A 115343-nucleotide genomic window follows, 5' to 3' on the forward strand; every position below is an offset into this window, starting at 1 on the left:
CCGTATTTCGCCAAAATTCTATTACCTTGCCGATGCCCCAGAAAAAGATCCGGACGGTAATTTGGCGGTAGTGCGCTATTCACGTAAAAACAAATCCCAGTACGTAATGACGGAAGTGGATGGCAAAGCCACTGGTTGGAAAGCCACTTACCAAAACGGCAAATGGGTTGAGGAAGAAAAAGCTTCGAAAAAGAAAAAATCATAATTAAATAAGGCCGCAATCGCGGCCTTATTTTTTTGGCTGTTATTTGATGTCGACGTCGGTGACTTTGTCATAGCCACTGGCTTCGAGCTCATCGTTAACGCAATTTAACACGTAACTCTTTAACTCTGCAGTTTGAACTTCATCTTCTTTAGCCCAGTCCAAGCACATTTCGGTTAGCTCTTGAATTAGATCCGCAGGGGCTGGGTTTAATTCACTGTTAGCAACAGCTGCACTGCTTGCAAACAATGCCATAGCGAAAAGGGATGAAACCATGGTTTTCATTATTGTTACCTATTAGTTGAATGAACATGATTGTTTTAGATGAAAATGCTGGAAAATGAAAACGAATTAATTTGCTCTTCAAGAGAAGTAATTTTATTTTATCCTGCTAGTGGGATATCTTTGCTATCATCAAGCATTTACGATAGCTTAAACGCGCAATTAATGGCCAGAGTAGGGTGTAATGGAAAGCAATAACAAATCAGCAAATGTTAACCGTATGGAGTTTTTATTAGAGAAGACCTTATTTCGTGGTCGTTGGTTGTTAGCGCCATTTTTTGTCGGGTTGCTGGTTGCTATTGTGCTGTTGTTATTGAAATTTTTTAAGCAACTATACGTCATGATCAGCACCGCGCTTGGGGCCAGTAATCAAGAGTTACTGATTGGCATTCTTACTTTAGTCGACACGGCGCTGCTGGCTGGACTATTACTGATCATCATATTCAGTGGCTACGAAAACTTTGTTTCCAAGCTCAATGTTGAGCCGCAAGAAGATAAACCCACCTGGATGGGGAAGGTGGGCTTTTCAGGGCTTAAAATTAAACTCATCAGTGCCATTGTTGCCATCTCTGCGGTAGAGTTACTCAAGGTGTTTATTCACTCAGAAACTCTTACCAGTGAGCAGTTAGCCTGGAAGGTGGGGATCCACATCACTTTTGTGATTTCAGGAGTACTGTTTTCGGTGACCGATTATATTAACAGCAAAACCCACTCACACTAACCTTTGGCTGTGGCCGGTTTTATTGCCGAATTAACTGCTTATTACTGTGGTGTAATAGCGCAGCAACAACACTCAGGTAAACGAGCGCCAATGCCCAAGTCAGCGGCGCATGGTTATATTCAAGTGCAACAGACTTTATGGCTGAGTGGACTATAAGCACTATCATGCAATTTAATGATAAGGCGAGGGTACTGTGCAATAAGCTGCCTAGCACGACACACAGTAAAAAACCTGCCAGTGAGCCTGCAAATAGCAGCAAGTATTCGTTCAGACTTAGCCAACCACTAATGCTACTGCTAATTACCACCACCAGTAATTGATATAAAGATAGCACCATGGCCAGCTTAATAGCAGCCATGTGATAGGCGCGTTTTATTGCGGCCATGTTGGAGTAAATCGGCAGCATATAGAGCTGCTCCCAAGACATCTTGCTCTGCAGCCTGGCCCAACAAACAAAAATGGCCACCATCAGCAATAGCATGTCTGATAACACCACCACAAAGTCCAGTTTCAAGCCGAAATACACCGCAACGATACTTAAAACACCAGCCATAAAAAACACCTGACATGTCTGCACTAGCAAGTTACCGGCAAAATAACTCAATGGCATAAATACCGCCCTTAGACGTTCGGCGAAGCGCTCCGGCGCCAAACTATTACTTGGCAGCCAGCCAGTTTGGATGTTGTTTAAATACACTTGATAGGCTTGATGGTGCCAGCGATTGGTGGTGCTTCTGGTTTTCCAAAAGTACAAAGTGAATGCCAAAGTCGCCAAAGATAGTAAAGCCAGAAGAAAAAGGTGCTCAGAGAGCAGCATTGCCAACAGCAATGCCACCATAAAGCAATAACTGTTGTGGCGAAAATAATGGCTGTTGTGATAGCAAAGTGTATAAAAGCAGCCACCGATGGCGGTGGCATAAGCGATAGCACTTAGCACTAAAAGTGGCGGCAAAGTCAAAAAAGCCAATGCTGTTAGGCTGTAGCCAAGCAGTAAGACCATTTTAGCTTGGCGTAAAATATGCTGCTTTAACGCCGGTAATAGCTCCGCTTGTTCTTGCGCTTGGAGCTTCACCAGCTGCCAGCAACACCCCATCCACAACGCCGTTAGGGTGAATACTATGGCAAACAATTGTATGCTTGGCTCTGCTACAAAGCCAATGAATGGTACTAACACCACCCCAAGTACTGCCGGAATAAAATAGTTAGCAGCGCCACATTCGCGCAGCCAAAGGGCAGAAAAGCCCGTCCACCAAGTTCGAGTCATCATCCGTGCAGCTCCACAAATAGCTGTTCGAGATTACCACTGTACTGGCCCGTTAACGGCCCCCAGTCAGTCCCAAGATTGGCTTGGTAGATAGAAAACTGTTCGCCATGGTGAATATACTCTCCCTCTGGAAGCGCAGCATCGTAGCCCTTTGGTAATAATTTTATTTGCTCTTTTATGCTATCTAATTCGCCATTGATAACAATTTGGCCGTCTTTGATGATGGCAATGTGGCTGGCAATCCGTTCCACATCGGAAGTGATGTGGGTAGAAAAAATCACCCCAGAACCAGACTCTAATGCTAAGTCAAAGACATCACCCATAAACTCACGGCGGGCGATGGGATCCAAACTGGAAACGGGCTCGTCTAGCACCAATAGTTGGGGTCGATAGGCCATGGCCATGATCAGCGCAAGGCTTTGCTGCTGACCAACGGATAAATTGCTAACCAGGGCATTGCCATCTAAGGCAAAGCGGGTCAGCCATTGTTGCTCTAGTTGCTTATCCCAATCGTTGTAGAAGCTACGGTGTAATTGCAGTGCATCGGTTACTTTAAACCCTTGGTAGCCGCAGGGTTGTTGGGGGACATAGCCAATTTTTTCCTTGAGCTGGGGTGGTAATGTTTGGCTACTGACTCCTAAACAGGATACTTCGCCTTCTGATGGCTCTATTAGGCCTAACGCAATTCTCAGTAAGGTTGACTTACCAGCGCCATTGCGACCAAGTAGCCCTAACACCATGCCAGGTTCGAGGCTAAGGTTAATCTTATTGAGTACCTGCTGGTCATCAAACTGTTTACTAATTTGACTGAATTGTAAAAGTGGATTTGTCATTATTATTGTTCCCAATTCTTTGCAACGAGAGCGAGTAAATCATCCTTACTAATGCCAAGCTGCTTAGCATCAGCAATAAGTGTATTAATGTCTGTCTCTAATAACAAATTAGTCGAGGTTGGCGGGTCTTGCTGAGCGACTCGGGTGGGCTGGCCACGACGCCTTTCTAAGTAACCGTTATCGACCAGCAAACCAATAGCACGGGATACTGTCATGGGGTTAACAGCAAAGTGTTCGGCTAATTTTCTCACCGACGGCAGTTCGTCTCCGGGCTTGGCTTTGCCGGCCGCAATTAGCCTGACAACCTGATCAAACAATTGTTTGTAGATAGGTTCGGCACTATTTGGGTTGACATGGATAAAATCTAGCATTACTCTAATTCTACTGTATTAATACAATAATACACTGATACACTCATTTAAAGTTAGCATAGTGAGTGAAAGTCAACAAGGAAATAGCCATGAAAATGCCATTTAAGTTTAAGAAAAATATAAAAAAGCTTCATGTTGCTGCATTAGCAATCACAGCAACTTTGAGTTTCGCTACTAGTGCGAATAGTGATACTGCTTCTGCTGTATCACTGCAAACCTGCTACGCCGATGGGTTACCCGATCGCGCCAAATGTGGGGTGATAACGCAACCACTCAATAGTAATACACCAGAGCAAACCATTGATATTCACTTTATGGTGATCCCAGCGATTAAGCCTTTGTATCCAGATGAAGCGGTAATGGCGTTTGCAGGTGGGCCGGGGCAGTCGGCAATAGAATCGGCTGCAGGCTTCTCTCGCATACTGAAATACGCCAGAGAGAATCGCGATATTATTCTGGTGGATCAACGTGGAACTGGAAAGTCTAATTTATTGCAATGTGAGTTAGACGATTTAGCAACGCAATTTGTGATGAATGACATGGCACTTGGCTTTGACTTAGCAAAACAAGACGCGATTGAATGCCGAGATAAGCTAAACAGTGATTTATCGAACTATACCACCGTGGCTGCAGCACCGGATTTTGAAGCCGTCAGAGCGGCGCTGGGCTATAAACAGTTGCACTTGTATGGCGGCTCTTACGGTACACGTATTGCGCTGGAATACATGCGACAGTTTCCACAACGTGTTGCCAGCTCAGTATTAGATGGCTTAGCGCCAAGTAATCAAAGCCTACTGGCTATTGGTGATGCCATTGAGGACTCACTCGCTGCTTTGTTTGAGCAATGTCAAGCCGATGCGGTTTGCGCGCAAACGTACCCTAACCTTGAGCAAACCTGGTTACAGTTGCTGCAAAATTTAGAGCAGCAACCTCTAGAGATGACCGTGCGCCATCCCAGAAGCCACCAACCTATTGCTATCACGTTAACCAGCAACAAGTTGTATAGCACGGTTCGCATGGCGCTGTATTCTCATAGCACCAGAGCCATGGTGCCTTTAGCGATTACTCAAGTTGCCAAGGGCAACGTGGATCTGATTGCGGCGATGATGGCGCAAGGTGAAGACATAATGGGCATCGCCCTTGGGATGCACCAAGCAATACTGTGTGGCGAGGACTGGGCTGTACTGAACGACAGTCAAAGAGCGCAGTATGGTAAAACCTTTATTGGCGCCATGATGATAGCGGGCGCTGACGCAACTTGCCCAATTTGGGATGTAACACCGGTCACTGCGGATTATTATCAGACTGTGAGTTCTGACATCCCCACCTTATTACTGTCGGGCGGTTTAGACCCTGCCACTCCTGCTCGGTGGGCTGAAACCGCCATGGTTGAGCTAAGCAATGCGACCCATTTAGTGGCACCATTTGCCACCCACATAGTGGCTGGACAAAGCTGTGGCGATAAGCTCATAGCCAGCTTTTACGATAATAAGAGCACCGCTGATTTTGACACCAGCTGCTTACAAGAAGACCGCCGTAAACAGTTCTTTATGAATATTAATGGCCCAGCGACTAGCCAAGATAAGGAGTAAATCATGATTAAAGTAGATAACTTAAGCAAAAGAATTGCTGATGTTGATGCCCTTAATGGCTTATCGTTCAGCGCTCAAGATGGCCAAATTACTGGCTTATTAGGGCCCAATGGCGCGGGTAAAACCACCTGTCTTAGAACCGTTTTTGGCTTACTGCAAGCCGATGAAGGCATAACCACCATCGATGGTATTGATGTGGTAAAGCAGCCGCTGGCGGCGAAACAACAACTGGGTCTTTTTCCTGACCCTTGCGGCTTGTACGAACGACTGACTCCGCGAGAATATATTGAGTTTTATGCCAAGCTCAGTGGCATGAGTCAATCAGACGCAGTATCGGCAACCGAAAAGGTGATTGCCAAACTGCAAATGCAAGACATTGCCGATAGACGCTGTAAAGGATTTTCTCAAGGGCAGCGGATGAAAACGGCGCTGGCGCAAGCCATCGTCCATGAGCCCACCAATATCATCCTAGATGAGCCCACTCGCGGCTTGGATGTAATGAGCACTCGCATTCTTAGGGAGCTATTACAACAACTTAAAGAACAGGGCCATTGTGTGTTGTTCTCTAGTCACGTGATGCAAGAAGTGGCGGCACTTTGCGACCATGTGGTGGTGATGACAAAAGGCAAGGTTGTGGCCGAGGGGTCGCCAGAAGCTCTGTGTCAACAAACCGGCAAAGCCACGTTAGAAGAAGCATTTATTGCCCTTATTGGCAGCGATGAAGGAATAGCAGCATGATCAATTTAGTCTCTACCTTATTTAAAAAAGAAATGCTCGATGCTAGTCGAGACAAGCGTTCAGTGATGGCTGGACTGTATTACTGCATTGGTGCCCCGGTACTCATGTGCTTGTTATTCACCGTGATGTTTAAGCAAATGGCGTCTCCAGATGCCCTTAAAATCACCATTAATAACGCCGAGCAAGCGCCCAACTTAGTGCAGTTTTTGGCAACCACTGAAATTACTCAAGGTGAGGGCGATGACACCAAAGCCATCACTTTGGAGATATCACAAAACTATCAAGCAGACATGGCAGCGGGTAAGAGCGCAACGGTCACTATCATCGCGGACAAGTCAGAGCAGAAACTGCAACGCTCTATTCGCCGGGTTGAACGTCAGCTGGCAAAATACAATGCTGAAGTCGCGTCATTGCGTTTACTGGCTAGGGGCATCGACCCTGGACTGATGCGTGCCGTGGATGTGCAAACTCAGGATTTGGCCACGCCTAAGTCTAAAGGGGGCTTTGCTCTGGGTATCGCAACCTTATCTATCATCATCGCACTATTTTATGCGGCAATGGGTCTGGCGATTGATAGTAGTGCCGGTGAAAGAGAGCGCAATTCATTGCAACTGCTGCTTAGTCATCCGGTAAGCCCGTTACAGATTGTATTGGCAAAAGTAGGATCTATTGCCATGTTTGCCACACTGGGGTTAATTTTAACCACAGTGGTGTCAAAGTTTGCCTACAACATGGTGCCTTGGGAAATGGTGGGCTTTACCGTAACCATCGGCGCTAAATTTATTATTGCTGCGGTGTTAATTGGTATTCCAATTGCGTTGATGTCTGCCAGCCTATTGATATTTATTTCGTTCTTGGCGAAGTCGTTCAAAGAAGCGCAATCTTACGTCACCATGGCGCTGTTTATTCCAGTGATGTTAAGTATGGCCACCACTTATGACATCGCCACGGATGTGATGCAGTGGTTGCCAATTGCTGCGCAGCAAAACGCCATGATTGAACTCCTTAAAGGCAATGCCTTGCCGGTACCACAATTGGCCTTTGCTAGCATGGTGACTTTGGGGTTATTTGGCTTGTTTACGTATTTAAGCAGCCGCATGCTGAAAAGTGAAAAGGTCGTATTTGGCCTTTAAACTAATCTTATCGGCGCCCCTTGGCGCCGTTTTACTGTTTTACCTGAAGCGAAATTGGCGTATAATCTGCGCCCCAATTGAGGCAGCAATACCAAGGGCGTGAGTCGTTGGTAAGTAAATTGAGACAGTATGAGTACAGCAGCAAGCACCATGACCGAGCAAGATAACCGCAAAGCAGTGTTAGAATTTAACAAACTGCAAAAACGCCTACGCCGCAACGTTGGCAATGCCATCAAAGATTACAATATGATCGAAGAAGGCGATGTCGTTATGGCCTGCATTAGCGGTGGTAAAGACTCGTTCGCCATGCTGGATATTCTGCTTAATTTAAAAAAAGCGGCCCCGATCCATTTTGACGTGATTGCGGTTAACCTGGACCAAAAGCAACCGGGGTTTCCAGAGCATATCTTGCCAGAGTACTTCGAAACCTTAGACATTCCCTATTACATCATCGATAAAGACACCTATTCGGTGGTCAAAGAAAAGGTGCCTGAAGGCAAAACCACCTGTGGCTTATGCTCACGTTTACGTCGTGGTACCTTGTATTCATTCGCTGAAAAAATTGGTGCGACAAAAATTGCTCTAGGCCACCATTTAGATGATATGGTTGAAACCTTGTTCTTAAACATGTTCTATGGTGCACGGATGAAAGCCATGCCACCCAAGCTGCGCTCTGACGATGGTCGTAACGTAGTGATCCGGCCGCTCACCTATGCGCGCGAAAAAGACTTGGTGCAATACGCTGAACACAAAGAGTTTCCAATTATTCCTTGTAACTTATGTGGCTCGCAAGAGAACCTGCAGCGACAAAACATTAAAGCGATGCTAATGGAGTGGGATAAAAAGACACCGGGCAGAGTGGAAAATATTTTCAAGTCTATGCAACACGTCAGTCCGAGCCAGCTGGCCGATAATCAGCTATTCGATTTTGAAACCTTGCCTATCGACAGAAGCAGCGAACGTGAAGCGTATGACTTCAACGAGGCTGAAGTGTCTTCTACCAACATCGACGAATCGCTTTTTATTGATGTCACCAACATCTAAGCCAATATCGAGTGCTTAAATTAGATTAAGGCTGCTGAAAAGGCAGCCTTTTTTGTGCCTTTTATTGAGAACCTTGTGGCATAAAGCAATTTATTTTTGCAAAAAATGCAACTTTATCACCTTTTTATATTTTAAATGCGGATGATAATGGTTATCATTGTGGTGCGCTTTTATAATAAACTATCTAATTGAAGGCACTTATGAAACGAGTCTCTGAACTTTCTGCAATCACCTTGGCAATTTTATTGCCTACTGCAACTTTTGCCGCTGAGCAACCGCAGCAGCAACTTAACGATGAAGATATTGAGAAGATCACCGTTGTTAGCCGTACCCTTAATCTTTACCGTAACGGGGCAACCAGCACCGGAAAGCTTGCCGTCGACCCGCTTAACTCAACGCAAATGATCACTTCATTAAATGAAAATCTGATCCATGACCTTGGCGCTCGTGACGCCAAAGATCTTTATCGCAATATTGCTGGCGTTAGCCAGTTTAGTTACGCCGGTGTGACGGCGCGGGGGTTCCGCCAAGAAGAAATCTATTTTGATGGCTTAAGAGGAGACCCATATGTTGGGTTTAATGTACCGCAACTATTTAACGTGGAGCGAGTAGACTTTCTAAAGGGCCCGGCAGGTATGCTTTACGGTCCAGGCGCACCCGGCGGACTATTTAATTATGTTACTAAAAAACCAGAGCAACAATTCAGTGCCAATACCCGCCTAATTGCCGGTAGCGACAATCGTATTGGTGGCTCAGCCGAAGTAACAGGTGAAGTCGCTGAAGCACAAAGCATCCGTGTCGGCGCTTTTTATGAGCAACAAGACACCCACCGTGATAACAGTGCCAGTGAGGTGGCCATTGTAGATACTGGTTACGCTTATGACTTTGCTGATGCCCGTTTAATTTTACAATATACCCACTACAGTCAGGATCTTGATGGTAACCGTTTACGTGGCGTCCCTGCAGACGATAACGGTGAATTTATCACTTCACCCTCCTGGAACCATAACGAGCCCAGTGATTTTCTTAACTTACGCTCTGATGTATTACAGGCGAGCTTAACCGGTGAATTGTCAGCCCAGCTGAGCTATGACGCTACCTTGCGCTATATTGATAATGAGCAAGAGCAAAACTACCATGAACCGCGCATGTTGCTCGATAGCGACCAAGATGGCGATATTGACTTAGTGGCACGGGAGTTTCGAGATCAGCTGCGAGAGCAATCGCAACTGTCATTTGCGGCCAATTTTGTCTATGAATCTACCGCCTTTGGTGCTGAGCAGCGTACTGCCTTTGGCGTTGACCTTTACACTGGAGAAGAAGATGCCTTACTTGGCGGTACTCGGGCATCGCAAGAGCATGTTGAGCGCTATTTAAATGGCACATCGTTAGCGTCTGATATTATTCCATTGTCATTAACGAACCCTAATTATGGTGAAAGTCAGCCAAGCCAGTATGACGTTCAGTTCCGCCCAGAGCGCAGCACAGAGCAGCAACGCAATGGCGCATACGTTCTTAATGAACTGGCATGGAATAAGTTTACCTTAGTTGCTGGTGCGCGCTTCGATCAGTTTGAAGATACTTCGAATAATACTAGCTTTGATGACGATAATGTCAGTTTGCGTTTTGGTGCTATTTATAAACTGAATCAAAACGTCTCGCTTTATGGTCAATGGGCAGACTCCTATGAGCCACAGGGCGTTTCAAGTCAAGATACTCAGGCTGGTGGACCGTTCGAGCCAACCACGGGTGAGATTGTTGAGTTGGGTCTAAATGCCGAGTTGTTCGAAGGCAGCAGTCTGTTAAAAATTGCAGGCTATGAAATCAAACGACAGAATTTATTGCAATCCACAGGTCAAGACCCTGAAGGGGATGGCGTTGATAACCTCGCTGCCATTGGTGAAATCACCAGCAAAGGCCTAGAAGTCGAGCTTATCACCGACATTACGCCGGACTGGGTGCTCAATGTAGCTTATGCCTACAACGACGCGCGTATTACTGCTGATAACGGCGGCGGTGGGATCCGCAATAGTGTGGGGGATAAATTTGCCAATGCCCCTGAAAACCAACTGGGGATCTGGACTCGATACCAAGTACCCAGTTGGAATTTAGCCTTTGCGGTTGGCGGTAATTACGTTGATGAGCAGCTGAGCTTGTCAGGGCAACAGCTGAATTCGTATTTTGTCGCTGATGCTTCGATTATTTGGCAGGTGGATAATTACAGTGTGTTATTCCGAGTTGAAAATGCCTTTGACAAAGAGTATGCCGAGTCTGGCTTCTTAAAACGTACCGGTCACTTCCCTGGAGACCCGCGCAGTGCCTTTGTTGAGTTTACTTATCACTGGTAACAACGCATAAACGCACATCATGATTTAAGGCTTAAACCCACTGTTTAAGCCTTTTTCTATCTGGGGTAGCAATGAGCAATAAAACACAGCAAAGAAAGTTTTTAAAAAAGTTATATCATCTGCACGCTTGGGTTGGTTTTCAATTGGCCTTGGTGATGTTTGTGATTCTGGTAACCGGCACCATTGCCACGCTGAGTAATGAAATTGACTGGTTAGTGCATGAGCCGATGCGCTCATCCACACCAAGTGAGAAAAACCATTCGCTTCAAGCGCAAGATTGGCGTGCTATGTATGAGGCAATAAAAGCGCAATACCCTGACAGTAAGGTACTGACTTTAGGCAGTATGGGGGAAGACTATTTCAATTATCGTGCTCGCGTCACTAATGCTCAAGGGCTGGGGCGTTATGTTTATGTCGACCCTTGGACTCATGAAGTCACCGGAGAAACATCGCTGCTAACGGTGCAACGGGTGTTTCGCGATTTGCATCGTTACTTATTTATGCCCGCCTTTCCTGGCCTGCCCATTGTCACCGCATTTGCCTTTATCTTACTCATTTCTCTTTATACTGGGCTCAAAACCACCCGCAACTGGAAAACGGCGCTATGGCGCATCAGAACCCAGCAAGGAGTAAGAATTTTACTCAGTGATCTGCATAAAGTCTTTGGTTTATGGGGTCTGTGGTGTACCAGTGTCATTATCATTACTAGCTTCTGGTATTTATTTGAGTTTGGCGTGCGCGTATCCGGCTCAAGTTTAGAGCCAAGTGCACCTAGTGTAAGCGCCGTGGTAACACAAAATAGTCCCTCTCGCTTTAGTGGCAGTCAGCTTGAGCAAGGCTTCATTCAAGCGCAGCAGAGTATCGAAAACTGGACCATCACGGCAGTGCAATTTCCTCGCGATGAAACGTCAGTGTTGCGCTTCAAAGGGGTAGGGGAGAATCCTTTACTGCGCGAGCGGGCTCACAAGGTTGATTTTCATCCCTACACTTTAGAGCGGCTAAATGTTCAACACCCAGGTAATATGACCATGGGTAATTATCTTAATGAATATGCCGATCCTTTGCATTTTGGCTATTTTGCGGGATTAACGTCAAAACTTATTTGGTTTGTGTTTGGTGTTGCCTTGACAGGACTATCATTTACCGGGGTATTAATGACTTGGAAACGCACTAAATCGGCAAGACTTACCCGTGCACAGGTGGCCACATTGCCTATCTTTGTATTATCGGCGTTTTACTTTGTGTTTTGGATACAGCGTTATCTCTAATGGCACCTAACGCGATAGCTTAGAGAGTGGTCGCCGGTGGTTATCATTGAGCACCACATTCTGATCTTTATAAAATGAACTCCAGTCCTGATTATTTCGTATAGATAGTTGTTATTTTTTACCTTTTTAACGCTTAATAGTCACTAAATGGAAATGTTATTGAGGGATTGTCAGTTCACTGAAATATCTGTCAATAGCTCGCTTTATTTACCTATGGTGCTTACTATATAGTTGATAGGTAACCAATTAGAATTTGATAGCAATTGCTTTGGTGCAGGAGAGACATCAGTGAGTCGATTACCACAAACACTTAAGGTTATACTGTGTGTCGCAAGTGTTGCTTTGGCGGCGGCCAAGGTGGCTGCGCAAGTCACCTTGCCTAAACAAACCTGGCAGGCTTCCGCGCCTTTGCCGGTGGCTTTGCAAGAAATTTACCCCACCGTGTTTATGGATCGCATTTTCGTTGGCGGTGGCTTTACCACCTCAGAAATGGAAACCTTTTATGGTTTGGGCCCAACGGATAAGGTGTATTTATTAAACCCCTCGGAAGAAGGCTGGGAGCAAGCGCCTTCGTTGCCCGATGCTCGGCATCATTTAGGCTTTGCTAGCAATATTCACTATCTCTATGCCATTGGTGGCTTCAGTGGTCCTAAAGGCGCTGCTTGGCAGCCGCAATCAACCGTTTACCGTCTTGATACGCGGGCAGAGGAGTGGGTGTCGGCGCCTAGTTTGCCAAGCCCATTAGCAGAATCGGTGTACGCCACCATTGGTATGAATATTCACGTTATCGGTGGCAAAACCCGTGGCTATGGTGACGACCAAAACAGCGACAGTACTGCTCACTATGTGTTGAAGAATAACGCGTACTGGAGTCGTGCAGAGCCATTGCCAACACCAAGAAATTCAGCGGCCAGTGTGGTAATTGGTGACAGTATTTATGTCATTGGTGGGCGCGTCAGTGGCGATGCCCCAAAAAATCTCGATACCGTGGAAGTGTATAACAGTAAAAGCGACAGTTGGCGCACTTTATCACCGCTCCCGGTGGCGGCTGCAGGGTTAGCGGCGAGCGTGATTGATGGCAAAATATTGGTCACTGGGGGAGAGGCCTTTGATTTTCAAAGTGACACTCGCTCTGGGGAAGTATATGCCGCTGCTTGGCTTTATGACCCAAAATTGGATGAATGGCAATCGTTACCTGACATGCCTTGGCCGCGACACGGTCATGGTCAAGTGACCCACAACGAGATTGTCTATGTCATCGGTGGGGCTGCCAAATTAGGGCCACAAGAAACCTTGTCGAGCACCATGGCATTTAAGCTAAGCGATGACTAATACTTAACACTAAAAAGGCTTGGACCAGCCAAGCCTTGTTTAGTGTTGCTAGCCTTTACTCTGCCAATGGCGATTTGTAACCATCCGGCTTCAGTGCCAATACATCACAGTCTAAACTGTCTATAACGTGCTCAGCGGTATTGCCTACTAACGCAGCACTGAGACCAGTTCTGCCAACCGTACCAATCACCACTAATTCTGCGTCTTTTTCTTTGGCAATAAATGGGATAACGTCTTCGGGTAAGCCTTCTTTTACCACACAGTCTTGCTGGGTTAAGCCATTTTCTTCAGCCAAGGCAAAGGTTTCATCTTCATGGTGTTTTTTCACCGCTTCATTGTACTGTGAAGGGTTAAACTCTGGAATTTCGATGGCAATATTGACCGGTGTTGCCGGGTAGGTGTTCACTAAGCTGAGCTTGGCATTAGCCAGCTCACAGAGGAACTTAGCATCAGAAATAATGCGTTTATTTAGCGCCAAGTGTTGCTCATTATCACTCACGGAGTTAACCGCGGCGATAATATTGCCTTGCTCTGGCCATGCATGGTCTTTAACCAATAACACTGGTGCTGGGCACTTACGGATCAAATGCCAGTCTGTAGGCGTGAAAATCACTGATTTTAAGGTGTCATGCTCGTGGGTAGATTTAATCACCAAGTCATAATCGTGTTCAAGCACCGCTTCGATAATCGACTCATAAGGACGGTTATGCCACACCACCTTAGTGTTAATGGTAATATCCGAAAATGCGTTTATCATGTCATCGAGCCAAACTTCTCTGTCTTTAATGACTGCAGCACGCATGGCTTCACGCTCTTCTCGTGACAGCATGGTGGTCATTTCGTAGGAGAAGTCATAAATAGACATAAAAGCGGTGATCTCAGCACCAGTACGCTTAGCTAAACTAATAGCGCGTTCAAGGCTATTTTGGCGCTCTTTGGTGGGATCGATAACGGTTAATATATTCTTGATTTTATCCACGACTATCTCCTTAACGGCTAATCATCAAAATAGAGTCACTTGGAAATTGTTCGCCAAGTGCTCTATTGAGTGTAACCTATCTTGCCTAAGGTTAAAGTCTTAACAATAAAATCTTTGTTTTAAATCAAGAAGCAATAGCTGCCGCTTCGGCCAGTGCGGCTTGATCATTAATGGTAATAAATTTACCTTCTACTTTAATAATGCCAGCCTTTTGGAAGCGACTGAGTAGACGACTAATGGTTTCAACCGTAAGACCTAAGTAATTACCAATTTCGCCACGGGTCATGGTGAAACGGAACTCTTTTCGTGAAAAGCCACGCTCGCCAAAGCGATTAGATAAGTTAAAGATGAAAGTGGCCAAACGCTCCTCAGCGGTTTTTTTATTAAGCAGTAACAACATCTCTTGATCGTAGTTAATTTCACTGCTCATTAAGCGCATGATTTGCTGGCGCAGCTTCGGTAATTTACCAGCGAGTTCATCGAGTGTATCAAATGGAATTTCACACACCATTGAAGTTTCCAACGCTTGGGCGAAACTTTGATGTTCCATTTTGTTAATGGCATCAAAGCCCACCAAATCACCCGCTAGGTGAAAGCCAGTAATTTGTTCATCGCCTTGCTCTGACAATGTGTAGCTTTTAAATGAGCCCGAGCGCACCGCGAAAATTGCATTGAGTTTTGAGCCCGATTCAAATAAGAAATCACCTTTGTGCAGTGGTTTCTTACGTTCAATGATTTCGTCCAATTTATCCATTTCATTGCCATTAAGAGAAAAAGGCAGGCAAAGCTGGCTAATGCTACAGTTATTGCAGCTAATGGTACATTGGCTCTTTGAACGATTTTGATTACTTAAGTCCATAAAATTTCCATAAGTCTATGACGCACACCTTGGCAACAACACTGTGTTGCAGCAAGCTCTAGCGACAAAAAAGCCAAGTAACTCATCGCTTGGAACTCCCATTCACAACTAATTAGCTACTTTTTATTTTAGAGCTTGCACTACTAAGCCTAGGTTAATGTACTAGCTTATCAGTTGCAATAATAATTAAATAAACACCATACCAAATAAAAATATTACCCATAACAATACGAGTCACTTGATGATTTATGGTTTTTTGTAGCAGTTGTGCAGACTGGCCGATGGCAATTAGAGCAGGAAAGGTACCTAGGCCGAAGGCGAGCATAATTGCGCTACCTTGTAGCGCCGTCTGAGCTTGCAGTGTCCAGGTTAATGCTGAGTAGACTAAACCACAGGGTAACCAGCCCCACAGTGCGCCATAGGCAAAGGCTTTGGCAGGGGTGTTGACTGGAACAAGGTGGCGGTTCAACTTCACTAAATGTTGCCAAATTACGGTTTTGGCGAGAGATTCTAGCCATTGCAATGAGCTTGCAAGGCGCATCACGTACACACCCACCAAGATCATAAATACGCCACTCAGTAACTTCATTGAATGGCCAATCAGGGTATTTTGCTTGGCTAAACTGGCTCCTAACCAGGCAACTAGGCCGCCGGCAATGGCGTAACTGCAGATCCGGCCCAGGTTATACAGCAAGCTGACTTTAATGGCGGAGAGGTTTTTGCTTGCCAACTGCAAGGAGCTGGCAATGCCGCCGCACATGACCAAGCAATGGCCACTGCCAGCCAGCCCCATGATAAAGGCACTTAAGACACTGATTTCAGTCATCGCTGGATTTATTATCTTCTCGCGGTTGTGGCTTTGCAGGTTCAGACTTATCGTCATCAAATAAAATGCTGTGGCCTTGTTTATTTAAGTCTGAAAACTGCTCACTTTTTACGGCCCAAAAAAAGATCCCAATGGCAATAATAACAAACAGAATCGCAATCGGGATTAGGACATAGATGATACTCATAATTTTAATAACCTTAGCGAGTTAGCAATGACGATAATTGAGCTGGCAGACATACCAATAACAGCCAGCCAAGGTGGCACTAACCCCAGTGCTGCTAGGGGTAAAATTGAGGCGTTATAAAGCAGTGAAATAGTGAGGTTCTGCTTTACAATACGACGGGTTTGCTGTGCTACTTGGCGTAATGCAAGAATGGCATTTAAGTCACTATTAAGCAAAACCACGTCCGCGGTATTTTTGGAAATATCCGCACCGGTGTCCATCGCCACAGAAAGGTGAGCACTATTAAATACGGGGCTGTCATTGATGCCATCGCCAACCATGGCTATTACTTCCCCTTGTTGCGACCACTTTTCTACCGCTTGCAGCTTCATTTTTGGCGTACAGGCAGTTTGATAGCTGTCTAATGCCAGCTGCTCTGCTAATTCTTTACCGGCATTTGAGCTGTCTCCCGTGAGCATGTGACAACTAAGCGTTGATTGTTGTAATTGGCTTACCACCCGCTCGGCATTGTCTTTGACTTTATCGTTAAAATAAAAGTCAGCCACCGGCTTTTGGTCAATAAACAACGTCGCTTGGGCAAAGGAAGCGTGAGAGTTAAACCAATTACTTTTGCCAAGTGCTATAGAATGCTGTTGCCAGTGTCCCTGAACCCCAGACCCTGCAACAATCTCAACATCATGAACTAAATTATCATTGCTATTAAGGTGAGAAAAAGCGCGTGCAATAGGGTGCTCGGAATAGCGCTCGAGGGCTGCGGCTAATTCAAGTATCTGCTCTTCGTCGAACTCGCTCTGTAATAATTCCACATGGCGAATGGAAAAACGCCCCTCGGTGAGGGTACCGGTCTTATCAAACGCCACTCGGGTGAGCTTGGTTGCGGTTTCGAGCACATGGGCTTCTTTAATTAGGATGCCTTTTTTGGTTAAGCTTGCCACCGCACAGGTCAGCGCTGTGGGTATGGCCAAACTCAAGGCACATGGGCAGGTAGCGACAAGCACCGAGATGGTCACCCAAAATGCTTGTTCGGGTGACACTGAGTACCAACCTACCGCAGTGATCGACGCAAATACCAGCAAACAAGCAACAAACCACTGCGCAACTTTATCGGTGATTTCAACCAGCTTGGGCCGTTTAGTTAGGGCGTTGTGTTGCAGTCGAATAATTTGATTAAGTAGGGTGTTTTGACCAATCTTATTGATCTCTAGCGTGATCACACCATCGTGGTTGACGGTACCAGCATACACTTGATGACCCTGAAATTTCTTTACCGGTAAGTGCTCACCGGTCATCATTGATTCGTCTACTGTGGTGTGGCCACGGATAACTAAGCCGTCGGCAGGAATGGTTTCACCGGCTTTGACCAGAATAATGTCATTGAGCTGGAGCTTTTTAGCCGCAACTGGCTGCTCATTATTGTTGCTGTCGAGTTTTCTTGCGGTCAGCGGCAGCAGCTTTTGCAAGTTGGCGGTAAACTCACTGGCTTTTAAACGGGCACGAAACTCTAAGTATTTACCCAGTAATAGCAAAAAGGTAAACATACAAATGGATTCAAAGTAGACTTCACCCACCTCCATAAAGGTGGCGTAGGTACTGGCCCCGTATGCCCCAAAAATGGCCAGCGAAACGGGCAAGTCCATATTCAGTTGCTTGGCTTTAAGACCCTTAATGGCATTGGTTAGGAAGGGCATCGCCGAATAGAGAATAACCGGGGAGGCAAGGACTAAACTAATCCAGCGAAAATACTGTTCAAAATCTTCTTCCATGCCAGAAAACATGCCAAAATACATGGCAAAGGCAAACATCATGACTTGCATGGTCATCAGCCCAGCCACGCCTAATCGGCGGATGTAGGCTTTGGCAACTGCTTGTTTTTCTGCGGCTTCTTCATCGGCTTGGAATGGATAGGCCTTGTAACCAATTTCCATCAGCGATTTGATGATAGTGCTTAGCTTTACTTTGGACTCTTGCCAAACAATCATGGCGCGGTGGGTTGAGGTATTGACATCAACCCGGACGACACCACCTAATGACAGCAGTTGTTTTTCGATTAACCAGGCACAGGCGGCACAGCTTATTCCTTCGACACTGAGCAAGACTTCTTTATTCTCGCCGCTGGTTTCGACAAAATCTTCTTGTATTTCATCATTATCATAGCTCAGCAGCATTTTTAGCTGCTCAGGGACTAACTCTTCCACTTTACCGGCGCTTTCGGTGCGGTAAGTATAATAGTCGCTCATACCCTGAGAAATAATGGTTTCTGCTACGGCTTGGCAGCCGATGCAACATACTGGCTGCTGCTCACCTTGAAACGCTACGCTGCCATCAAATCCCTTGGGGATCGGCTCTAAACAATGAAAACAAGACTTAGCCATAGGAACGGTTACTTATACTGCGGTGTTATTGCAATCACATCTTGGTGGGGAAGTTGGATCTTTTCTTTCATTTTCCAACTGCCATCCATAGGTTCAATAAAGATAGTAAAAGCGCCACTGTGGGGCTCATCTAATAAACCGGTAAATTCATCGCTGGCGTTCTTGGTTAAGGTGACAGCAAAATCGTACTTTTCGATTGTGCGGTGGTAAAAAGAGAGCTTTAAGGCATGTACATTAGAGTAATCGCCTTTGGTAAATTTAAACGACACCTTTTGGTTTTGAACGCGTAAATCGCCATGCAAATACAAAGCTTTGGCTTTGTTGAACTTACTTAATTCAAGATTAATGGCTTTGCCTTTTTTATAGTAGTCATCTACTACCATGTCGGGGCCGTTGCCGACAGCTAAAGTCACTAACAAGACACAGGCAATGATGGTTGCTAGCGGGAAAAAGATTAAAAACCAGGGCCAAAAATTCTTATACCAAGGGGTCGGGTTCATAGTTGCTCACAGGGCTATAAAACTTGCCGATATTCTACCGTAAGTTACGGTAAATACCTAAAAAAAAGCCTCCAATCGGAGGCTTTTTTGATCTTAAATAAGCTTACAAACGGTGAGTTTATTTTTCCTGAGACAGGCTATAAACGTACGCTGTAAGTAGGTGTACTTTATCTTCACCTAAGATCTCTTTCCAAGCTGGCATTACACCGGCACGGCCATGACGTAGGGTTTCTTCAACCGCGCGTTGTGAACCGCCATATAGCCAGATGTTGTCAGTTAGGTTAGGTGCACCAAACGGTAGGTTATGGGCAACAGACCCTTTACCGTCCATACCGTGACAGGCAGCACACATAGCAAACTTGGCTTTACCCGCTGCGGCGTCTTTTTGGTTAACGGTACGACCCGATAGGCTTAACACGTAAGCGGTCATTTCTTTGATGCCTTGGTCGCCAAGCGCATCTTGCCAACCAGGCATAGCGGCAACACGGCCTTGTAATAGCGTTTCTTTGATCTTGTCAGGAGAACCGCCATACAACCAGTCATCATCCGTTAGGTTCGGGAAGCCAGTACCACCACGGGCGTCTGAACCGTGACACTGAGCACAGTTTTGCGCAAACAAACGTTGACCGATTTCCAGTGCTTCTTCGTTCTTAGCCAGAGCTAATACGTCTTGCTTAGCAAACTCTTGGAAAATAGGACCGAAGCGAGCATCGGCAGCTTCAAACTCTTTATCAAGTTGAACCCACTCACCATTTGCCTTAGCTTTTTCAACGGCTTCCTTAGATTTTTCCAAAGAGGTAACCCCTTGGTTAGAACTGGTCCAGTTCAAAAAGCCTTCATAGTTACCTAAGCCAGGATACGCCGCAAGGTAATATACCGACCAAATAAAGGTGGCGAAGAACATGTAGGTCCACCACTTAGGCAGTGGGTTGTTTAGTTCTTCGATACCGTCAAACTCGTGGCCACAGCTTTCACCTTCTTTGACGCCTGTGTAGTTTTTCAGGTTCCAAAGTAGTAAGCCGAAAATCAGAGCTAGACATGCAAGGGTTAATACAATAACCCAGATACTCCAAAAGCTAGTCATTTTTCAGACTCCTTTTCCTCATTAGAGATAGTGTTGTTGTGTTCTTTTTCATCTTCAAAGATGGCTTTGGCGGCGTCGTCAAAACGGCGTTTTGACCGCTTGCTGTAAGCCCATACAACAATCACTATAAACAATATCAAAATTACCAGAGTCAAAATGCCTCTGTATGTGCCGTAATCCATAATAATTACTTCAAGTGTGTGCCAAGTTGCTGTAAGTAGGCGATAAGTGCTTGCATTTCTGTTGCACCTTTGCCGTCGTTCATCGCACGGATTTCATCAACCTGTGCTTGTAGCTCTGCATCATCACCGTAGCCTTTGCCATTGTAGCGGTCAGAAGACTTATCAATGCCAAATGCATCACGGAACACTTGTAATTTCTTCAAAGTATGGGTGGTATCAACTCTGTTGCTATCTAGCCATGGGTAACCTGGCATGTTCGACTCAGGTACTACCGAGCGCGGATCCATTAAGTGGGCATAATGCCAATCATCTGAATAACGCTCACCAACCCGTGCCAAATCAGGACCCGTACGCTTAGAACCCCACTGGAATGGGTGATCCCAAACTGATTCACCGGCGACTGAGTAGTGACCATAACGTTCAACTTCATCGCGGAAAGGACGGATCATCTGTGAGTGACAGTTGTAACAGCCTTCACGAACGTAGATATCACGGCCTTCCATTTCCAGCGCAGTCAGTGGACGTAATCCCTCAACTGGCTTAGTTGTGTCATCTTGGAACATTAGTGGCGTAATTTCTACTAAAGCACCAAAGCTAATCGCGAACACCGTTAGGATAGCCATTAGGCCAACGTTCTTTTCAACGATTTCGTGTTTGTTTGTAGAGTTATTGTTGCTCATACTCACTACCCCTTAAGCCACTTGTGGGTTAGCATCAGTAGCTAACTCGCCACTTTTTGCTGAAACCGTACGGTATACGTTGTAAGCCATAATCAGCATACCTGCGACGATGAACACACCGCCAAGGAATCGCATGATGTAGAACGGCTTAGAAGCTTCAAGTGATTGTACGAAGCTGTACATTAAGGTGCCGTCAGAGTTTACTGCACGCCACATTAGACCCTGCATAACACCAGAGATCCACATAGCGACGATGTACAGTACAACACCCACTGTGTGTAACCAGAAGTGCGTGTTAATCAGCTTAATGCTGTACATGTTACCGTGACCAAATAGTGCTGGGATCAGGTGATAAATTGCACCGATAGAGATCATTGCAACCCAACCTAGCGCACCAGAGTGTACGTGACCTACAGTCCAGTCTGTGTAGTGTGAAAGCGCATTAACTGACTTAATCGCCATCATTGGACCCTCAAAGGTAGACATACCGTAGAACGACAGTGAAACCACGAGGAAACGTAGAATTGGGTCAGTACGAAGTTTGTGCCACGCACCTGAAAGCGTCATGATACCGTTGATCATACCACCCCAAGAAGGCACGAATAGAATCACTGACATCACCATACCTAGAGACTGCGTCCAGTCTGGTAGTGCTGTGTAGTGTAGGTGGTGAGGACCAGCCCAGATGTAAAGTGAAACCAGCGCCCAGAAGTGAACAACCGATAGACGGTAAGAATACACCGGACGGCCAGCTTGTTTTGGTACAAAGTAATACATCATACCAAGGAAACCAGCAGTAAGAAGGAAGCCTACCGCGTTGTGACCATACCACCACTGAACCATGGCATCTACCGCACCGGCGTAGATTGAGTATGATTTAGTCAACGAGATTGGCACAGCCATGCTGTTTACAATGTGAAGAACAGCAACGGTGATAATGAAACCAGCATAGAACCAGTTTGCTACATAAATGTGTGACACTTTACGCTTAATAAGAGTACCGAAGAATACTACTGCGTAAGTTACCCATACCACTGCGATAGCAATATCAATTGGCCACTCAAGCTCAGCATACTCTTTAGAAGAAGTAATACCTAGCGGTAGCGTGATAGCTGCTGCGACGATAATGGCTTGCCAGCCCCAAAATGTGAATGCGGCAAGTTTGTCAGAGAACAGGCGCGTTTGACACGTGCGCTGCACAACATAGTAAGAGGTTGCAAATAGTGCACTTGTACCAAATGCAAAGATTACTGCGTTCGTATGTAACGGACGTAGTCTAGAGTATGTTAACCATGGAATGTCGAAGTTTAACGCAGGCCACGCAAGTTGCGCTGCGATAAATACACCTACACCCATGCCAACAATGCCCCAAATCACTGTCATGATAGCGAATTGGCGTACAACTTTATAATTGTACTCAGTTTGTGATGCTACTGTTTGGCTCATTTTCTGGATTCCGCTGCAATTTATTGCGATTAGAAATGAATTACCTGAATTACAGGCCCTAGTTATATTTCTTCAAGCCCGTCATGTTTTCACTCAAACCTTGAGTGCAAACCTAACCAGCCCGAGAAACCTTTATTTTTGCGAGGAAATAATAATTTTTTTGCTGCTGAAAAGATACCAAAAACACCTAAAATTATGACATCAATCAATTTTTAGCGCGCTTTTTGTATGCTTCTTAAGCGACCTAGCAATTGTCTTTAAACTTGCGTACACTGCGCAGGTTTAAGTTGTGACGGTAACCAGCATGATTGCAAAGCAATTAACCATGGCAATGCTAGGATTTTTCCTCGTGGCCTGTTCAGACCCGACTGCTATTATACATGAACGTTCAGAAAATAGTGAAAGTTCAGTAACAAAAAATGTTTGTTTGTCGCAATCCCCTTGTAAACTTTCCGAGCATCTCTCGTTATACCTAGGTTCCGCAAGGGTTGAGCCCGAAACCGAGTTTGTTATTCAGCTTGAAACTAATACTAAAGTTGAAGTGAAATCGGCGTGGCTCGAAGGGGAAAACATGAATATGGGGCGTATTCCGGTATTTTTTGACGATAGCCTCACAGCAAGTGCCATGGTGGGCATGTGTAGTGACCCTAAGATGCGCTGGTTATTGCGCTTAGATGTGGTGGTGAATGGTCAAGCTCAGCTCTATAGCCAGCCAATCATAGTGAGTTACCAATGAATAAAAGCGTTTTTATTGAACATTTAAAGTTTGCCTTAGAGCAGCAGTTACTGAATGCCACGGCAGCCGCCAACAGCGCTCGGGCGGACGCGACTCATGAACAAAGCGCAGCAGAGACGCAATATGACTCGCTAAGCATTGAATACGGCTATTTGGCTGAAGGGCAAAGCGAAAGAGTGGATGCCTTGCACCGGGCGCAAAACGAAATAGTGGCACAACTGCAGCTGCAACACAGCAATACCGTAGGGCATAACAGCTTGGTGGAACTGATTGACGAGTCAAATCAATCGCACTGGTTTTACTTGGCTCCATGCGAAGGCGGGTTAAAAGTAGCATGCAAAGGGCAAACCGTAATGGTACTCACCTTTGCTGCGCCTCTGGGGCAACAGTTACGCGGTTGCCAAGTGGATGATGAATTCACCTTTGCCTTTAATGGTCGTCAACAAAGCTTGTGTGTAGCACAAATTTTATAAAGCGATTGCGCGCTTAAGAAAACAGTTTACGGCGCACAATACCACGGTAACTGGTAGGCGACTTTCCCATCTGCTGTTTAAACACTCGACTTAACTGCCCCTGAGAGTTAAAGCCGCAAGCCAGCGCGATATCTTGAATGGATAAATCGCTGCTGGCCAATAACTCCTTCGACATTTCTACTCTTAGCTGTTGTAAATAAGCGACCGCTGTTTGACCTGTGGCTTGTTTGAAGCGCCGATTAAAGGTGCGGTAGCTCATATCAAACTGGGCGGCAACACTGGGTAATGACAGCTCCGTTGCGGCATTGTTTTTCAGCCAAAATTGAATGGCGGCGATTTGCTCATCGGCGTGGCGGTCTACGGCCCCTTCAAGATAACGTTGTTCTTCATAAGGTTTTCTTATTTCATGGGAAAAGTTTTGCTGTACGTGGTGAGCGGCGTCAATGCCATAAAGTAATTCAATCAAGTGGACGATGACATCGGCTAAGGCGTTTAAGCTGGCGACGGTATAAATACGCTCTGATTGGGTAATAAAGTAGTCAGGCTTTAAATCAACATTGGGGTACAAAGTGGCAAACTGTTTGGCGAAATGCCAATGGGTGGTCGCAGAGTGGCCATTGAGCAAACCACTTTGCGCCAAAAAGCAAACCCCAGTACCGACTCCAACCAAAGTGCTGCCGGCTTCCCAAGCATCGGCCAAAGAGGTGCTAAGCTCAGGGTTACGCTGCACAATGGGGCGTGGGTTGCGCCAAATACTTGGAACAATAATGTAGTCATACAAGGGCAGCGAGCTAAAATCGCTTTGCGCGTGTAAAGACAAAGCGTTGTCGGTATTCACGGCTTCGCCATCGCTGCTGCAAAGCTCCACGGTTAAAGGCGTAAAGGATGGTTTGCCGTGAACGCGAGCAAACGCTTGACCCGCCTTAAGCATTTCTAGCGGCAAAGTCACACTGGTAACTAACATATGTTGATACAGCACGATAGCAATGCGAGTAGTAGGTTGCATCTGCTCCGACCTCTTTGTTGTGGCGAAAAATGTGTTATTAATGGCGCATAATGCAAAAAGTTTAATTTCAATGCAATTAAAATCAATGTCATCATTTTCAATCAGACTTTAGGAATACCATGACTGCATTGCCAATCATTGTCGGAATGGGGGGAATTAACGCCGCGGGGCGCACTTCATTTCATCAAGGTTTTAAACGCATTGTACTTGATAAACTAGACCAAAAATCACGCCAAGAAACCTTTGTTGGCTTAGCCACCTTGATGAACTTAGTTACCTATCAAGAGGGCAAACTTGTAGACGCGCAAGGTGACGAAGTCGCAAAGAGTGACATTGAAGCGCGGTTTGGCGACGCTATCTTAGCAGGCACCTTGATCCGCAAGATTGAAAAAAACCACTTTGATGTCGATGCCACGCCTTGGCAGCAAAAACTTACTATGAACAGCAACGACGGCAAAGAAATTGTCTTTAGTTGTCGTAAGCGTGACTTACCTGAGCCGTTACCAGCGTGTTGGCAGGTCACTGAACTAGATAACAAAACCGTTGAAGTAGTTATCCGTGAGCAGCTAGAAGTTAAGCACCTCAGTCACCGCGACAATCCTATTAAAGCCGCCGGACAGTTACCCAGTGGCTTTGAGCCGGCAACTATGTACAACAGCCGCTACCAGCCCAGAGGCTTGCAGGCGACGATTTTTGCAGCCACCGATGCCATTCGCTCTACGGGCTTGCCTTGGGATCAGGTCATGAACAGTGTCCGCCCGGATCAAATTGGCACTTACTCGGCCTCGGTCGCAGGGCAAATGAACGAAGAAGGCTTAGGGGGGCTGGTTCGCAGTCGCTTGCGTGGCGATAGAGTCAGTACCAAGCAATTGGCGTTGGGCCTGAATACTATGTCCACTGACTTTATCAATGCCTACGTTACTGGCAGCGTGGGTACTGCCTTCTCCACCTCAGGCGCTTGCGCCACGTTCTTGTATAACTTGCGCGCCGCCGTCAACGACATTCAAGCGGGTCGTACACGGGTTGCCATTGTTGCCAGTAGTGAATGCGCTATTACCCCTGAGATCATCGAGGGTTTCGGCAATATGGGGGCATTGGCGAATGAGGAAGGCTTACGTAAGCTGGATAACACCGACACGGTAGATTATCGCAAAACCAGCCGACCATTTGGAGAAAACTGTGGCTTTACCATTGGTGAAGGCGCACAAGTGGCTATTCTCATGGATGATGCCTTAGCGCTTGAGCTCGGGGCGCAAATCATGGGATCAGTGGCGGATGTTTACGTTAATGCTGACGGCGTGAAAAAGTCCATTACGGCACCGGGGCCTGGTAACTACATCACCATGGCAAAATCTGTGGCGTTGGCACAAGAGATAGCAGGAAAAGAAGCACTGGCAAAACGCAGCTTTATTTTGGCCCATGGCTCCAGTACTCCGCAAAACCGCGTGACTGAGTCATTAATTTACCACAAGCTAGCGGAAACCTTCAGCATTAACGGCTGGAAAGTGGCGGCACCGAAAGCCTATGTGGGTCATACCATTGCACCGGCTTCTGGCGATCAATTGGCGATGGCGTTGGGGGTATTTGAATACAATATTATGCCAGGGATCACCACCATTGATGAAGTAGCGGAGGATGTTCACAGCGAGCATCTTGATATTCGTACCGAGCACTATGAGTGTGACGCTATGGACATCGCGTTCATTAACTCAAAAGGCTTTGGTGGCAACAATGCCACGGCCACGGTGTTTTCTCCAAAGTTGACAAAACAGCTGCTAAGCAAACGCTATAGTGCCCAGCAGTTTGCCGACTACCAACACAAGCTTGGTGAAACTCAGGCACGTCAAAACAGCTACCAACAAGCCGCTGATTTAGGTCAATACCAGCTTATTTATCGTTTTGGTGAAGGCATGGTGGATGAGTCTGCACTAACCTTAAACGAGCAAGAGCTCACTATTCCAGGGTTTGAGCAAGCCATTAAACTGTGTGAGCATAATCCTTATAGCGATTTACTGTAATACATAATGTTAAGCAAGCAAGGCGCACAGGGAGTGCGCCTTTTTTATGCCTAATTGCAAAATAGGCTAGGCGACAAGGCGCTGTCGTGGCTATTATGGCTAGGTGTGATGAGCTGGTGTTTATCTCGTATCAAGCGCTATTTTGCTGCAAGCGCACATGACTTTATGAGCAGCAAAGCGACTGAAAGCCATGGGATTGATAACGCCAACTTTGCCTTGTTAGCGTAACCATAAGGAAAGACCAAATGCCTATTTTAACGATAATACGCTTTGTTGCCTTTGTACTGTGTGGCGTGGCAGCCCTAAGCAGTCAAGCGCAAGAGGCGTTGGCCACAAGGTTATCAGCGCAAGCTTCCGATCCCAATGAACTTGGCTGGATGGTTGGCTTCCCGCCGCCGAAAAGTAAGCGCATCACTCAGCCGGATAGCAATTTTTTTAGCTTTCCGAAATTGCGCTGGTCGGTTTGTCATATGCGTGAACTTCTGCCCACTGCCGCAATTAAGCGCAATGTCTCAAGCTATGAACCTTTGCAATTTCAGCCCATTGCTGGAATAGATGAGGTGGTGTTTACGCCGCTGCACAGTGACAAAACCATGACTTGGTCGCAGAGCTTAGCGGCGAACTACACCGACGGCATAGTGATTATGCACCGTGGCAAAGTAGTGTATGAGCGGTATTTTGGCTGTCTGGATAAGTACAGCAACCACGCTGCTATGTCTATGACTAAATCAGTGACGGGGCTGATTGCAGAGATGCTGATCGCTAAGGGGCAGTTAGACCCTGCTGCAAAAGTGGCGACATTGATCCCTGAACTAAAAAACTCGGCGTTTGCAGCGGCCTCTGTGCGCCAAGTGATGGATATGACCACAGCACTTGATTACAGTGAAAAGTATGGCGATCCCAAAGCCGATATTTGGCGCTACGCCTACGCGGCAAACCCACTACCAAAACCTGCGGATTATCAAGGGCCGGTTGGCTATTTTGAATACCTGCAAACCATTCAAGGCAATGGCGAACACGGTAAAGCCTTTGGCTATAAAACCGTTAATACCGATGTATTAGGGTGGATAGTCTCTGTGGTTAGCAACACCAAGTTTGATCAGCTAGTGTCTGAGTTGTTATGGCAACCTCTTGGCATGCAGCAAGATGCCGATATTACCGTGGATGGTATTGGTACTCCTTTTGCTGGTGGAGGCCTCAGTGCTAGCCTGCGTGATCTGGCGCGTTTAGGTCAGGCGGTATTGGATAATGGCCGTATCAACGGTAAGCAGGTGATACCACAGGCTGCCATTGAGAGTATTCGCTTAGGTGGCAATAAACAGGCATTTGCTAAAGCGGGTTTTAAAACCATGGCAAATGGCAGTTACCGCAGTATGTGGTGGCATTTTCACAACCAAAATCAGGCCTTCGCAGCTCGTGGAGTACATGGTCAGACTATCTACATTGACCCCGCAGCAGAGATGGTGATAGTGCGATTAGCGTCGCATCCAAGCGCCAGTAATAGCAAAATCGACCCGACCTCATTACCGGCGTATCAAGCCATTGCGGACTTTTTATCAGCGAAAAAGTGAATGACACTAGCTGGATAGCAAACCAGATATCCAGCTAGTTGTCAGGCTTACTAGCGCTTAAAGTCTAGGCAGATAATGTCACACTAGCTTAGGTGCTGATGATGAAATTCAAGGTGCTCATCAATAAAGCTCGAAATAAAGAAATAGCTATGGTCGTAGCCATCGTGGCTATTTAATTGCAGAGGGTAGTGCGCTGCAGTGGCTGCTTGCTCAAAAACCCAAGGCTTTAGTTGCTGCTCTAAAAACTGATCGCTAGCACCTTGTTCAATCAAAATAGGGGGTTTGCATGTGCCTTTATAATCGCTTATCAACGCGGTGGCATCGTATTGCTGCCAATCATGCTTATTGTCACCTAAGTAGCCGGTAAACGCTTTTTGCCCCCACGGAGAATTACTCGGGTTTACGATTGGACTGAACGCCGAAATACTGCTGTATTGCTCTGGGCTGCGCAGGCCAATAACTAATGCACCATGTCCGCCCATAGAGTGACCACTAATGGCTTGCTGTGAGGTCACCGGAAAGTGCTCGCGGATCAGCGCCGGAAGCTCTTGGGTGATGTAGTCGTACATTTGATAGTGCTTGGCATAGGGAGCTTGGGTTGCGTTTAAATAAAAACCTGCGCCAAGCCCAAAGTCATAAGCGCCGTCAGGATCATCAGCCACATCCTCGCCGCGCGGGCTAGTGTCAGGGACGACCAGCGCCATTCCGAGTTGGTTGGCTTTTTTGAAAGCGCCGGCTTTTTGCATGAAGTTTTCATCCGTGCAAGTCAGGCCAGAAAGCCAATATAACACCGGTACTTGTTTTCCTTCATTGACCTGCTGCGGTAAGAAAATGGCGAACGTCATGTCACATTGATTACACTGACTATGGTGTTTATATCGCTTGTGCCAACCGCCAGAGACTTTATTACTGGAAATCAGTTCCATTATGGTTCTCCTAACTAATACCAATCCGCATTAATACTTGCTCAATTTGAGGGAGCAAATTCGACGCTAACTGCGTTAAAAATGTCTTATTTAGAATAACTAAATAGCAAAATTTTCGCCTGGTTATCGACCGAATTTTCTTGCCTCAAATAGACCACTTAATTAAGCAAATTGGTATGAAAAGGACGCGCAGGGCGTCCTTGGATTGTAGAATTAACTATTAATAATGGATCACTGAACGAATGCTCTTACCTTGGTGCATCAGCTCAAAGGCCTCGTTAATGTCATCCAGCGTCATGGTGTGAGTAATAAAGTCATTTAATTTAAACTCACCTGCCATGTAGCGTTCAACGATGTCAGGTAGCTCAGAGCGCCCCTTAACCCCGCCAAAGGCACTACCGCGCCATACTCGGCCGGTAACTAACTGAAATGGGCGAGTTGAAATCTCTTGACCGGCGCCTGCGACACCAATAATAACGGATTCACCCCAGCCTTTATGGCAACACTCTAAAGCACTGCGCATCACATCAACATTGCCAATACATTCAAATGAGAAGTCGACACCGCCATCGGTCATCTCGACAATGACTTCTTGGATAGGCTTGTCGAAGTCTTTAGGGTTAACGAGATCTGTGGCGCCTAGTTTTTTCGCCAGATCAAACTTGTCTTCATTAATGTCGATACCAATAATGCGGCTTGCGCCAGCCATTTGAGCACCAATGATGGCTGATAAACCAATGCCACCGAGACCAAAAATAGCCACGGTATCGCCTTGTTGCACTTTTGCTGTGTTCATCACAGCACCCATACCCGTGGTGACGCCACAGCCGAGCAGACAAATCTCTTCAAGAGGTGCTTCTTTGTTAACTTTGGCAAGGGATATTTCTGGCAATACGGTGTACTCAGAAAACGTCGAGGTGCCCATATAGTGGTAGATAGGCTCGCCATCTTTATAAAAGCGCGTAGTGCCGTCTGGCATTAGGCCTTTACCTTGGGTTTCACGGATCTGTTGGCACAGGTTGGTTTTGCCCGACTTACAGAACTTACACTCACCACACTCAGGGGTGTATAACGGAATAACGTGATCGCCAACGGCAACGCTGGTAACACCTTCACCAACCGCTTCGACGATGCCAGCACCTTCATGGCCTAAAATAGCCGGGAAAACGCCCTCAGGATCTTCTCCAGATAAAGTGAATGCATCGGTGTGACAAACGCCTGTGGCGGTGATCTTCACTAATACTTCGCCTTTTTTCGGTGGCATGACATCCACTTCTTCAATGCTCAGTGGTTGCCCGGGGCCCCAAGCAATGGCTGCTTTCGATTTAATGAATTCTGACATGTTACTTTCCTTTCTTTAGAAACTAAACACAGTATAACTAGCATTTAAAATTTGATAATCTTTAAAATTAATAAAGACTTTTACGGATATGTAATAATGGATCGGTGGAATGGCATAGATGAGTTTGTTGCAGTGGCCGCCAATGGCTCTTTTAGTGCGGCAGCACGACAGTTGAATACCTCAGTAGCCCAGATCAGCCGGCGAGTGAAGTTACTCGAGCAGCGTCTAAATGTGCAGCTGTTAACACGCACCACCAGAAAGCTGGCATTGACTCAAGAGGGCGAGGTGTTTTTATCCCATGCCAAACACTTGCAGCATGGTCTTGATGATGCCACGGCGGCGCTGCGGCAAAGAGACCGCCAGCCCACAGGAAAGTTAAAAATCACCGCGCCGGTGATGTATGGTGAGTCGTATGTGATGCCTGCCATTGTTGAGTTTATGCGGCTCTATCCGAAAGTGGAAGTTGAAATCCACTTAACCAATCATCAGGTCGATTTATTGGATAAAGGCTTTGATCTCGCTATTCGCCTTGGGCCATTACAAGATTCCTCACTGCGCGCTAAAAAGTTGACCGTACGAGAGACCATGGTGTGCGGCGCACAGTCGTATCTCGATCATTATGGTCAGCCTCATACGCTGTCTGAGCTTGCAAAGCATCAGTGTTTGATAGGTAACAGCAGTGAATGGCGATTTTTAGAGGAGGGCAATTCCCGCTTTGTTAAAGTGAGTGGGGCGCTGCGCTGCAACAGCGGCTGGGGCTTGTTGGCGGCGGCTAAGCAGGGGTTAGGCTTAGTGCAGTTACCGCATTATTATGTCCAAGAGGCATTGGCCTCGGGTGAACTGACGGAAGTGTTAACGGCGTTTCGTCCTGAGCAAGAGGGAGTCTGGGCGCTGTATCCGCCCAGACAATTTGTCGCCACCAGTTTGCGACTGATGCTCGACCACTTAAGTGAATACTTCAGTCCGTTTTCGCCATCTTATCGATAGCTTCACTGAGCGCTTGCTCGCGGCTATCACAAAAGGCTTTGTCACCTAAGCGGTCGTGAATATTTAAGCGTTTTAGCTTATCTGTGGTCTCGCTATTAGGGGAGTAGATATAAACACTGCAATTGGCATCCAGAGCATCAGAAATGGCATTCTCAATGGCCAAGCCTACGGTAACATCAATCATGGCAACATCACTTAAGTCCAGCACCATGGCATTGTATTCGCTTATTTTGCGGTGCTGTCTGGCAATGGCCTTTGAGACACTGAATATCATCGGGCCTGAGAGGTAGAAAAACAACAGCTTACCATCGGCTTTATCAAGTAGCGCTCGCTCATTATCTGTCAGTGGCACGTATTCATCGCTGTCACTGTCACTGATGGCTTTAACATGGTTCTCTTGCACTTGGCTTAAGCGCTCGATAACCATAATGTTAGAGATAAACACGCCAAGACCCACAGCAACAATGAGGTCCACAAACACGGTGAGTAACATCACGCCGTACATAATTGCCATTTGGCTGACACTTAATTTGTGTGCGCGCTGGATAAAACTCCAATCCAAAATATTGTAGCCAACATACACCGCGATACCAGCTAATACCGCCATGGGGATGGGCTCAGTTAAACCGCCTGCGACAAATACTACGGCCATGAGGATTAACGCACGACAGATACCGGCAATGGGAGAGCGGGCACCTACTTGGATATTCACCACTGTGCCCATGGTTGCTCCTGCCCCTGGCAGTGCACCAAACAACCCAGCGAGCATGTTAGCTATCCCTTGACCACGTAACTCTTTATCAGAGTCATGCTCGGTTCTGGTTAAGCTATCGGCGATGACCGCGGTCAGTAGCGTGTCAATGCAGCCCAAAGTACCCAGCACCAAAGCATCAATCAGCATCTCAATAAAGAGTTCTGGCGATAGCACCGGAAACACTAAGCTCGGTAAGCCACTGGGAATTTCACCAATCCGGCGAATGGTGTCAGTATCGAAAACAATCACTGACAGCAAGGTCACGGCCACCAAAGCAACCAATTGCGCTGGTACGTATTGACGCCAGCGACTTGGCATCTTAAACAAGATAGCTAAGGTGATAACGCCTAAGAATAATTCCGCAAGGTGTAAATCGAGTATCAGTTCCGGCAGATTGGCTAAGGTGCCAATTACGCCTCCGGCAGGGGCTTGGTGACCCAGTAACGGAGCCAGTTGCAAGATAATTAAAATCACCCCAATACCAGACATAAAGCCGGATATGACACTGTATGGCATTAAGGTCACGTATTTACCGAGCTTAAGGGTGCCGAGTAGGATCTGGAAGGCACCGGCCATCATCACTACCGTGAAGCCCATGGCCAGGCCATTTTCTGGGTATTTACTCATGGTTGCAGTTAACACCGCAGTCATGATCACTGTCATTGGGCCGGTAGGCTCTGAGATCAGCGAGGTTGAGCCACCGAATAGGGCTGCAAATAACCCCACTAATATGGCGCCCCACATGCCTGCTTCAGCGCCAGCACCCGAGGCCACGCCAAATGCCAGTGCCAAGGGCAATGAAATAATCGCGGTGGTCACTCCGCCAAACAGGTCACCCTTAATTGTGGCGTGTTGAAATCTCTTTAGTGTGAACATACTTTTGACTATAACGATCAAAAAATTGACGGCATTCTACCTGATAATTGGCCTTAAGCGCCATGAAGGACTGGTATTACCATTGCGGTAGAACGATTACCAAACAAAAAAAAGCCAGTCTAGAAAGACTGGCTTAGGTTTTGTTTATTAATCAACTTGGGCAGGAGAGGCCATGTCGGCACTCGCTTTGCCACTGGGTGATTTCGAACCCGCGCCTGAGCTGCTGCTGGCAGCTGGGCGGTTCTCTAATGGCATAGCTGTTGGCGTTGGCATGGTATTTTGCTCAACTACACTTTCTGCTTTGGTCATTGGCGCATTAGCACTGTACTGATAACGTGTGCGGGATTGACCATTGACTGGCGTTGCCGTTTTTTCAGGTTCAGTTACTTCAGGCTCTGTCACTTCAGGCTCTGATGCAGCTTCAGTCTCAACGTCGGCGTGTGGCTCATCTGCAGAGGTAGGCTCTGCTGCATTCGCTTCAGCCTGTTGTGGCGCTGAGTCAGACTCAGACGCTAGCTGTTCATCGCTTTGCTCTGATTGAACGGCACTTTCAGGCGCCTTATCTGCAGGCTCATGGCTAGCCGTTGCTTCACTCGCTGATTGCTGTGCATCCGAACTGCTTGGAACCTCTTCCTCGATTGCGTTAACTTCCGTCTCAGCTTGTTCACTATCCACTTCAGCTTGTTCCGCTGCAGCACTGTGCTCAACTTGCTGAGGTTGCTCAGGCGTCTCAACGGCTTGCTCTTCAGCTGCCGGTGCTTGCTCATCAGTGCTATTATCCACCGCTACTGTGTCAGTGGTTGCAGTTTCTGCTGGCGCCGACGAGACAGACTCGGCTTGCTCTGCGGTGTTTGTTACCGCATTGCTGCTGTCGTCTTCACTGTGCGATTGCGCTTGCAGTTGTGCTTCATACTCAGCAGCCGCTTGATCGGCAACCGGAACAAAGGCACTAGATTGCGACTTTTCAGGCGCATCTTGACGGCGGCGACGCTGTCCTGCGGCACGAAGGTGGCGAGGTGAACGACGCGAACGAGTGCGGCCTTCTTTTTGCTCCTCATCCACAGCTTCTGTATTGGACTGCTGTGTGGTATCGCCGTCAGTGTGTGCTGTCTCTGCTTCCGCTTTAGGCGCGTTGGTATCAACGGCTTGCTCTGCTGGTGCAGTTTCTACTGGCTCGGCTGCAGGCTCTGGCGCTTGCGCTGTGTCATCACGTTGTGCTTTGACTTTTTCCGCTTTAGCTTTTGCCGGCTTTTTCGCTTTGTTGCTATCGGCCTTCTGCTCAGCCACTGGGGTAGTGGTTGCGTCAGTTGCCGCTGCGTTGTTCTGCTCAGTGCTCACTGCGTTGTCTTGAGCTTCAGTTTCCACACGGACTTTCTTGCGTAGGTTACGACGCTGTCTGCGTGGTTTAGTCTTGTGCTCTTTGACTGCCTCAGGTTGCTCTTTATGATCCGTCTTAGTATCCGTTGCTTCTGCATTTTGTTGCTTGGCTGGACGATTTGCTTTGTCTTGCTCAGAACGTTTACGGTTATTAGGGCGACGGCGCTTACGATTATCACTGCGCTGTTCCTTATTACCATTGTCGTCTTTGCTCTGCACTGCATCGTTTGGCTTATCGTCTTTTTGGTTATCTTGACGGCGACGATTGTTATTGCGACGGCGATTATTGTTGCGACGGCGGTTGTTGTTCTGGCGGTTTGATTCGCGTTTAGGTTGCTCTTGCTCTGGCTTTTTCTCTTCTTCTGCAGGAGCAAATAAGCCTTTTAACCAATTGCCAAGCTTAGTAAGTAAACTTTCCTCAGCCGCTTTTTTAGCTTGTGGCTCAGGCGCCTTTGGTTGTGGTTGCGCTTCTGGAGTCGGAGCAGGGGCATCTGGCATCACCACGCCTTTAAGCACCGGCTCTTCTTTTACTACCGTTTGCGGTCGCGCCACTTCCATTGCTTCCGGCTCTGGGGTAACAATTTGTTGGTAGCTGGCTGCTTCTGGTGTTTCATCCTTACGCAGTCTCACCACTTCATAGTGTGGTGTCTCAAGGTGCTGGTTTGGAATAATGATAACATGGCATTCATGGCGCTTTTCAATGCGCTGTACTGAACGGCGTTTCTCATTGAGCAAATACGCACCCACGGCCACAGGCACTTGGGCGTTAACTTGAGCGGTGTTGTCTTTAATGGCTTCTTCTTCAATTAAGCGCAAAATCGACAGAGCAATAGACTCGTTAGAGCGGATTGTGCCTTGGCCATCACAGCGTGGACAAGTGTGCTGGCTTGCTTCACCTAATGAAGGGCGCAAGCGTTGGCGTGACATTTCCAACAAACCGAAGCGAGAGATTTTACCAATTTGCACTCGGGCACGATCAGTACGAACGGCTTCTTTTAAGCGGTTCTCTACTTCACGCTGATGGCGCGGTGGTGTCATATCGATAAAATCGATTACGATCAGGCCGCCAAGATCTCGTAAACGCAATTGTCTGGCGATTTCATCGGCTGCTTCTAAGTTGGTGTTCAGCGCTGTCTCTTCTATGTCGCCGCCTTTGGTGGCTTTTGAAGAGTTAATGTCGATTGAGGTCAGTGCCTCTGTTGGATCAATAACGATTGAACCGCCCGATGGTAAACGCACTTCACGTTGGAAAGCCGACTCAATCTGGCTTTCGATTTGGTAATGGGTAAACAAAGGCACATCGTTTTGATAAAGCTTAACGCGGTTAATAAAGTCAGGGCGGAAACGCTCAATGTGTGCCTTGGCTTCTTCAAACACGCGTGGCTTATCAATTAGAATCTCACCGATATCACGACGTAAATAATCGCGGATAGCACGGAAAATAACGTTGCTTTCTTGGTGGATAAGGAACGGTGCCTTGCCACTGTCAGCAGCATTTTGAATGGCTTCCCAATGCACCAGAAGAGCTTTAAGGTCGTACTCAAGCTCTTCAAAAGATTTTCCCACACCGGCAGTACGTACGATTAACCCCATGCCTTTAGGCACATTTAAACGGCTTAGAGCTTCTTTAAGCTCGATACGCTCATCGCCTTCGATACGGCGTGAGATACCGCCGGCACGTGGGTTGTTCGGCATCAGTACTAAATAACTGCCCGCGACACTAATAAAGGTGGTTAATGCTGCGCCTTTTTGGCCTCGTTCTTCTTTATCAACTTGAACGATAACCTCTTGACCTTCTCTAATAACATCTTTGATATTAGGGCGGCCGTTAAAGGTGTAGCCAGAAGGGAAGTAGGTTTTAGCAATTTCTTTTAGTGGCAGGAAACCGTGACGCTCGGCGCCATAATCAACAAAGGCGGCTTCTAGTGAGGGTTCGATACGGGTAATTTTACCCTTGTATATGTTGGCTTTTTTCTGTTCGTGACCAGGACTTTCAATGTCTAAATCATATAGACGCTGGCCGTCAACCAGTGCTACGCGCATTTCTTCTTGCTGCGTCGCATTGATCAGCATACGTTTCATATTGTAATTCTCTACTCAATTTATTTACAGCGCCTGATACGTATAGCCAGTGGCGGTTTATAACTCCTGGACACTCTGATTATTAATGCAGTCTCACGACTGGGAGAAAGAGTATATTTACAGTAACCGCTGTTATCAGGATAACTTCACTGATTTTGCATTCGTGTTTGTAACGTTTATGACGTTTCATAAGTGCCTTGGTATTCATATGCTGTCACTGATGTTATTTTCAATGATCCAGCTTACCTCTTCAGATACTTATGAGTTTGACGAGTTGCGGTCCTTTTGCACGGGTATTACTGCAACTGTGATAAACGCATCAGACAAATTTTAATTTATTGCTTTTTGGTTATTTTATTGTCGTGTTCAGTCAATGAACGAAATATTACGCGCTTCGTATTGACTGTTCGCTCGTGTATTAGCTCGAATGGAGATAATAAAAGCTTTGGAAATATTAGCTCTAATCTGTATGATCTGCCATCCAAGATGTGCATCACGACATTGTTTTTGCGATAAAAAGCACCTCGCAAAAAGGAACGGCTTGATTATCCCATTAATAGTGCCGTGATAGCAACTAAATTATTACTCAAATCAGTGATTAGGCAATGTCAGACAAACCCGCATTAAAAGTAACCTTTGTTAGCGTATCCGAAGACCAAGAAGGCCAACGGATTGATAACTTTTTAGTGACTCATTTAAAAGGTGTGCCTAAAAGTGCCGTATACAAAATTCTCCGTAAAGGCGAAGTCCGGGTGAATAAAAAGCGGGTCAAGCCAGTTTATAAGCTGCAAATCAATGATGAGATCCGCATTCCGCCGATTCGTGTGGCAGAAAAAACAGAATTTGTCCCTAAGAACCTCGACAAGGTAGCCAACCTCGAAGAAGCCATATTATATGAAGATAAGTATCTGATTGTAATAAATAAGCCGGCAGGTATGGCGGTTCATGGTGGCAGTGGCTTAAGTTATGGCCTGATTGAAGCGCTGAGAGCTCTGCGCCCGCAAGAACAAAACCTTGAATTGGTGCACCGTTTGGATAGAGACACCTCGGGCTGTTTATTAATTTCTAAACGTCGCGCTGTGTTAAAAGGCTTGCATGAACAGCTTCGTGAAAAAACCATGGAGAAAAACTATCTCGCATTAGTTGCAGGTCAATGGGATGCCAAGCATAAAAACGTTACTGAGCCACTGAGAAAAAACACCTTAAAATCTGGAGAGCGGGTGGTGAGAGTGGATCACGAGCAAGGCAAGCCTTCGCATACGCGCTTTCGTGTGGTGGAGCGTTTTGAACATGCTTCTTTGGTACAAGCTTCGCCGGTAACCGGTAGAACACACCAAATTCGCGTCCATACCCAGTGTAAAGGCCACCCTATTGCCTGTGATGACAAATATGGTGACCAGGTGTTTGATGGCAAAATGCGTCAGATAGGCTTAAACCGCTTATTTTTACATGCCAAAGAGTTGCGTTTTATCCACCCCAAAACAGAAACCACTCACCACGTTGAGGCGCCATTAGATGAGGCGCTGCAGGCGTGCTTAACTCGGTTGCGTGGCTAATATGCATTATCAATGTATTATTTTTGACTGGGATGGCACGGTGATGGATTCCGTGCCAAAAATTGTTAATACCATTCATTTGGCCGCCACTGACTGTGGTCTGGAAAGGGTGACGGACGAACAAGCTAAAAACATCATTGGCCTGTCATTGGAAAAGGCCATGTTGCGGTTATTTCCACATCACCCAGATAAGTTGCAACAACTGGTGGCCGCCTACAAACACATCTACAAGCATGTAGATACCACTCCAACGCCACTGTTTAGTGGGGTGACTGAGCTGCTAAAACAGTTAAAGCAACAGGGAAAACACATTGCCGTGGCCACGGGTAAAAGCCGAGTGGGGCTAGACCGTTTATTAGCTGAAAGCGGTTTGCAAGACTATTTTGTGATCACGCGAACGGCCTGTGAAGCGCAGTCAAAACCGCACCCAGACATGCTCGAACAAATTTTACAGCAATTGCAGCTTGTACCTCAGCAGGCGGTCATGGTAGGAGACACTCTGATTGATATGGAGCTGGCTCAGCGAGCCGGCGTTGACGCCATTGGCGTTACTATGGGCGTGGCTTCGCGCGAGATATTGTCTAATACCCACGCGAAACACATCTGTGATAATTATCAACAGCTTGCGCAGCTATTGCTGACTCAGGACATCGACACCGAAATCAAGCAACATCTCTGTGAGTTGAATTAAGGGTAACCCGATTAAGGTATTGGGATCGTCGCCCTGTAACTTTTCAAATAATGCGATCCCCAGTCCTTCACATTTAAAGCTGCCTGCGCATTGGTAGGGTTGTTCAACCTCACAATAATAGTCAATTTGTTGGGCTGTTAAGGTTCGAAAGTGAACACTGAATGGCACCACGTGCGAGCGGAATTTACCGCTGGCAATATCATAAACACATAAGCCAGTAAGAAACTCGACACGCTGGCCGCTAAAGCGACTCAACTGGCGTACCGCGTTTTCTTTATTGTGAGGTTTGCCAAGTATTTGTTGTTCAAAAACCGCCACCTGATCCGAGCCTATGGCGAGACCATGACTAAAGTGCTGTTGTGCCGTTTTGGCTTTTTCTTCGCTTAGCCGCCGCACTAATTGCTCTGGCGTTTCTTGTGCTTGCGGCGTTTCATCAATTGCCGGAGCAAAGCTGCTAAAAGGTAGCTGTAATTTTTCTAAAATTGACTGCCTAAATGGTGAACTTGAAGCTAAAATAATGGCCGGGTTCATAAAAACCTTTTTATACAAACGTCATTGACGACAGGATATAGCGCAATAAGGCGAAAAACAAAGGGAAAGTGTATTTTTACTTTGACTAACACAGTAACTATCTATATGATGCAGCCCCTATGCAAAAGGTGAAAATTCCCATCACTCTTGATCCCTGCAGAGCAGCACAGCGTCGGGCTACTTATGACGGCTTTGTATTGCTTGAAGAACTTTCTCGCTTGCAGCAAGTTGTGCAGGATCAAAATAGTGAAATAGCGGTAGATATTCATTGCGATATTGATGAGCAAGGTTTGGTGGTTTTGCGTGGCAAAGTCCAAGCGCACCTGACGGTAACTTGTCAACGTTGTAATGGTGAATTAGGGTTGGATTTGGAACAAGACTTTGCGTATTCGCCAGTCGGATTAGGTGCAGAGTCGGAAAGTCTTCCCGAGCGTTATGATGAATTAGAGCTAGACGAGGAAGGAGAAGTAAACCTTCGACAATTGATCGAAGATGAACTTATTCTCGCTATCCCGATAGTTCCAATGCATGATGAGGCGCAATGCTCTTATTCTGATGAGCCAAAGAGCTTTGGTGAAATTGCAGCAGAAGATAGCAAACCAAATCCATTTGAAATTTTAAAACAACTTAAGAAAGATTCTTAGGAGAAGGCTAATGGCGGTACAAAAAAGCAAAAAGTCACGCGCACGTCGTGGCATGCGTCGTTCACATGATGCGATCAGTGGACCAGCGCTAACTGTTGATCAAGTTTCTGGTGAGACTCATCGTCGTCACCACGTAACTGCAGACGGTTACTACAAAGGCGTAAAAGTAGTTTCTAACTAAGAGATTGCTCTATGCTGAATAATCTAACCATAGCGTTAGATATGATGGGGGGCGATTACGGCCCCCGTTCATCTATACCAGCAGCCATTGCTGCGGTTTTAAAGCATCCTCACCTAACCTTATTACTCTGTGGCAATCAACAAGTCATAGAAGAAGCACTCATAAAAGCTAAAATGCTTGACCATCCTAGGTTGCAAATTATTCATTGCAAAGAGGTGGTGACCAACAGTTGCGATCCCGCACAAGCTCTACGTAATAAAAAACAATCTTCAATGCGCATTGCGTTGGAATTGGTGAAGTCAGGCCAAGCACAAGCGTGTGTCAGTTCAGGTAACACTGGGGCGCTATTTTTAATGGCCCATTATGTACTTAAAATGCTACCAGGGATCCGTCGTCCCGCTCTCATTTCTGCCGTGCCCACAGAGAAAAAGCAACCCGTATACTTGCTCGACCTAGGCGCAAACGTGCATTGTGATGCTGATACCTTGTTCCAGTTTGGCATTATGGGTTCCATAGTCGCTGGAGAAGCGCTGCACTGTGATGCTCCGAAAGTGTGCCTATTGAATATTGGCGCGGAAGAAATCAAAGGCCATGATGGCATCAAACAAGCCGCTAAATTGATGCGTGCGTCTTCGTTTATTAATTACCAAGGCTATTGTGAAGGCAGTGATATGTTTTCCGGCAAAGCCGATGTCATTGTCTGTGAAGGGTTCGTTGGTAATGTGGCACTGAAGACTTGCGAAGGGATTGCTAAGTTAATCATGCATAAGTTTACTAAAGCGCTGAAAAAGCACTTTTTTTATAAAGTGTTGGCATTTATGCTCCGACCCGTTATAAAAAAACTGTATAAACGCGTGAACCCCGACCAGTATAACGGCGCAAGTCTGGTAGGATTGCGCGGTATTGTGGTAAAAAGCCATGGCAATGCCACCAACAAGGCATTTTTAGCTGCCATTGAGGAAGCTGCACAAGAGGTGCAGCGTAAGATCCCAGAAAAAATTCAAGCGGTGCTTGAACAAGCTGAAACAGAAAAACAACCGTCAGGTCCCACCCCTTAACATCACAAGGTGACATGAGGACGTGACGAGAACACAAAAGAAAGAGCACATTATGTCACAAAAAATTGCACTATTTTTCCCAGGCCAAGGCTCACAAAGCGTGGGTATGCTGTCTGAGTTATTGTCTTCCTCAGAAATTGTCAAAAACACCTTTGCAGAAGCGTCACAGGCACTAGGCTACGACCTAGCTGAGCTGGTATTAAATGGCCCAGAGCAGGAGCTTAACTTAACCCACCGCACGCAACCAGCGCTATTAACCGCCAGTGTTGCTATCTTCAGAGCGTGGCAAGAAAAGCAAGTAGATGCTGAACTAACCTTAGCTGGACACAGCTTAGGGGAGTATTCAGCGTTAGTGTGTGCCGGTGTGCTTAACCTAGCTGATGCGGTTAAATTAGTAGAAAAACGTGGTTTATATATGCAAGAAGCGGTGCCAGCAGGCACGGGTTCGATGGCGGCGATCATCGGTCTTGATGACGAGGTTGTTGCTAAGGTGTGTGCTGAATCAGCGCAAGGAGATGTGGTGTCTCCAGTGAACTATAACTCGCCGGGCCAAGTGGTTATTGCAGGTCACGTAGAAGCTGTAGCGCGTGCCTCGCAAGCGTGTAAAGAAGCCGGTGCTAAACGTGCTTTAGAGCTTGCTGTAAGTGTACCTTCACACTGTGCGCTAATGAAGCCAGCGGCGGAAAAGTTAGCACAAGACCTAGAAGCAATTAGCTTTAATGAGCCGAAATATGCCGTGATCAATAACGTTGATGTGGTCATAAGTAAAGATGCGGCAGCGATAAAAGATGCCTTAGTACGTCAGTTATACAGCCCAGTAAGATGGACTGAAACAGTCCAAGCCGTGGCCAAAGAGGGGATCACCACGAGCTTCGAGTTTGGTCCAGGAAAAGTCATCAGTGGCTTGGTGAAGCGCATCGACCGCAGCGTAAGCTGTAGCTCAGTCAATGATTTAGCTGCAATTGCAGCAGCAGAATAAGGATGAATAACAGATGAGTAATTTATTTTCTTTAGCGGGCAAAGTGGTATTAGTCACTGGTGCCAGCCGGGGTATAGGTAAAGCCATTGCAAACGCTTTGGTGGCTCAAGGCGCGAAAGTAGCTGGTACGGCAACCAGTGAAAGTGGTGCACAACGTATTTCTGACTATTTAGGTGAAAATGGTAAAGGATATGCGTTGAACGTCACCGAACCTGAGTCAATTACTGAGACATTAGCTGCGATTAAGGCCGATCTTGGTGATGTTGATGTATTAGTGAATAACGCCGGTATTACCCGCGATAACCTGCTAATGCGTATGAAAGAGCAAGAGTGGGACGACATTATCGATACCAACTTGTCTTCGGTCTTTAGACTTTCTAAAGCCGTATTGCGTCCGATGATGAAAAAGAAATCGGGCCGTATTATCAATATTGGCTCGGTGGTTGGCACCATGGGCAACGCAGGCCAGTCTAATTATGCTGCCGCGAAAGCGGGTGTGATTGGATTTACAAAATCCTTGGCGCGTGAGGTTGCATCTCGTGGTATTACGGTAAATACTGTAGCTCCGGGCTTTATCCAAACGGATATGACCGATGAGTTAACGGATGAGCAAAAAGCAGCAACCTTAGCCAATGTCCCAGCAGGGCGTTTAGGTCAACCAGAAGAAATTGCGGCGGCAGTCATCTATTTAGCCTCGGACGCTGCGGCCTATGTGTCGGGCGAAACATTACACGTGAATGGTGCTATGTACATGGTGTAATAGCAATCCGCATTAATACTTGCTCCCTCAAATGGACCACTTAATTAAGCGAATTGGTATAAGCTACTTTGTAGCGAGCTACACCCGACGTCACCGAAACGGGGATGAGAACGCAAATTAATTGAATTTTTTGTGATCTTGTCGACAACGTACTTGAAATCGTATTGAAAATAAGCGATAAAAAGATTCATAGGTTTTTAACAGGTTTGACCAGAAAAAAAAGTGAGGGTCAATCCTTGAATCCCAGTATGATGCGGCGTAAACTGCGCCAAAATCTGAAAATTAACGCAGTAGCGTTTAAATAAAGGAAAGAAGAATGAGCGACATCCAAGAACGCGTAAAGAAAATCATTGTTGAACAACTAGGTGTTAAAGAAGAAGAAGTGAAAAACGAAGCGTCATTTGTTGATGACCTTGGTGCTGACTCTCTAGACACTGTTGAGCTTGTAATGGCGCTAGAAGAAGAGTTTGATACTGAGATCCCTGACGAAGAAGCTGAGAAAATCACTACTGTTCAGGCAGCTATCGACTACGTTACTGCTCACGCTGAGTAACCAGTTATCCCATTAGGGCAGCACTCGCTGCCCTAATTCATTTCTAGACCCCCCATCAATATAATAATCCCTTTTTGGAGGACACCGTGGCTAAACGTCGAGTCGTAGTAACTGGCTTAGGTATGTTGACGCCGCTGGGTAATGATGTTGCATCTACCTGGCAGGGCTTATTAGAAGGCCGTAGTGGCATTCGTAATATCACACACTTTGACACTGAAGGTTTCGGCACCAAATTCGCTGGTTTGATCAATGACTTCGATGTCACTGATTATATTTCCAAAAAAGACGCCAAAAAAATGGATGTCTTCATTCAATACGGTATCGCAGCCGGTGTGCAGGCACTCAATGATTCTGGATTGGAAGTCACTGAGCAAAACGCGGATCGCGTTGGTGTTGCCATTGGTTCTGGTATCGGTGGCTTAACACTGATTGAAGAAAACCATGTTAAGTTGTTGAACAGTGGCCCACGTAAGTTATCTCCTTTTTACGTGCCTTCTACCATCATCAACATGATCTCGGGTCATTTATCCATTATGCATTGCCTCAGAGGCCCGAATATTTCAATCGTTACCGCATGTACTACAGGCCTTCATAATATTGGCCACGCTGCACGAATGATTGCTTATGGTGATGCCGATGCCATGGTGGCAGGGGGTGCAGAGAAAGCATCAACGCCAATTGGTATGGGTGGGTTTAGTGCTGCGCGAGCGTTATCAACTCGTAATGACGATCCGCAAGCTGCCTCAAGACCTTGGGACAAAGACCGTGATGGTTTTGTGCTGGCTGATGGCGCAGGGGTTATCGTACTTGAAGAGTATGAGCACGCTAAAGCGCGTGGGGCAAAAATTTACGCTGAGTTATCTGGCTTTGGCATGAGTGGCGATGCCTATCATATGACTTCTCCACCTGAAGACGGTGCTGGTGCGGCGTTGGCAATGGAAAACGCGCTTAAAGATGGCGGCGTAAATGCCGATCAGGTTGGTTACATTAATGCTCATGGGACATCTACCTCAGCAGGCGATGTGGCTGAGACACAAGCGGTTAAATCAGTGTTTGGTGCTGCCGCTGATAAAGTGATGGTGAGTTCTTCAAAGTCCATGATGGGCCACTTACTTGGCGCGGCCGGCTCGGTGGAGTCAATTATCTCGATTTTGGCTCTACAAGAGCAAAAAGTGACGCCAACCATCAACTTAGATAACCCAGACGAAGGCTGTGATTTGGACTATGTACCGCACACAGCGCGTGATGCCAAGCTTGACTACACTCTTTGTAATTCGTTTGGCTTTGGTGGCACGAACGGCTCATTGCTGTTTAAAAAGGTGTAGTTAGCCTTAGCATAATGATGCATATTTAGGTTATTATCATAAAGCTCGGCATTGCCGGGCTTTTTCAGTTAATGGAGTAATGACTTGCAGCAGCAAACCCAATTCCCAGCGAACGACCGTGGGCTCAGTTATGGCGATGGTTTTTTCACTACGGCGTTGATAAAACATGGTAAGGCACAACTTTGGCCATTTCATCGGGCCAGACTGTTAGAGTGCCAACAGCGCTTAGGCTTTCCGGTGTTGCCATGGCAGCAACTAGAGCAACAACTTGCTGAAGCCACCGCAGGGATAGCGCAAGGGGTTATCAAGATCCTTATTACTCGTGGCGTAGGGGGCAGAGGCTACCAGGCACCAGAGCGCGTAACGCCAGTATTTAATCTGCAAACCTTTGACTACCCTGAGCATTATCTGCGTTGGCAACAACAGGGGATCAGTTTGGCGATGAGTAATATTAAACTTGGCTTGCAGCCATTACTGGCAGGGTTAAAAACCTTAAATCGCATAGAGCAGGTACTGGTTAAACAAGATGCTCAGCAATTTAGCGAAGAAGATGTGGTGGTGGCCAATATCAATGACCATATCATTGAAGCGTCGGCGGCCAACCTTATATTTATCAAACAAGGTAACATTTATACGCCTGATTTAAGCTTGTGTGGCATTCGCGGTGTTTATTTGGATTACCTCTCGAGTCAACTCAAGATTCACAGCCAGAACGTCAATTTAGCCGAATTAAAACAAGCAGATGCCATCTATCTTTGCAATAGCTTAATGGCTTTGGTTCCCGTGCAGCGACTGCAAGAAAAGACGTTCGATATCGCCAAGACTCGGCAGTTACAGCAGCAATTTTTACAGGTGAAACCATGATAAAAAAATTACTAGTAGTGCTGCTTTTGCTGATTGCATCCGCAACCTGGTGGTTGTTATCTGTGGTGGAGCAGATGCAAAGTGAAAAGTTACTGCTGGATGAAACCTACACTGAGGTAAAAGCAGGAGAAACCTTTCGCCGCTTATGTCAACGTTGGCAGCAGGTCGGGGCGATAGAAAGCTGCTTGCCTTACAATTTATACAGTAAACTGGCACCTCAGCAATTTGCATTGCAATCCGGTGTTTACCAGCTTAAAGGCAAGCCGGTTCTCGAGGCGTTAGCGATTATACGTCGTGGGCAGCAACACCGCTTTAGTTTTACTATCATTGAGGGAGAAGCCATTTGGACGGTGACCAAAAAAATCGCCGCTGCGCCTTATTTAAATTATGATATTGATAACCTCAGCGAGCAGTTAGGGCTTCAGCAAGACAGCGCTGAAGGCTGGCTGTACCCCGATACCTATTATTATCATGGCAACGACTCGGCATTGGCGTTATTGCAGCGAGCGCACCAAAAAATGCAACAGGTTTTAGCACAACAATGGCAACAACGAAAACCTGATCTACCATTGCAATCTCCTTATGAAGCGTTGATTTTAGCGTCGATTGTTGAAAAAGAAACAGGGGTGGATGGTGAGCGCAGCAAAGTCGCGTCAGTCTTTATTAATCGCCTTAGAAAAGGCATGCGCCTACAAACTGACCCAACCGTGATTTATGGCATTGGGGAGTCTTTTGACGGCGACATTAAACGCAAAGATCTGCGTCAGATGACGCCATACAACACTTATCGAATTGACGGTTTACCTCCCACGCCCATCGCCATGCCCTCGACAGCCGCGATCCAGGCCGCGTTAAATCCGCAGCAGACGGAATACTTTTATTTCGTCGCGTCGGGGACTGGGGGACATCAGTTTTCTAAAACCTTGGCCGAGCATAACCGTGCCGTGCAGCGCTACTTAAAACAGCAACAACAATAACTCAGTGTTACATCGGACTGTGTTATTACTCATCGTCTACGGTGCTTAACCAGGCAACGGCGTCTTGCTGATTTTCAAAATTACGCAGTTTAAGTTGATGCTTTTCGGCGAAAGCTTCTATGAGGCCACTCTTGGCATCTTTCGGAGAAACGATCCGTGCAATAGCGATTCCGTCTAATACTTCATTAATTTTCTTTAACACGGTCAGCACGTTTGGGTAGTCGTAGGTAATATTGAGCTGTGAGACATCGATTAGCAAATGCTTAAAATCATTGCTTTTTAGGTAGTTGCCAAGGTTTTTATACATATTAACAATGTCGTCTTCGACACAATCACCATAAGCTGCAGCATGGATCAGTTTCTCTTTGAGGTCTATGGTGGTGCGATAGGAAAACTTCTTCATACGATTTAAGCCAAGTAGTGTGCTTTATAACAGCATAGACTAAGATGGCTTAAATCACGAAAAAACCAATCCCTTACCAGACCAGAGTGGCTGACGTTTATACTAATTTGCTTAATAAAGTGGTCTATTTGAGGCAAGAAAATTCTATCGATAACTAGGCGAAAATTTTGCTATTTAGTTGTTCTAAATAAGAAATTTTTAACGCAGTTAGCGTCGAATTTGCTCCCTCAAATTGAGCAAGTATTAATGCGGATTGGTATTAGGCCAGCTCTTCTGCTACTTCAGCAACCTTTTGGCGCAGCCACACATGACTGGCATCGCGGTGCAATAACGGGCTCCAGATCATGTCTAATTCAAAGGGCGGAATGGGGAAAGGTGGCTCTAATACGGTAAGCGTTGGATCCGCATGGTAAATGTTGGCCGCTTTTGATGGCAAGGTAGCGATGAGGTTTTGCTCTTTGGCCAAGTGGATAGCCACATGGTAGTTACGGGTGAAGGTGGCGATATTACGATGCTTACCAAAGTGGGCCAGGGCCTCATCGACCCAACCAAGCTTTTGCACATCAGCAGGGTCCATTCCGACACCAACGCCAAAGCCCGTTTTACTTACCCAAATATGGCGTGACTTTAGGTAAGCATCAAGAGTGAAATTAGTAATAACAGGGTTATCCGATTTTACTAAGCAACAAAAGCTATCCTTCCAAATTCGTTTGTGATGAAACGACTGAGGTAAGTTTTCAAAGCGGTTTATGGCCATATCGACCTTGCCATTTTCTACATCATGAAAGGTAACATCACTGGGCGTTAATATATCTAAGGTGGTGTCAGGCGCTTCTTCATGAAGCTTACTGAGTAAGCGTGGCGCGAGGGTACTGGCAGCATAATCACTGGCCATGATACGAAAAACACGGTTACTCACTGCTGCTTCAAACTCACGGTTTGGGGCAAGGGTTTCTTCTAAGGTCATTAAAATGCCACGGATCACTGGCTGCAACTCTAGCGCGCGCTCAGTGGGTACCATGCCTTCGCTGGTGCGAACTAAAATCGGGTCGTTAAACAAGTTTCGTAGTCGTTTTAGGCCGTTACTCATGGCAGGCTGGGTGATACTAAGTTGGTTTGCCGCCTTAGTCACATTGCACTCTCGTAGCAGGGTATCTAAATAGACCAGCAGGTTTAAGTCGATTTTACTAATGTTCACTTAGGTTTCCTTTGTATTATTGTTTTTGCTGCCATGCTGTAAAAAACGTTTATGTTGTGGATAAGGGTAAATGTGTTTTACCACTTTATCCTTTATATGTTGTTGTGCCTGTTGCCAAAAATGCACTTCGACTAAGTCAGCATGGTGACGTAGAAACAGCTCCTTTAGTTTAGGGTTTGTTAGCACGAATGTACACAGCTGTTCAGGAAAGACATCTTGCGGTGCACTGGAAACGTCGCCACCACTATAAAAGTCATCGAGGCCCTGACTTGTTGGCAAGGCGCGAAAGTTCATATCGGTCAGGTATTGAACTTCATCGTAATCATAAAAAATAACGCGATGATGCTTACTCACTCCGAAATTTTTCAGTAGCATATCACCAGGGAAAATATTAACCGCCAACATTTCTTTTAAGGCATTGCCGTAATCTTTCATCACCACTTCACAGGCCTTTTCATCGGCATGCTGGATAAATAAGTTCAGTGGCGTAATGCGGCGTTCAATGTATAAATGTTTGATCACTAGATTGTTTCCCTCAACACGAATGCTGTTGGCGATGGAGCTAAGTAGCTGTTGATAGAGCTGCTCCCCAATGCGCTTTATGGGGATCACCACATCGGAGTACTCTAACGTATCTGCCATGCGGCCCACGCGATCATGACGTTTTACCAGCTGATAGCGAGACAGCACCGTGTCTCGGTTGAAGGGTTTTGATTCTGGGAATTTGTCACGAATGACCTTAAACACATAAGGAAAACTTGGCAAGGTAAACACCATCATCACCATACCAGGGGTACCGGCTGCCACTTCAAATTGTTCATCTGAGGTGGCAAGGTGATGTAAAAACTCACGATAAAACTCCGTTTTACCTTGCTTGTGGAAGCCGATGGCATTATAGAGCTCGGCCTTGGTTTTATTAGGCATGAGTTGATTAAGAAACTTAACCAAAGCAGATGGCGCATGAGTTGTTACTAAAAAATAAGCGCGCGCAAAACCAAAAATAACCCGCATTTGTGAGCTGTTGGTAAGTAGCGCATCAATCATTAAGCCACCATCAGGTGCATGCAGTACGGAAATTATAAAGGGTTGCACTCCTGACTTTGACACCACTCTGCCGACGATATAAGCCCCCTTATTGCGGTAAAATGGGGCTCTTAAAATATCAAAACGCATCAAATGGCTGCGATGATGGGTATTTGGCGCTTGCTTTAAAAAGGCTTTTACTAACAGCCTAATATCCCGATCCAAATCTTCAAATTCACAGTGAAAATCGATTTGTTCGATGATGTTTTTAATGGTGGGCTTAAGGCCATGTTCAACGGGAAAGTAGCTGCGATACTCCGCTTCTACTGGGAGTGCGGTGGCGTTGGCCAGTTGCGTTTCAACGAAGATAAAGTCGCTGTTATAGTATTTGCGATGAAACAGTCGGCAAAATACCGAGTTGTAGAAGGTTTCGGCCAGTTCTGGCTGCGGATGAAAAGACAAACGCTCTAAATAGGCTTGCTTTACTGCATACCACAGTGGCTTATCCAGTTCTCTACTGCCATGGTGCTGACTAAGTTGTTGTGCCGTCTCATCCACTTTGCTGTCATACTGAATAATTCGAGCTTTACTTATACGGTCTATTTCGCCCCAGTTTTGCTGGGCAAAAGCCTGTGGGGCCTTGCTCGTTACCGCTTGAAAAGCCTGAAAGTGTTTTTGAAATCCACTGAGTATTTGTTCGGCCAGTTGCTCTGCTTGCATGCTATCCCTCGAACTGTCATTGCTTTATCACATCGCCAGTGTTGATGACCCAACAGTACATACAAAACAAAATGAAATGGCGGCAAGGGGTGAATCAACACTAAGCACTCTACTAAGGATTGTTGCATTTGTCACCTGGTTGTACCAGTTGACTGGCCAGTAAATCAACATAATTTGCTGCGTGCGTTTGCCGCCTGCGCTCGATGGCGTAAAAGCGTTTACTCGGGAAGCGATGCCATTACTCAGGCACTGTTATTGATAGCGACTGAGCTTTTTTTCTAGGCGAGCTATCTCTTTATTTAAGCGTTTTATTGCTTTGCGATGACGCTTGTTAATGGCTTTAACCTTAGAGCGGACAATTTTACTATGGCGCCGCTGTTCATTATCGCTCATTAATCTGTTTAAGCTATCTTGCTGCTCTTTAATGGCGCGATCTTTATCACGATTGAGAATGGCATGCTCATGGCGCTTTGCACGTAGGGCACGTTTAAGGTTGGTGATTATTTGTTTCTTTTCTAGGTTATTGAGAGTTTTATAAAACTGCTCTCGCGGTACTGGAATTTTTGGATCCGTGGTGGTGATGGTATGCTCTGTGGCGTTACCTGCACAGCGAAACTGGCTATACACTACACCACGCTCCGTGGTGCATTTATAATATTTAGTCGTTTCGGTCTGGGCTGCGCTTGAAACTAAGAAGAAAAAGCAGCAAAAAATCGTTAGCTTGTTCATATTTCATCCTTGAAAACGAGTACGTATATATAGCGTAGATGACATAGCCTCGACATCAAGTTTACTGTTCAGGTGGTGTGGTATACTTTTTCAACGTTTTAATGCTTTGGATTAAAAACGGCACATCTAAATTACCATCCAGCACAAACCCTTCTTTGGCTGACATTTGCTTGAAGCTGCCATCTTGATTAACCAAGGTGATCTTATCTTTTTTATAGGCAACCAACACACCCTGAGTAAAATTAACGCCTTCGGCATGGGGCCTAGTAGTTACGTCAGAGGCCAGCATGCTTTGTTTGGCAATGTCACCGCAACCAAAGTAGGAGCTGAGCAGGGTATAGATGATATCGTTGGGTTGTACTAATCCAGATACCTCGTTGAATTGCGCAATATTCGTTAACGCGGTTGTGGTGACCACGGTGGTGCTATACTCACTGATATCAAGGGCAACAAAGGGTTGCTTGGTATCAGTAGCAGATAACTCGGCAACGGTTTTAATCTTAATTGGTGCCTTTGGATCATTGGCTATAAATGGATAGCTTGTGTTCTCGGCACTGAGCATATCCGTGACCAAAGCCCACACAGGCGCTTGTTGTTGCAAGACAATGGAGTCTTTGTAATAACTGGGTAAGCCGTAAATAAGGCTAAACTCTGCATCACTGCTGTTGCCTGCACGCAATACTGACTCCAGTTTAATGGCGTGTTGTGAGGCTGCCATCTCATTCAGCAGTGCTTGGTAAGGCTTAGCGTCAGTGAATAAATAAATCGTCACCGCAGGTGTATCGGTAACCTTGCAGCTCGCTGTGACTAAAGGTGGCTGATAGGTCGATTGCTTATCACTTAACTCCAGCGAGCGCGCTTGTTCATAACGCTCTAAATCGAGCAAGTCGTGGCGAGCTAGTAATGTTTTTGCCGTGGTTGGGTAAGATAATGGCAACACGTTGTCTTGCTTAGTAATATCGAAAAAAGCATTGGCATCTGCCCAAATGTGCAGGCTGTGGCTTAGAGCAAAGCAGGTCACTATGGTACCCGTGGCATAGCGAGGGAATTTCAGCGACTTCAGCTCAGCCAAATGGCGCCAAGCATAATTGCCAGCTAAAAGTTCGAATGTCAGTACCGCGACAATAATCGTCAGTGCAATGACAACATTAAACCACGATGAGCCGACAATGGTTTGCCAAAGTAGAGCAATAATATCGGACAGCGAGGCGGGGTTAATGTGATACCCCAAACGCAGATAAACAAAGGCATCTATCATTAAAATGATAATGCCAGTGGTGGCAGTGACTGCTGCCATTCCTCGTATATGCCGCGGGTAAGGAAAAACCAAACTAAGCGGGAAAATAGTTAACACAAAGGCACAGAAGGTGATAAAACTGGTATGACTTAACCAGGTGATCAGCATGTAAAACCAACCAACCAAGGTACTTGGCGCCTTATCGGCGGCCAGATAGACTAAGCTTATCAGCATAACCAGCCCGATGTTAGCAAAGGTAAACCAGTGCCCCCAACTGAGCAGTTGGCTAGCTTTAGACGAAAACGGGCTGTGCGGTGTTAGATTCATTCCGTTACTTTACTGATTGAGTGAGCGCTTTGGCAAAATTTTCAGCAACAGATTCTCGCTTCGCTTCTGGAACATGTTCTTTTAGGATGTGCGTGATAGAATTACCTAAACACATCAAGCTGAGATCAACTGGTGCATTTTGCGAGCTTAATACGTTGATTAATTGGTCAACAATTTCTTCTACTTGTTCATTGGAATACTTTGATTGGATAGGCATCAGTTGGTTCAATAATTTAAAAGCAATAATTTTTACATTTTAACATTAGAGGCGTGAAAAACAAAGATGAGCGTTGAGGTAAAAAAACTAGTTGTACATTATGTCGACAAACAAGATGACGATACCGAAATACACCTGCGTGACGACGAGATGCAAGTCAATGATCGCGTCAATGTTTTTATTGAGCAACTGCATCATGCTTACAATGGCAAGCCAGGCAAAGGCTTTTGCGCCTTTAGTGGCGAAAAAAGCAGTGTTGTTGCCTCGGCCATGCAAAGCTATCGTAACAACGAATTACACTTTTGGAACTTGACTCAAGAAGCCACCAATGTGCTTAAAGAAGAGCTCAATAAGTATGCCTTTAATGAAACGGGTTATTTGGTCTTCTGCCATTACCAATACGTTGCCAGTAATTTTATCTTAATTGCATTAATTAATATTAAAGAGCATTACACTATTACTTCGGACTTAGATCTTTCTGCGGCAAAGCACTTAGACATTGCTAAAATGCAACTGGCGGCACGAATTGACTTAGATGCCTGGGATACGCAAGCCGACGAAAATCGCTACATTTCCTTTATTAAAGGACGAGCAGGGCGCAAAGTAGCAGATTTCTTCTTAGACTTTTTAGGCTGTGAAGAAGGCATTGATCCTAAACAGCAGTCGCAAACCATGCTGCATGCAGTAGAGGACTATTTAGCAACCCAAGATTATCAAAAAGAAGAAAAAGACGATCTTCGTAAAGAGGTGTTTGATTATTGCAATGATTGCATCTCTGCAGGCGACGATACTGAAATTGGCTCACTCTCTGAAACTCTATCTAAATCCAACGAGGTTAAATTTGAAGACTTCTATAAAGAGCAGGGTTACGAGCTAGAAGAGAGCTTCCCGGTCGATAAAAAGACCGTTACTAGCATGGTTAAGTTTTCAGGCATGGGCGGCGGTGTGAGTGTTGGCTTTGAACGTAAACACCTGGGTGAGCGAGTGGTGTATGATGCCGCCTCGGATACCCTGACAATCAAAGGCGTGCCGCCAAACTTAAAAGACCAAATTGAACGCTATTACAACGAGGAATCTTAACTTTTAGCTAATTTTCATCATAGCGAATAATAAGCAGCCGAAAGACTGCTTTTTTAGTTTTAATTGCAAAAAATACAATTCAATTAGCACTCTAGTTATTTTTTATAGCATTTTTTTAAATTTAACTATACTTGGTCTGTAGTACTTGTAGAACAAGCAATTGGGATGATTCAACTATGAATATGAAATTAGCATTAGGCTGTACCCTTTGCTTGGCCAGCTTTTATAGCCAAGCCGAAGTTAACTTTTCAGGATTTGCCAGTATTAATGCCGGTAAAGTGTTAAGTGGAACAGGAGTGCCACAATTTGGAATTAATGAGCCAACCTTTTTGGCTGATTACCCTATCGTCAGTGTTTACAATGAGGACATCTCATTTGAACCAGAAACCCTAATGGGCTTGCAGTTTAGCTCCGACCTTACCGAAGGCCTTAGCGTCACTGGGCAAATCGTTGCTCGCGGTGCTAATGACTTCGATGCCAAGTTTGAATGGGCCTACTTATCCTACGACATAAACGAGAACTGGACATTTCAAGCCGGTAAAAAGCGCCTGCCATTGTTTTATTATTCTGACTTTTACGATGTTGGTTATGCCTATGTCTGGATGCGGGCACCTGCAGACAACTATACCTGGCAAATTTTTAATTATAACGGCGTGAATTTACTTTACAGCGGCAGTATTGGTGACTGGTCGTTGAGCGGTAACATCTATGCCGGTAAAGAAGACGATGAAGAAAACAAGTTGCTCAGTGATTTCTTCTTCCGCGAACCGACGCGAGAAATATGGAAAGACATCGTCGGGGGAGTCATTCAAACCAGTAACGATTGGTTAGAAGTGCGCCTTACTCACATGCAATACACTAATCAGCGCTACCGTGGTGGAGAGCCGGTGCTTTGGAATGGCAGTGACGAGCGTGATGGTAAGTTTTATGGCTTGGCGGTGAATGCCGACTGGGGTGACTTTTTCATTTTATCTGAGCTCAATCGTCTCGACCTCGATGGTAATCTTGATACCAGTATGATCACTTTAGGGTACCGCTTTGACTCTATCACACCCTTTGTCTCTTATGCTGATTTTGAAGGCGAGGGCGTTGATGCCGAAAGCCACGAAACCACGTCAATTGGCTTACGCTGGGACTTTCACTATGCTGCGGCATTTAAAATCCAGTATGACGAGGTTGATGATAATTCTGTAGGTCTGGCGGTGGCCGGTGATAGTAAAACCATCACCATTGGCGTAGACATGGTTTTTTAAGGAGCAAGACATGAAAAAATTATTAATGCTTACTCTTCTATGCAGCACATTCAGTGCCATGGCCGTGGATGTTATTGTCAACCCAGCTAATGGCTCGGCGTTAGATGAGAGTGAAATCAGAAAAATCTTTATCGGCAAATCAAAGTCCTTTTCGGATGGGTCAAAAGCACTACCTATTACCCAGGTTGAAGGTTCTGCGATCACCGATGAATTTAATCAAAAGGTACTGAATAAGTCCTCGAGCCAGCTAAAGGCCTATTGGTCTAAATTAGTGTTTACCGGAAAAGGAACGCCGCCGAAAGAGGCAGAAAATGATGCCGAGGTGATAAAGTTAGTGGCTAGCAACCCCAATCTTATTGGCTTTGTGTCATCGGGTGCTGCTGATGGCAGTGTAAAAGTAGTGAAATCCTTCTAACACATACAGAGTTGGGGCGGTTTGGCCTCAACTCCTTTGTAACTCCTCAAATGATAAGTGGCTGTATGAAAACAGGAAAAGGACAGCCACCTTTAACGCCTCGTTCTGTCGGATTGCTTTCCTCGTGACAGATTTCAATGCCCGTCCATGGGCGTTGACTGACGCATCGATGCTTGCCCAAAGAAAAGTAAGTAAAAGAAAGGGCCACTGCCTTCATCATACTAAAATTTATTTTGTTAATTAAAGGGTTGATTCTGAGGCAAGTAAATCTCGGCAATAACACCGTTCTCGCGCTCTGCTATCGTCCTCAAGTCAGCAGCCAATTTTAACGTTACCAGCAGGTAAGGGCCATCCATAGCCCTGACATGCTTTTTCGCGCTTCTCTGCGCGAAATAAGTTAATTGGCTGCTGACTTGAGGGTGTGATGGGGGGAGGAGGGCATTGCTGTTGGTTGCTGTTTTAATCTGTTAGTAATTTCATTGCTGAAAAATCAGTGACAACTATCGTTATTTCATACTGTGACATTTACTTTTTAGTAAAATACAAATTTATGATGGTTATCAGCTATTAAAGTTAACCTCCCAAGCGACGGTGAGAGGTAGAGCAATTTCGGCTGTGCCAAAGCCATGGGATCTTGCCAAAGCGTGAAAGAATAGGTTTAATGGAGCTCATAAATAACGTTGTTCAGGCAGGGATAGAGTCAGGTTGTAGCGTTTAGCTCAAAAAAACGGTTCAAGTTAACAGTCACTCATCAAAAGCAAGTCCCCACAGCATAAACCACACCAGCCGGATATGGCGTACAGGTAGCAGCCCAGTTCAACAAGCGATTATCCGTACTGCGTACGCATGAATACTCAAGCGTTAAGTTTCTAAGAGGATTGAATTGATGTTCAAATATTTGTTGTTTTTCTTTATGGCTTTTTCAAATCTTGCTTCGGCTCAAGAACAAAATTTTGAATTCGTTGAAGTCAACGGTAAAAAACTTGCTTATCTATGCAAAGGTTCTGGTGAGTTAACTGTTTTACTTGTTGCAGGTATGGGATTAGAAGTTCAGTCAACATACAAAAACACATTTAGAAATATTGAGCCTGAGAATTACAAAGTGTGTATGTATGACCGTGCAGGATATGGAAAAAGTGCGTACAACGATCCTAAAGTCAGGACAATGTCTGAGCTTGCCAACGAATTAAATGGACTTACTGAAAAGCTAGATTGGAGGAAAGTAATTCTTGTACCACACTCTTTCGGTGGTCTGATAGCGCGAGCTTTTACAAACAAAAGTCCTGAAATCGTAAAAGGTATAGTCTTTGTCGACGCGGCACACGAAAGTTGGTATCAAGATATGAAATTATCTATGTCTAATGAAGGCTGGAAAACTATGGAGTGGATCATAGATTGGGAGCGTAATCATCATTCCTTCGAGGACTTTGAGGAGGCTTCCTCACATTCAGCTATGTATACTATACCGGAGAACATGCCTGTTATGGTGCTATCCAGAGGTATTCCACACGTTAGCATTCGCCAAACAAAAATGAGTTACGAGGATGTAGATATTTACACACAAACATGGGACCGTTCTCAGGAGAAACTTAAGTCAATCACAAAAAATACTGAAGCAGTAACCATGAAATATGCATCACACCTTTTCGATGAGACAGACCCATGGATAGTTATTGAGTACATAGAAAAAATGGTTGCTAAAGTCGAGAACGAAACTTAACAAGGCGCTTAACACGTGTGCCACTGCGTGCAACACTGGGACAGTAACGCAGCGGCGCTCCGCGATTATTGCGCTACTTTGCCAATTTCCGCGCTTTTATCTATATTAAAATTTCACTCAAATTTCAAATAAGGATAGTTTCATGAAAATCACTCTCTCGACTTTAGCCATATTGTTCCTCTTTTGCGCCTCTATTCATACGCACGCAACAACAAATCAAGTAAGCGAATATAAATTCTTTCAGGAAAAATTTAACGTCAGCCTGTTCGAAAAACATTCTGAAGTCAAAATCAAAGATATGCTAAAAGTAGTGAATTCTGGCCACTCAGACGCAGCTTTAAATTCCAACCTAAAAAGTTTTATTGAATTAGGTTTCTCCGATGAACTTATCGAATCCAATTATCTATGCTCAACGAATGGATGCGTTTTGTTTTTGGGGTTAGACCCTAATAACGACGACGCTACAAATTACCGGGCAAATAGCTACATTTCAAATATAGACAATCAATATTGGTACGACTTTGAATCCAAAGATGTATTCGAGTCTAATAACAGGTACTTCGTAGTATTGCTCAAATGAGGCAGCTAACAAATAAGGATAGGTCGCGCGAAGCCGCGACCTTATCCAAGTGTTGAACAAGCCCTGTGTCGTTCTGCGATGCTTTTATATAAAAAATAGCGATGTAAAAGTTGAGAGGTTGGTGAGTGATTGACGGTCACTCTCATTTTAACTGGGCGCAGTCAGCCCCTAGCATATTACGCTAATTAACATCTTCAATTTAGTCAGTTTCATAAGTTTTAACTCCCTCCTGTTACTCTTTACTTGTGCCAAAAGACTAAGGTGCCCCAGTTACGGAAATTGTTTTAAAACAGGAAAAGAACAGACATCTTTGACGCTTCGGTGTGTTGGGTTAGTTGTCGTCGTGACGGGTTTCAACGCCCGTCCATGGCCCTGACATGCTTTTTCGCGCTTCCCTGCGCGAAATAAGTTAATTGTCTGCTAACTTGAGGGTGTGATGAGGGAGAAGGTCGCTGCTGTTGGTTGTTGTTTTAATCCGTTCATAATTTCATTGCTGAAATACCAATGACGCCTATCGTTATTTCATACGGTGACTTTACTTCCTTGGTAAAGCACAAATTTATGGTGGGTCTCAGCGGTTAATGTCATTCTGCTAAGCAGCGTTTTGGGAGGTAGGGCAAATTCGGCTGTGCCTGAGCTACATAACCTTGCCAAAGTGTGAAAAAGTAGGTTTAATGGAGTCATAAATAACGTTGTTCATGCAGGGATAGAGTCAGGTTGTAGCGTTTAGCACCAAAAACACGGTTCAAGTTAACAGTCACACATCAAAAACAAATCCCCACAGCATAGACCACACCAACCGGGTACGGCGTGCAGATAGCAGCCAGTTCAACAAGCGATTATGCGTACTGCGTACGTATGAACATAAAGCGTTATGCCCCAATCAACAATTTAGGATTTTTGAAGTAATCATCTAAAAGGAGAAAAAGATGAAAAAATTTCTTGTCTCAGCGTCACTTTTGACAGCTCTATTATCTGGCTGCGCAAGCGCCCCTAGCCCTTGGGCAGGAATACCTTATGAAGAAAGGCAAGCATGGTCTGGTATAGGTGTAAATGGGTACGAGGCGAAACAGTTAAGGCAAAATGGATTTACTCCAATGGATACCAGTGAATGGATCAAGCTGGGTATAAGATCTCCCGCGTCTATCATGTCATGGTATCGTGCAGGCTTCTCTGCAAAACAAGCATCCAAGTGGCTCGCAAAAGGTTTAAGCCTGCAGGAAGCAATTCACCTAACAGAGTAGTAAGAACATAACAATCCGCTATTGTTTTTCACTCCGTTCGCTGGGACGCAAACACGCAGGGCCGCTTCGTTATTATACCCTACGTGTCTGCGGCCCAAAGCTTAACGTTATGAAGCAAGTAAGCTGGCTCTGGTCACGCGTATAATTTAAAGTGTATTTAATGAAAATTAGTCAAAAAAATAAAGATAATTTTTTTAATTTAGTGGATTCTTTAAAAAATGTAGAAGAACTGTTTAAAGCTACATAATAAAGCATTTAAGACGGACTCCCAACGATTGCCATTTTCAGTGATTACGGTAGTGAAAGGTTTCTTGTTAGTGTTACTCATATCTTAAAAGGGCGTTGAACTAAACCGCTACTAGGTGATCCCACACTGACCGCAGTAATAAATGGACTAAGAATCTACATAGGTAAGTGATAAATATCCAAATTAAACAGTATCCGTCCGCTAAGCTAGAATATATAACCGCGATTACGCCATTCGATTATGTGATTCACTCAGTAAAAGCACTAGACAGCTAGAGTTATTTTACACTTTATTACTGTCTAGTCGCGCGTTCTTTGCTAAATTGATCTTCGGGCCGGCGTGATTAAGGAACCCATATGAATGTGAAACAATTTGGCTTATTGGTTATGGTGATTGCGAGCTTAACTGGGTGTAGTTCAAGCAGTAACCCTGCTTCAGCGGGCCCAGGTATAGATATCCCTGATTGGGTGGTGAATCCTTACGTTGCGGGAGGAGTGTCAGCCACTGACTGCGTGGAGTACTCGGGAAGTATCTTCGTCGACCAAAAAATGGCCGTCGCAAACGCAAATCAAGTGCTCGCCAAGCGACTAGCATCACAGGTAGTTAAGCTCGATAAAGCGTACGCCGGTTTAGTCGATAATGGCACGCAAAAGCGACCTGAAGCTACTTTTAGTTCCACGTCTCAGCAATTAATCCAGCAGCACCTAGTTGCATCTCGGGTATTGAAAGCAGACATCATTGCGATTGCAGGCAAAGATTACTTTTGTGCCTTGACCACATTGCCTTCTGAGCAGAGTAAAAGCTTGTTTAAAGCGCTTATCAACAGCAGCCAAGTTGTGTTAGCGCCGGATGAACAAAAGAGCTTACATCAAGCGTTTAAAACCTATAAAGCAGAAACAGACCGCAATAAAGAAATCATTCGCTTAACGAAATAATTGCATGATGTTGTGCAAAACTTCGCAATAAACAATGTTACTCCTTAGGAGTCTCTTCTTTATTAAAGGCCAAGCGCCTCAAAGGCATCGTTTATGCGTTGGTGTCGAAAGCGATAACCGTTGTCGAGTAACTTTTTTGGCACCACATTTTGGCCATACAAAAGTAAATCGGCCATTTCACCGTAGGCAAGTTTCATGGCCAGCGCTGGTACGGTAAAGATGCAAGGTCGTGATAGTTGCTCTGCAAGGCTTTTTGAAAAAGTTTTGTTATCGACCGGGTTGGGCGCTGTGGCGTTAATTGCGCCTTGGAGCTCTGGATGCTTAATAATGAATAAGATCAGCTGCACCATATCGTCGATGTGGATCCATGACATCATATGCTTACCATCCGAGATTGGGCCCCCTAGGCCGAAGCGAAATGGCGGTAACATCTTATCTAGCGCACCGCCATTTTTAGCCAACACAATTCCAGTTCGCAGTAGGCATACTCGGGTGTCGCTGGACTCGGCGCCAAGTGCTGTTTCTTCCCAGTCTTTACACAGATGATGAGAAAACTCATCAAAACATTGCTCGAATGATTCATCAATGCTCAAGTCACTGGGCTGGCGGCCATAGTAACCAATTGCGCTTCCAGATATAAAGGTGTGTGGCGGTGTGTCTGCGGCCTTGATGGCAGCCGTAATGGCTTTGGTAATGTCGATGCGGCTTTGATAAATGCGTTGTTTTTTGGCTTTCGTCCAGCGCCCAGAGGCGATAGGCTCACCGGCAAGGTTAATGACGACATCAATATCATTGAAATTTACTTGAGCCACGTCAGTTACGCACTCTACTTTTGCTGGTAACACAGCAAGTGCCTTTTCAGGAGAGCGGGTTAATGCGGTGATGTGGTTTTTATGAACCAAAAACTGGCAAAGTTTACTGCCAATCAGTCCAGTTGCTCCAGTAATAAATATATTCATCGTCAATTCCTGCGTTATTTGATTACAAACCTACGTAACGCCAGTAAGTTAGATCACTCATTTCTATTATAGGTGGTTTGTTTTAGAATAGAAAAAAACAATAAGGAGTGTGCCGTGTCTAGTGTGACAGGAATAAATAAAACCTTTGTGGTGCTTGCCGCACTGTTTGTGGTGTTAGGGGGCATTAAATTGGCCTCAGAAATTGTGGTGCCGTTTATTCTCGCCGCGTTTATTGCCATTATTTGTAACCCAATGCTGCGTTTTCTCGCTCGCTTCAAGATACCAAAAGGCATTGCTATTGTGATTATTATTGCCCTGGTTATCTTGGTTGGCGCCAGTATTGGCGGCTTAGTTGGCCAATCAGTGAATGATTTCACACAGCAGTTACCGGCATACAAGCAAGAGTTACAAGAAAAGTTTGTTTGGCTTGCAAGCACGGCTGCGAAATACAATATCCTGTTGGATAAACAACAACTGATCAGTCTGCTGGATCCCAATAAATTAATTGATGTTGCCGCCAATATGCTAACCGGCTTTGGTGGCGTGATGGCGAACAGCTTTTTAATTTTATTAATTGTGGTGTTTATGCTTTTTGAAGCACCTGCCATCGGCCATAAAGTGCATCTTGCGCTAGATGACCCAGAAATGAAAATGAAAGAAATCGACCGCTTTTTAGATTCCATCAACAGTTATTTGGCAATTAAAACGTTGGTCTCTCTGGCCACAGGCGTAGTGGCGTCGACACTGCTTTGGGCTTTGAATGTTGACTACTTTATTCTCTGGGGCGTGGTGGCTTTTTTGTTAAATTATATCCCCAATATTGGTTCAATTATTGCTGCCTTACCACCAGTGTTGTTGGCATTAGTAACACAAGGCCCGCTTGTCAGTGGTTTGGTCGCGGCAGGCTACTTATGCATCAACACGCTTATGGGTAATATTATCGAACCTCGCTTTATGGGGCGTGGTTTGGGGCTATCTACTTTGGTGGTATTTTTATCATTAATCTTTTGGGGCTGGCTGTTAGGCACCGTGGGCATGTTGTTATCTGTGCCACTCACCATGGTGGTAAAAATTGCTTTGGAAAACAGCGAAGATGGCAAGTGGCTGGCTATCTTATTGGGCTCCGAGCAGCCCAGTGACCCTAGTTGATGGTGCAGTGCTGCTAAGCAGCACTGCTGTACGATGAGTTATAAACTGCTACCTAACACGGTGGCAGTACTGAGTTCATCGATATGAGCTTGAAGTAACTTAACTTTGCAGTTTTTGTAGGCAATTGCTGAGCGCGTAGCATTGGGCATACTCAACAAGTAACGCCAACGGCAGCTGTCTTCCATGTAACCTTCTTGGTGAGTAAACGCTCTTTTCATTATCGGCAGAATTTGCGTGTTGCCCGTGTCTTCTTCGTACTTTTTAGTATCGAGTACCAGCTTATTGATCCACGTTTGGCGCTCACGCTCTAAACGGTTGATGTTGCCATCAAGGCACATTAAGTACTTTTTTGCTTTTTCAGGGTGGGTTGATTGCAATTCACTGCAATCCTTCAACTCTGCCGCCGTTACGGCAAGTGGGAATAGGGCTAGGGTAAAAAGTAATCGATTAGCTATTTTTTTCATGATTAAACTCGATTGTGAATTTTGCACCGCCAAGCTCAGCAGAGTCTATAGTCATTTTACCATGATAAGACTCAACCAAATCTGACACAATTGCCATTCCTACACCATGTCCTGCCTCATAGGTATCGAGACGAGTACCTCGGGTCAGCAAATCTGAACGCCTTTGCTCAGGAATGCCAGGACCATCGTCTGAAATAGTAATAAGCAGTACACGTTTTTTTGGCGCACTTACTTTTATATCGACCTGATTGCGACATGCTTTACAGGCATTATCGATAATATTTCCTAAAATTTCCATGAGGTCGGTTTTATCGCCTAGAAAAGCAACCTTATCACTGCAATCACTGCTAAATTGGATCTGTTTGTCATGATAAACTTTGCCCATGGCATTGAGGATAGAGTTTAATACCGGTGCCACCATGGTTTGCTTTTTCCAGGTGTCTGAGGCGCCAGTGGCGGCGCGCTTTAATTGATGCTCAATCATGACATTGATGCGGTCTAATTGCTCTTGGGCATCGGCGTCTGTGGCCAGAGGACTCGACTTTATTACTGCCAGTGGCGTTTTTAACGCGTGTGCCAAATCACTCAGGGAAGAGCGATAGCGCTCTTTTTGGCGTTTTTGTGACTCCAACAACAAATTCAGATCCGATTTTATGGTCAGCAGCTCAACTGGGTAGAGGCCGGTTATTTGGTTTCGCTCACCGGCTTCTATTTCTTTTATTTCTTTATCTAGTCGCTGTAAGGGGCGGGCATTCCAAACAAAGCCAAATGCCATTAAACCTGCAATGACCACGCCCATTACCAGCATCCAGTTAACCAAGGTATTACGAAAGCCAGACATTAACGCCATTAACGCATCGTTTTTCTTCAATAAAACAAAACGCGCTTGCTGAGACTGTTCGGCGTTGCCGAGAATAACGGTAAGGCTGAGCTGCCAGTACAACTCGTCGTTATATTCAACTTTAGTAAACTCCGAGGCACCGGCCTGACTTTGGGAAAACTGCGGAGTAATGGAAAGGTTCACAGCCGATTCAGAATACCAAACTAGGGTTTGCCCCTGGTACACGAGGGCGTAGGTATCTGAGTTGAGACGGTTTAACTCTGGGGCGAGGATACTACGTGGCATCTCGATGCCGGAGCCGACAAACTCGACTTCAGAAATAAGTGAATAAAGGTGTGCTTCTAGGGTTTTTTCGGTGGTTTCTACTAAGGTGGTGTAATAGGCTCTGCCAACCGAAAAGAACAGCGCTGGCAATGCCACTATAAGCACAAAGACAAGGATAAATCCTTGCCTTATTTTTAACGAAATTTGTGAGCTGTTTACCACTGACTCTTGAACCTATAGCCACGTCCACGCAATGTTTCAACGGGGTTAAGGGTGCCGTCTGGATCGAGCTTTTTGCGTAAGCGCAAGACAAACACTTCAATCACGTTTGAGTCTAGGTCGAAGTCCTGGTCGTAAATATGCTCGGTCAGCTCCGATTTCGAGATCACTTTTTGTGGGTTCACCATCAGATATTCCAGCACTTTGTACTCATAGGCAGTTAAAGATAACTCTCTATCGTTCACCCATACTTGTTGCGAGCGGGTATGAATTTTGATTGGACCAATGCAAATTTCAGGGTTGGCTTGCCCAGCACTGCGTCTGATAAGTGCGTTACATCGAGCAATTAACTCTTCTACGTGAAATGGCTTGGTAAGATAATCATCGGCACCGGCATCAAGCCCCTCAACCTTATCTTGCCAACGGTCACGTGCAGTTAAGATTAAAATCGGGATTTTTACTCCGTGAGCTCGGGCTTTACGGATAATCTCTATGCCATCAATTTTCGGCAAACCTAAATCGATAACCGCCATATCAAGAGGATATTCTTCTAAATGAAACAGCCCCGACTCACCATCATGGCACAAGTCGACACTGTACTTTTCTTTTTCCAGCGCCGTGCGCAGGTTTTCCGCGAGTTGAATATCGTCTTCGATAACTAAAATACGCATGCTTAGTCCTTCTTAACTTCGCCCGTCGTTTTGTTTATTTTTAAATCCACAATACGACCATCCGACTGTAGAATTCTGACAACAAAATATTGACTTTCTTCTGATATTTTTAGTGTCTTACCAGCATACTCTTTCAACGCCAGTGACACCGCTTGTTTTTTGCTTATGGCTTTTCGATCTTTGTCATTGTGGCTGTCAGCGTCTGCTACACTCGAAAAGAACGCTAAGACCAACGCTATTAGAGTGAGTTGCAATCGCATGTTAAGCTCCACGGTTTCATAGATACTGAATTTGTTAACGTCATAACTTTAGGGCTAATGTAGTGCGTTTGTAATTAACCTTTGCTGAACTTCTTGTTCAGCCTTATTAAGGCAGTACACGTTTATACGGTTTTACAACACTCGAGGTATAAACACCAGCGTCAATGTAGGGGTCTTCACTGGCCCATTGCTTGGCTTCTTCAAGGTTTGCAAATTCAGCTATCACCAAAGAACCGCTAAACCCAGCTTCCCCCGGCTCTTCACTGTCAATGGCAGGAAGGGGTCCTGCAGCAAATAAGCGTTGTTGCTGTTTTAACTCTTGTAACCGTGCTAGGTGTGCAGGTCTTGTTGCAAGGCGTTGTTGCAAGCTGCCTTCGGCATCCGTGGAATATATCATATAAAGCATTAGTATTAGTTCCCGATAGGTTTCTAAGTATTTGTTGTTATTTTTATCGATTTTAAGGGCATTTTCTTACCCGTTCTCGACCATATGATAAAACGGCTAAAATACAAAAGTAAATGGAGCTGGGCTTTTTGTGGTGATTGGTCATTTAAACTTGAAAAGCACGCGCCTAGGCTGGTAGAGTCGAGCGGATATCTATAGAAAATAATAATAAGGTTGACTGTAATGAGTGCAAACCGAGAGCATTTTAGCTCGCGATTGGGTTTTATATTGGCAGCGGCAGGCTCCGCTGTTGGAATAGGAAACCTAGTCGGCTTTCCTGTCTCTGCTACGAAAAATGGTGGCGGTGCATTTCTACTAATTTACGCCTTATTTGTGGCGTTTATCTGTCTGCCAGTTATGATGGCGGAAATGGCCATGGGGCGTAAGGCACAAAAAGATCCCTATGGTGCCTATAAACAACTGTCTAATCGCGATAAAAAGTGGTCGATAGCGGGGTTCTTAGCGGTCCTCACGCCGTTTATGATCGCCGTATTTTACATGGTGATCACCGTCTGGATTTTTGGCTTTTTAACGCAAACGCTGATGGGGAACCTCGATTTACTGGCGCAGCCAGGTTACTTTGGCACTTTCATCAATGACCAAGCCGTATTCTTATACATGCTGGTGGTGGGTGTAATCGTCAATCTTATTCTAATTGGCGGCGTCAAAGAAGGGATTGAGAAAGCCGCTAAACTACTGATGCCAGCCTTATTTGTGATGTTGTTAGGCTTGGTGGCATACGTGTTAACGTTAGATAATGCCATGGCTGGTGTGCGTTACTACATTGTGCCTGACTTCTCTAAAATGGACGCCAGTGTGTTAAATGGCGCCTTATCCCAAGCCTTTTTCTCGTTATCGCTGGGAATGGGTATTTTAATCACTTACGCCTCTTACATTTCTAAAAAAGACGACATCGTTGGTAGTTCAAAGATGGTTGCAGTGACCGACTCGCTAGTGGCCTTTATTGCTGGTTTAATGGTACTGCCGGCCATTTTCAGCTTTAACCCAGATACTGACCCAACCGAGTTATCCGACTCATCGGTGTCGATGATCTTTGATTATTTGCCGAAACTGTTATTAGCCTTACAAAATGACATTGGCTATGTCGGCGCGTCAATAGTGGCTGGTATCTTCTTCTTATTAGTGTTTTTTGCGGCGATCACCTCCTTGGTGTCCATTGTTGAGGTGCCCACCGCGACGTTAATGGAAGAGAAAAACATTTCACGCAAAAAGGCGTTGATTGTGTTGGCACTCACAACCGGGTTATTAACCATTTTATCTACTATGTCGTTTGGTATGGTGGAGTGGTTAACTAGCTTTATCTACTATGGTGATGCGCAAAAGAGCTTCTTTGACTTAGTTTACGATGTTTTTTACGACACGATTTTGCCGCTTAATGGCTTGATGGTGTGTTTATTTGTTACTTATCGCTGGAAAAAGTCAGGATTAAGTGAAGAATTAGCACAAGGGTGTGATGGTTACATTGGTAGCTTTACCGAAAAGTACATCAACTTCTCTCTGTCTACATTCATTCCGGTCATTTTGCTGGTGATCTTTGTTAATACGGTCGCCACTAAGTACTTTGCCATCAGCTTATTTGGCTTCTAGTTTATTGGTGACCTCAAGCTTGTCTTGGGGTCACTGCTAACTAAATTGCACTCCAGAGTCTAAATAACTACCAACCCCAATGGTAAACATCCATAACCCCCAAAGACTATGCTCCAATACACACACTGCCAATGAACGGCTATGGGCATAGGTATAAGCAAACAACAAACCACCGACAAAAGATAGCGCCACCGCCACCCAGTTATCATACACACAGTGTGCCAAGGCAAACACCACAGCACTTAAGATGATGCGTTGGTTTTTGCTGGGTAAGATACGTTTATAACGATGGAAAAAATAACTGCGAAAAATCAGCTCTTGCGGTAATACTGATAGAATAGGATAGGCAAGCAGCAGCATTAACCAATCCAGCGGTGAGTGCAGTGGCAGGGCAAACCAATTACCTTGGCTTAATAAACCGTAAAACATCGCGGAAAACATCGCCCCGGCAAAAAAAGTAGTGAACAACCGGCGTTTTACCGTTGAAAACTCCCCCAAACTGGTTAAGCGAAAGCGTTTAAAGTGTGGATCGGTCAGCAGCAGGTGAGTGCAAATGGCCATTAAAATGATCAACGCTGGGAATAACCAATTGCTCAGGTGAGCGCGGAATTGGTAGGCCACCATAGGGAGAATGAAAAAAATCACCAGCAGTTCACACCAACGATATTGGCTAGCATTCAATTGGAGTACCCCTTTGAGTCTGTTGCAAAACCGGCTAACCATCACTATAGCAGCTTGAGATGACAAGGATATGCAACGCAATCGCACATTGTCGCTTTAGCAGTGTGAACTTAAAACATCAAGATTGACTTTCAGGCCCGAAACACCTAGCCTGCAGCGCTCGAAATTTGGTATTAGAGGTAGGGTATGAATAAAAAAGAATTAGTAGCCAAGATGGCCAATGTCAGCGGATTGACCAAGATAGACTGCCAAGCTGCACTGGATGCCATTTTGCATACCACAAAAAAACGCCTGTCCGAAGGGGATCAGATGCAATTTAACGGCTTTGGCACCTTCACATTGAGTTACCATCCGCCGAAATTAGGCCGTAATCCGCAAACCGGTGAAGAAATAACTATTGAGGGGCAAAATAAGATTCTATTTAAACCCGCCAAAGCCCTGAAAGAGGCAATACAATCATGATAAAAAGGCCAGAAAACTGGCCTTTTTAGTCGTTTAAACTTGGGTTGCTGCCTTCATGCGCTCGACAAAAGTCTTTAGCTCAAACAGCATGGTCTTTGGCTCATCTAGATGTTGCTCAATGATCTTAACCACGGCGGAGCCGCTAATGGCACCTGCCGCACCCGATTGGATTGCCGCTTTGACATGCTCAGGTTCAGAGATACCAAATCCAAGTAGTGCCGGCGCTGCGTGATACTCTACTAACTTAGTCACCACTTCATTAGCAGGCATTTGTGCAGCGGTATCGGTGCCGGTGACGCCAGCTCGAGATAATAAGTAAGTGTAGCCGCGGCCACGAGTAGCGCATTCTCGCAAGGTATCGTCACTGGCATTGGGCGTGGCGATGAAAATAGGGGCGACATCGTGCTCCATGGCGGTTTGGCGAAATAGCTTGGCTTCGTGTAAGGGCACATCCGCCACTAAAATGGAATCAACCCCAGCGGCCTTTGCCTGTTGATAAAATGTTTCTATACCACGGGCAAAAATAAGATTGGAATAGAGTAATAAGCCAATTGGAATATCACTGTTGTAACGACGCACTTCAGCAATAATCTCCAAGCAATCTTGGGTATTTACCTGTGCAGCAAGAGCGCGGTTATTGGCTGCTTGGATCACTGGGCCGTCGGCAATGGGATCGGAAAAGGGAATGCCGAGCTCAAGGGCATCCGCGCCGCCATCAATTAACGCTTTAATGACCTCAAGGCTCTGCGCTTTACCAGGATCGCCAATGGTGACGAAGGGGACGAATGCGCCTTGGTCTTTTTCTTTTAGCTGTGCAAACATGGCATCGTAACGTTTCATAGCGCTCCTCGCTCTGCTAATACTTGGTGAACGTGGGCTAAGTCTTTATCGCCACGACCACTTAAATTCACCACAATAATGGTTTCTTCAGTTTGTTGTTCGGCATACTTAATGGCATAAGCCAGTGCGTGGCTTGACTCCAATGCTGGAATAATGCCTTCATGTTTGGAAAGCGTTTGGAAGGCTTCCAGCGCTTCATCATCGCTAATACCAACATATTGAGCACGGCCGGTTTCATGTAAATACGCATGCTGTGGGCCTACAGCAGGGTAGTCAAGACCCGCTGATACAGAATGCGATTCTTCGATTTGGCCATCGGCGGTTTGCATAATATAAGTATAGGCACCGTGTAAAATGCCTTTTGAGCCCTTACACAAGGTTGCCCCATGCGCTTTAGTATCTAGGCCCTTACCTGCAGGCTCAACGCCTATTAACTTGACACTGTCATCGTCAATAAAGTCTGCGAACATACCAATGGCATTGGAGCCACCACCGACACAGGCAATTACCGCGTCTGGTAAGCGTCCCTCGGCTTTTAAGATTTGTTCTTTGGCTTCTTCGCCGATCATCTTATGGTATTCACGTACTATGGTCGGGAAGGGGTGCGGTCCTGCCGCTGTGCCCAATAAGTAATGCGCCGTTTTATAGTTAGCTGACCAATCACGTAGCGCCTCATTTACCGCATCTTTTAACGTACCTGAGCCCGCCGTGACTGGGATCACCTCAGCGCCCATTAGGCGCATGCGAAAGACGTTTGGCTGTTGCCGTTCAACGTCTTTGGCACCCATGTAAACGCGGCATTTTAAGCCTAATAATGAGCAAGCAATAGCCGTGGCTACACCGTGCTGACCGGCACCGGTTTCTGCGATCACTTCGGTTTTACCCATGCGTTTGGTGAGCAGTGCTTGCCCTAATACTTGGTTGGTTTTGTGGGCACCGCCATGGAGTAGGTCTTCGCGCTTTAAATACAACGACACCTTAGGGTTTTTTATCAGGTTACGGGTTTTGGTGAGCGGTGTCGGACGCCCGGCAAACTCATTCAACAGCTGATGAAACTCTTGATGGAAGCTAGGGTCTTGCTGTGCTTGTTCAAATTCGTGTTCTAACTGCTTCAGCGCAGGTACTAGCAACTCGGGCACATACATGCCACCAAAGTCGCCAAAATAAGCTGAATTACTCATGTCCACCTCAATACTTTCTAATTTGTGAAAATGCTTGTGCGATTTTTTCTGCGCATTTTTTACCTGGTGCTTGCTCAACACCAGAGTTTAAATCTAAGCCATCCGCACCTAAGGCCGTCGCGCTTTGAAGATTATCGGGGTTTAATCCCCCGGCTAAAATATATTGTGTGCTTGTTTGTTGTAGTAACGACCAATCGAATACTTGGCCAGTCCCTCCAGAGCCTGCTGCGGTTTGGGTGTCGTATAAATGTTTGTCCACTCCCGCCATGGCTTTTGGTAGCACCGCAGCAACGCCTTGAGCCTTCCAGATCTGACAGGTCAGCGGCAGTCGCTTCCTAAGTGCGGCAATGTAGTGTTCGTCTTCATTGCCATGGAGCTGTACCGCGGCCAGCTTTAATTGCTGGGCGTATTCTGAGACTTGCTCTATGGGCGCGTTTACAAATACGCCGACATAGTTCAGCGGCGCCCCTTCAATAACACCTTTGGCACAGTCAATATCTACATAACGGGGTGACTTGGGGTAAAAGATCAGCCCGCCGTACACGGCACCAGACTCATAGGCTGCCTCGGCATCTTGACTGCGAGTCAAACCACACACTTTATTTTCACCTAAAATTAAGCGGCGACAGGCAAGGGTTAAGTCTTGCTCCGCCATCAGTGAGCTGCCGACTAAAAAGCCATCACATAAAGGGGCTAAGCGTTTGACATCGCTGTGGCTGTAAATACCTGACTCCGAAATCACTACTTTGTCTGCAGGGATCAGTTTGCGCAGTCGCTCTGTGGTAGCCAAGTCGGTGGACAAATCACGTAAATTGCGGTTATTGATACCGATAAGCTCGGCATCTAAGGCGAGGGCTCGAGTGACTTCTTCTTCGTTACTCACCTCGGTTAGAATGCCCATATTCAAGCCATTTGCGACTTTCGCTAAACGCTGATATTGCTCGTCAGTGAGAACAGAGAGCATTAATAAAATGGCGTCACCACCGTGCAGGCGAGCCAGATACACTTGATATTCATCGATAAAAAAGTCTTTGCATATAACTGGCTGCTCAACTTGCTGGCGCACGGTGCTAAGGTAGTCAAAACTGCCTTGGAAATATTTCTCATCGGTGAGCACGCTAATGCAAGTGGCGTATTGGCGATACACCGAAGCGATTTCATCGAGATCAAAGTGAGATCGGATCAAGCCTTTTGATGGCGATGCCTTTTTACACTCTAAAATAAATTGCGTTCCGGGCTTCGCCAGCGCGGCAATAAAATGGCGGTCACTGGGCTCCACCTTATCAATAAAGCTTGCTAAAGGTTGCGCCGCTTTTCTAATTTCAAGCTCTGCGGCCTTATCGGCAACGATTTTTTCTAACACATTAGCCATTACTTACCTCTACGATGTTTGCCAATGTTGCCATGGCTTGTTTTGTCATTAATACCTCTTGCACCATCTCACTGGCTTGCTTAAAGTCTGAGGCCTTGTCACTTAATACCAGCAATGCCGCGACATTGGCGATAATCGCTGCATTGTGTGCAGCGCTGCCTTCACCATTTAAAATCGCTAAACTGGCTTTGGCATTGTATTGTGGCGTATCCCCGGCAATGGCGGCAAGTGAATAGTTTTCTAGTCCAAAGTCACTGGCAGAGAGGGTGTATTGTTTAATTTCATCGTGGTTGACCTCAGCGACCAAGGTATCGCCATGCAGGGCTATTTCGTCTGTGCCACTGCCGTGCACTACCATAGCTCGTGCAGTGCCAAGCTGTTGTAACGTTTCAGCCATTGGCAGCAACAATGAGGGGTCATACACCCCGAGCAGTTGCACTTGCGGTTGTGCAGGGTTAGCCAGTGGTCCCAAAATATTAAAAATAGTGCGGGTTTTTAGCGCTGTGCGCACTGGCATCGCATGCTTTACGCCGCTATGGTAGTGGGGAGCGAATAAGAACGTGAACCCGGTTGCGGTTAAGCAGTGCTGCGCCTGCTCAGGTGTCATATCAATATTGATCCCCAAGGCCTTGAGTAAATCGGCAGAGCCAGACTTGCTGCTAACGCTGCGGTTACCATGTTTTACCATATTAATGCCACAGGCGCTGGCAACAATGGCCGCTGTGGTACTGACATTAATGGTATTGCTGCCGTCGCCACCGGTACCACAGCTGTCTGCAACTTCAAGCTGTAGTGTATCGAAGTGGTTGGCATTATCGCGCATTGCTTGGGCTGCACCTGCAATTTCAGCGGCAGTTTCGCCTTTGAACTTAAGCGCCATTAAGGCGGCAGTTAACTCAATCTCACTAAGTTGCCCACGCATAATATTTAAGAACAGGGAATGCGCTTGGCCAAAGCTGAGGTGTTGTTGTTGCAGCAGTAATTGTAACGGTTCCATGTTGGTCTCCTATGCGCTCAAATAGGCAATGCTTTGCTTTAACAGCTGAGCACCGCTGGGGGTAAGAATGGATTCTGGATGAAATTGGTAGCCAATGATGCGGTCGCGGCCCTGATAAACCGCCATTGGAATGTTTTTATAACGGGCTATCACTTGCAGTGAGTTGGGCACTTTCGTGGCCATTAAAGAATGGTATCGCGCCACTGGGAACTGCTTACCAAGCCCTGCAAAAACAGGGTGATCATCGACCTCAATCAGCGAAGATTTGCCATGAACGGTCTCTCCCGCACGGCCCACTTCACCACCATAACTCTGGGTCAGAGCCTGTTGCCCTAAGCAAATGCCCAGCATCGGAAAACGTCCTTTACACAATTCAATGAGCTCCAGTAAGCAACCGGCATCACTCGGAGAACCTGGGCCTGGCGATAACACTAAGATAACGGGATCGGTTTCTGCATGCATTTTGTCGAAAATAGTTTGAGCAGGAATGTTATTACGATACACCACCAGTTCTAGCCCGAGCATGGTCAGTTCGTCCACCAAGTTGTAGCTAAAGGAGTCAAAATTATCGAGAAAATAGACTTTAGTCATCGCTGTACTCCACAAAAGTTGACTGCACGGCTTTGATCACTGCCATGGCTTTGGCCCGAGTTTCATCGGCTTCACTTTGGGGCTCGGAATCAAACACCACACCCGCACCGGCTTGAACGTAAGCAATATTGTTTTTAACAAACGCTGAGCGAATAACGATACAGCTATCCATGGCACCATTGCCCATTAAGTAGCCTACTGCACCACCATAACTGCCACGGCGCTGTTGTTCAGTGGCTCTGACTAATTCAGCCGCCTTAACTTTGGGTGCGCCGACGAGGGTGCCCATGTTCATGCAAGCTTGGTAGGCGTGCAGGGCATCAAGGTCGGGTTTTAACTGGCCTACCACACGGGAGACCAAATGCATTACTTGCGAGTAACGGTCTACTTTCAATAGCTCTTTGGCATGGCGCGTGCCTGCCACGCTAATGCGAGCCACGTCATTGCGGGCTAAATCAACCAGCATCAGGTGTTCGGCTCGTTCTTTTTGATCGTTGCGCAGTTCTAATTCAATGCGGCTATCCAAGTCAGGATTAATTTGACCATCGCTGAATTTACCCCGTGGCCGAGTGCCAGCAATGGGATACACCTCAACTTGGTTGCTCTGCTCACAGTACTTTAGTGCCGACTCAGGTGATGCGCCAAACAACACAAAACGCTCATCACGCATATAAAACATATACGGACTGGGGTTTTGTTGCTTGAGTTGTTGATACGCTGCCAGTGAGTCGGGGCAGGGCAAGGAAAACGTTCGAGACGGCACAACTTGAAAAATATCGCCGTTGATAATGTTTTCTTTCAGCTGTTCGACCTGTTGGCAATACTGGGCGTCACTGATGTTTACCTTTACCTCCGCCTGGCCATGATTGCGCTCAAATCGAAAAGGACGCACGCTGTCACATTGCTGATTAAGGGCTTCGAGTTGTTTGCCTACTTCAAAGCAATTGGCATGGACATCTGGTCCATTAAAAACATTACCAATGAGCTCGGTGGTTTGCGCTTGGTGGTCGATAACCACTAAGGTTTCAGCAAGGTAAAACACATAGTCAGGGCAGTCATTATCGCCGTCTGGCACTTCTGGTAGGGTTTCAAAGTTTGCCACCATGTCGTAGGCGAACACACCGCCAAGAAAAACCGCAAAAGGCGTGTCTGAGTTACTTTGTATTTCATTGATGCACGTTCTCAGGGCGCTAAAGGCGTTGTCGGCTTTTAGCTTGCTGTACTCATCAATGTCTGCGGCCGCTGAGTTATACCTTAATGACAGTGTTGTACCTTGTAATTGTGCATCACAGTTTTGCACTTTTTGGCCAAGATAAGGTAGCAATTGCGCACCATTGTTCGATAACGCTGTGGCCACTACCTCATCACCATTGCATTCAAAACGAATGGCACTGTCGACCAAGACAATGCTTTTTACGTTGTCTTTGGACTCAATTTCTGCTGATTCAAGCAGCAGTGAATTGGGCTTGTCTAAGCCAGCATACAATGACAGTGGGCTGGCAATGTAATCACGCCGCTGTCTGATGCTGGTGACCTCACCCGGTGTGGTCGTTATATGACTAAAAATCAAACCTCATTCCTCAATCTTTTTAGCAAATAAAAAGCCCCCGAAAAGCACAACTTCGCGGGGGCTATTGTTCAAGCACAACAATACCGTCCCGCTAGGGCAGCCACCACCAAGAAGTATGAAGAGAAACAGTATTGCGCATAAAAACCTCTAAATTTAAATATAAAAAAACCCGCGACATAGCGCGGGTTTAGAAATCGTAGATACAACGAATCACACCCGCTTAACTCGAGTGCCACCACCAAATGTTTGTTGTTTGCTGTTGTTTATTCATTTGTGAAAATTTCGTTGTTGAATCTAAAGTGGTTACAGTAAACCGCACTCTGGGGGACACTGTCAAGAGCAAATATCAGAAAATAACCTAAGGTTGTAACTAATAACTTGTGATATAATCAAATTGCCTACAATTCAGAGAGATAGTTAATAAATTTTGATTAAATATGACCTTCATTGCCATACTACTTTTTCCGATGGCCGCTTAGACGTCGCTGAACTGTTGCAGCGAGCAACGGAAAAAGGTGTTGATATATTAGCAATTACTGATCACGATACCATTGCGGCTATTGCCCCTGCGCGTGACTATATTGGTAATAATGACCTAGCGTTAGAGCTTATAAATGGCGTTGAAATATCAACCAAATGGGAAAGCTTTGAGATCCACATTGTCGGCTTAAACTTCGATCCCGAGCACCCTGTGTTGCAGTCTTTATTGCTCGAGCAACAGCAAAAAAGGGAGCTTAGAGCTCAAGAGATTGGTGCGCGGTTAGCCAAAAATGGCTATGACAATGTTTATCAAGATGCGCAAGCATTAGCCAAGAGCGCACAGATCACCCGCGCTCACTTTGCCCAAGTGTTAGTCGAGCGTGGTGTGGCAAAAAACATTCAAGGGGTATTTAAAAAGTTTTTAGCTCGCGGAAAAACAGGCTATACGCCAAGTAATTGGTGCGATATTGCCACTGCGGTCGAAGCGATACGAGCGGCCGGAGGAGTGGCAGTATTGGCGCATCCAGCAAGGTATAAAATGTCGAATAAATGGCTAAGAAAGTTACTCAGTCATTTTAAAGCGGCAGGTGGTCAAGCAATGGAAGTGGCACAGCCACAGCAGCCACCAACGGAACGGCAGTTTTTAGGACGCTTAAGTCAAGAGTTTGAGTTACTCGCAAGTCAAGGGTCTGATTTTCACTTTCCAATGCCCTGGGTCGACCTCGGTCGCAACCTGTATTTACCCAAAGATTGTCAAGGGGTATGGCGCCATTGGGGAGGTTCAGAGGAGTAGTTTTATGAGTCAATTTTTCCATATTCATCCAGATAACCCGCAACCGCGATTAATTCGCCAAGCGGCCGACATTATTGAACAAGGAGGCGTGGTGGTGTTGCCAACGGACTCCGGCTATGCCATTGGCTGTGCACTTGGCAATAAACAAGCGAAAGAGCGCATCGAGCGGATCCGTGGCATTGAAAAACACCATAACTTCACTTTATTGTGCCGCGATCTTTCTGAGCTTTCGACCTATGCTCGAGTCGATAACCAAATGTTCAGGATGATTAAAAATAATACTCCAGGACCGTACACGTTTATTTTCAAAGGCACCAAAGAAGTACCAAAGCGGTTGCTGAATGAGAAGAAAAAAACCATTGGCATCCGGGTGACTGACAACCCCATTACTTGCGCTCTGCTAGAAGCATTGGCAGAGCCTATGATGTCGTGTTCACTGATTTTACCCGATGAGCAATTCACCGAAGCGGATCCTGACGACATTCGTATGCGCCTAGACAAGCTGGTCGACCTCATCATTCATGGTGGTATTTTAATGGAACAAGCCACCACAGTGGTGGACCTATCTGAAGATGAGCCACAGGTACTGCGTCGCGGATGTGGTGATACCACGCCATTTGAATAACTGGCGCTGTGGCAAAAAACCATGAGTGATGCGGCGCAACAGAAGCTTCCGTTGGCTTTTCTGCATGGCGAGGCCATGATTGAAAAGCCGGAGGATCTTTATATTCCGCCTGAAGCCTTAGAGGTTATTCTCGATACCTTTGAAGGCCCGCTAGATCTTCTCTTATATTTAATTAAACGCCATAAGCTGGATATTTTAGAGCTGCCCATTTTCAGCATAACCCAGCAATACGTTAAGTATGTCGAGCTAATGAAAGACATGCAGTTGGAGTTGGCTGGTGAGTATTTAGTGATGGCGGCACTGCTTGCGCAGATAAAGTCCAGAATGTTACTGCCGAAGCACGAAGAGCTTGAGGAAGAAGAAGACCCTCGCGCCGAACTGGTAAGAAGATTACAAGAGTATGAGCAATTCAAAAAAGCCGCGGAGCGCCTCGACGAGCTACCTCGTGTAGAGCGGGATATTTTTGTTGCCCATGCCTTAGTTGACGAGCGCCTTGATACCTCTGAAGCGCCTCCTGAACTGGAACTGCGAGAGCTGGTGGTGGCGTTATCTGAAGTGATGGCTCGGGCAAAAACGTTTGAGCATCACCACATTAGCGCAGAAGCATTATCTACGCGCGAACGCATGACCACGATTTTGCAAACATTAAAACAGGCCGGTAAGCCGGTGCAATTTGCACAATTATTTACCCTAGAAGAAGGCCGCAGTGGCGTGGTAGTGACCTTTATTGCCATGCTCGAGCTTATTAAAGAGCAACTGATTGATTGTATTCATGGTGAAATTGAAAGCAAACAAGCAGGTGCCGCGCTTTACCTGCATTTAAAAGGTTAGGGAATAGCGGGGGGCTCTGATACAATCGCCCCTTATGTTTTGCATAGTCAATGTGTGCCGATGAAAAGAAGAGTGAGCGATGAGCAATTAGAAGAGCTTATTGAAGCTGCTATTTTTGTTGCCGACAAGCCATTATCAAAAAAACGCCTAAAAGAAACCGTACTTGCCGATATAAGCGCATCCGCACAGCGAATTGATGCTGCGCTAGGACGTTTAGTTAACCATTATCAAACTCGCGGGGTACGCTTGGTTGAAGTGGGCACTGGGTATCGCTTTCAGGCGTGTCCTAGCTTGAGTCCTTGGCTGAGTAAATTATGGCATGAAAAAGCACCGAAATACTCGCGTGCCACTTTGGAAACACTGGCTTTAATAGCCTATCGTCAACCGATCACTCGGGGCGAAATTGAGCAAGTGCGGGGAGTAACCGTCAGTTCAAATATTATCAAAAGTCTTACCGAGCGCGAGTGGATAAAAGTAGTGGGGCACAAAGAGGTACCTGGAAAACCGGCATTGTATGCAACAACAAAACAATTTTTAGATTATTTTTCATTGACGGGGCTAGGAGAGTTGCCAAACTTACCTGAGCAACATAATGAAAAAATTGACCAGTTATTAAATGATCCTTCTGTGAGAGAACCATCTGAATGAGTGAAAAGTTACAAAAAGTATTAGCACGAGCTGGAGTTGGCTCAAGACGTGAAATGGAAAAGTACATTGAGTCCAATCGCGTCAGTGTTGATGGTAAAGTGGCCAAGTTAGGCGATCGAGTTGAAGAAACGTCGGTGATCCGTGTTGATGGCCACATTGTTAAGATCGAGCAACAGCAAGAGCGTATTTGTCGTGTGCTGATGTACCATAAGCCTGAAGGGGAGCTTTGTACACGCAAAGACCCACAGGGCAGAAGAACGGTATTTGATCGCTTACCTAAATTAGAGGGCGATCGTTGGATTGCCATTGGCCGCCTAGATATTAACACCTCTGGCTTGCTGTTGTTTACCAACGATGGTGAACTGGCGAACCGCTTAATGCACCCTAAATATGAGGTTGAGCGGGAGTACTCGGCGCGAGTATTTGGTGAAGTGACGAACCAAACTTTACGCACTTTAACCAAGGGAGTTGAATTAGATGATGGACCTGCGAAGTTCCTAAAAATTAAACCCATGGGCGGTGAGGGCTTAAACAAATGGTTTAACGTGACACTGACTGAAGGTCGTAACCGTGAAGTAAGACGTTTATGGCAGTCGCAAGAAGTGGAAGTATCGCGCCTTATTCGAATTCGCTATGGCAAGTTAGAGCTTAGTAAGCGTCTACCTCAAGGGGGCTGGGAAGAGCTGAAACTGGAAGACGTAAACTATTTAAGAAAGTCAGTGTCATTGCGTCCTGAAACCCAAACTAAGTTGTCAGTCATGCCTGAAAAACGCAAAGATAAGCGGGCGAAAATCAATAAAATCCGCAAGGCAGTGAAAAAACACAATCAAAGGGTAAAAACGCCAAAGCGTAAGTAATGCCATTTTGAGGCATAAAAAAACGTCAGCATCAAGCTGACGTTTTTTATGCCTGCAGGCTTAGTAGGTTTGCGCGTCTAACGACTCACCGTTAACGGCAATGGAGTCATCCGACATTAAATACAAATACGTCGGCATTAATTGTTCAGGCGTTTTCAACTTTTCTTTATCTTCACCTGGGAAAGCCGAAGCACGCATGCTGGTGCGAGTCGCCCCAGGATTAATGCAGTTAATACGGATATTGGTTTTGCCCACTTCTTCAGCCCAGGTTTGCATCATGCCTTCAGTGGCAAACTTCGAAATAGCATACGCGCCCCAAAACTCACGGCCTTTGCGGCCAACGCCGGAAGAGGTGAAAATAATAGACGCGTGTGGCGCTTTTCTCATCACTGGAAATAACGCTTTGGTGATCATGGCCTGTGCGGTGACATTCACCTTCATGATGTTTTCAAAGGTGGATGAACAAAAGTGCTCTAAAGGACCCAAAGAGCCAAGAATAGATGCGTTATTTAACAGCCCATCAAGTTTCCCAAACTGTTGCTCAACCGTAGCGGCCAAGTCACGGTAATGTTGCTTCGTGGCACCACGTAAGTCCATTGGCACTATGGCAGGCTGCGGATAACCGGCAGCAACTATTTCATCGTACACGGCCTCGAGTTTGCTGGTGGTTTTACCCAGTAAGATAACCGTCGCACCGTATTTGGCGTAGGTCAATGCGGCAACACGGCCGATACCATCACCGGCGCCGGTAATTAAAATGGTTTTATTTGCAAGAGCGTTTTCGGGCGCTTGATAAGTCTGCATTCTGGACTCCGATTAATATTTTTGACTATTTTATCACAACGCTATGGCAAGTTAGCGAATTTATTGTAAATATGGCTGGCGAAATAACAAAGTTTGAGTTAAGTTTAACTGGTCTAATGTCTTATTAAAAATGCAATTACATAGATTTAACGAGAATTATCACAATAATAATAAGATTATGTCGGAGCCTATAAAATGAAAAAAATGCTACTCTCACTCGCAGTATCAGCTGCGCTAGCTGGCTGTGGAGGCGGTGAAACGTTAGAAGACGTAAAGAACGAATCAACTCCTGTTACCCCAACCATGTCGGTTAAGTTTGACCCATCAGCTGGGGTGATCTCTGTACCCAATGATATCTTACTATCCGGCACCCAAGATGGCACCTTAAACCTGCCTGATGAACGCTTAGGAGAAACTGACGGTGATGGTAATCCGTTGGTAACCAGAGCAAGTTATGCCGATCCGGGCATTGTACTTGGTGCATTAGACGGTTGGTCTACGCAAATGCCATACGCGATTGACTTCACTACGCCAAATGGTCTCAGAATTGACCCACAAAGTGTGATGACACCAGGCTCCGTTAGAATATTTGAAGTTGAAATGGGCGGTCCTTTACAAACCGATGCAGAATGTGCCGATATTCCGTCAGGCATTGCATGTAAACCAGTGGCAGAGCTTGAGTTTGGCCCAGAAGGTGACTTTGTCGCCATGGCTAATGGTACAGGTAATGGCATTGTGGTAGTACCGATTAAACCACTTAAGCCGGAGACCACTTACATCACTGTGTTAACCAATGGCTTAAAAGATTCCAGTGGACAAAGCGTAGAAGCGTCGTCTACTTATACGTTACTGCGCCAATCTGAGTCGCTCGTTACCGACACACAAAAGACGTTACAGGCCGTGATCGGCAGTTATGAAACGGCGGTGGCTGCTTTCGGTTCGGTATCGAAAGAAGAAATTATTTACAGTGCGGCTATGACCACACAGTCAACGGGTGCAGGCCTTACAGGTGCTAAAGCGCTATTAGCGCAATCTGCTGCAACCCAGCAAAACCCAGTACTTACGGTGCCGCAGCAGCCTACTATCACAGTGGCTGATGCACTTACAGGCAAGGTGCCTGATGCCGTATTACCCGCATTTCGCAGTGTGCGTTTACTGCAAGGGCAAATCAATTTGCCGCAGTACTTAGCCAAACCACAAAACAAAGATATTTCAGCTCTAGCCGACACCTATTGGCAAGCGCTTTGCGACAGCCCGGTAACACTTGCTGGATATGCAGCACAAGGCGGTCAATTACCGCCGGTAGCTGAAGGTGAAGATCAAACCTGTGCTAATTTACCGGTGCCGGAAGGGGTATCAAACTTTAGAAGCATTGGCGTGGATAAACAACGTTTTATCACTAAATACAACCCATTTCCTAAGCAACAATGGCTTGCTAATGTGCCAGTGCAAATCACTATGCCAGCAGATGAATCTACACGCCCTGAAGGCGGTTGGCCGGTGGTGATTATGCAACATGGCATCACCAGTAAAAAAGAAGACATGCTAGGGTTAACGCTGTCGTTGACTCAGGCTGGTTTCGCTACCGTGGCAATTGACCACCCAATGCATGGTGCCCGTGGCATTGATGTTGACGGTGATGGCACGGACGACTTTAATGCATCAACAGGTAGTGTACTGTCTTACATGAACCTCACTTCATTGCTGGTTGCTCGTGATAACCTGAAACAGTCTGCAGCCGATTTGTTAGGTTTACGTTTGGGACTTAACTTCATCAACCAGGCCTCTGGTGGGCAAGTTAACTTTAATACCCAATCGGTGAGCTTTCTTGGTCATTCATTAGGTTCTATCGTTGGTCCAAGCTTCTTGTCTATGGCTAATGCACCGCTGAATCCGCAGCTTGATCCATTATTTAAGGTAGAATCAGCAGCCCTTGCCAGTGGCGGCTCTGGTATTGCTAATTTCCTAATTGAATCTAAGTCGTTTGGTCCGTTTGTCCAAGGTTCAGTGCTGAGTGCAGCGGGTAACCTAATCTCTAATTCATTCAATTCCTACTTGCAAGAAGGGGCTTTGGCAGATTGTAGCGCGGTGGCGGCTGATCAAAGTAAATACCTACCTTGTGCATTCACTAGCTTTAAAACAAGCCTAGAGGCGGCAGGAGATACGGCATCACTGGCGGCCATTGATGCCACGGTTAATCAGTTTGCTTTTGCTTCGCAAACCACCCTTGGCAGTGCCGACCCATTAAATTACGCACCTATGGTACGTGCTCAGCAAACGCCTGTTTACATGAGTGTGGTCACTGGTGGTGTGGATGGTAATGCCGCTGATTTGGTTATCCCACCTACCACTGAGCGCAGTGTTTTATCGGGAAGCTTACCTTTGGCAGCTGTGATGGGCTTACAACCAGCTAGTGAAACTCAAATGACGCAAGCGCCCAGCAGTTATGTGGTGAAGTTCTCACAAGGTCATCATAGCTCGATCCTAACCACTGGTTTCCAGGCGGAAGCAGGTGGTACTGCAGCCGGGCATGCAGCAGCGTCGATGGAAATGCAAAAGCAAGTTGCAACCTTCTTGAAATCTAAGGGGTTATTATTGCCAATCTCGAACCCTGACGTAGTTGCAAACTAAGTTAAATTTCGACACCATAATGGGCCGCGAAAAGCGGCCTTTTTTATGTCTTGACCAAAGTGAGGAGAACGACTTGGCATTTTTGTTTGAATATGGGCTATTTTTGGCCAAAACAGTCACCATTGTATTTGGCATCGCCGCAGTGATTGTCTTAATTGTTGGCGCCAGCCAAAAACCGAAGTCGAAGAAAGGTGAGATCGAGGTCACGGACTTAAGCGAAACATTGAACTTGTCAAAACAGACCTTTCTGGAACAAACTCTGGATAAAAAAGCATTAAAACTGCTGAACAAAGAACAACAAAAAGCAGACAAAGAAAAAGGCAAAGACCAGGATTCACAGAAAAATGTCTTCTTTATAGAGTTTAATGGCAGCATGGATGCCCATGAAGTCAGCAGCCTTAGAGAAGAAATTAATGCCATTTTAACCATTGCTGATAAAGACAAAGATCAAGTGGTGGTTGCGCTCGAAAGTGGCGGTGGTGTTGTTCATGGTTATGGCCTTGGTGCGTCACAATTAGCTCGAGTTAAGCAAGCGGGTATCCCACTTACCGTTTGTGTTGATAAAGTCGCTGCCAGTGGCGGATATATGATGGCCTGTGTGGCAGATAAAATTATTGCTGCGCCGTTTGCGATCATTGGCTCCATCGGTGTGATAGCACAAATTCCTAACTTTAATCGCTTGTTGAAAAAGAACAACGTTGATTTTGAAATGGTCACCGCCGGTGAATATAAGCGCACACTGACGTTATTTGGTGAAAACACCGATAAAGGCAGAGAAAAGTTTAAGGAAGAAATAGAGCAAACCCATGGTTTGTTTAAGCAGTTTGTTGCTGATAATCGTAGCCAAGTCGCGATAGAGCAAGTAGCAACAGGTGAGCACTGGTTTGGTACTCAAGCGATGTCGCTTAACTTAGTGGATGAAGTATCGACCAGCGATGACTTGTTACTTTCATTAAACCAAGAACATCAGCTCTACAAAGTGAAATATAAAGCCAAACAAGGGGTGGCAGAAAAGTTAGGACTGCAGTTTGGTCAAGCATTTGAACGTGTTTCAATCCGCGCATTGAGCAAACTGAATTCCTCTAAATATTAATAATCCCCCCTTAATATCTCAGGCCGTCAAAGTACCAGCAAAAGGCTGGTACTTTGACGGCGTCAAGCTTGTCACCCTGCATACTGCGGCAGTCGAAATCCTTTCTTTATTGGTATAAACCTTTGCAATAGCAATAATCCTGTCTAGGATTGAAGTAGCAAAACAGTAATAAGACCAATTAATTAAGCGAATTGGTATAAATCCCTAGGTTTGGAAGGCAGTTATGCAAAAGCTACTCCTACTCATGTGCGCTCTGGCTAGTTTCTTTACAACGGCAGTCGAATTGAGTTTTGCCTTTGTGCCACAGCAATCTGCAGCGAAATTAGCAAGAAATTGGCAACCCATTATTGACTATATTAATGCCCATACTGGCGATCATTATGTCTTTAAAACGGCCAAAGACATACCTACCTTCGAGTCCAGAGTGTTGGCCGGTGAATACGATATCGCTTATATGAATCCATATCATTTTGTGGTCTTTAACGAGCATGCTGGTTATCAAGCGATAGCAAAACAAAAAGACAAACGCATCAAAGGCATCATTGTGGTGGCAAAAGACGCAGGCATTTCACAGTTAGAGCAACTACAAGATAATGTTATTGCTTTTCCAGCGCCGGCGGCCTTTGCTGCAAGCATCTTGACTCGAGCTGAGCTCAGTGCCAGAGGTGTTGCCTTTCAACCAAGGTATGTTTCATCTCATGATTCGGTCTATTTAAATGTCGCCAAAGGATTTGCGGCGGCAGGTGGCGGTGTGATGCGGACGTTCAACAATACCGACGCGGCAGTTCGTGATCAGTTGCGGGTACTGTGGACCAGCGAAGGCTTCACACCACACGCTTTTGCTGCGAAAAGCACCGTACCCGAGAGTACCAAAGCGCGTTTGCTTGCCGCGCTGTTGTCTTTAAATGACTCAGAGCAGGGCAAAGCACTACTGCAAGCGGTTAACTTTAACGGTATTAGCCCAGCAACGAATGAAGACTGGTCAGACGTTAAATCCTTAGGCATAGACACGCTCATTGGTATCAACCACTAATATGTATGGAGCTTAATAGCGATGGCTAAAGTGTCATTAAGAATTAAAACCATGATAGGCACCGCTGTGATTGAGGCTGTGTTGTTGACGGTGCTGATTTTTGTGGTGATTGATTTTATGATGGAATCGGCCAACGATGCCATGAATAAGCGGGCGACGACCACCACGCAATTATTCGCCAGTGCCACCAAAGATGCTTTGTTATCCTTTGATTTAGCTACCCTAGACTCGTTTACTCAAGAGTTATTGCAAAACCCTGATATTTTATACGTAAAAGTACTCAACACAGATAAACAAATCATGTCTTTTGCAGGGGATCAATTCTATCTGCAGCGCCAATTTAATGAGGATAACTTAGTCGAAACGGTTAGTGACGGTGTCTTTGATGTCAAAGGCGATATTTCTGAAGGCACCACGCAATTCGGCAGTGTGCAAATTGGGATTGATATCGGTGCAATTAACTCCTTACTGGCGAAATTAAAACGTTGGACAATTTCAATTGCCTTAATTGAGATGTTTTTTGTTGCCGTATTTTCCTACGTATTAGGCGTTTATTTAACCCAAAATTTATACCGATTAAAAGCCCAAGCTCACCGTATTACGGAGAATATTCATGCTGGGAGGTTCGATTTCTCTTGGTCTGCAATACGTAGTCAAGATGAACTGGAAGAGCTATCAAATGCCTTTGATGAGCTATCGCAAACACTGTCGGAAGAGCACCAGCGGCGGTCAGAATATGAGGCGGAGCTTAAGTCACTAAATGTTAACTTAGAACGCTTAGTCGCGCAAAGAACCGCTGAGTTAAAGCAGCAAAACCTCGAACTCGAACAGCGAAACCAAGCTCTTGCAGCGGCGCAAAAACAGCTTGTCAACGCCGAAAAAATGGCGTCTGTGGGGCAATTGGCTGCTGGTGTTGCCCATGAGATTAACAACCCACTGGGTTTTGTTATGAGTAATCTCGAGGTGATGCAGCATTATCATCAAGAGTACATGGCGTTAACTCAACAAGCGCAACAAGAAATCCCCGCGAGTGACTATCAGCAGGCACTGCACACCTTGCTAAAAGAAAAAGACTTCACCTATATCAACCAAGATACGTCTGAGTTGTTACAAGAGTCGGTGACAGGGTTGCAGCGGGTCACAGCGATTGTGAAAGACTTAAAGCAATTTTCCCGTGCCGATGTGGATGAACGGCAAGCCTGTGACATTAACAATTGCATTAAAACCACCTTGAACCTAGTGGAAAATGAGCTTAAATACCATGTTCGTGTGATAACCGATTTAACTGAGTTACCTGCCGTGGAAGCCAATACTGGCAAACTAATACAAGTGTTCACCAATCTGTTTGTTAACGCAGCGCAAGCAATGTTTGAGGAAGGGGAACTTAAGATATCCACCGCGTTAGTCGATGATGAGGTGGTGATTAACGTGGCCGATAATGGCGTTGGTATCGATGATAAAGTGATTAATAAAATTTTTGATCCCTTTTTCACTTCCAAACCCGTGGGGCAAGGCACGGGCCTTGGCTTATCAATTAGCTACGATATTATCCGTGAAATTGGTGGCGACATTAGTGTAGCGAGCAAGGAGGGAGTAGGTACCTGCTTTACCATAACGCTTCCTGTTGCGCACCAAGCAATTGAATGTAATGCGCGGCAAGTAGGTGATTAAATTTATAACGTTTTGCATTAGTTTATTCATAGTCGCAATCATGCTAATTAAGCGAACCGCTAAGTTGATAAATTCTCGTGCATATATTCTCTTACGGTTGTTATATCCTGGGCTTTATAAGAAGGTGCAGGGTTTGCTATTGGTGAAACTGGTAAGGCAAATGCTTTGAGACACCATTGAGGCAGTTAAATTGACCATTAAGCTCACATTTGGGTGATTTTTAAGTAGCCATCTGTACTATACAAACTATAGATAACAGTTTGTATATATTATGGAATTGCGTTTACATCGAACAGAGCAGCTGACTATTTTACTGCTGGTTGGCATGGTAAGCCTTGCTATTAGTGCCACAGATTGGCTACAGCGCGGCATGGTTATATCGGCGAATTTATTTGCCGCGGCGCTGGCAGCGGTAGTGTTACTGTATTGGCTGCCAATGATCACTGCCTATGTGACAATCGTTAGGCTCAAACTGCGCTTGTGGTTGTTGCAGTTGCTCACCTTTTATATTGCCATGGTGATAGGTTGCTGGTGCTGGGGGCAGCTTCGCAGCCACTTACTCGGCACCGAGGAGCTGGGTTTATTTGCAGCCCTAGGTATTGCCTTACCTTGGTCAAGTGGTATTTATCTGATGGTAACGTTTTACCTGTCGCAGCAAAGTCTTAAACAAGAAAAACAGCAGCGCCAACTGGCCGAAATTAAGTTGTTACACAGCCAGCTTAATCCCCACTTTATGTTTAATAGCCTCAATACCATTGCCGCATTTGCTGACACTTCGCCAAGCACGACCCAAAAATTAGTTCATAACTTGGCGGCGGTATTGCGCTATTCAATGCAGTATTCAACAACCGCTGCCAAGGCTCAGACCCAAGTGACTTTGGCTGATGAGCTGGTGGCATTAAATCAGTGGTGTGAAATAGAGCAATGTCGCTTTGGCAAAGACTTGGTGGTTACTTTTGATATTGACGAAAGGTTACTAAATTTAATGCTTCCCCCGATGATGCTGCAGCCAATTGTGGAAAACGCCATTAAACATGCTAAGCACAAACCTTTGCATGTCACCGTGTCTGTGCAACAGCAAAAGCAACATGCTCAGTTTACTGTGATGGATAATGGTATTGGCTTTAGTGACAAGGCGTTAGCTGAGGTTGGTCGTTCGGGTTATGGTCTTTCAATTACGCGTTCAAGGCTTCAGCTTGAAGCCGCAGCGAACTTGGCTATAGGCAACCGCCCCGATGGTGGTGCAGAGGTCAGTTTCATGCTTCCTGTGGAGGTGGTAAATGATTAACCTGGCCATTGTTGAAGATGAACTTCCCGCTTTAGAAAAACTAAAGCAGCAGCTCGCTGGCTTACCCCAGTACCACCTAAGTTACTGTTGTGGTGATGGTGAGGCGTTATTGCAGGCCATACCACAGCGTGCTGTGGATATTGTTTTAATTGACATTAATTTGCCAGGAATAAATGGCATTGAGTTAGTTCAAGCGTTACACAGGATGCAATCCCAAGTGAAAGTGATTTTTACCACCGCTTACAGTGAGTTTGCCGTCGATGCCTTCACTTTAGGTGCGGTGGATTACTTATTAAAGCCGTACACGGATGAGCGCTTAGCACTGGCTTTGTCTCGCGCGCATCGCCCCCAAGCAGGCACCACGTCAGAGAGCTTACCGAGTAAATTAGCAGGTAAAACCGCCTTTATAAATGTTGCGGACATCGAAGTAGTTAAGCTTGAGTATGGTCAAGCCATTGCCTATTGCAACGATCAGCGATACCCATTGCAAGGCTCATTGGATGCGTTGCAAACAAAACTACCTTCGCCTTTTTTACGGGTGCATCGTGACACCTTGGTGAATCAAGCGGCGATAACTGATTTACAGCGTTGGCCCAGTGGCGGCTATCTGCTGAAATTTAAGCAATGTCAGATCCAAGTGATCACCAGTCGTAACGGGGCGAGATTGCTTAAACAGCGACTCAATCTCTAATAGTCAAAAGGTAATAAAAATGACAAAGAAACTAATGCCAGTAATGATGGTAGGGGCCCTTGCGGCTTGTTCAAAGCCAAATGTGCCGGATGTTAAACAGCAATTTATTGAAGGTGACCAGCCGCGTCCACTGGTGGTTGTGCTGGGTGGAAGTGAAGGGGGCAATACCTTGGCCGAGCCGCATTGGCAGCCGTTTTTAGATGGTTTTAATCATTTAGGCACTCAGGTAGCGGCGCTGGCTTACTATGGCTCTAGCGGAACTCCCGCCAGTGCGGCCGAGTTGTCGCTGAATTCGATTGCTGAGCGCATTAAGAAGCTGACGGAAGATCCCAGAGTGAACCCTCAGTGCGTTGCTGTGGTTGGGTTTTCTAAAGGAGCAGAGCTGGCATTGTTGTTAGGCGCTCATTTTGAAACCATTAATCATGTGATTGCCATTATGCCCTCACACGTTAGTTGGAATGCCGTAAAAACCGTTACTTCCCGTGCCAGCTGGGTACTTGACGGCCAAGCAGTGGATTATATCAATGCTCCTTTGCTGTCTTGGCAAATGCAAAAGGGCAATATTACCGGTGAATTTACACCGGCCTTTGTAACCGCACTTGCAGAGGCGTCAGTGGATGATATTGCCAAAGCACGTATCGCGGTAGAGAGAACCAATGGCCCAGTAATGTTGGTCTCGGCAAAACAGGACGAGGTGTGGCCCTCTTATCAAATGGCAAGCAACATTGAACAGCATTTAGAGCAGGTCGACTTTGCAAAGCCATTTCATCACTTAGCGCTGGATGCAGGGCATTATAGCTTTAATAAAGCGGCGCAAGTTCAAGTACATGATTTTTTGCAAACCACCTTGCTGAATAACTGTCATTTTAATGGGAGTCAGAAATAACGGCTTGCAGAACCTTAGGCTGAGTACGAATTAGACTGGTGTAGCGTTTTGGCGTTAACCCTAATAGCGCCTTAAACTCGCGCTGCAAGTGGGCTTGATCGGAAAAGTGGCAAGCCAGTGCAACGTCTGCGAGGGAAGCGTGGGGGTGTTGCTTAAGTATGGTTTTCACCTTACGTATGCGATAAATACGCGCTAAGCACTTTGGCGTCAGGCCGCATTGCTTTTTGACCTGTCTTTCTAATTGGCGTTGGCTTAATGGCGTATGTTGATAGGCCAATGGTAGCGGTTCCATAGCGGTAATGCGCTGAATAAAGCGTTGGCTCTGAGCCATTGCTGCTGGCGGGGAGGTAAAGTTCATGTAGGGCGTTAAAAGTTGTTCTAGGTTTGCCAAAGATGGTTGCAGCTGCATTTGCTTGGTCACCTTTTTTAGCAGCTCAGGTTGCAGCAAAGGATGCTGGCTATCACTTAAATAGCGGTATACGCCAGGTTGAAAACGTATACCACAAAAGCAGCTGCCCGGAGTGACTTTGAGTGCAGTGGCATAAGGTGTGGCTGTGTGGACATAATAACTGTTGTGACAAAAGCGACCATCAAGCGTAATTTCACCACAAATTGGTATCACAATACCGTCTCCACCATCACAAGGGAGCCATTGCAATCCCCTTTGATCAGCTTGTGCAAACCATATGGCTTGCACAAATGTCTGCAGCTTTCCTTGCGGATGGAGCAATTGTAACTTAATACTATTATTCATTGAATACCACTTCGGGCTTAAACATTTTCACCATACGATTCCAGCTATTGATGGCGTTGATGGCTATGGTGAGGGTGACGAGAGCGTCTTCATCAAATTCTGCACTGAGCTGTTGATATAAAGTATCGTCAATTGTTTTGCCTAGTGTCAAGCGTTCACATAATTGTAAAGCAGCACGCTCTTTGTGGTTATACAGTGACGTATCTTGCCAGGCACTTAAGGCAATAATGTGAATATCCCTGATCCCATTCATACGGGCTTGGTGGGTGTGCATAGCAATACAAAATGCACACTGGTTAAGTTGCGATGCTCTGAGCTTAATTAGCTCCAAAATGGTAATACCCACAGTTGCTTCGGCATGATGATGCAATAAGGTTTCTTGGCGCATCAAGTGCTGCATGAGTTCTGGTGTGTGGTCAAAATAATTGGCGCGTTGCATAGGTTGTACTCCTTTGATTTTGGAAACAACCTCACTGTACTTAATTGAACTTAGGAAAAATTGAATAAAAACGACAATCGCACAATTCTGAGCAGGTAAAGCCGAGTCAATAACGCCGACTCGGCAGCAAAAATATTAACGCATAAAAAAGGCGACTAAGAACACCGCAACTGAGGCAATGGCAAACATGGTGTATTCGGTTACGGTTTGCTTGTGTTTATCCTTGTCATGTTTTGGTGTGGTTAGGATCATTAGCAAGCTGGTGATAAAAAGCGCCAGTGAATACAAACATAAAAGAGAAAGGATCACTTCAGTGAACATATAAGCCTCGACTGTTTTATTGATAAATTGTTTACGAGTTAGCGGCTGAAACGGATCAGGCAACTGCGTATAACCAAATACATTTGCTTTAGATTACAAAGCATTATACCGTGACTTTAGCCGTTTCTAAAAGGAGGAAAGCAGGTGGAAATAGCCTACTACGTGGTGGATGCGTTTACTCGCAAGCGTTTTGCTGGTAACAGTGCCGCTGTGGTCGAATTTTTGCATTGGCCGGATGATGCGATATTGCAAAATATTGCAGCCGAAAACAACTTATCGGAAACCGCATTTATCAAACCTGATGGGGAAAATCACTACCATATCCGATGGTTTTCACCGCTTTGCGAAATTGACTTTTGCGGTCATGCAACCTTGGCCAGCGCTTACGTATTATTCAACTGCAAAAATAACCAGGGCACGCTGACCTTTGAGACCAAAGCCGTAGGCACACTTCGAGTAGAGCAGCACTCAGATGGCCGTATTGCCATGCAATTTCCTAACCTCGCCCCAACTCCCGTTGACCCGCCGGCAGCGTTAGTGTCTGGCTTAGATCAAACACCGCTGAAGGTATTGAAAAATCGCCAAGCGTTCGTTGTCGTCTTAGCGGATGAGCACAGTGTACGAAAATGTCAGTATCACAGTGATGACCTTAAGCAGTTGGCACCCTATGATGTCGTCATTACGGCTCCGGGACAGGAATATGACTTTGTTTCCCGCTATTTTTGGCCTGCCAATGGCAGCGATGAGGACCCGGTTACCGGCTCCATTCATGCCGCATTAGCGCCATATTGGGCAGAGCAGTTGGGTCGCAAAAAGCTTCGTGCATGGCAAGCCTCAACCCGAGGAGGGGAGTTGTTTTGTGAAGTAACGGCGCAGCAGGTGGTGATCTCAGGCTTCGGCGTTCTTTACGCCAAAGGCGTTTGCTTCATTGATGATTAGTAACTGGCTGCGATAGTGCTTTTTACTTGTATGCGAACGCTGTTGGCAGCAGTATTTAACGTGCGAGCTTAAGTTTAAAATGTTATGAAGATTCCCAGCAATGCCACATAAAGGGTGAAGTAGGATGAGAATTCCAGTATCTTAGCCATAAGAAATACAGTAAAGAAAGACTATGACAAAACAAATTTGGGTCGACGCCGATGCCTGTCCGGTGGTGATAAAAGAAATGCTTTTTCGTGCCGCGGTACGAGCATCCGTTACCGTTACCTTGGTGGCTAATCAGTACTTAAAAACCCCGCCGTCTCCCTTTATTCAAAAGCTGCAAGTGCCAAAAGGCTTTGATATAGCCGACAATGAAATTGTCAAACGCGTGGGAGTCGGCGATTTGGTGATCACCGCTGATATTCCTTTGGCTGATGAAGTGATTGATAAACACTGCACGGCACTCAACCCCCGCGGTGAATTGCTAAGCAAAGAAAATATTAAGTCGCGGCTGAATATTCGAGACTTTATGGACACCATGCGTGCCTCTGGCGTACAAACTCAAGGTCCGCCGCCATTGTCACAAGCAGATAAACAAAATTTTGCTAATCAGCTAGATAAGTGGATAGCGCAAAACAAATAAGGAGTATTATGACCTATCAAGCGAGCTGTTTATGTAACACCGTAAAAGTTGAAATCACCGGCCCTATCAGTGACATTATTCATTGTCATTGTTCCTTATGCCGGAAATCATCAGGGACGGCATATGCCACCAACGGCTTTGTGCAAACGGCCGACTTCACTATTGTCTCGGGGTTAGAGTCACTGGGCTCGTTTCAATTTAAGCCCGGTCGCACTCGTTATTTTTGTAAGCACTGTGCCAGTCCCATCTACAGCGCCAACGCAAGCGATCCGGCACGGCTAAGGCTGCGTTTAGGTATTTTAGATTCTGACATTGCAGAGCGACCACTGTCGCATAACTTTGTGTCATCAAAAGCCAACTGGGATGAGCTCGATGCGGTATTACCTCGCTACGATGCTTTTGAGCCATCAAGAGATCTCGCAACCACAGGAGTAAATAATGAGCGGTGAAACCGATTTAGCCTGTTTATTGCAAGATATCTCACCACGTTTAGATAGCACTCCGGTGGTTTTTTGCAGCTTAGATAAACCACTGAGTGCCTGTCTCGACTATGAGCCCATCGCCACCATGGTTGAAAAGGAAGGCTTGACTCTGGTGGTGACAAAAGCATGTGCAGATAAACACCAGCTGGAATACAGTTGTGTCATGCACAAGATCACCTTAGAAGTACACTCGAGCTTGCTGGCCGTGGGCTTAACCGCTGCGTTTGCTCGTGCATTAACCGCTGAGAACATCAGTGCTAATGTCATCGCAGGCTTTTATCACGATCATATTTTTGTTCCCGAAAACCATGCTGAGCAAGCGTTACGGTGTTTGCAAGCCTTGTCAAAGGCGCAGTCATAAGCGGCGACTCACCGCCGCTTAACATCCTTAGTGCCATTGTTACCAATTACGGCGCTCCACCAGTCTGATGGGTTCACCATCAACATTAACTTCGGCAATCACTTCAATCAGGCCAGACTTTGCTTTGGCTGGTGCTGCAACAGCAAACTTGAGCTGTTGGTAGGGCGCAAAGCTGACAGCTTTTTGCCACAATGGCTGTTTGTTGCTGAAGTCTTGATAAGCAATAAAGTTGACGGTTACATGTCCCGAAGAGTCGCCAGAGTAGGGACCTGACAGTTCGATGGTGATGGTTTCGCCAATGTTAATGGCCATATTTACCCCATCAAATGGCGGCGCTTGAGTATCAAGCTGGGTGCGATGATTCAGACCCAACCAGCTGATGGCCAAATTGTGTACTGCGGCGTCAGGAAGTTCAATTCTATGTTCGCCACTAGCCAGTTGTAGCGCCTCAGACACACTGGAAAGTGTTACAGTAGCGGTGTGACGACTGGGGTTATTAAGGTAAAGATAATGGCGACCCTGATGAAAGTATGTCCGAACATCTATTCCACTGAGTGCTAACAATGCCTTATCACCTAGGTGAGTACGCCAACGCTTAAGGGTGGTAGTCATGCTTTTGACGTCATTATTACTGATGCGGTTGGCGCTCAGTTTGTTAAACCAATCACTGAGCTGTGATTGACACTGTGGCAGTTCAGACGCAAAAGAAATACAGCTCGAAAACAGCTGATTTAGTAGCGGAGCCTGGGCAAATAACCAAGGGTTCGCTGTATGAGTTTTTGCAGCGCTCGAGCGGTGAGCGGCAAAGTATGGGGTAATGCTGTGATTACTATTGCGTCCTAATAAACTTATCTGAGACAAGTTTAGCTCATCGAGTGCCAGAGTTGGGTGATCAAACCGTGCCTGTTGCTGATGATGTTCACTGGTTAAGGTAATGGCGAGACCCTCATCGCTGTGGTGTAAGTTAATACCCAGTTGCAGAGTCTGTTTTATGTCTTTGAGCAGCTCTGGTTGCAATGCCATCACTTGGGTGGGAAAAAGGTTAAGATTACTGCTGACTTCTAATTTAACACCATCAACAATCACAAACTGCAGCAAATTATCTTGGCTAAAGTCGGCGGCTTGGGCTTCCAGTTTACCAAGCTTTACTTGGCCGCTATTGCTGTGTTGTTGCAGCTGCAGTGCCATGCCTATGTCACCACGATGGAGTTGCTCACTTTGAAATTGTATTAAGGCGGCAATGCCTTGCTTGTCTTGGTTGTTTATCAGTTTACTGTAAGATGGTGCAGGGAAATCCATAACAGCATGGTTTACTTCATCGAAGCTTGGCTCAATATCAAGTCGTTGCAGTTTGTTGCTGCTGCTATTTCGTAGCCAATACGCGTTGCCACTTTGCTCCCACGGGCCATTAACAATGTAAAAGCTGGGTTTGGCGGCGTTAACAAAGTCAGCAAAGTCAATTTCAAGCTGCTGCCAATTGGGAAAGGTCGACTTCAACAAAGCATTTGCTGTCGGTAGGGTCGCTTCTGAATGCGGATTTGCAGCCATAAGCTCGCTAATAAAGCGTTTAAAGTAGTGATAACGCTGTGGATCTGTCAGCAGAAAATGAATAATGAGAAAGTTGAGACCACGCTTAAGCGCGGGGTCGTCATTAATTTCCTCAAAAGTGGGCTGACCGGCTTGGTGGTATTGATATAAGCCTGAGAGTAGGTAGTTCATCGGAGCGCGGTCAAACACCATAACAGCCAGCTGGTTGGTGTTGGGATAATAGACATGGCTGGCAATGGCATCGGCCATGCCTTCAGTGATCCAGTTTGGCGCCCACGTTGAGTGACCCGATAAGGCCATATGAAAGGCATGCATGGTTTCGTGAATAACGATATACCTTTGATGATGGTGACGATGACTGGGGAAATTATAGCCGGCACGGTTGTAAAACATGGTTTCTCCTCCGGCATGTTGGTGCACACCGCGAGTAAAACCGTCGTCGAACATGGCTTCGCGAGTGCGCTCTCGAGAGCTACCATAAACAACCGCAATACGTTTTTTATCAATCCCTGCAGGTGCCTTGCCAAACAACTCAACATAATGGGGGTAAGACATCTCCAACAGCTCTAAGTAAAGCCTGACCTTGCGCTCGGGCAAATCACTTTTTAGCGCGAAGTGTTTACTTATCCACCAGTCATAACCTCTCGAGTTATGAATTTTGCCATCGCTGAAAGTGGCGGGGATCCGTTTACCAAGATGCTGTATATCGATGTGGTTCAGTGTGCTTACGCGTCCACTGACTTGAACATCGGCTCGCATTTGCAAAGGACTTGGAATAATCGAAGGCTTGGTTGCGGTGATCCCACAGGCACTTAAAAATATAGCAGTAACGACTGAAAACAGGCGACACAGCAGGCGTAGCCTTTGTTTAGGGTACGTTGACGCAAGCCCCAAAAGGCGAAGACGAAGAGGTTGAAAAGACATTATGTTTTGCTCTTATTTTTAATTTATGTATATTGTATGCAATATAATCTAACAATAAAATAATGGAATGTCATTATGAATAATCAACAAAATGGCACAGCGGTAAACACTGACATGGCCATGCCAAGGCAAGGTAAATTTGCCTTCGGGCGCACTTTTTATATTGCCAATATCATGGAGATTTTCGAGCGCCTCGCCTGGTATGGCTTTTTTGCGGTGTCATCGATTTACATGACCACACCTAAGTCACAAGGCGGCATTGGCTTTAGCGACATAGAGCGAGGAGCGGTGCAAGGGATCATCCCGTTTTTTCTTTACTTATTGCCGGTGTTCACCGGTGCCGTTGGTGATCGCGTGGGTTACAAAAAAATGTTCTTATGGGCATTTATTATTATGGCTCCAGGCTATTACTTATTGGGTCAAGCACAAAGTTTTTGGAGCTTTTTTGCCGCGTTAAGTGCCGTGGCATTTGGTGCTGCCTGTTTTAAGCCCGTGGTTGTGGGGACGGTAAGCCATAGCACCCACGATGGTAATCGTGCCCTAGGCTTTGGTATTTTTTATACCATGGTCAACATTGGCGGTTTTATTGGGCCTTTGGTTGCAGGCTACATGCGTGCCATTAGTTGGGATGCCGTATTTTTGATGTCAGCTGGATGGATCCTACTGAATTTTATTACCCTGTTGTTTTACCAAGACCATACGCAAAAGAGCCAGCTGTCGTTACGCGACACCTTTAAATCGGCGCAGTCGGTTTTAGGTAATGGCCGTTTAGCGTTGACACTGTTTTGTTCGTTGGCACTGCTGATGTCGGCTGGGGTTGAGTTTATCAGTTATACCTCGGCGCTTAGTTTGATTGCACTGTGGCTGTTAACAAACTGGCTTTGGGATAACTACCTGCGCGCTTCGGCACTCACCGCATCTAGCTGGTGGCGACAACCCACTCAGGTGAGTAATCCAACCTTTGCGCTGTATTTGTTGATTTTGGCTGGCTTTTGGACCGTTTATAATCAGTTATTTTATACCTTGCCGTTATATATTCGCGATTATGCCGACACTCAAGACCTGTTAAGCTGGTTTGGTCCTGCTGCAACTGAGTTTTTAGCTCACGTCAATGTCGCTGCATTAGCAGACGAAATCATTGCACTGTTTGCCCGGATCCAAGCTGAGGAAGTGATTAACCTGGAAGCGTTACGCCTACAGTGGGTGCACTTGAAAGTCAATGTGCCCATTACCGAGCTTGAGTTGCTGGTCAGCTCCCTGACGAACATACACCAACTTGGTGAATCGCTGAGCTTAGCGCAAGCCACTGAAATGGCTCATGAGCTGGTGCAATATCGGCAAATTAACCCAGAGTATTTGATCAATTTAAACTTTATCATGATTGTGTTGGCGCAAATCCTAGTCAGCATTTTGTGTCAAAGGTTTAAGCCTTTTTATGTTTTAGTATCTGGGTTAGTGGTCATTGTTGCGGCGTTTTTATTGCTGCTAATGGGGGCCAGTTGGATCAGCGGGCAACTGGTGGTAAGCGTGATTATGTTAATTGCTTTAGGGGAAATGCTGGCTTCACCAAAGAGCCAAGAGTTTGTCGCGAGCATCGCACCCAAGTCTCAGACGGCACTGTATATGGGCTATTACTTTGTCTCCATGGCACTGGGGTTCTTGTTTGCGGGATTTTTATCCGGTTGGAGCTATAAAGTATTGGTGCAAGAGATGGCGCAGCCTAAGCTGATGTGGGGGTTATTTGCTGTGATTGCCGCCTGCACCGCCATTGCTTTGTTGTGGCTCAATGGTGTGATAATTAGACAGCGTGCTACCTCAGTTGGTCGTGATTAGTTGTTGGCGAATGGTTTAGCTCCTACACTGGCAAAAAAAGGAGAAGTTATGAACAAACGAATACTCACTACCATTGCTCTGTGTTTTTGTCATTACGCTCAGGCAGAAAGTTACGTTATTAATGCTGAAGCGGCACTCGATGTTGTCAGCGGCAAAGTGATTTCGCCAGCGACATTAATTGTCACTGACAACAAAATCACCTCATTAACGAAATCCAATCGCATGGCGTACCCTCAAGGGGCGAAGGTGATCGATTTGCCAGGCAAAACCTTATTGCCTGGTCTTTACGATATGCATGTCCATCTTACTTCAGATGCCCAAGTGCACGGCTACAAAAGGCTGCAGCGTACAGCTCCTCGAGCTGCCATTACTGGCGTGAGAAACGCCCAGCGAACACTGCAAGCGGGCTTTACTTCGGTGCGCAACTTAGGGGCGGCAGGTTATGCCGATTTTGCCCTTCGTGACGCCATCCGTGATGGCGATGTAACTGGGCCGCGGATCAACGCTTCTGGCCCCTCGCTTGGGATCACCGGCGGCCATTGCGACAATAATTTGTTGACCCATGAACACCAAGTAAAAGCGGCTGGGGTTGCCGATGGTCCATGGGCGGTACGTGCGAAAGTGCGCGAGAACATTAAATATGGCGCCGATGTGATTAAGTTTTGTGCCACTGGTGGTGTGTTATCAAAAGGCACTAAAGTCGGGGCACAGCAATACTCTCAAGAGGAAATGACGGCGCTGGTCGCTGAAGCTAAGCTTAGGGGAGTAACCGTGGCTGCCCATGCTCATGGTACCGAAGGCATTAAAGCGGCCATTCGTGCCGGAGTGGATTCAGTTGAGCATGTCAGTTTTGTTGATGACGAAGCGATTCAGTTGGCGAAACAGCAGGGCACCTATTTCTCAATGGACATTTACACCACCGAATACATTCTTGCCGAGGGCGAAAAAGCAGGGATTTTGCAAGAAAGCTTAGACAAAGAGCGCACCGTGGGTAAAACCCAGCGTGCTAGCTTTACTAAGGCATTAGAGGCCGGCGTGAAGATGGTGTTTGGCTCAGATGCCGGTGTTTACCCTCATGGCGACAATGGCAAACAATTTAGTCGTATGGTGCAGTTTGGTATGACTGAATTACAAGCCTTGCAAGCGGCCACTATTAATGCCGCGACCTTACTGCAACAACAACAGCAGCTAGGTTCATTGGAGGTGGGTAAGTTGGCCGATATTATTGCCGTTTCGGGTGATCCGTTAAACGACATTAGGGTGATGGAAAAGGTCAGCTTTGTGATGAAAAACGGTGTAATTGTCAAACAGTAAGCAAGCCAGATTGTGCAGCAGCATGGCTGCACAATCCAGTTTTAGTCTCTTACATTACCCGCATACCTGGCTGTGAGCCTTCGTCAGGGTTTAAGATGTAGATTTCTTTACCACCAGGCCCTGCAGCTAAAACCATGCCTTCAGATAAACCAAAGCGCATTTTACGCGGTTTAAGGTTGGCCACCATCACGGTGTGTTTGCCAATCAAGTCTTCAGGTGCATACGCGGCCTTAATGCCTGCAAACACTTGGCGTGTTTCTCCACCTAGGTCTAACGTCAGTTTTAACAACTTATCGGCGCCATCAACATGCTCTGCATTGGCGATTTTGGCAATGCGCAGGTCGACTTTAGCAAAGTCATCAAATTCAATTTCAGCGGCGATGGGCTCTTTTACCAAAGGACTGTCTGGGTCTTTGGCTGGGCTTGATTGACCACCGACTTTTTTCTCTAAGCTTTCTTTTGAAGATTCAATCATGGTGTTGACTTTATCCATATCAACGCGCTGCATCAGTGCCTTAAACTTATTGATGTCATGATCAACCAATGGGCTAGAAAGAGTAGACCACTGCAGCTCAGTATTAAGGAACGCCTCAACATTGGCGGCCATACCAGGCAAAATGGGTTTCAAGTAAGTCATCAAGACACGGAATAGGTTGAGTCCCAATGAACAAACTTGGTGCGCCCGCTCTAGGGTGTCTTCGTTTTTAGCCAGTACCCAAGGCGCTTCGGCGTCGATAAACTGGTTTGCTTTGTCAGCTAAGGTCATGATCTCGCGCACAGCACGGCTGAACTCACGATTTTCATAATGCTCAGCAATGGTGTCTTGGGCGTCGCTAAAGCTTTTCAGCAGGGCCTCATCCATAATGGTGCTGCTCAGCTTGCCGTCAAACTTCTTAGTGATAAAGCCGGCACAGCGACTGGCAATATTCACCACCTTACCAACCAAGTCAGAATTTACTCGTTGAGCAAAATCTTCTAAGTTGAGATCCAGGTCGGTCACGCCACTGTTTAGTTTCGCCGCGTAGTAATAACGAAGATACTCAGGGTCTAAGTGTTCTAAATACGTGCGTGCTTTAACGAAAGTGCCTTTAGATTTAGACATCTTGGCGCCATTAACGGTAACAAAGCCGTGAGCAAAAACATTGTTTGGCTTACGGAAGTTGGCGCCTTCAAGCATTGCAGGCCAAAATAGGCTGTGGAAATAAATGATGTCTTTACCAATAAAATGATACAGCTCAGCATCAGAGCCTTCGGCCCAAAACTCTTCAAAATTAAGACCTTGCTTATCGCATAGGTTTTTAAAGCTGGCCATGTAGCCGATTGGCGCATCTAGCCAAACGTAAAAATATTTCCCCGGTGCGCCTGGGATCTCAAAGCCAAAGTAGGGAGCATCACGGCTAATGTCCCATTGCTGCAAACCGTCGGCAAACCATTCATCGAGTTTGTTGGCCATTTCTGATTGCAAGCTGCCAGAGCGCAGCCAAGACTTCAACATATCTTCAAATGCGGGCAAGTCGAAGAAGTAGTGCTCTGAGTCTTTTAAGATGGGGGTAGCACCAGACATAACCGATTTTGGCTCAATCAACTCAGTTGGGCTGTAGGTTGCACCACAGACATCACAGCTGTCGCCGTTTTGTTCTTCGGCTTTACAGGTTGGGCAGGTGCCAGTGACAAAGCGATCCGGTAAGAAAATGTGCTTTTCAGGGTCAAATAACTGCGAGATAGTGCGCTTTTTAATGTAGCCTTTATCATCAAGGCGAGTGTAGATAAGCTCGCTTAGTTCGCGGTTTTCTTCGCTATGGGTACTGTGATAATTGTCAAATTCAATATTGAAATCGGCAAAATCGCGTTGGCGCTCAACACTGACCTGCTTCACCATTTCCTCGGGCGTGATACCTTGTTTTTGCGCGTTGAGCATGATCGGTGTGCCATGGGCATCATCGGCGCAAACATAGTAAGTTTCATGACCTTGGAGCTTTTGAAAGCGGGCCCAAATATCGGTCTGGATGTACTCCAGCAAATGGCCTAGGTGAGTAGGACCATTGGCATAGGGTAGTGCACTAGTAATGAGAATTTTTCTCTTCGTCATAACGATTCCATGAATTTGGCGCGATTTGTTGTTTTATTGATAATGTCAGTGGCCAGCTTTATCACCAACACAAGTCTGGCTACAAAAATGAGAACTCACCACCGAATATATCGTGAACCGCGAATTGACTGGTTTTAATGAAGTGAATGTTACATAATTCCGAGGCTATTTTCATCATCCTTAGGAGTTTAATTTTTATGTTTGGACTGGAAAAGTGGTTCGCTAAAGGAAAAAACAGCAAACAAGCCGTTGCAGAACTTCTAAAGGGATACCGCAGTGCCGTTTTGCCTGTGGGGATCGATAGTAATTGGATAGTCAAAGTCGCAGACAATAAAGACGCGTTGACAGTCAATATTAACCTGCCCTTTGCACTCAATTGTGAGCAACAGCTCAGTGAGTTTCTCAGTAATAAACTCGACCAACCCGTGGTAGTAAACACTCAAGTGGTGGTGGTTGGACGCCCTAAGTTTAAAGCCATTAAGCACATTATTTTGGTGGCTTCGGGCAAGGGCGGCGTGGGTAAGTCGACGTCTGCGATTAACCTCGCATATGGTTTATCTGCGCAAGGCGCCAAAGTGGGGGTGCTGGATGCCGATATTTATGGCCCGTCTTTGCCAAGCTTGATGGCCATGGGTAATGCAAAACCGCAAGCAAAAGATGACAAAACATTATTACCGATTGAACGTCACGGCATTAAAGCGATGTCAATCGGCTTTTTAGTGGCAGCAGAAGATGCCACCGTGTGGCGCGGCCCTATGGCTTCGCAGGCATTAACACAGCTATTAAATGAAACCGATTGGGGCGAGTTAGATTATCTGATAGTCGACATGCCCCCCGGTACTGGCGATATTCAATTAACCATGACCCAAAAAGTGCCGGCCAGTGGTGCTGTTATCGTCACAACACCTCAGACACTGGCCTTGGCCGATGCGCAAAAAGGCATTGCCATGTTTGAAAAGGTGCAATTGCCGATTTTAGGTTTGATTGAAAATATGAGTTATTTCAACTGTCACCACTGTGGTGGTCGCAATGATATTTTTGGTGCCGCTCAAGGTACTGAACTGACGAGCCGTTATGGCGCGCCATTGTTGGCTGAAGTGCCTTTACACGACAGCATTCGCAACGCCACCGAGTCTGGTGACAATATTATCGCCACGCAGCAATCCGAGGATGCAAATGCTGCCCATCAGGTGGCGGATCATTATGTCGATTGTGCCCAACTGGTGGCCAGTATGTTATATTATCAATCAGACTCAACATCGGGTGTTGAGGTTGTGATGACGGAAGATTAACAATGAGATTATCGGATACCCATATTCGAGAAGCAATAGAGCAGCAACGAATCGTAATAGAGCCGACGCCAAAGCCAGAAATGATTTCTGGAGTTACGGTGGACCTTAGGCTAGGTAATAAGTTTCGCGTGTTTCAAGACCACGCAGCACCCTACGTTGATTTAAGTGGCCCGAAAGAGCAAATCAATGCCGCCATGGAATCCATCATGAGCGATGAGATTGTGTTAGATGAAGGCCAAGCTTTTTTCCTTCATCCCGGTGAGCTGGCGTTAGCCATGACCTATGAAAAAGTCACCTTACCTGCCGATTTAGTGGGGTGGTTGGATGGTCGTTCGTCATTGGCTCGTTTGGGTCTAATGGTGCACGTCACGGCGCATCGTATCGACCCGGGTTGGTCGGGCAATATCGTGTTGGAGTTTTATAATTCTGGAAAGCTGCCATTGGCACTGAGACCAAACATGAAAATTGGTGCGATGAGTTTTGAAACCATGACCAGTGTCGCTGAGTTTCCTTACAACGAACGCAAAGACGCCAAATACAAAGATCAAAGCGGCGCCATCGCTTCTCGAATTAGCGACGACAGTTAAACACCATACTCGTCAACGATTGGGTTGGCGAGTTTTCTCTATTGTCAGCGAATACCCTGCCTAATCTCCTGTTACATCATGAAACAGCCAGCGAGTTGTGTTTTATTCACATAGCAACCATACTTGAGAATGTATTATTTAAACAGCAAGCCGCTTTGGTCTCATATTGTGAGTCATTGTTCTTGTTTGTTTTTTAGGTAAATAATAGCGAATGCCATTAACCTGTTAGTGTTAGTGTTAGTGTTAGTGTTAGTGGTAAGGTGCGATACTCAAGGAGATAGGGTATGTGGCTGAGCGTAGCAAGGCAGGCGCTAATAGCAGTCTTTTTAGCTGGTGCTTTACTTGCCATGGTCTTTCCAGGTGTTGCCAGTGACGATAATAAAACACAACAGACAAATACCCCTGTGGCGACATTTGCGATTGCGTACGGGGAGTTAAGTAATGCACAATTTGCGCCCCTTGAAAGCCAGTTTTACGTGCCCAAAGCGCAAGCAGTTTGGCTAAAAGCCAACATCAATGAAACCAGGTTAAACGAAGACGTTGTCCTTACTGTGGAGCGGCCATTATTAGGTCAGGTTGCATTTTATCACCGCGATAGCGCAGGAAGTTTATCCGCGCTGGATGGTGAGCACGTCACCACATCGCTGCGTCACTTCTCACCCCACTTAATAGTACACGAGCCGAAGCGACTGCAACACGTATACATCAAGATCACTTCTCCGTATCGGTCGCAGTCGCAGATCTCGCTTACTTCCTACGCTAATTATCATAGCCAAGTCGACAATCGCCTGTTTGCCAGTGGGGTATTTTCCGGGGTGTTATTGCTGTTGAGCGTTTACATGTTCGCCACTGGGCTATTGTCAAAAAGAGCAAGCCTGCTCTCGATTGCAGGCTATATCTTGTCATTAGGCGGGTTTTATATTATTCATCAAGGCCTGACAGACGTTTTCTTTAGCTATCAAACCACCCTCACGGTTATGCAGTACAGTAGCAGTTTATTGGCTGCGGCGCTGGGCTGTTGTTTATTATTTTTCTATCACTTTTTAGTTCGACGACGATTAACAGGCACCATCAACACCATGACGCAAAGCATGGCTTATGGTTACTTGTTGGTGGCCGCAGCCATTGTGATCAGTGCCGGTCAGCTCGCGTTTGCAGTGCAAGCGGTATTGGTATTAGTGGCGCTGGCCGTCGCTATGGCCGTGTTGTTGCAACAACAGCAAAGTAACCGTAAAGAAGTGTGGTTTTGTGGGGCAGTGTGGATGCCAATTCTGCTTCTGATGGGACTTTTTGCCGTGGGACAATTAACCAGAACCATGCTGTTGTCCACTTCTTTGACTCATCTATTGGTGTCATCGCACTTGGTGTTATTGTTAGGGTTTGTGGTTTGGCACGACAGTGAAAGTCGCAAGAATTTTATTAAATATACTCGAGTGGATAAAGACACTGAGTTGTCAAATAAGTTTGCTCTATTTACGGCACTGGAAGAGCTGGAGCTTAAAAATAAAGCACACACTTTATTGTTATTTAAACCGCTCATACTGCCTACCATCAAACTGAACTTTGGCCTGAGCTTTGCCAACCAATACATCAACAAATTGTTCAAAAAGGTCTCTCAGCAAATCAATACTTATGGTAACGCGGCGATCGCCAATCCGGTCGACACTGAGATTTATCGCCTAGAAGAGGATGTATTTGCCATTATCCTCGATGGTAAGATTGAAGTGAGTCAGGTCGAGCAATATGTCTGTATTCTTTCTTCAGTATTTGAAGAGGGAGTGGGTTTTAAAGACACCAAAATAGTAGATAGCCTTGAAGTTGGGGTAGCCAATCACCCAATGCATGCTAAAACTACTGAAAAATTAGTGCAAAGAGCACTGCAGGCACTCAATACCAAATCGCAAAATGGTCAACGCTGGCATTTATTTGACGTTGAAAACTCAATGTCTTCCGAGCGTCAGTTGCAATTGAGTTCGCACTTGAAAGGGGCCATCGAGCAGAATCAATTTAGTTTGTTTTTTCAGCCGCAAGTGAACCTTACGACAGGCAAAGTCTTTGGTTCAGAGGCGTTATTGCGCTGGCTGCACCCTGATTTTGGGTATATTCCTCCGGATGAGTTTATTCCCATCGCTGAGTCCTCAGGCCAGATTTTTGAAATAACCGAATGGGTGTTAGAGCAGGCCTTGCATTACCAAGCGCAGATCACTCAAGTGATGCCCGATCACGTTATTTCGATAAATATTTCCGGTCGTGACCTAAATCGTAAAGAGCTTTCGGTACAGTTGATCACCTTGATTAACGAATTATCCTTAGCGCCATCGCAAATCATGATAGAAATCACCGAGTCGGTAACCATAGGCAAAGAGGCTGAGCTACAAGGGGTGTTGGACGACTATCGCTCTATCGGCGTAAAGGTGGCTATTGATGATTTTGGCACCGGGTATTCCTCGCTTGCTTATTTGAGTAAGCTTGGTTTCGATGAATTGAAAATAGACAAAAGTTTTGTCATGGACATTGAAACCTCTAAAAGCAATCAGACCATCTGTAAGGCGACTTGCGATATGGCCCATAACCTTGGTTCTAAAGTTGTGGCTGAAGGGGTGGAAGACGTTAATAGCTATATTCGTTTACAAGCCTATGGCTGTGATTACGCCCAAGGGTATTTTATATCGCGGCCCTTGCCCTTTAATGAATATATTAGCTGGCTGACCAAGGTCAGTGATTCTGATGATATAAAATCTTTCCTAGTTCGTTAAAGTACCCCAGCAAGGGGGCTGCACAACGTGCCAATTGCTTTTGGCTGGGATAAAGCCCCAAACGTTCAAGCTCCGAGTATTTAATTCCCGAGGCCAGAAAGTCATTGGAAATATCGCCATGATAGGCAATGATCGCTTCAAACATCCGTGCGCTGAGCTCTTCGGGCATGGCGTAGTAAATTTGCTTATTGGCTTGATCGGCTACTTTTGCCACGCTAAAAAAGTCACTGGGTCGTTGTTTATCGGGCTGTAAAAAGGTGTTGCTAAAATAGTTATCGAGCAAACGATTTAGTGCGTGAGGCTTTACCTGTTTAGCTCTAAGCCAGGCCGCAGAAGCAAAGCCATGACTGGGTTTGGCAATCAGGTGCTGACAAATATAGTGATCAAAGGCGTGCCACCATTCATGGGCTAGAGCGCCACCGCCGGCGTTTTTTGCTAATGCTAAGGTATTGGAGCTGGCACAATAGTGGGCTTGAACACCAGGTTGGCCGCCACTGCCAAAGGCAAAATTTAGGGTGTTGCGTAGGCCAATGGTTGCAGGTGGCAGCTGCAGTATTTGAGCTAAATCGGCCAGCGCATCATAAATTAAATTGGCAGAAATGTGTTTTTCTTCTGGCTTCACCCAATGACCTATGGTCATGGTTTTAAAGCCAAAAGTGTGTTTTATTTCGGCAAAATCCACTTGGTCGCCAAAGCGGTAGTCTGGCCCATGGCGTTTAAAGCCGCGTTGTATTCTCGGAAGCTTCATTATTTATTTTGATAGCGTCTACGGACATCGGGTGTCATAAATTTCATTTGTTGTTCCACCATGCCTTGCTGTAGCGTCAATAACTGGGTGACATCACAGCCTTCGACCAGATCTAAAAAGCGTGCACAGGCCTCTAATGTGGATAAACTGAACTCATGCTTAGACTTACGAATGGTGTAGTGACTTTGATCATGAGTCGCGAAGCTAAAGCTGGGTAAATCATGCAGCCAGTGATTACTTTGATACAGCCGAGTGGCTTTTTTCCAGGTGCCATCCAAGATAATAATGGTATCAAGCTCGAGCTTTTCAGCCGCCCCTGCAGCGAGTGTTTGTGCGTGTTTATTGGGGTAAAGTAACGCCGCCTTTCGGTTAGCAAGGTAGCTTTGCACTGCGCTAAAATCTGCGGCGCTTTCACCGACGACTAGCTGAATGTGCTGTAACTGTAACGCCAGTAATTTTGCGGTGTTTTTTGCTACTTTGGTTTCGCTGGGGTGCTGCAAAATCACCACTTCAATGTGGTTATTAAGGGGTTGGCTTAGGTAACTACAGACACAGGTTGTGACAGGAAAATCACAAGATGGACAAACCGGACGCTTCATAACACTGGTAATTTTATTCATTTCGCTGCATATTATCATATATGCCAGCATATTACTTTGCACTTGCTGATGACTTTACTAGCATTAATGTAGCGCAAAGCCATAAGGACAGTTATGTACATCGAAATTGATGAAGAAGCACTTGAGAACATGAAAATGTTACTTGGGGAGCAGTTCGAGGAAACCGTGATTTTCTGTTGCTCTGAGTTTGAGCGCTTGGAGTCAGAATTGATGCTGAATTTAAACAAAGACAAAGAAGCCGCAATTCGTCATGCTCATAGCTTAAAGTCCAATGCTCTACAGTTTGGTGCCAAGAGCTTGAGCGAGGTGGCCCGGACTATCGAACATGGCCTTGCTTCGGGCGATGAAGCTGCCACCACAGAAGCCCTTGATAAGCTGGCACACCAAGTCGCAGGCTCCAAAACTAGGCTGCAACAATGGCTAACGGCTTAACCCAGTCTGCATACGTTTTAGCCAGTCCTGTCTTTTATTTCCTGCGAGTTTTTTACACCCCAAGTTAGATTAATTTTTTTCAACTTAGCGCAGTTGCAGATAGCAGTTGTGCTGAGTTGTGTTTGCGCAAATGTGGTCAAGATTAGCGCTAGTAATTCGCCTTAGATGTAAGCTATGCTGGGAGCATGAATGAGGGGGTGAAATGCTACAAATAACAAAAAGTAATAAATTAAATGGGGTGAGCTACGATATTCGTGGCCCAGTGTTAGAACAAGCTAAAAAAATGGAAGACGAAGGCATGAAGGTGCTGAAGTTAAATGTTGGCAATCCAGCAGCATTTGGCTTCGATATGCCTGAAGATATGCACCGTGACATCATTAAAAACCTCTATTCAGCACAAGGTTATTGTGACTCTAAGGGGTTATATTCTGCGCGGGTCGCGGTGTATCAATATTACCAGCAAAAAGCTTTTCCCAATATCAGTGTTGACAATATCTTCATCGGTAATGGCGTCAGTGAGCTGATTCAAATGACCACTCAGGCGCTGTTAAATGATGGCGATGAAGTGTTGATCCCTGCGCCCGATTACCCACTTTGGACTGCTGCGGTTAAGCTTTCTGGTGGCAATCCTGTGCATTATTTGTGTGATGAGCAGCAAGACTGGTTTCCTGATTTAGAAGACATTAAAAGTAAGATCACCAGTAAGACCAAAGCCTTGGTGTTAATTAACCCCAATAACCCAACCGGAGCGGTGTACGATAAAACGCTCTTAGAGGCCTTGATAGATATTGCTCGAGAGCATCAGCTTTTGCTGCTTAGCGACGAAATCTACGAAAAAATTCTTTACGATGGCGCTGAGCATTTTTCAATCGCCAGCCTTTGTGACGATATCCCAGTGATCACCTTTAATGGTTTAGCCAAGACCTATCGTGCCGCAGGCATTCGTATGGGCTGGATGGTACTGAGCGGCAAGCAATCAGCCATGCTGGATTTAATCACCGGATTAGAAATGCTGGCCTCGATGCGGCTTTGTGCTAATGTCCCAGCACAGTTTGCGATACAACAAGCTCTGGGAGGCATTCAGTCAATTGATCAGTTGATTGAGCCCGGCGGGCGTTTATATCAACAGCGAGACATTGCTTATCAAGGATTAAATGCCATTGAGGGGATCAGTTGTGTCAAACCCAAAGGGGCACTTTATGCTTTCCCTAAGGTGGATACCAAACGCTTTAATATTAAAAACGACGAACGCATGGTGCTTGACCTGCTAAAAGAAGAAAAAATCTTATTCGTTCATGGTCGTGCTTTTAATTGGCCTAGTGCCGACCACTTCCGTTTGGTGTTTTTACCTCACAAAGATGATTTGGCACCGGCTATGGAGCGCATTAAGCACTTCTTTGATCATTACCGCCAGTAGCGGTGTTGGTTTTCACAATACCTTTGCCCGAACCGGAAAAAGTAAAGGTTACAACATAAAAAAAAGCTCGGACCTTGCAAGGCCGAGCTTTTTACTAGGGCTAGTAGCTTCATTACTTAATTGAATTGTTGGTTACCACCTCAGTTGGCTGCTCGCTTTCGCCTTTTTTAAACCATTTGCGACCAAGACGTTTAACATCTTCTAAGGCCACGTATTGACATGGGATCAATACCAAGGTGATCACCGTGGCGAACAGCACACCAAAGGCTAACGAGACAGCCATTGGAATAACAATCTGCGCCTGCAGACTGGTTTCTAAGATGATGGGCACCAAACCGATAAAGGTGGTTAGTGAAGTAAGTAAAATCGCTCTGAAGCGCTTACAACCGGCCTCTACTGCGGCATCCATAATGCTGACACCTTGAGCTCTTGCTTTGTTAACGAAGTCAACCATCACTAGTGAGTCGTTGACCACCACACCAGCCACGGCAATAATACCGAAGAAAGATAAGCTGCTCATGGTCATGCCAAGCACCATGTGTCCGAATACCGCACCGACCACACCAAATGGGATCACCGACATGATCAGTAATGGTTGTGAATAAGAGCGCAAAGGAATAGCCAGTAGGGCAAAAATGATCATCAATGACAGGGCAAAGTCACGGATTTGCTCAGCCACGCTATCCATCTCTTCTTGTACTCGCCCAGCAATGGCACTTTGTACACCAGGGTAGTTCTTTAACAGACTCGGTAAATATTCATCACGAATTTGTTTCGCAATTTCAAATGGCTGAGCGACATCGGTATTGACTGCTGCCCATACATTTAAGGTGCGTTTTGCGTTTTCACGACGAATGCGGTTAACGCCATCCACCAGTTTTACATCGGCCACTTCAATCAGCGGTACCTCTGCGCCCTGTGGCGTAACAATGCGTACATCTTGAATATCGCTGATGCTATCGCGGTGATCTTGTGGGTAGCGGATCATCACTTTGATTTCTTCGCCGTCACGCAAGATACGCTGTGCTTCCAATCCGTAGTAGCTGAAATTCACTTGCGAAGCAACGTCCGCTAGGGTTAAACCAAGGCTGTAAGCAAGCGGTTTAAGTTCCAGTTGTACTTCATCCGTTGCTGACTGCATTGAATCATTGATGTCACCAACCCCCTCAAGGCTTGCCAGTTTCTCTTTTAAATGCGCGGCCACTTCACGTAATTCTGCTTTATCTTTGCCTTCTAACCTAAAGCTGATATCGCCATCATCGCGTCCATTGTTAGAAATACTGTCTTGGATGTTTAGCGATTTAACACCTGGTAATAGTGGCATTTGCTCTCGCCACAGGGCACTTAAGGCAAAGGTATCGATTGGACGTAAATCTGGTTCGACTAAGATCACCATGATATTGGCATTGGTACGGCCATTCATATTAACCAAGTAATCGCGAACCATTTTTTGGCCATATTGTTGTTCAATTTGCTTATCAACATCGAGCACCATTTGTTCGACTTTTTGAATCGACTCCAAAGTGGCATTCTCAGACGAGGACAAGTTCATCTCAATGGCAATGCGCGGGAAATCATGGGGAATTTTCGGGTTGGCAACAAACTTCACCAAGCCGCCTGCGAACATTCCGGCGCTGACAATCAAAATAGTTAAAAAGCCGACGATCACGGTATAACGATAGTGAAGACAACGAGCGATAAATGGCCGATATTGGTTTTCCACAAAGGATTGCAATGCGCCATCCATTTTCTCACGCAAGCGGTGGAATGGGTTTTTCGGGTTGCTCGGTTTATTTTTCATGGCCGCCAAGTGCGCCGGTAATACCAGTTTTGACTCGACCAAAGAAAACAGCAAACACAGAATAATGACACCACCAATGGCTTTAGAGAAAGCCGCTGTGGGCCCAGTTGCAAAAGTTTGCGGTAAAAATGCCGCTACCGTTGTTAACACACCAAAGGTGGCGGGTACGGCAACACGTTTTACTCCGCGCACAACATTATCGAGGCTATGACCGTGTTTTTCTATTTCACTGTGAGCGGATTCCCCCACCACAATGGCATCGTCGACGACGATCCCGAGCACTAAGATAAAGGCAAACAGTGAAGCCAAATTAATAGTGACATCTAAAAAGCCCACCGGCATCATCAGAAAGGCACCTAAAAAGCTCACTGGTAACCCCATCATCACCCAGAATGCCAATCTCACTCGTAAGAACATGGCCAGCATTAACATCACTAAAATACCACCCCATATCATGTTTTCTAACATCATATTAAGGCGGCCATTTAAGTAGTAGGTAAGATCAATAAAGGGTTCTAGTTTCACACCTTGGGGTAGGATATCGGCTTTACTGTCTAGGTAGCCTTTAATGACGTTGGCAACTTTGGTGATGTCTTGATCTTTGGAGGCACTGACTTCAAACACCAAGGAATTCTTACCGTTGTATTTCGAGTATTGTAAGCCTTCTTCAAAGCCGTCTCTAATGGTTGCCACATCGCCTAACCGAATTTGTGCGCCATCGGCCAAGGTTATCAGCGGTAACTGGCGGAACTCATCACCACGGTAGGCTTGGTTTTCCACCCGCATCGAAATGTAGCCATTTTCTGAACGGATCTGACCGGCCGACATATTGGCGGAAAAGCTTTGTACCGCGCTGGCCACATCACGGAAACTAAGGCCATACTCGCGCATTTTATCTGGGCTAATTTCCACGCTAATTTCGTAATCTAAACCACCATCAAATCGCACTAAGTTGACGCCTGGCAACGACAGCATTTCTTCATGAATGCGGTTACCAAGCTCTTTTAAGTCGTAGGGACTGAGATCGCCATTTAACGACAGCCACATGACTTCTTGAGTCGCCTTATTGTGACGAACTACGGGGCGCTCCATACCGGATGGAAAAGTGGAGACCGCGTCCACTTGCATCTTAACTTCGTCTAATACTTCTTTGGTGTCGTACTTTTCATCAACTTCAATCCAAGTCTGTGAATAACCTCGGTTGGAATAGGTGATCAGACGTTTGATCCCTTCGAGGCCTTCCATGGACTCCTCGATCTTAATCGTAATGCCTTCTTCTACCTCTTGCGGTGCTGCACCTGGGTAGACGGCTTGAACACTGATCCAATGACTGTTGTATTGCGGGAACATCTGTTTGCGAATAGAAAACGCAGTTAGTAAGCCACCGACAATGATGAATATCATTAATAGGTTTGCAGCAACAGGGTTACGTGCAAACCAAGCAATTAAGCCTTTTTCTCGTGTTTGCATACCCTTATTCCTCTTTAAGTGCTAACTGAGTCGTTGCTTGCGACGTGGGTTCTGAGTCCAGTCTCAGTTGCATACCCTGTGATGGATAATCCAGAGCGGAAGTGATCAATTGTTGGCCCGACTCCAAGCCTTGATCGACCACCACATGACCGTCATATTGGCGAATGATATTAAGCTTTTGGTAGTTCAATTGCTGATTATCATCCAAAGTGGCGATGCGGCCGTTTTTAACTAAGTGCTGCGGAACCACTGCCGCGTTGGCGATCAGCTTGCCTTGAATATTGGCGTTGATGTAAGCGCCAAAGCGTAGGGCTTTGGCAGCATCTTGATACGGTGATTTGACCTGCGCCACTAAGTAAGTCATGCGGCTTCTTTCATCAATTACGCCTTCACTGCGCACCACAGTGCCTTGCCAGCTAACGGCTTTACCTGCCACTTCGGCGCTCAGGGTTACTTTAGTACCCACCCCTTGTTGTGGTAAATATTGTAGCTCTTTGTCAGCTACGGGCAGTCGTACTTCAGCCACCGACACTGAGTTGAGGGTGCCAAAGCCATTGCCAGGATTTACCACGCTGCCTAAACTGATCTCCCGTGACGCAACAATGGCATCGTACGGGGCTCGAATGTAGGTTCTTTCCAGGTTTCGCTTAGCGCGCTTAACGGCGGCTTGCGCTGCTTTAAACCGAGCTAGCTTTTCGGCCAACTGGGGTTTGCGTAAGTAAAGCTCGGAAGGAATTTTTTCAATGGCACTTTCGGTGATTCGCTGCCATTGTGCTTTGGCTACCTTAGCTTGTGCTTGCTCGATTTCTAAATCCGAGCTGGCTTGAGCTAGGGACGCTTCGGCTTCAATTAACGCAGCTTCGTAATCATTGGGGTCGATGCGTGCCAACACTTCGCCTTCATTGACAAAGCCACCTTTAACGAACTTATCTGACAACGAAATAACTTGACCACTTACTTGTGCAACCAACTCAGTGCTGTACTTAGGTTTAACTACACCGTATGAAGAGACATCAAGGCGAATGGGTTTGACCTCGACGCTTTTTACTTGTACCAAAGGGTGAACCACCTCTTCTGGTTTAACTTCAGGTGGTTTTTTCATTGCAGACATTGCAACGGCTGCCGCTATGCCAACACTCAATACCGCAATGGGGAGAATAATTTGTTTTTTACTAGCCACGTGCAAATCCTTCCTGTTGAATGATTTTCTAACTTAAGTCGACGAAACTTAATTGTTGGTAGGGTAAGGATATGCGAATAGTTATGTCGAGGTGTTTAAAAGCCAAGGCAAGTTGTAACAAAGCTTTGCATAACGCCCTGGTTTGAAACATCCGTCCCGATTATGTTCTTTTACGCTGCTATGGTTTTTCGTTACACTAGCGTAAAAGCACCTAATTAGAGTAGTTATGGACTGTAGATTAGGCTGTGGTGCATGTTGCATCGCACCAAGTATTTCCACGCCGATACCCGGTATGCCCAATGGTAAGCCCGCTGGCGTTCGTTGTGTTCAACTTAATGACGATAATTTGTGCCGTTTATTCGGTAAACCAGAGCGACCTAAGGTGTGTTTGCAATTTAAAGCCATGAAAGACGTATGTGGTGACAGCAATAGTCAGGCGTTCGCAATCATTACTGAGTTAGAAGCTGCAACATAATAGCGGTTACTGAATGTCGAAGTTTAGATAAAAAAGTGCCCAGAGCTTACCTGCTAAACTCTGGGCCTAGGGAAGGCTCATAGCTGAGCCGTGCGCTAACTAAAAACACCTTCTAAGACTGTAGGGAGAAGTAGAAAGTAAATTTAAGTTTAGTTAAGGTTTCGATATTTTTACAACTAAATGAAAATTTATTAAGCCTTTCTAAATCAAGTACTTGCCGTCTTTATGCCTAATTAGTATTAAAAATATCAAAAGGGTATGTCCATGTTATACCCAAGTTATCAACAGATCATCACGAACAAGATCCCGAGGTAAGCTGTTTTTTACTTTGTTCTTCTGCCACTTACCAAGCCCAACTGGGGTGTTGCAAAGTGTGATGATCACCTCACCGGTTTGCTTAGTCACTTCGTCAAGGCGAATGTCTTTACCATTAAAATAGTCTTTTGCTTGAGCAGCGCTAAGCGCGAGGGTGTTGCGACTTGCCAAATGGCCAAAACAGGTAGCCAGCTCATGCTGAAAACGGACACCATTATTATGACTTACGCCAATTTGCACCCCAATGCGAGCGTATTTTATTTTGTTGGCAATGGCCTCAAATCCATCAGGGAATAGCCAGATTTCTTTATCCCGTGACATTAAGGTGCCAGGTAAGGCATCAATGGCGAATTGCTTTTGCAGTTGGGTTTGCAGTAATTTCTGCGCTTTTGCTGCTAATGGCGTAAAAGGAAAGGCGCCTTTTTTGTGTTTTTCTACGCGCGCCGCAACCGAGCGAAGCTTTTTAAATTTGGCAATAAAAAACCCCTCACTATCAAATAACTGTGGCCATACATGCAAGTAACCTTCTACGGTAGTGGCTTGCTCGGCATCAGCAAAGAGATTACTTAAGTTAATGACTTCTAGAGCGTCGCCATATTCTTCAATAAGGTATTGGCAAACTTGTTGGTTCTCTAAAGGGGTGAGGGTACAGGTTGAGTAAACCAGAGTGCCGCCAGGTTTTAAGGCTTGAAAAGCGCTATCAATGAGACGTTTTTGCACCACAGCAATGTCTTGGTTGGAAGCAATCGACCAATTTTTTAACGCATTCGCATCTTTGCGCACGGTACCTTCACCTGAACAAGGCGCATCGAGTAAAATGTTGTCGAAACATTCATGCATGTATTCACCAAACACAGCACCATCAAAATGCGATAGCGCGACATTGGCTACCCCCATGCGTTTGCTGTTCGCTGCGAGCGCTTTCAAGCGTGATGATGATAACTCATTGGCAACAAGCACGCCGCTGCCGTTCATAAAGGCCGCTAACTGGGTGGTTTTAGAGCCCGGGGCCGAGGCCATATCCAAATTTAATTGTGTTGCGCTTATTTCTTCACGCAATGCCTCAGGTGGCAGCATTGAACTGGCTTCTTGGATGTAGATGCAGCCACTTAAGTGAATGTCGGTGTTACCGATGGCCAAGTTGGCTTCCTCTTCTTCACTGCGGGTAATCCAAAAGCCTTCTGGGCACCAAGGGATTGGCTCGGCTTGCCATTGGCGCTGTTGACAATAGTCCAAAAACTCAGCCACAGACATCTTCAAGGTATTTACTCGAACAGCACGGCGTAATGGTGAGCGACAGGCGCTAAGGAAGTCGCTGATACTAAGGTGTTCAGGAATATAGGTTTCGACATCGGCAATGAAGTCGTCGGGTATGTAAGTTGATGGATCCACGCGTGTTCTCGATTGCAATCTAATGGGGTTATTTTACTGTTTCAGCATTAGAACACCAACCAAATCTTAAAGAGTGGCTGGTCGTTATGATTTGAGCATGACAAAACCGCTGCTGGGTTCTATAATGTCGCGAAATATCGCGAGGTGAACATGTCTGTTATTAAACAATTTTTGGCCGATCCTAAATTGCTGCTTAATGCGGTGGGCGAAGGCATATATGGCTTTGATTTAAGTGGCAACGCCGTTTTTATCAACCCGGCAGCCGAGCGCATGACAGGGTGGAAAAGTGCTGAATTATTGGGGAAAAAAATCCACCAATATCACCATCATAGTCATGCCGATGGCAGCGCGTATCCTGCCGATGAGTGCAATATCTATAAGACCATGTTTGATGGCAAAACCAGACAAGTAAAAAACGAAGTGTTTTGGCGCAAAGATGGCAGCAGCTTTCCGGTGGAATACACCTCCACGCCCATTTACAGCGAC

At 45.9% G+C, this 115343-nt stretch carries 111 protein-coding genes (2 of these 111 cut by a window edge); 61 read left to right on the forward strand and 50 right to left on the reverse strand.

Annotated features, from left to right (window positions below):
- On the forward strand, nucleotides 1-205 hold the 3' end of the coding sequence (gene topA / locus R3P39_RS04870) for a type I DNA topoisomerase (RefSeq protein WP_336566011.1). It extends 2441 nt beyond the left edge of the window; only the last 205 of its 2646 coding nucleotides appear in the window; its start codon lies off the left edge, out of view; its stop codon occupies nucleotides 203-205.
- A gap of 39 nt (nucleotides 206-244) precedes the next feature.
- On the opposite strand, the gene R3P39_RS04875 is transcribed toward topA, so the two are convergent.
- Entirely contained in the window at nucleotides 245-487 is a 243-nt protein-coding gene (locus tag R3P39_RS04875; RefSeq protein WP_336566012.1) for a hypothetical protein, read from the reverse strand.
- A 181-nt stretch (nucleotides 488-668) separates the two neighbouring features.
- On the opposite strand from R3P39_RS04875, the gene R3P39_RS04880 reads away from it, so the two are divergent.
- The gene (locus tag R3P39_RS04880) at nucleotides 669-1205 is read left to right on the forward strand and encodes a TIGR00645 family protein (RefSeq protein ID WP_336566013.1); all 537 of its coding nucleotides are present in this window, start codon (nucleotides 669-671) and stop codon (nucleotides 1203-1205) included.
- Nucleotides 1206-1224: 19 nt separating this feature from the next.
- Here R3P39_RS04880 and R3P39_RS04885 read toward each other — a convergent pair whose 3' ends face one another.
- The 3 genes from R3P39_RS04885 to R3P39_RS04895 are packed head-to-tail and all read right to left on the reverse strand — an operon-like array spanning nucleotide 1225 to nucleotide 3673.
- Nucleotides 1225-2472, reverse strand: a complete 1248-nt coding sequence (locus R3P39_RS04885; protein ID WP_336566014.1) for a hypothetical protein — start codon at nucleotides 2470-2472, stop codon at nucleotides 1225-1227.
- The gene (locus R3P39_RS04890; protein WP_336566015.1) at nucleotides 2469-3302 is read right to left on the reverse strand and encodes an ABC transporter ATP-binding protein; all 834 of its coding nucleotides are present in this window, start codon (nucleotides 3300-3302) and stop codon (nucleotides 2469-2471) included. The genes R3P39_RS04885 and R3P39_RS04890 overlap by 4 nt, the downstream gene beginning before the upstream one ends.
- Nucleotides 3303-3304: 2 nt before the next feature.
- A complete protein-coding gene (locus tag R3P39_RS04895; RefSeq protein ID WP_336566016.1) occupies nucleotides 3305-3673 on the reverse strand; it encodes a GntR family transcriptional regulator in 369 nt (122 codons plus the stop codon).
- 89 nt (nucleotides 3674-3762) lie between these two features.
- On the opposite strand from R3P39_RS04895, the gene R3P39_RS04900 reads away from it, so the two are divergent.
- The 7 genes from R3P39_RS04900 to R3P39_RS04930 all read left to right on the forward strand — a co-directional run bounded on the left by R3P39_RS04900 (nucleotide 3763) and on the right by R3P39_RS04930 (nucleotide 13128).
- On the forward strand, nucleotides 3763-5265 hold the full coding sequence (locus R3P39_RS04900) for an alpha/beta fold hydrolase (RefSeq protein WP_336566017.1): 1503 nt from the start codon (nucleotides 3763-3765) through the stop codon (nucleotides 5263-5265).
- Nucleotides 5266-5268: 3 nt separating this feature from the next.
- A complete protein-coding gene (locus tag R3P39_RS04905) occupies nucleotides 5269-6003 on the forward strand; it encodes an ABC transporter ATP-binding protein (protein WP_336566018.1) in 735 nt (244 codons plus the stop codon).
- Nucleotides 6000-7136 (forward strand): ABC transporter permease, encoded by a 1137-nt coding sequence (locus tag R3P39_RS04910; RefSeq protein WP_336566019.1) that lies wholly within the window; start codon nucleotides 6000-6002, stop codon nucleotides 7134-7136. Before R3P39_RS04905 ends, R3P39_RS04910 begins: the two co-directional genes overlap by 4 nt.
- Before the next feature lie 150 nt (nucleotides 7137-7286).
- On the forward strand, nucleotides 7287-8180 hold the full coding sequence (ttcA, locus tag R3P39_RS04915) for a tRNA 2-thiocytidine(32) synthetase TtcA (protein ID WP_336569242.1): 894 nt from the start codon (nucleotides 7287-7289) through the stop codon (nucleotides 8178-8180).
- Nucleotides 8181-8380: 200 nt separating this feature from the next.
- Entirely contained in the window at nucleotides 8381-10528 is a 2148-nt protein-coding gene (locus R3P39_RS04920; protein ID WP_336566021.1) for a TonB-dependent siderophore receptor, read from the forward strand.
- 71 nt (nucleotides 10529-10599) lie between these two features.
- Nucleotides 10600-11796, forward strand: coding sequence for a PepSY-associated TM helix domain-containing protein (locus R3P39_RS04925; protein WP_336566022.1), 1197 nt, complete (start codon nucleotides 10600-10602; stop codon nucleotides 11794-11796).
- 288 nt (nucleotides 11797-12084) lie between these two features.
- Nucleotides 12085-13128, forward strand: a complete 1044-nt coding sequence (locus R3P39_RS04930) for a Kelch repeat-containing protein (protein ID WP_336566023.1) — start codon at nucleotides 12085-12087, stop codon at nucleotides 13126-13128.
- Nucleotides 13129-13183: 55 nt separating this feature from the next.
- On the opposite strand, the gene uspE is transcribed toward R3P39_RS04930, so the two are convergent.
- From uspE to ccoN, 10 genes are all read right to left on the reverse strand, one after another.
- The gene (gene uspE, locus R3P39_RS04935) at nucleotides 13184-14107 is read right to left on the reverse strand and encodes a universal stress protein UspE (protein ID WP_336566025.1); all 924 of its coding nucleotides are present in this window, start codon (nucleotides 14105-14107) and stop codon (nucleotides 13184-13186) included.
- A gap of 124 nt (nucleotides 14108-14231) precedes the next feature.
- The gene (locus R3P39_RS04940; RefSeq protein WP_336566026.1) at nucleotides 14232-14966 is read right to left on the reverse strand and encodes an FNR family transcription factor; all 735 of its coding nucleotides are present in this window, start codon (nucleotides 14964-14966) and stop codon (nucleotides 14232-14234) included.
- A gap of 154 nt (nucleotides 14967-15120) precedes the next feature.
- Nucleotides 15121-15792 carry a sulfite exporter TauE/SafE family protein gene (locus tag R3P39_RS04945; protein WP_336566027.1) on the reverse strand — a complete coding sequence of 224 codons (672 nt, stop codon included), beginning with the start codon at nucleotides 15790-15792 and terminating at the stop codon, nucleotides 15121-15123.
- On the reverse strand, nucleotides 15785-15979 hold the full coding sequence (ccoS, locus tag R3P39_RS04950; RefSeq protein WP_336566028.1) for a cbb3-type cytochrome oxidase assembly protein CcoS: 195 nt from the start codon (nucleotides 15977-15979) through the stop codon (nucleotides 15785-15787). Before ccoS ends, R3P39_RS04945 begins: the two co-directional genes overlap by 8 nt.
- Entirely contained in the window at nucleotides 15976-18351 is a 2376-nt protein-coding gene (locus R3P39_RS04955) for a heavy metal translocating P-type ATPase (protein WP_336566029.1), read from the reverse strand. Before R3P39_RS04955 ends, ccoS begins: the two co-directional genes overlap by 4 nt.
- An 8-nt stretch (nucleotides 18352-18359) precedes the next feature.
- On the reverse strand, nucleotides 18360-18851 hold the full coding sequence (locus tag R3P39_RS04960) for a FixH family protein (RefSeq protein ID WP_336566030.1): 492 nt from the start codon (nucleotides 18849-18851) through the stop codon (nucleotides 18360-18362).
- Between the two features lie 118 nt (nucleotides 18852-18969).
- On the reverse strand, nucleotides 18970-19935 hold the full coding sequence (gene ccoP / locus R3P39_RS04965; RefSeq protein ID WP_336566032.1) for a cytochrome-c oxidase, cbb3-type subunit III: 966 nt from the start codon (nucleotides 19933-19935) through the stop codon (nucleotides 18970-18972).
- The gene (locus tag R3P39_RS04970; RefSeq protein ID WP_336566033.1) at nucleotides 19932-20117 is read right to left on the reverse strand and encodes a cbb3-type cytochrome oxidase subunit 3; all 186 of its coding nucleotides are present in this window, start codon (nucleotides 20115-20117) and stop codon (nucleotides 19932-19934) included. Before R3P39_RS04970 ends, ccoP begins: the two co-directional genes overlap by 4 nt.
- Nucleotides 20118-20122: 5 nt before the next feature.
- On the reverse strand, nucleotides 20123-20797 hold the full coding sequence (ccoO, locus tag R3P39_RS04975; RefSeq protein ID WP_336566034.1) for a cytochrome-c oxidase, cbb3-type subunit II: 675 nt from the start codon (nucleotides 20795-20797) through the stop codon (nucleotides 20123-20125).
- A 12-nt stretch (nucleotides 20798-20809) separates the two neighbouring features.
- Complete coding sequence (ccoN, locus tag R3P39_RS04980) at nucleotides 20810-22243, reverse strand: cytochrome-c oxidase, cbb3-type subunit I (RefSeq protein WP_336566035.1); 1434 nt, start codon at nucleotides 22241-22243, stop codon at nucleotides 20810-20812.
- A 289-nt stretch (nucleotides 22244-22532) separates the two neighbouring features.
- On the opposite strand from ccoN, the gene R3P39_RS04985 reads away from it, so the two are divergent.
- Both R3P39_RS04985 and R3P39_RS04990 read left to right on the forward strand, forming a co-directional pair.
- Nucleotides 22533-22979, forward strand: coding sequence for a hypothetical protein (locus tag R3P39_RS04985; RefSeq protein ID WP_336566036.1), 447 nt, complete (start codon nucleotides 22533-22535; stop codon nucleotides 22977-22979).
- A complete protein-coding gene (locus tag R3P39_RS04990) occupies nucleotides 22976-23452 on the forward strand; it encodes a transcription elongation factor GreAB (RefSeq protein WP_336566037.1) in 477 nt (158 codons plus the stop codon). The genes R3P39_RS04985 and R3P39_RS04990 overlap by 4 nt, the downstream gene beginning before the upstream one ends.
- Before the next feature lie 13 nt (nucleotides 23453-23465).
- Here the strand turns inward: R3P39_RS04990 and R3P39_RS04995 are convergent, their stop codons facing one another.
- Entirely contained in the window at nucleotides 23466-24458 is a 993-nt protein-coding gene (locus tag R3P39_RS04995; RefSeq protein WP_336566038.1) for a GlxA family transcriptional regulator, read from the reverse strand.
- Between the two features lie 119 nt (nucleotides 24459-24577).
- On the opposite strand from R3P39_RS04995, the gene R3P39_RS05000 reads away from it, so the two are divergent.
- Genes R3P39_RS05000 through R3P39_RS05010 form a run of 3 tightly spaced genes read left to right on the forward strand, consistent with a single transcriptional unit; the run spans nucleotide 24578 to nucleotide 28047 of the window.
- Nucleotides 24578-26476 (forward strand): beta-ketoacyl synthase, encoded by a 1899-nt coding sequence (locus R3P39_RS05000; RefSeq protein WP_336566039.1) that lies wholly within the window; start codon nucleotides 24578-24580, stop codon nucleotides 26474-26476.
- 54 nt (nucleotides 26477-26530) lie between these two features.
- On the forward strand, nucleotides 26531-26704 hold the full coding sequence (locus R3P39_RS05005; protein ID WP_336566040.1) for a hypothetical protein: 174 nt from the start codon (nucleotides 26531-26533) through the stop codon (nucleotides 26702-26704).
- A gap of 17 nt (nucleotides 26705-26721) precedes the next feature.
- Nucleotides 26722-28047, forward strand: coding sequence for a serine hydrolase domain-containing protein (locus tag R3P39_RS05010; protein ID WP_336566041.1), 1326 nt, complete (start codon nucleotides 26722-26724; stop codon nucleotides 28045-28047).
- A gap of 83 nt (nucleotides 28048-28130) precedes the next feature.
- On the opposite strand, the gene fghA is transcribed toward R3P39_RS05010, so the two are convergent.
- Together fghA and R3P39_RS05020 are read right to left on the reverse strand one after the other, a co-directional pair.
- The gene (fghA, locus tag R3P39_RS05015; RefSeq protein WP_336566042.1) at nucleotides 28131-28973 is read right to left on the reverse strand and encodes an S-formylglutathione hydrolase; all 843 of its coding nucleotides are present in this window, start codon (nucleotides 28971-28973) and stop codon (nucleotides 28131-28133) included.
- A 220-nt stretch (nucleotides 28974-29193) separates the two neighbouring features.
- Entirely contained in the window at nucleotides 29194-30315 is a 1122-nt protein-coding gene (locus R3P39_RS05020) for an S-(hydroxymethyl)glutathione dehydrogenase/class III alcohol dehydrogenase (RefSeq protein WP_336566044.1), read from the reverse strand.
- 96 nt (nucleotides 30316-30411) lie between these two features.
- On the opposite strand from R3P39_RS05020, the gene R3P39_RS05025 reads away from it, so the two are divergent.
- A complete protein-coding gene (locus R3P39_RS05025; protein ID WP_336566046.1) occupies nucleotides 30412-31302 on the forward strand; it encodes a LysR family transcriptional regulator in 891 nt (296 codons plus the stop codon).
- On the opposite strand, the gene R3P39_RS05030 is transcribed toward R3P39_RS05025, so the two are convergent.
- Nucleotides 31274-32932, reverse strand: a complete 1659-nt coding sequence (locus R3P39_RS05030) for a SulP family inorganic anion transporter (RefSeq protein WP_336566047.1) — start codon at nucleotides 32930-32932, stop codon at nucleotides 31274-31276. The two genes, R3P39_RS05025 and R3P39_RS05030, sit on opposite strands and share 29 nt — an antisense overlap.
- 147 nt (nucleotides 32933-33079) lie before the next feature.
- Nucleotides 33080-36391 (reverse strand): ribonuclease E, encoded by a 3312-nt coding sequence (gene rne / locus R3P39_RS05035; protein WP_336566048.1) that lies wholly within the window; start codon nucleotides 36389-36391, stop codon nucleotides 33080-33082.
- Nucleotides 36392-36996: 605 nt separating this feature from the next.
- On the opposite strand from rne, the gene rluC reads away from it, so the two are divergent.
- Together rluC and R3P39_RS05045 are read left to right on the forward strand one after the other, a co-directional pair.
- Entirely contained in the window at nucleotides 36997-37947 is a 951-nt protein-coding gene (gene rluC, locus R3P39_RS05040; RefSeq protein ID WP_336566050.1) for a 23S rRNA pseudouridine(955/2504/2580) synthase RluC, read from the forward strand.
- 1 nt (nucleotide 37948) lies between these two features.
- Complete coding sequence (locus R3P39_RS05045) at nucleotides 37949-38638, forward strand: HAD-IIIA family hydrolase (RefSeq protein WP_336566051.1); 690 nt, start codon at nucleotides 37949-37951, stop codon at nucleotides 38636-38638.
- Here R3P39_RS05045 and R3P39_RS05050 read toward each other — a convergent pair.
- Nucleotides 38579-39169 (reverse strand): Maf family protein, encoded by a 591-nt coding sequence (locus R3P39_RS05050; RefSeq protein ID WP_336566052.1) that lies wholly within the window; start codon nucleotides 39167-39169, stop codon nucleotides 38579-38581. The two genes, R3P39_RS05045 and R3P39_RS05050, sit on opposite strands and share 60 nt — an antisense overlap.
- A gap of 119 nt (nucleotides 39170-39288) precedes the next feature.
- On the opposite strand from R3P39_RS05050, the gene yceD reads away from it, so the two are divergent.
- From yceD to mltG, 9 genes are all read left to right on the forward strand, one after another.
- Entirely contained in the window at nucleotides 39289-39813 is a 525-nt protein-coding gene (gene yceD / locus R3P39_RS05055) for a 23S rRNA accumulation protein YceD (protein WP_336566053.1), read from the forward strand.
- Nucleotides 39814-39823: 10 nt separating this feature from the next.
- Entirely contained in the window at nucleotides 39824-39994 is a 171-nt protein-coding gene (gene rpmF, locus R3P39_RS05060; RefSeq protein WP_336566054.1) for a 50S ribosomal protein L32, read from the forward strand.
- Nucleotides 39995-40005: 11 nt separating this feature from the next.
- Entirely contained in the window at nucleotides 40006-41052 is a 1047-nt protein-coding gene (plsX, locus tag R3P39_RS05065) for a phosphate acyltransferase PlsX (protein ID WP_336566055.1), read from the forward strand.
- 52 nt (nucleotides 41053-41104) lie between these two features.
- The gene (fabD, locus tag R3P39_RS05070) at nucleotides 41105-42031 is read left to right on the forward strand and encodes an ACP S-malonyltransferase (protein ID WP_336566056.1); all 927 of its coding nucleotides are present in this window, start codon (nucleotides 41105-41107) and stop codon (nucleotides 42029-42031) included.
- A 13-nt stretch (nucleotides 42032-42044) separates the two neighbouring features.
- Nucleotides 42045-42791: a 3-oxoacyl-ACP reductase FabG gene (gene fabG / locus R3P39_RS05075; protein WP_336566058.1), complete on the forward strand. Its 747-nt coding sequence runs from the start codon at nucleotides 42045-42047 to the stop codon at nucleotides 42789-42791.
- Nucleotides 42792-43107: 316 nt separating this feature from the next.
- Nucleotides 43108-43344: an acyl carrier protein gene (gene acpP / locus R3P39_RS05080; protein ID WP_005494401.1), complete on the forward strand. Its 237-nt coding sequence runs from the start codon at nucleotides 43108-43110 to the stop codon at nucleotides 43342-43344.
- Nucleotides 43345-43430: 86 nt separating this feature from the next.
- Nucleotides 43431-44669, forward strand: a complete 1239-nt coding sequence (gene fabF / locus R3P39_RS05085) for a beta-ketoacyl-ACP synthase II (protein ID WP_336566061.1) — start codon at nucleotides 43431-43433, stop codon at nucleotides 44667-44669.
- 84 nt (nucleotides 44670-44753) lie between these two features.
- Nucleotides 44754-45533 carry an aminodeoxychorismate lyase gene (gene pabC / locus R3P39_RS05090; protein WP_336566062.1) on the forward strand — a complete coding sequence of 260 codons (780 nt, stop codon included), beginning with the start codon at nucleotides 44754-44756 and terminating at the stop codon, nucleotides 45531-45533.
- The gene (mltG, locus tag R3P39_RS05095) at nucleotides 45530-46510 is read left to right on the forward strand and encodes an endolytic transglycosylase MltG (RefSeq protein ID WP_336566063.1); all 981 of its coding nucleotides are present in this window, start codon (nucleotides 45530-45532) and stop codon (nucleotides 46508-46510) included. The genes pabC and mltG overlap by 4 nt, the downstream gene beginning before the upstream one ends.
- 25 nt (nucleotides 46511-46535) lie before the next feature.
- On the opposite strand, the gene R3P39_RS05100 is transcribed toward mltG, so the two are convergent.
- The 6 genes from R3P39_RS05100 to R3P39_RS05125 all read right to left on the reverse strand — a co-directional run bounded on the left by R3P39_RS05100 (nucleotide 46536) and on the right by R3P39_RS05125 (nucleotide 52364).
- Nucleotides 46536-46913 carry a hypothetical protein gene (locus R3P39_RS05100; protein ID WP_336566065.1) on the reverse strand — a complete coding sequence of 126 codons (378 nt, stop codon included), beginning with the start codon at nucleotides 46911-46913 and terminating at the stop codon, nucleotides 46536-46538.
- 259 nt (nucleotides 46914-47172) lie between these two features.
- Nucleotides 47173-48111 carry a LysR family transcriptional regulator gene (locus tag R3P39_RS05105; RefSeq protein ID WP_336566066.1) on the reverse strand — a complete coding sequence of 313 codons (939 nt, stop codon included), beginning with the start codon at nucleotides 48109-48111 and terminating at the stop codon, nucleotides 47173-47175.
- Entirely contained in the window at nucleotides 48112-49854 is a 1743-nt protein-coding gene (gene aceK, locus R3P39_RS05110; protein ID WP_336566067.1) for a bifunctional isocitrate dehydrogenase kinase/phosphatase, read from the reverse strand.
- Between the two features lie 252 nt (nucleotides 49855-50106).
- A complete protein-coding gene (locus R3P39_RS05115) occupies nucleotides 50107-50583 on the reverse strand; it encodes a DUF4124 domain-containing protein (RefSeq protein WP_336566068.1) in 477 nt (158 codons plus the stop codon).
- Nucleotides 50584-50644: 61 nt separating this feature from the next.
- A complete protein-coding gene (locus R3P39_RS05120; protein ID WP_336566069.1) occupies nucleotides 50645-52147 on the reverse strand; it encodes a DUF3413 domain-containing protein in 1503 nt (500 codons plus the stop codon).
- A 4-nt stretch (nucleotides 52148-52151) separates the two neighbouring features.
- Entirely contained in the window at nucleotides 52152-52364 is a 213-nt protein-coding gene (locus R3P39_RS05125) for a DUF1414 domain-containing protein (protein ID WP_336566070.1), read from the reverse strand.
- A 66-nt stretch (nucleotides 52365-52430) separates the two neighbouring features.
- On the opposite strand from R3P39_RS05125, the gene yejK reads away from it, so the two are divergent.
- The 7 genes from yejK to R3P39_RS05160 all read left to right on the forward strand — a co-directional run bounded on the left by yejK (nucleotide 52431) and on the right by R3P39_RS05160 (nucleotide 59838).
- A complete protein-coding gene (gene yejK / locus R3P39_RS05130) occupies nucleotides 52431-53444 on the forward strand; it encodes a nucleoid-associated protein YejK (protein ID WP_336566071.1) in 1014 nt (337 codons plus the stop codon).
- Nucleotides 53445-53620: 176 nt separating this feature from the next.
- Nucleotides 53621-54697 carry a porin gene (locus R3P39_RS05135; RefSeq protein ID WP_336566072.1) on the forward strand — a complete coding sequence of 359 codons (1077 nt, stop codon included), beginning with the start codon at nucleotides 53621-53623 and terminating at the stop codon, nucleotides 54695-54697.
- A gap of 10 nt (nucleotides 54698-54707) precedes the next feature.
- On the forward strand, nucleotides 54708-55112 hold the full coding sequence (locus R3P39_RS05140; RefSeq protein WP_336566073.1) for a phosphate ABC transporter substrate-binding protein: 405 nt from the start codon (nucleotides 54708-54710) through the stop codon (nucleotides 55110-55112).
- An 886-nt stretch (nucleotides 55113-55998) separates the two neighbouring features.
- Nucleotides 55999-56832 (forward strand): alpha/beta fold hydrolase, encoded by an 834-nt coding sequence (locus R3P39_RS05145; protein WP_336566075.1) that lies wholly within the window; start codon nucleotides 55999-56001, stop codon nucleotides 56830-56832.
- A 142-nt stretch (nucleotides 56833-56974) separates the two neighbouring features.
- Nucleotides 56975-57412, forward strand: a complete 438-nt coding sequence (locus R3P39_RS05150) for a hypothetical protein (RefSeq protein WP_336566076.1) — start codon at nucleotides 56975-56977, stop codon at nucleotides 57410-57412.
- A 929-nt stretch (nucleotides 57413-58341) separates the two neighbouring features.
- Entirely contained in the window at nucleotides 58342-58656 is a 315-nt protein-coding gene (locus R3P39_RS05155) for a hypothetical protein (protein ID WP_336566077.1), read from the forward strand.
- A 603-nt stretch (nucleotides 58657-59259) separates the two neighbouring features.
- Nucleotides 59260-59838, forward strand: a complete 579-nt coding sequence (locus tag R3P39_RS05160) for a hypothetical protein (RefSeq protein WP_336566078.1) — start codon at nucleotides 59260-59262, stop codon at nucleotides 59836-59838.
- A 62-nt stretch (nucleotides 59839-59900) separates the two neighbouring features.
- Here the strand turns inward: R3P39_RS05160 and R3P39_RS05165 are convergent, their stop codons facing one another.
- Nucleotides 59901-60797, reverse strand: coding sequence for a TIGR01777 family oxidoreductase (locus R3P39_RS05165; protein WP_336566079.1), 897 nt, complete (start codon nucleotides 60795-60797; stop codon nucleotides 59901-59903).
- Nucleotides 60798-60911: 114 nt separating this feature from the next.
- Between R3P39_RS05165 and R3P39_RS05170 the strand changes: the two genes are divergently transcribed.
- A complete protein-coding gene (locus tag R3P39_RS05170; RefSeq protein WP_336566080.1) occupies nucleotides 60912-61946 on the forward strand; it encodes an AI-2E family transporter in 1035 nt (344 codons plus the stop codon).
- Nucleotides 61947-61984: 38 nt separating this feature from the next.
- On the opposite strand, the gene R3P39_RS05175 is transcribed toward R3P39_RS05170, so the two are convergent.
- The 5 genes from R3P39_RS05175 to R3P39_RS05195 form a co-directional block, all read right to left on the reverse strand.
- A complete protein-coding gene (locus R3P39_RS05175) occupies nucleotides 61985-62410 on the reverse strand; it encodes a hypothetical protein (protein ID WP_336566081.1) in 426 nt (141 codons plus the stop codon).
- Nucleotides 62394-63737 (reverse strand): ATP-binding protein, encoded by a 1344-nt coding sequence (locus R3P39_RS05180; RefSeq protein ID WP_336566082.1) that lies wholly within the window; start codon nucleotides 63735-63737, stop codon nucleotides 62394-62396. Before R3P39_RS05180 ends, R3P39_RS05175 begins: the two co-directional genes overlap by 17 nt.
- Nucleotides 63731-64405: a response regulator transcription factor gene (locus R3P39_RS05185; RefSeq protein ID WP_336566083.1), complete on the reverse strand. Its 675-nt coding sequence runs from the start codon at nucleotides 64403-64405 to the stop codon at nucleotides 63731-63733. Before R3P39_RS05185 ends, R3P39_RS05180 begins: the two co-directional genes overlap by 7 nt.
- A 2-nt stretch (nucleotides 64406-64407) precedes the next feature.
- Nucleotides 64408-64665 carry a PepSY domain-containing protein gene (locus tag R3P39_RS05190; RefSeq protein ID WP_336566084.1) on the reverse strand — a complete coding sequence of 86 codons (258 nt, stop codon included), beginning with the start codon at nucleotides 64663-64665 and terminating at the stop codon, nucleotides 64408-64410.
- A gap of 106 nt (nucleotides 64666-64771) precedes the next feature.
- Nucleotides 64772-65071 carry a YciI family protein gene (locus R3P39_RS05195; RefSeq protein WP_336566085.1) on the reverse strand — a complete coding sequence of 100 codons (300 nt, stop codon included), beginning with the start codon at nucleotides 65069-65071 and terminating at the stop codon, nucleotides 64772-64774.
- A 222-nt stretch (nucleotides 65072-65293) separates the two neighbouring features.
- Between R3P39_RS05195 and R3P39_RS05200 the strand changes: the two genes are divergently transcribed.
- Nucleotides 65294-66718 (forward strand): sodium-dependent transporter, encoded by a 1425-nt coding sequence (locus R3P39_RS05200; protein WP_336566086.1) that lies wholly within the window; start codon nucleotides 65294-65296, stop codon nucleotides 66716-66718.
- Between the two features lie 36 nt (nucleotides 66719-66754).
- On the opposite strand, the gene R3P39_RS05205 is transcribed toward R3P39_RS05200, so the two are convergent.
- Entirely contained in the window at nucleotides 66755-67399 is a 645-nt protein-coding gene (locus R3P39_RS05205; protein WP_336566087.1) for a CPBP family intramembrane glutamic endopeptidase, read from the reverse strand.
- Between the two features lie 186 nt (nucleotides 67400-67585).
- Here R3P39_RS05205 and R3P39_RS05210 point away from each other — a divergent pair, with 186 nt between their 5' ends.
- A complete protein-coding gene (locus R3P39_RS05210; protein ID WP_336566088.1) occupies nucleotides 67586-67861 on the forward strand; it encodes an HU family DNA-binding protein in 276 nt (91 codons plus the stop codon).
- A 33-nt stretch (nucleotides 67862-67894) separates the two neighbouring features.
- On the opposite strand, the gene trpA is transcribed toward R3P39_RS05210, so the two are convergent.
- The 6 genes from trpA to R3P39_RS05240 are packed head-to-tail and all read right to left on the reverse strand — an operon-like array spanning nucleotide 67895 to nucleotide 74412.
- Entirely contained in the window at nucleotides 67895-68701 is an 807-nt protein-coding gene (gene trpA / locus R3P39_RS05215; RefSeq protein WP_336566089.1) for a tryptophan synthase subunit alpha, read from the reverse strand.
- A complete protein-coding gene (gene trpB / locus R3P39_RS05220; protein ID WP_336566090.1) occupies nucleotides 68698-69882 on the reverse strand; it encodes a tryptophan synthase subunit beta in 1185 nt (394 codons plus the stop codon). Before trpB ends, trpA begins: the two co-directional genes overlap by 4 nt.
- A gap of 7 nt (nucleotides 69883-69889) precedes the next feature.
- Nucleotides 69890-71254 carry a bifunctional indole-3-glycerol-phosphate synthase TrpC/phosphoribosylanthranilate isomerase TrpF gene (gene trpCF, locus R3P39_RS05225; protein ID WP_336566092.1) on the reverse strand — a complete coding sequence of 455 codons (1365 nt, stop codon included), beginning with the start codon at nucleotides 71252-71254 and terminating at the stop codon, nucleotides 69890-69892.
- The gene (gene trpD / locus R3P39_RS05230; protein WP_336566093.1) at nucleotides 71247-72251 is read right to left on the reverse strand and encodes an anthranilate phosphoribosyltransferase; all 1005 of its coding nucleotides are present in this window, start codon (nucleotides 72249-72251) and stop codon (nucleotides 71247-71249) included. The genes trpCF and trpD overlap by 8 nt, the downstream gene beginning before the upstream one ends.
- 9 nt (nucleotides 72252-72260) lie before the next feature.
- The gene (locus R3P39_RS05235; RefSeq protein ID WP_336566094.1) at nucleotides 72261-72842 is read right to left on the reverse strand and encodes an aminodeoxychorismate/anthranilate synthase component II; all 582 of its coding nucleotides are present in this window, start codon (nucleotides 72840-72842) and stop codon (nucleotides 72261-72263) included.
- Nucleotides 72835-74412, reverse strand: a complete 1578-nt coding sequence (locus R3P39_RS05240; RefSeq protein WP_336566095.1) for an anthranilate synthase component 1 — start codon at nucleotides 74410-74412, stop codon at nucleotides 72835-72837. The genes R3P39_RS05235 and R3P39_RS05240 overlap by 8 nt, the downstream gene beginning before the upstream one ends.
- A gap of 427 nt (nucleotides 74413-74839) precedes the next feature.
- Here R3P39_RS05240 and rnm point away from each other — a divergent pair, with 427 nt between their 5' ends.
- The 5 genes from rnm to rluB are packed head-to-tail and all read left to right on the forward strand — an operon-like array spanning nucleotide 74840 to nucleotide 78646.
- Nucleotides 74840-75685, forward strand: coding sequence for an RNase RNM (rnm, locus tag R3P39_RS05245; protein WP_336566096.1), 846 nt, complete (start codon nucleotides 74840-74842; stop codon nucleotides 75683-75685).
- 4 nt (nucleotides 75686-75689) lie between these two features.
- A complete protein-coding gene (locus tag R3P39_RS05250) occupies nucleotides 75690-76310 on the forward strand; it encodes an L-threonylcarbamoyladenylate synthase (RefSeq protein WP_336566097.1) in 621 nt (206 codons plus the stop codon).
- A 21-nt stretch (nucleotides 76311-76331) separates the two neighbouring features.
- A complete protein-coding gene (locus tag R3P39_RS05255; protein WP_336566098.1) occupies nucleotides 76332-77141 on the forward strand; it encodes a segregation and condensation protein A in 810 nt (269 codons plus the stop codon).
- Between the two features lie 60 nt (nucleotides 77142-77201).
- The gene (gene scpB / locus R3P39_RS05260) at nucleotides 77202-77789 is read left to right on the forward strand and encodes an SMC-Scp complex subunit ScpB (protein WP_336566099.1); all 588 of its coding nucleotides are present in this window, start codon (nucleotides 77202-77204) and stop codon (nucleotides 77787-77789) included.
- Nucleotides 77786-78646: a 23S rRNA pseudouridine(2605) synthase RluB gene (rluB, locus tag R3P39_RS05265; protein WP_336566100.1), complete on the forward strand. Its 861-nt coding sequence runs from the start codon at nucleotides 77786-77788 to the stop codon at nucleotides 78644-78646. The genes scpB and rluB overlap by 4 nt, the downstream gene beginning before the upstream one ends.
- A gap of 60 nt (nucleotides 78647-78706) precedes the next feature.
- Here rluB and R3P39_RS05270 read toward each other — a convergent pair whose 3' ends face one another.
- Complete coding sequence (locus R3P39_RS05270) at nucleotides 78707-79450, reverse strand: YciK family oxidoreductase (protein ID WP_336566102.1); 744 nt, start codon at nucleotides 79448-79450, stop codon at nucleotides 78707-78709.
- Between the two features lie 195 nt (nucleotides 79451-79645).
- Here R3P39_RS05270 and R3P39_RS05275 point away from each other — a divergent pair, with 195 nt between their 5' ends.
- The 7 genes from R3P39_RS05275 (at nucleotide 79646) to R3P39_RS05305 (ending at nucleotide 88743) form a co-directional block, all read left to right on the forward strand.
- Entirely contained in the window at nucleotides 79646-82081 is a 2436-nt protein-coding gene (locus R3P39_RS05275; protein ID WP_336566103.1) for a VolA/Pla-1 family phospholipase, read from the forward strand.
- 73 nt (nucleotides 82082-82154) lie between these two features.
- Nucleotides 82155-83174 carry a protease SohB gene (gene sohB, locus R3P39_RS05280; protein ID WP_336566104.1) on the forward strand — a complete coding sequence of 340 codons (1020 nt, stop codon included), beginning with the start codon at nucleotides 82155-82157 and terminating at the stop codon, nucleotides 83172-83174.
- A 223-nt stretch (nucleotides 83175-83397) separates the two neighbouring features.
- Nucleotides 83398-84207 (forward strand): phosphate/phosphite/phosphonate ABC transporter substrate-binding protein, encoded by an 810-nt coding sequence (locus tag R3P39_RS05285; protein WP_336566106.1) that lies wholly within the window; start codon nucleotides 83398-83400, stop codon nucleotides 84205-84207.
- 21 nt (nucleotides 84208-84228) lie between these two features.
- Nucleotides 84229-85878: a sensor histidine kinase gene (locus R3P39_RS05290; RefSeq protein ID WP_336566107.1), complete on the forward strand. Its 1650-nt coding sequence runs from the start codon at nucleotides 84229-84231 to the stop codon at nucleotides 85876-85878.
- Nucleotides 85879-86149: 271 nt separating this feature from the next.
- A complete protein-coding gene (locus R3P39_RS05295) occupies nucleotides 86150-87166 on the forward strand; it encodes a sensor histidine kinase (RefSeq protein ID WP_336566109.1) in 1017 nt (338 codons plus the stop codon).
- A complete protein-coding gene (locus R3P39_RS05300; RefSeq protein WP_336566110.1) occupies nucleotides 87159-87857 on the forward strand; it encodes a LytR/AlgR family response regulator transcription factor in 699 nt (232 codons plus the stop codon). Before R3P39_RS05295 ends, R3P39_RS05300 begins: the two co-directional genes overlap by 8 nt.
- Before the next feature lie 19 nt (nucleotides 87858-87876).
- Nucleotides 87877-88743, forward strand: coding sequence for an acyl-CoA thioester hydrolase/BAAT C-terminal domain-containing protein (locus R3P39_RS05305; protein WP_336566111.1), 867 nt, complete (start codon nucleotides 87877-87879; stop codon nucleotides 88741-88743).
- Here R3P39_RS05305 and R3P39_RS05310 read toward each other — a convergent pair.
- The 3 genes from R3P39_RS05310 to R3P39_RS05320 all read right to left on the reverse strand — a co-directional run bounded on the left by R3P39_RS05310 (nucleotide 88724) and on the right by R3P39_RS05320 (nucleotide 90320).
- Nucleotides 88724-89497, reverse strand: a complete 774-nt coding sequence (locus R3P39_RS05310) for an AraC family transcriptional regulator (RefSeq protein ID WP_336566112.1) — start codon at nucleotides 89495-89497, stop codon at nucleotides 88724-88726. The genes R3P39_RS05305 and R3P39_RS05310 overlap by 20 nt on opposite strands.
- Nucleotides 89490-89936 carry a carboxymuconolactone decarboxylase family protein gene (locus R3P39_RS05315; protein WP_336566113.1) on the reverse strand — a complete coding sequence of 149 codons (447 nt, stop codon included), beginning with the start codon at nucleotides 89934-89936 and terminating at the stop codon, nucleotides 89490-89492. Before R3P39_RS05315 ends, R3P39_RS05310 begins: the two co-directional genes overlap by 8 nt.
- A 135-nt stretch (nucleotides 89937-90071) precedes the next feature.
- On the reverse strand, nucleotides 90072-90320 hold the full coding sequence (locus R3P39_RS05320; RefSeq protein ID WP_336566114.1) for a hypothetical protein: 249 nt from the start codon (nucleotides 90318-90320) through the stop codon (nucleotides 90072-90074).
- 81 nt (nucleotides 90321-90401) lie between these two features.
- On the opposite strand from R3P39_RS05320, the gene R3P39_RS05325 reads away from it, so the two are divergent.
- From R3P39_RS05325 to R3P39_RS05340, 4 genes are all read left to right on the forward strand, one after another.
- Nucleotides 90402-91196, forward strand: coding sequence for a PhzF family phenazine biosynthesis protein (locus R3P39_RS05325; protein WP_336566115.1), 795 nt, complete (start codon nucleotides 90402-90404; stop codon nucleotides 91194-91196).
- A 172-nt stretch (nucleotides 91197-91368) separates the two neighbouring features.
- Nucleotides 91369-91821 carry a YaiI/YqxD family protein gene (locus R3P39_RS05330; protein WP_336566116.1) on the forward strand — a complete coding sequence of 151 codons (453 nt, stop codon included), beginning with the start codon at nucleotides 91369-91371 and terminating at the stop codon, nucleotides 91819-91821.
- A gap of 8 nt (nucleotides 91822-91829) precedes the next feature.
- Nucleotides 91830-92270: a GFA family protein gene (locus R3P39_RS05335; protein WP_336566117.1), complete on the forward strand. Its 441-nt coding sequence runs from the start codon at nucleotides 91830-91832 to the stop codon at nucleotides 92268-92270.
- Entirely contained in the window at nucleotides 92260-92664 is a 405-nt protein-coding gene (locus tag R3P39_RS05340; RefSeq protein ID WP_336566118.1) for an ACT domain-containing protein, read from the forward strand. Before R3P39_RS05335 ends, R3P39_RS05340 begins: the two co-directional genes overlap by 11 nt.
- Before the next feature lie 39 nt (nucleotides 92665-92703).
- Here the strand turns inward: R3P39_RS05340 and R3P39_RS05345 are convergent, their stop codons facing one another.
- Entirely contained in the window at nucleotides 92704-95136 is a 2433-nt protein-coding gene (locus tag R3P39_RS05345; protein WP_336566120.1) for a hypothetical protein, read from the reverse strand.
- 75 nt (nucleotides 95137-95211) lie between these two features.
- On the opposite strand from R3P39_RS05345, the gene R3P39_RS05350 reads away from it, so the two are divergent.
- The gene (locus R3P39_RS05350) at nucleotides 95212-96969 is read left to right on the forward strand and encodes an MFS transporter (protein WP_336566121.1); all 1758 of its coding nucleotides are present in this window, start codon (nucleotides 95212-95214) and stop codon (nucleotides 96967-96969) included.
- A gap of 48 nt (nucleotides 96970-97017) precedes the next feature.
- Entirely contained in the window at nucleotides 97018-98283 is a 1266-nt protein-coding gene (locus R3P39_RS05355; protein ID WP_336566123.1) for a Xaa-Pro dipeptidase, read from the forward strand.
- Nucleotides 98284-98332: 49 nt separating this feature from the next.
- Here R3P39_RS05355 and metG read toward each other — a convergent pair whose 3' ends face one another.
- Nucleotides 98333-100372, reverse strand: coding sequence for a methionine--tRNA ligase (gene metG, locus R3P39_RS05360; protein ID WP_336566124.1), 2040 nt, complete (start codon nucleotides 100370-100372; stop codon nucleotides 98333-98335).
- Between the two features lie 197 nt (nucleotides 100373-100569).
- Between metG and apbC the strand changes: the two genes are divergently transcribed.
- The 3 genes from apbC (at nucleotide 100570) to R3P39_RS05375 (ending at nucleotide 105007) form a co-directional block, all read left to right on the forward strand.
- A complete protein-coding gene (gene apbC, locus R3P39_RS05365) occupies nucleotides 100570-101664 on the forward strand; it encodes an iron-sulfur cluster carrier protein ApbC (RefSeq protein ID WP_336566125.1) in 1095 nt (364 codons plus the stop codon).
- Between the two features lie 2 nt (nucleotides 101665-101666).
- Nucleotides 101667-102251: a dCTP deaminase gene (gene dcd, locus R3P39_RS05370; protein ID WP_336566126.1), complete on the forward strand. Its 585-nt coding sequence runs from the start codon at nucleotides 101667-101669 to the stop codon at nucleotides 102249-102251.
- A 284-nt stretch (nucleotides 102252-102535) separates the two neighbouring features.
- Nucleotides 102536-105007: an EAL domain-containing protein gene (locus tag R3P39_RS05375; RefSeq protein ID WP_336566127.1), complete on the forward strand. Its 2472-nt coding sequence runs from the start codon at nucleotides 102536-102538 to the stop codon at nucleotides 105005-105007.
- On the opposite strand, the gene R3P39_RS05380 is transcribed toward R3P39_RS05375, so the two are convergent.
- Together R3P39_RS05380 and R3P39_RS05385 are read right to left on the reverse strand one after the other, a co-directional pair.
- The gene (locus R3P39_RS05380; protein WP_336566128.1) at nucleotides 104967-105755 is read right to left on the reverse strand and encodes a CLCA_X family protein; all 789 of its coding nucleotides are present in this window, start codon (nucleotides 105753-105755) and stop codon (nucleotides 104967-104969) included. The genes R3P39_RS05375 and R3P39_RS05380 overlap by 41 nt on opposite strands.
- Entirely contained in the window at nucleotides 105755-106375 is a 621-nt protein-coding gene (locus R3P39_RS05385) for a tRNA-uridine aminocarboxypropyltransferase (protein WP_336566130.1), read from the reverse strand. Before R3P39_RS05385 ends, R3P39_RS05380 begins: the two co-directional genes overlap by 1 nt.
- A 93-nt stretch (nucleotides 106376-106468) precedes the next feature.
- On the opposite strand from R3P39_RS05385, the gene R3P39_RS05390 reads away from it, so the two are divergent.
- On the forward strand, nucleotides 106469-106807 hold the full coding sequence (locus tag R3P39_RS05390; protein WP_336566131.1) for an Hpt domain-containing protein: 339 nt from the start codon (nucleotides 106469-106471) through the stop codon (nucleotides 106805-106807).
- Between the two features lie 202 nt (nucleotides 106808-107009).
- Complete coding sequence (locus R3P39_RS05395; protein WP_336566132.1) at nucleotides 107010-108224, forward strand: pyridoxal phosphate-dependent aminotransferase; 1215 nt, start codon at nucleotides 107010-107012, stop codon at nucleotides 108222-108224.
- 112 nt (nucleotides 108225-108336) lie between these two features.
- On the opposite strand, the gene R3P39_RS05400 is transcribed toward R3P39_RS05395, so the two are convergent.
- Entirely contained in the window at nucleotides 108337-111495 is a 3159-nt protein-coding gene (locus R3P39_RS05400) for an efflux RND transporter permease subunit (RefSeq protein WP_336566133.1), read from the reverse strand.
- A 4-nt stretch (nucleotides 111496-111499) separates the two neighbouring features.
- Nucleotides 111500-112675 carry an efflux RND transporter periplasmic adaptor subunit gene (locus tag R3P39_RS05405; protein ID WP_336566135.1) on the reverse strand — a complete coding sequence of 392 codons (1176 nt, stop codon included), beginning with the start codon at nucleotides 112673-112675 and terminating at the stop codon, nucleotides 111500-111502.
- A 226-nt stretch (nucleotides 112676-112901) separates the two neighbouring features.
- On the opposite strand from R3P39_RS05405, the gene R3P39_RS05410 reads away from it, so the two are divergent.
- Nucleotides 112902-113150, forward strand: coding sequence for a YkgJ family cysteine cluster protein (locus R3P39_RS05410; RefSeq protein WP_336566136.1), 249 nt, complete (start codon nucleotides 112902-112904; stop codon nucleotides 113148-113150).
- Between the two features lie 267 nt (nucleotides 113151-113417).
- On the opposite strand, the gene rsmF is transcribed toward R3P39_RS05410, so the two are convergent.
- On the reverse strand, nucleotides 113418-114857 hold the full coding sequence (gene rsmF / locus R3P39_RS05415; RefSeq protein ID WP_336566138.1) for a 16S rRNA (cytosine(1407)-C(5))-methyltransferase RsmF: 1440 nt from the start codon (nucleotides 114855-114857) through the stop codon (nucleotides 113418-113420).
- A gap of 150 nt (nucleotides 114858-115007) precedes the next feature.
- Here rsmF and R3P39_RS05420 point away from each other — a divergent pair, with 150 nt between their 5' ends.
- Nucleotides 115008-115343 carry the 5' portion of a sigma-54 interaction domain-containing protein gene (locus R3P39_RS05420; RefSeq protein ID WP_336566140.1) on the forward strand. The gene runs 1080 nt beyond the window's last position, so only the first 336 of its 1416 coding nucleotides appear in the window; its start codon is at nucleotides 115008-115010; its stop codon lies off the right edge, out of view.

The sequence above is a fragment of the Pseudoalteromonas sp. UG3-2 genome (assembly GCF_037120705.1).
In the GTDB taxonomy this organism is placed as follows: domain Bacteria; phylum Pseudomonadota; class Gammaproteobacteria; order Enterobacterales; family Alteromonadaceae; genus Pseudoalteromonas.

What these genes read in the sequence shown, in the direction of transcription:
- R3P39_RS04875 (WP_336566012.1), bottom strand. Translation starts at nt 487, where the DNA reads ATGAAAACCATGGTTTCATCCCTTTTCGCTATGGCATTGTTTGCAAGC.
- R3P39_RS04880 (WP_336566013.1), top strand. Translation starts at nt 669, where the DNA reads ATGGAAAGCAATAACAAATCAGCAAATGTTAACCGTATGGAGTTTTTA.
- R3P39_RS04885 (WP_336566014.1), bottom strand. Translation starts at nt 2,472, where the DNA reads ATGATGACTCGAACTTGGTGGACGGGCTTTTCTGCCCTTTGGCTGCGC.
- R3P39_RS04890 (WP_336566015.1), bottom strand. Translation starts at nt 3,302, where the DNA reads ATGACAAATCCACTTTTACAATTCAGTCAAATTAGTAAACAGTTTGAT.
- R3P39_RS04895 (WP_336566016.1), bottom strand. Translation starts at nt 3,673, where the DNA reads ATGCTAGATTTTATCCATGTCAACCCAAATAGTGCCGAACCTATCTAC.
- R3P39_RS04900 (WP_336566017.1), top strand. Translation starts at nt 3,763, where the DNA reads ATGAAAATGCCATTTAAGTTTAAGAAAAATATAAAAAAGCTTCATGTT.
- R3P39_RS04905 (WP_336566018.1), top strand. Translation starts at nt 5,269, where the DNA reads ATGATTAAAGTAGATAACTTAAGCAAAAGAATTGCTGATGTTGATGCC.
- R3P39_RS04910 (WP_336566019.1), top strand. Translation starts at nt 6,000, where the DNA reads ATGATCAATTTAGTCTCTACCTTATTTAAAAAAGAAATGCTCGATGCT.
- ttcA (WP_336569242.1), top strand. Translation starts at nt 7,287, where the DNA reads ATGACCGAGCAAGATAACCGCAAAGCAGTGTTAGAATTTAACAAACTG.
- R3P39_RS04920 (WP_336566021.1), top strand. Translation starts at nt 8,381, where the DNA reads ATGAAACGAGTCTCTGAACTTTCTGCAATCACCTTGGCAATTTTATTG.
- R3P39_RS04925 (WP_336566022.1), top strand. Translation starts at nt 10,600, where the DNA reads ATGAGCAATAAAACACAGCAAAGAAAGTTTTTAAAAAAGTTATATCAT.
- R3P39_RS04940 (WP_336566026.1), bottom strand. Translation starts at nt 14,966, where the DNA reads ATGGACTTAAGTAATCAAAATCGTTCAAAGAGCCAATGTACCATTAGC.
- R3P39_RS04945 (WP_336566027.1), bottom strand. Translation starts at nt 15,792, where the DNA reads ATGACTGAAATCAGTGTCTTAAGTGCCTTTATCATGGGGCTGGCTGGC.
- ccoS (WP_336566028.1), bottom strand. Translation starts at nt 15,979, where the DNA reads ATGAGTATCATCTATGTCCTAATCCCGATTGCGATTCTGTTTGTTATT.
- R3P39_RS04955 (WP_336566029.1), bottom strand. Translation starts at nt 18,351, where the DNA reads ATGGCTAAGTCTTGTTTTCATTGTTTAGAGCCGATCCCCAAGGGATTT.
- R3P39_RS04960 (WP_336566030.1), bottom strand. Translation starts at nt 18,851, where the DNA reads ATGAACCCGACCCCTTGGTATAAGAATTTTTGGCCCTGGTTTTTAATC.
- ccoP (WP_336566032.1), bottom strand. Translation starts at nt 19,935, where the DNA reads ATGACTAGCTTTTGGAGTATCTGGGTTATTGTATTAACCCTTGCATGT.
- R3P39_RS04970 (WP_336566033.1), bottom strand. Translation starts at nt 20,117, where the DNA reads ATGGATTACGGCACATACAGAGGCATTTTGACTCTGGTAATTTTGATA.
- ccoO (WP_336566034.1), bottom strand. Translation starts at nt 20,797, where the DNA reads ATGAGCAACAATAACTCTACAAACAAACACGAAATCGTTGAAAAGAAC.
- ccoN (WP_336566035.1), bottom strand. Translation starts at nt 22,243, where the DNA reads ATGAGCCAAACAGTAGCATCACAAACTGAGTACAATTATAAAGTTGTA.
- R3P39_RS04990 (WP_336566037.1), top strand. Translation starts at nt 22,976, where the DNA reads ATGAATAAAAGCGTTTTTATTGAACATTTAAAGTTTGCCTTAGAGCAG.
- R3P39_RS04995 (WP_336566038.1), bottom strand. Translation starts at nt 24,458, where the DNA reads ATGCAACCTACTACTCGCATTGCTATCGTGCTGTATCAACATATGTTA.
- R3P39_RS05000 (WP_336566039.1), top strand. Translation starts at nt 24,578, where the DNA reads ATGACTGCATTGCCAATCATTGTCGGAATGGGGGGAATTAACGCCGCG.
- R3P39_RS05010 (WP_336566041.1), top strand. Translation starts at nt 26,722, where the DNA reads ATGCCTATTTTAACGATAATACGCTTTGTTGCCTTTGTACTGTGTGGC.
- fghA (WP_336566042.1), bottom strand. Translation starts at nt 28,973, where the DNA reads ATGGAACTGATTTCCAGTAATAAAGTCTCTGGCGGTTGGCACAAGCGA.
- R3P39_RS05020 (WP_336566044.1), bottom strand. Translation starts at nt 30,315, where the DNA reads ATGTCAGAATTCATTAAATCGAAAGCAGCCATTGCTTGGGGCCCCGGG.
- R3P39_RS05025 (WP_336566046.1), top strand. Translation starts at nt 30,412, where the DNA reads ATGGATCGGTGGAATGGCATAGATGAGTTTGTTGCAGTGGCCGCCAAT.
- R3P39_RS05030 (WP_336566047.1), bottom strand. Translation starts at nt 32,932, where the DNA reads ATGTTCACACTAAAGAGATTTCAACACGCCACAATTAAGGGTGACCTG.
- rne (WP_336566048.1), bottom strand. Translation starts at nt 36,391, where the DNA reads ATGAAACGTATGCTGATCAATGCGACGCAGCAAGAAGAAATGCGCGTA.
- rluC (WP_336566050.1), top strand. Translation starts at nt 36,997, where the DNA reads ATGTCAGACAAACCCGCATTAAAAGTAACCTTTGTTAGCGTATCCGAA.
- R3P39_RS05045 (WP_336566051.1), top strand. Translation starts at nt 37,949, where the DNA reads ATGCATTATCAATGTATTATTTTTGACTGGGATGGCACGGTGATGGAT.
- R3P39_RS05050 (WP_336566052.1), bottom strand. Translation starts at nt 39,169, where the DNA reads ATGAACCCGGCCATTATTTTAGCTTCAAGTTCACCATTTAGGCAGTCA.
- yceD (WP_336566053.1), top strand. Translation starts at nt 39,289, where the DNA reads ATGCAAAAGGTGAAAATTCCCATCACTCTTGATCCCTGCAGAGCAGCA.
- rpmF (WP_336566054.1), top strand. Translation starts at nt 39,824, where the DNA reads ATGGCGGTACAAAAAAGCAAAAAGTCACGCGCACGTCGTGGCATGCGT.
- plsX (WP_336566055.1), top strand. Translation starts at nt 40,006, where the DNA reads ATGCTGAATAATCTAACCATAGCGTTAGATATGATGGGGGGCGATTAC.
- fabD (WP_336566056.1), top strand. Translation starts at nt 41,105, where the DNA reads ATGTCACAAAAAATTGCACTATTTTTCCCAGGCCAAGGCTCACAAAGC.
- fabG (WP_336566058.1), top strand. Translation starts at nt 42,045, where the DNA reads ATGAGTAATTTATTTTCTTTAGCGGGCAAAGTGGTATTAGTCACTGGT.
- acpP (WP_005494401.1), top strand. Translation starts at nt 43,108, where the DNA reads ATGAGCGACATCCAAGAACGCGTAAAGAAAATCATTGTTGAACAACTA.
- mltG (WP_336566063.1), top strand. Translation starts at nt 45,530, where the DNA reads ATGATAAAAAAATTACTAGTAGTGCTGCTTTTGCTGATTGCATCCGCA.
- R3P39_RS05100 (WP_336566065.1), bottom strand. Translation starts at nt 46,913, where the DNA reads ATGAAGAAGTTTTCCTATCGCACCACCATAGACCTCAAAGAGAAACTG.
- aceK (WP_336566067.1), bottom strand. Translation starts at nt 49,854, where the DNA reads ATGCAAGCAGAGCAACTGGCCGAACAAATACTCAGTGGATTTCAAAAA.
- R3P39_RS05115 (WP_336566068.1), bottom strand. Translation starts at nt 50,583, where the DNA reads ATGAACAAGCTAACGATTTTTTGCTGCTTTTTCTTCTTAGTTTCAAGC.
- R3P39_RS05120 (WP_336566069.1), bottom strand. Translation starts at nt 52,147, where the DNA reads ATGAATCTAACACCGCACAGCCCGTTTTCGTCTAAAGCTAGCCAACTG.
- R3P39_RS05125 (WP_336566070.1), bottom strand. Translation starts at nt 52,364, where the DNA reads ATGCCTATCCAATCAAAGTATTCCAATGAACAAGTAGAAGAAATTGTT.
- yejK (WP_336566071.1), top strand. Translation starts at nt 52,431, where the DNA reads ATGAGCGTTGAGGTAAAAAAACTAGTTGTACATTATGTCGACAAACAA.
- R3P39_RS05135 (WP_336566072.1), top strand. Translation starts at nt 53,621, where the DNA reads ATGAATATGAAATTAGCATTAGGCTGTACCCTTTGCTTGGCCAGCTTT.
- R3P39_RS05140 (WP_336566073.1), top strand. Translation starts at nt 54,708, where the DNA reads ATGAAAAAATTATTAATGCTTACTCTTCTATGCAGCACATTCAGTGCC.
- R3P39_RS05145 (WP_336566075.1), top strand. Translation starts at nt 55,999, where the DNA reads ATGTTCAAATATTTGTTGTTTTTCTTTATGGCTTTTTCAAATCTTGCT.
- R3P39_RS05150 (WP_336566076.1), top strand. Translation starts at nt 56,975, where the DNA reads ATGAAAATCACTCTCTCGACTTTAGCCATATTGTTCCTCTTTTGCGCC.
- R3P39_RS05155 (WP_336566077.1), top strand. Translation starts at nt 58,342, where the DNA reads ATGAAAAAATTTCTTGTCTCAGCGTCACTTTTGACAGCTCTATTATCT.
- R3P39_RS05160 (WP_336566078.1), top strand. Translation starts at nt 59,260, where the DNA reads ATGAATGTGAAACAATTTGGCTTATTGGTTATGGTGATTGCGAGCTTA.
- R3P39_RS05165 (WP_336566079.1), bottom strand. Translation starts at nt 60,797, where the DNA reads ATGAATATATTTATTACTGGAGCAACTGGACTGATTGGCAGTAAACTT.
- R3P39_RS05175 (WP_336566081.1), bottom strand. Translation starts at nt 62,410, where the DNA reads ATGAAAAAAATAGCTAATCGATTACTTTTTACCCTAGCCCTATTCCCA.
- R3P39_RS05185 (WP_336566083.1), bottom strand. Translation starts at nt 64,405, where the DNA reads ATGCGTATTTTAGTTATCGAAGACGATATTCAACTCGCGGAAAACCTG.
- R3P39_RS05190 (WP_336566084.1), bottom strand. Translation starts at nt 64,665, where the DNA reads ATGCGATTGCAACTCACTCTAATAGCGTTGGTCTTAGCGTTCTTTTCG.
- R3P39_RS05195 (WP_336566085.1), bottom strand. Translation starts at nt 65,071, where the DNA reads ATGCTTTATATGATATATTCCACGGATGCCGAAGGCAGCTTGCAACAA.
- R3P39_RS05200 (WP_336566086.1), top strand. Translation starts at nt 65,294, where the DNA reads ATGAGTGCAAACCGAGAGCATTTTAGCTCGCGATTGGGTTTTATATTG.
- R3P39_RS05210 (WP_336566088.1), top strand. Translation starts at nt 67,586, where the DNA reads ATGAATAAAAAAGAATTAGTAGCCAAGATGGCCAATGTCAGCGGATTG.
- trpA (WP_336566089.1), bottom strand. Translation starts at nt 68,701, where the DNA reads ATGAAACGTTACGATGCCATGTTTGCACAGCTAAAAGAAAAAGACCAA.
- trpB (WP_336566090.1), bottom strand. Translation starts at nt 69,882, where the DNA reads ATGAGTAATTCAGCTTATTTTGGCGACTTTGGTGGCATGTATGTGCCC.
- trpCF (WP_336566092.1), bottom strand. Translation starts at nt 71,254, where the DNA reads ATGGCTAATGTGTTAGAAAAAATCGTTGCCGATAAGGCCGCAGAGCTT.
- trpD (WP_336566093.1), bottom strand. Translation starts at nt 72,251, where the DNA reads ATGGAACCGTTACAATTACTGCTGCAACAACAACACCTCAGCTTTGGC.
- R3P39_RS05235 (WP_336566094.1), bottom strand. Translation starts at nt 72,842, where the DNA reads ATGACTAAAGTCTATTTTCTCGATAATTTTGACTCCTTTAGCTACAAC.
- R3P39_RS05250 (WP_336566097.1), top strand. Translation starts at nt 75,690, where the DNA reads ATGAGTCAATTTTTCCATATTCATCCAGATAACCCGCAACCGCGATTA.
- R3P39_RS05255 (WP_336566098.1), top strand. Translation starts at nt 76,332, where the DNA reads ATGAGTGATGCGGCGCAACAGAAGCTTCCGTTGGCTTTTCTGCATGGC.
- scpB (WP_336566099.1), top strand. Translation starts at nt 77,202, where the DNA reads ATGAAAAGAAGAGTGAGCGATGAGCAATTAGAAGAGCTTATTGAAGCT.
- rluB (WP_336566100.1), top strand. Translation starts at nt 77,786, where the DNA reads ATGAGTGAAAAGTTACAAAAAGTATTAGCACGAGCTGGAGTTGGCTCA.
- R3P39_RS05270 (WP_336566102.1), bottom strand. Translation starts at nt 79,450, where the DNA reads ATGCAGACTTATCAAGCGCCCGAAAACGCTCTTGCAAATAAAACCATT.
- R3P39_RS05275 (WP_336566103.1), top strand. Translation starts at nt 79,646, where the DNA reads ATGAAAAAAATGCTACTCTCACTCGCAGTATCAGCTGCGCTAGCTGGC.
- R3P39_RS05285 (WP_336566106.1), top strand. Translation starts at nt 83,398, where the DNA reads ATGCAAAAGCTACTCCTACTCATGTGCGCTCTGGCTAGTTTCTTTACA.
- R3P39_RS05290 (WP_336566107.1), top strand. Translation starts at nt 84,229, where the DNA reads ATGGCTAAAGTGTCATTAAGAATTAAAACCATGATAGGCACCGCTGTG.
- R3P39_RS05295 (WP_336566109.1), top strand. Translation starts at nt 86,150, where the DNA reads ATGGAATTGCGTTTACATCGAACAGAGCAGCTGACTATTTTACTGCTG.
- R3P39_RS05300 (WP_336566110.1), top strand. Translation starts at nt 87,159, where the DNA reads ATGATTAACCTGGCCATTGTTGAAGATGAACTTCCCGCTTTAGAAAAA.
- R3P39_RS05305 (WP_336566111.1), top strand. Translation starts at nt 87,877, where the DNA reads ATGACAAAGAAACTAATGCCAGTAATGATGGTAGGGGCCCTTGCGGCT.
- R3P39_RS05310 (WP_336566112.1), bottom strand. Translation starts at nt 89,497, where the DNA reads ATGAATAATAGTATTAAGTTACAATTGCTCCATCCGCAAGGAAAGCTG.
- R3P39_RS05315 (WP_336566113.1), bottom strand. Translation starts at nt 89,936, where the DNA reads ATGCAACGCGCCAATTATTTTGACCACACACCAGAACTCATGCAGCAC.
- R3P39_RS05330 (WP_336566116.1), top strand. Translation starts at nt 91,369, where the DNA reads ATGACAAAACAAATTTGGGTCGACGCCGATGCCTGTCCGGTGGTGATA.
- R3P39_RS05335 (WP_336566117.1), top strand. Translation starts at nt 91,830, where the DNA reads ATGACCTATCAAGCGAGCTGTTTATGTAACACCGTAAAAGTTGAAATC.
- R3P39_RS05340 (WP_336566118.1), top strand. Translation starts at nt 92,260, where the DNA reads ATGAGCGGTGAAACCGATTTAGCCTGTTTATTGCAAGATATCTCACCA.
- R3P39_RS05345 (WP_336566120.1), bottom strand. Translation starts at nt 95,136, where the DNA reads ATGTCTTTTCAACCTCTTCGTCTTCGCCTTTTGGGGCTTGCGTCAACG.
- R3P39_RS05350 (WP_336566121.1), top strand. Translation starts at nt 95,212, where the DNA reads ATGAATAATCAACAAAATGGCACAGCGGTAAACACTGACATGGCCATG.
- R3P39_RS05355 (WP_336566123.1), top strand. Translation starts at nt 97,018, where the DNA reads ATGAACAAACGAATACTCACTACCATTGCTCTGTGTTTTTGTCATTAC.
- metG (WP_336566124.1), bottom strand. Translation starts at nt 100,372, where the DNA reads ATGACGAAGAGAAAAATTCTCATTACTAGTGCACTACCCTATGCCAAT.
- apbC (WP_336566125.1), top strand. Translation starts at nt 100,570, where the DNA reads ATGTTTGGACTGGAAAAGTGGTTCGCTAAAGGAAAAAACAGCAAACAA.
- dcd (WP_336566126.1), top strand. Translation starts at nt 101,667, where the DNA reads ATGAGATTATCGGATACCCATATTCGAGAAGCAATAGAGCAGCAACGA.
- R3P39_RS05375 (WP_336566127.1), top strand. Translation starts at nt 102,536, where the DNA reads ATGTGGCTGAGCGTAGCAAGGCAGGCGCTAATAGCAGTCTTTTTAGCT.
- R3P39_RS05380 (WP_336566128.1), bottom strand. Translation starts at nt 105,755, where the DNA reads ATGAAGCTTCCGAGAATACAACGCGGCTTTAAACGCCATGGGCCAGAC.
- R3P39_RS05385 (WP_336566130.1), bottom strand. Translation starts at nt 106,375, where the DNA reads ATGAATAAAATTACCAGTGTTATGAAGCGTCCGGTTTGTCCATCTTGT.
- R3P39_RS05390 (WP_336566131.1), top strand. Translation starts at nt 106,469, where the DNA reads ATGTACATCGAAATTGATGAAGAAGCACTTGAGAACATGAAAATGTTA.
- R3P39_RS05395 (WP_336566132.1), top strand. Translation starts at nt 107,010, where the DNA reads ATGCTACAAATAACAAAAAGTAATAAATTAAATGGGGTGAGCTACGAT.
- R3P39_RS05400 (WP_336566133.1), bottom strand. Translation starts at nt 111,495, where the DNA reads ATGCAAACACGAGAAAAAGGCTTAATTGCTTGGTTTGCACGTAACCCT.
- R3P39_RS05410 (WP_336566136.1), top strand. Translation starts at nt 112,902, where the DNA reads ATGGACTGTAGATTAGGCTGTGGTGCATGTTGCATCGCACCAAGTATT.